General features: G+C 72.2%; 94 protein-coding genes, 10 pseudogenes and 1 riboswitch (1 of these 105 cut by a window edge). Of the genes and pseudogenes, 58 read left to right on the top strand and 46 right to left on the bottom strand.

From position 1 onward, the window contains the following. The 4 genes from ACIQAK_RS17235 to ACIQAK_RS17220 all read left to right on the top strand — a co-directional run. Nucleotides 1–65, top strand: the final stretch of a protein-coding gene (locus ACIQAK_RS17235; protein ID WP_366389531.1) for a VOC family protein. 352 nt of this gene lie to the left of the window's left edge; 65 of the gene's 417 nt are visible here — the last part of the coding sequence; its start codon lies beyond the left edge, outside the window; it ends in the stop codon at nt 63–65. A gap of 139 nt (nt 66–204) precedes the next feature. Further along, entirely contained in the window at nt 205–2,598 is a 2,394-nt protein-coding gene (locus tag ACIQAK_RS17230) for an excinuclease ABC subunit UvrA (RefSeq protein ID WP_366389532.1), read from the top strand. A gap of 340 nt (nt 2,599–2,938) precedes the next feature. After that, nucleotides 2,939–5,209, top strand: a complete 2,271-nt coding sequence (locus tag ACIQAK_RS17225) for a serine/threonine-protein kinase (protein ID WP_366389533.1) — start codon at nt 2,939–2,941, stop codon at nt 5,207–5,209. Between the two features lie 235 nt (nt 5,210–5,444). Then, the gene (locus tag ACIQAK_RS17220; protein WP_366389534.1) at nt 5,445–7,040 is read left to right on the top strand and encodes an NAD(P)/FAD-dependent oxidoreductase; all 1,596 of its coding nucleotides are present in this window, start codon (nt 5,445–5,447) and stop codon (nt 7,038–7,040) included. A 98-nt stretch (nt 7,041–7,138) separates the two neighbouring features. On the opposite strand, the gene ACIQAK_RS17215 is transcribed toward ACIQAK_RS17220, so the two are convergent. Continuing rightward, a complete protein-coding gene (locus ACIQAK_RS17215) occupies nt 7,139–9,034 on the bottom strand; it encodes a serine hydrolase (protein WP_366389535.1) in 1,896 nt (631 codons plus the stop codon). A gap of 212 nt (nt 9,035–9,246) precedes the next feature. On the opposite strand from ACIQAK_RS17215, the pseudogene ACIQAK_RS17210 reads away from it, so the two are divergent. After that, a pseudogene (locus ACIQAK_RS17210) lies at nt 9,247–10,107 on the top strand (nitronate monooxygenase); the annotation flags it as partial. After that, a pseudogene (locus ACIQAK_RS17205) lies at nt 10,103–10,399 on the top strand (acyl-CoA synthetase); the annotation flags it as partial. The pseudogenes ACIQAK_RS17210 and ACIQAK_RS17205, both read left to right, overlap by 5 nt. A gap of 80 nt (nt 10,400–10,479) precedes the next feature. On the opposite strand, the gene ACIQAK_RS17200 reads toward ACIQAK_RS17205, so the two are convergent. Continuing rightward, nucleotides 10,480–12,897 carry a penicillin acylase family protein gene (locus tag ACIQAK_RS17200; RefSeq protein ID WP_366389536.1) on the bottom strand — a complete coding sequence of 806 codons (2,418 nt, stop codon included), beginning with the start codon at nt 12,895–12,897 and terminating at the stop codon, nt 10,480–10,482. A 307-nt stretch (nt 12,898–13,204) separates the two neighbouring features. On the opposite strand from ACIQAK_RS17200, the pseudogene ACIQAK_RS17195 reads away from it, so the two are divergent. After that, a pseudogene (locus ACIQAK_RS17195) lies at nt 13,205–13,480 on the top strand (acyl-CoA synthetase); the annotation flags it as partial. Nucleotides 13,481–13,491: 11 nt separating this feature from the next. Here the strand turns inward: ACIQAK_RS17195 and ACIQAK_RS17190 are convergent. The 4 genes from ACIQAK_RS17190 to paaK all read right to left on the bottom strand — a co-directional run bounded on the left by ACIQAK_RS17190 (nt 13,492) and on the right by paaK (nt 17,441). Further along, the gene (locus ACIQAK_RS17190) at nt 13,492–14,268 is read right to left on the bottom strand and encodes an amino acid ABC transporter ATP-binding protein (RefSeq protein ID WP_366389537.1); all 777 of its coding nucleotides are present in this window, start codon (nt 14,266–14,268) and stop codon (nt 13,492–13,494) included. Continuing rightward, complete coding sequence (locus tag ACIQAK_RS17185; RefSeq protein ID WP_366389538.1) at nt 14,265–15,143, bottom strand: amino acid ABC transporter permease; 879 nt, start codon at nt 15,141–15,143, stop codon at nt 14,265–14,267. The genes ACIQAK_RS17190 and ACIQAK_RS17185 overlap by 4 nt, the downstream gene beginning before the upstream one ends. Further along, a complete protein-coding gene (locus ACIQAK_RS17180) occupies nt 15,140–16,036 on the bottom strand; it encodes an ABC transporter substrate-binding protein (protein ID WP_366389539.1) in 897 nt (298 codons plus the stop codon). The genes ACIQAK_RS17185 and ACIQAK_RS17180 overlap by 4 nt, the downstream gene beginning before the upstream one ends. A 109-nt stretch (nt 16,037–16,145) precedes the next feature. After that, a complete protein-coding gene (paaK, locus tag ACIQAK_RS17175) occupies nt 16,146–17,441 on the bottom strand; it encodes a phenylacetate--CoA ligase PaaK (protein WP_366389540.1) in 1,296 nt (431 codons plus the stop codon). Nucleotides 17,442–17,982: 541 nt separating this feature from the next. Between paaK and ACIQAK_RS17170 the strand changes: the two genes are divergently transcribed. The 5 genes from ACIQAK_RS17170 to sbnA are packed head-to-tail and all read left to right on the top strand — an operon-like array spanning nt 17,983 to nt 26,341. Continuing rightward, the gene (locus ACIQAK_RS17170; RefSeq protein WP_366389541.1) at nt 17,983–20,598 is read left to right on the top strand and encodes a Pls/PosA family non-ribosomal peptide synthetase; all 2,616 of its coding nucleotides are present in this window, start codon (nt 17,983–17,985) and stop codon (nt 20,596–20,598) included. Further along, a complete protein-coding gene (locus tag ACIQAK_RS17165) occupies nt 20,585–23,146 on the top strand; it encodes an amino acid adenylation domain-containing protein (protein WP_366389542.1) in 2,562 nt (853 codons plus the stop codon). Before ACIQAK_RS17170 ends, ACIQAK_RS17165 begins: the two co-directional genes overlap by 14 nt. Nucleotides 23,147–23,170: 24 nt before the next feature. Further along, nucleotides 23,171–24,175, top strand: a complete 1,005-nt coding sequence (locus ACIQAK_RS17160) for a TauD/TfdA family dioxygenase (RefSeq protein ID WP_366389543.1) — start codon at nt 23,171–23,173, stop codon at nt 24,173–24,175. Further along, on the top strand, nt 24,172–25,251 hold the full coding sequence (gene sbnB / locus ACIQAK_RS17155; RefSeq protein ID WP_366389544.1) for a 2,3-diaminopropionate biosynthesis protein SbnB: 1,080 nt from the start codon (nt 24,172–24,174) through the stop codon (nt 25,249–25,251). The genes ACIQAK_RS17160 and sbnB overlap by 4 nt, the downstream gene beginning before the upstream one ends. 55 nt (nt 25,252–25,306) lie before the next feature. Continuing rightward, on the top strand, nt 25,307–26,341 hold the full coding sequence (sbnA, locus tag ACIQAK_RS17150; RefSeq protein ID WP_366389545.1) for a 2,3-diaminopropionate biosynthesis protein SbnA: 1,035 nt from the start codon (nt 25,307–25,309) through the stop codon (nt 26,339–26,341). A gap of 120 nt (nt 26,342–26,461) precedes the next feature. Here sbnA and ACIQAK_RS17145 read toward each other — a convergent pair whose 3' ends face one another. Further along, complete coding sequence (locus tag ACIQAK_RS17145) at nt 26,462–28,072, bottom strand: acyl-CoA synthetase (RefSeq protein WP_366389546.1); 1,611 nt, start codon at nt 28,070–28,072, stop codon at nt 26,462–26,464. A gap of 166 nt (nt 28,073–28,238) precedes the next feature. Here ACIQAK_RS17145 and ACIQAK_RS17140 point away from each other — a divergent pair, with 166 nt between their 5' ends. The 4 genes from ACIQAK_RS17140 to ACIQAK_RS17125 all read left to right on the top strand — a co-directional run bounded on the left by ACIQAK_RS17140 (nt 28,239) and on the right by ACIQAK_RS17125 (nt 32,264). Continuing rightward, nucleotides 28,239–29,039: a crotonase/enoyl-CoA hydratase family protein gene (locus ACIQAK_RS17140; protein WP_366389547.1), complete on the top strand. Its 801-nt coding sequence runs from the start codon at nt 28,239–28,241 to the stop codon at nt 29,037–29,039. A 65-nt stretch (nt 29,040–29,104) separates the two neighbouring features. Next, the gene (locus ACIQAK_RS17135; protein ID WP_366389548.1) at nt 29,105–30,052 is read left to right on the top strand and encodes an OB-fold domain-containing protein; all 948 of its coding nucleotides are present in this window, start codon (nt 29,105–29,107) and stop codon (nt 30,050–30,052) included. Further along, nucleotides 30,053–31,105: a thiolase domain-containing protein gene (locus ACIQAK_RS17130; protein ID WP_366389549.1), complete on the top strand. Its 1,053-nt coding sequence runs from the start codon at nt 30,053–30,055 to the stop codon at nt 31,103–31,105. Further along, nucleotides 31,098–32,264 carry a thiolase domain-containing protein gene (locus ACIQAK_RS17125; RefSeq protein WP_366389550.1) on the top strand — a complete coding sequence of 389 codons (1,167 nt, stop codon included), beginning with the start codon at nt 31,098–31,100 and terminating at the stop codon, nt 32,262–32,264. Before ACIQAK_RS17130 ends, ACIQAK_RS17125 begins: the two co-directional genes overlap by 8 nt. A 126-nt stretch (nt 32,265–32,390) precedes the next feature. On the opposite strand, the gene ACIQAK_RS17120 is transcribed toward ACIQAK_RS17125, so the two are convergent. After that, on the bottom strand, nt 32,391–34,010 hold the full coding sequence (locus ACIQAK_RS17120) for a hypothetical protein (RefSeq protein ID WP_366389551.1): 1,620 nt from the start codon (nt 34,008–34,010) through the stop codon (nt 32,391–32,393). A 442-nt stretch (nt 34,011–34,452) separates the two neighbouring features. On the opposite strand from ACIQAK_RS17120, the gene ACIQAK_RS17115 reads away from it, so the two are divergent. Continuing rightward, nucleotides 34,453–34,953, top strand: coding sequence for a hypothetical protein (locus tag ACIQAK_RS17115; RefSeq protein ID WP_026242033.1), 501 nt, complete (start codon nt 34,453–34,455; stop codon nt 34,951–34,953). 139 nt (nt 34,954–35,092) lie between these two features. Here the strand turns inward: ACIQAK_RS17115 and ACIQAK_RS17110 are convergent, their stop codons facing one another. From ACIQAK_RS17110 to ACIQAK_RS17100, 3 genes are all read right to left on the bottom strand, one after another. Beyond that, nucleotides 35,093–37,306 (bottom strand): terpene synthase family protein, encoded by a 2,214-nt coding sequence (locus tag ACIQAK_RS17110; RefSeq protein ID WP_366389552.1) that lies wholly within the window; start codon nt 37,304–37,306, stop codon nt 35,093–35,095. A 166-nt stretch (nt 37,307–37,472) separates the two neighbouring features. Beyond that, nucleotides 37,473–38,156 carry a transglycosylase SLT domain-containing protein gene (locus ACIQAK_RS17105; protein ID WP_366389553.1) on the bottom strand — a complete coding sequence of 228 codons (684 nt, stop codon included), beginning with the start codon at nt 38,154–38,156 and terminating at the stop codon, nt 37,473–37,475. A gap of 582 nt (nt 38,157–38,738) precedes the next feature. Further along, on the bottom strand, nt 38,739–39,875 hold the full coding sequence (locus ACIQAK_RS17100) for an aminoglycoside phosphotransferase family protein (RefSeq protein ID WP_366389554.1): 1,137 nt from the start codon (nt 39,873–39,875) through the stop codon (nt 38,739–38,741). A gap of 231 nt (nt 39,876–40,106) precedes the next feature. Here ACIQAK_RS17100 and ACIQAK_RS17095 point away from each other — a divergent pair, with 231 nt between their 5' ends. Continuing rightward, complete coding sequence (locus tag ACIQAK_RS17095; RefSeq protein ID WP_366389555.1) at nt 40,107–41,603, top strand: hypothetical protein; 1,497 nt, start codon at nt 40,107–40,109, stop codon at nt 41,601–41,603. Between the two features lie 103 nt (nt 41,604–41,706). Here ACIQAK_RS17095 and ACIQAK_RS17090 read toward each other — a convergent pair whose 3' ends face one another. Next, nucleotides 41,707–43,143 (bottom strand): SpoIIE family protein phosphatase, encoded by a 1,437-nt coding sequence (locus tag ACIQAK_RS17090; protein ID WP_366389556.1) that lies wholly within the window; start codon nt 43,141–43,143, stop codon nt 41,707–41,709. A 274-nt stretch (nt 43,144–43,417) separates the two neighbouring features. Here ACIQAK_RS17090 and rpmG point away from each other — a divergent pair, with 274 nt between their 5' ends. Together rpmG and ACIQAK_RS17080 are read left to right on the top strand one after the other, a co-directional pair. Beyond that, the gene (gene rpmG / locus ACIQAK_RS17085; RefSeq protein WP_366389557.1) at nt 43,418–43,582 is read left to right on the top strand and encodes a 50S ribosomal protein L33; all 165 of its coding nucleotides are present in this window, start codon (nt 43,418–43,420) and stop codon (nt 43,580–43,582) included. A gap of 74 nt (nt 43,583–43,656) precedes the next feature. Next, a complete protein-coding gene (locus ACIQAK_RS17080) occupies nt 43,657–43,917 on the top strand; it encodes a type B 50S ribosomal protein L31 (RefSeq protein ID WP_366389558.1) in 261 nt (86 codons plus the stop codon). A gap of 229 nt (nt 43,918–44,146) precedes the next feature. Here the strand turns inward: ACIQAK_RS17080 and ACIQAK_RS17075 are convergent, their stop codons facing one another. Next, nucleotides 44,147–44,887, bottom strand: a complete 741-nt coding sequence (locus tag ACIQAK_RS17075) for a YoaK family protein (protein WP_401848257.1) — start codon at nt 44,885–44,887, stop codon at nt 44,147–44,149. A 98-nt stretch (nt 44,888–44,985) separates the two neighbouring features. Further along, entirely contained in the window at nt 44,986–45,486 is a 501-nt protein-coding gene (locus tag ACIQAK_RS17070) for a tetratricopeptide repeat protein (protein WP_366389559.1), read from the bottom strand. A gap of 97 nt (nt 45,487–45,583) precedes the next feature. Between ACIQAK_RS17070 and ACIQAK_RS17065 the strand changes: the two genes are divergently transcribed. From ACIQAK_RS17065 to ACIQAK_RS17050, 4 genes are all read left to right on the top strand, one after another. Continuing rightward, nucleotides 45,584–46,237, top strand: coding sequence for a VanZ family protein (locus ACIQAK_RS17065; protein WP_366389560.1), 654 nt, complete (start codon nt 45,584–45,586; stop codon nt 46,235–46,237). 115 nt (nt 46,238–46,352) lie between these two features. Further along, on the top strand, nt 46,353–47,018 hold the full coding sequence (locus ACIQAK_RS17060) for a LysE family translocator (protein WP_366389561.1): 666 nt from the start codon (nt 46,353–46,355) through the stop codon (nt 47,016–47,018). Nucleotides 47,019–47,118: 100 nt separating this feature from the next. Continuing rightward, complete coding sequence (locus ACIQAK_RS17055) at nt 47,119–47,925, top strand: DUF4389 domain-containing protein (RefSeq protein WP_366389631.1); 807 nt, start codon at nt 47,119–47,121, stop codon at nt 47,923–47,925. An 88-nt stretch (nt 47,926–48,013) separates the two neighbouring features. Beyond that, nucleotides 48,014–48,709, top strand: coding sequence for a DUF4230 domain-containing protein (locus ACIQAK_RS17050; RefSeq protein ID WP_366389562.1), 696 nt, complete (start codon nt 48,014–48,016; stop codon nt 48,707–48,709). A 257-nt stretch (nt 48,710–48,966) separates the two neighbouring features. Here ACIQAK_RS17050 and ACIQAK_RS17045 read toward each other — a convergent pair whose 3' ends face one another. Further along, nucleotides 48,967–49,470: a DinB family protein gene (locus tag ACIQAK_RS17045; protein WP_366389563.1), complete on the bottom strand. Its 504-nt coding sequence runs from the start codon at nt 49,468–49,470 to the stop codon at nt 48,967–48,969. Between the two features lie 236 nt (nt 49,471–49,706). Between ACIQAK_RS17045 and ACIQAK_RS17040 the strand changes: the two genes are divergently transcribed. The 5 genes from ACIQAK_RS17040 to lepB all read left to right on the top strand — a co-directional run bounded on the left by ACIQAK_RS17040 (nt 49,707) and on the right by lepB (nt 52,597). Beyond that, on the top strand, nt 49,707–50,378 hold the full coding sequence (locus ACIQAK_RS17040) for a TNT domain-containing protein (RefSeq protein ID WP_366389564.1): 672 nt from the start codon (nt 49,707–49,709) through the stop codon (nt 50,376–50,378). Nucleotides 50,379–50,384: 6 nt separating this feature from the next. Next, a complete protein-coding gene (locus tag ACIQAK_RS17035) occupies nt 50,385–50,618 on the top strand; it encodes a hypothetical protein (protein WP_366389565.1) in 234 nt (77 codons plus the stop codon). 159 nt (nt 50,619–50,777) lie between these two features. Further along, entirely contained in the window at nt 50,778–51,287 is a 510-nt protein-coding gene (locus tag ACIQAK_RS17030) for a DUF664 domain-containing protein (RefSeq protein WP_366389566.1), read from the top strand. 111 nt (nt 51,288–51,398) lie between these two features. Beyond that, a complete protein-coding gene (locus tag ACIQAK_RS17025; protein WP_366389567.1) occupies nt 51,399–51,710 on the top strand; it encodes a hypothetical protein in 312 nt (103 codons plus the stop codon). 113 nt (nt 51,711–51,823) lie between these two features. After that, entirely contained in the window at nt 51,824–52,597 is a 774-nt protein-coding gene (gene lepB / locus ACIQAK_RS17020; RefSeq protein ID WP_366389568.1) for a signal peptidase I, read from the top strand. Between the two features lie 22 nt (nt 52,598–52,619). Here the strand turns inward: lepB and ACIQAK_RS17015 are convergent, their stop codons facing one another. The 5 genes and pseudogenes from ACIQAK_RS17015 to ACIQAK_RS16995 form a co-directional block, all read right to left on the bottom strand. Next, nucleotides 52,620–53,057: a protein-tyrosine phosphatase family protein gene (locus ACIQAK_RS17015; protein ID WP_366389569.1), complete on the bottom strand. Its 438-nt coding sequence runs from the start codon at nt 53,055–53,057 to the stop codon at nt 52,620–52,622. A gap of 251 nt (nt 53,058–53,308) precedes the next feature. Next, a pseudogene (locus ACIQAK_RS17010) lies at nt 53,309–53,623 on the bottom strand (PTS sugar transporter subunit IIA); the annotation flags it as partial. Between the two features lie 123 nt (nt 53,624–53,746). After that, nucleotides 53,747–54,695 (bottom strand): annotated as a pseudogene (gene pfkB / locus ACIQAK_RS17005) (1-phosphofructokinase). After that, complete coding sequence (locus ACIQAK_RS17000; RefSeq protein ID WP_366389632.1) at nt 54,692–55,453, bottom strand: DeoR/GlpR family DNA-binding transcription regulator; 762 nt, start codon at nt 55,451–55,453, stop codon at nt 54,692–54,694. The pseudogene pfkB and the gene ACIQAK_RS17000 overlap by 4 nt, the downstream one beginning before the upstream one ends. A gap of 186 nt (nt 55,454–55,639) precedes the next feature. Continuing rightward, complete coding sequence (locus tag ACIQAK_RS16995; protein ID WP_366389570.1) at nt 55,640–55,882, bottom strand: DUF6296 family protein; 243 nt, start codon at nt 55,880–55,882, stop codon at nt 55,640–55,642. A 192-nt stretch (nt 55,883–56,074) separates the two neighbouring features. Here ACIQAK_RS16995 and ACIQAK_RS16990 point away from each other — a divergent pair, with 192 nt between their 5' ends. Then, entirely contained in the window at nt 56,075–56,860 is a 786-nt protein-coding gene (locus ACIQAK_RS16990; protein WP_366389571.1) for a PepSY domain-containing protein, read from the top strand. Between the two features lie 95 nt (nt 56,861–56,955). Here ACIQAK_RS16990 and ACIQAK_RS16985 read toward each other — a convergent pair whose 3' ends face one another. From ACIQAK_RS16985 to ACIQAK_RS16975, 3 genes are all read right to left on the bottom strand, one after another. Continuing rightward, nucleotides 56,956–58,176, bottom strand: coding sequence for a serine hydrolase domain-containing protein (locus tag ACIQAK_RS16985; protein ID WP_366389572.1), 1,221 nt, complete (start codon nt 58,174–58,176; stop codon nt 56,956–56,958). A 221-nt stretch (nt 58,177–58,397) separates the two neighbouring features. After that, nucleotides 58,398–58,901 carry a GNAT family N-acetyltransferase gene (locus ACIQAK_RS16980; RefSeq protein WP_366389573.1) on the bottom strand — a complete coding sequence of 168 codons (504 nt, stop codon included), beginning with the start codon at nt 58,899–58,901 and terminating at the stop codon, nt 58,398–58,400. Nucleotides 58,902–58,973: 72 nt separating this feature from the next. Then, the gene (locus ACIQAK_RS16975) at nt 58,974–61,007 is read right to left on the bottom strand and encodes an NB-ARC domain-containing protein (protein WP_366389574.1); all 2,034 of its coding nucleotides are present in this window, start codon (nt 61,005–61,007) and stop codon (nt 58,974–58,976) included. Between the two features lie 187 nt (nt 61,008–61,194). Here ACIQAK_RS16975 and ACIQAK_RS16970 point away from each other — a divergent pair, with 187 nt between their 5' ends. From ACIQAK_RS16970 to ACIQAK_RS16945, 6 genes are all read left to right on the top strand, one after another. Continuing rightward, nucleotides 61,195–61,497 carry a hypothetical protein gene (locus ACIQAK_RS16970; RefSeq protein ID WP_366389575.1) on the top strand — a complete coding sequence of 101 codons (303 nt, stop codon included), beginning with the start codon at nt 61,195–61,197 and terminating at the stop codon, nt 61,495–61,497. 173 nt (nt 61,498–61,670) lie between these two features. Continuing rightward, nucleotides 61,671–61,832: a hypothetical protein gene (locus ACIQAK_RS16965; RefSeq protein ID WP_164711256.1), complete on the top strand. Its 162-nt coding sequence runs from the start codon at nt 61,671–61,673 to the stop codon at nt 61,830–61,832. Nucleotides 61,833–62,411: 579 nt separating this feature from the next. Beyond that, a complete protein-coding gene (locus tag ACIQAK_RS16960) occupies nt 62,412–63,764 on the top strand; it encodes a sugar ABC transporter substrate-binding protein (RefSeq protein WP_366389576.1) in 1,353 nt (450 codons plus the stop codon). 3 nt (nt 63,765–63,767) lie between these two features. Continuing rightward, nucleotides 63,768–64,736: a sugar ABC transporter permease gene (locus ACIQAK_RS16955; RefSeq protein WP_366389577.1), complete on the top strand. Its 969-nt coding sequence runs from the start codon at nt 63,768–63,770 to the stop codon at nt 64,734–64,736. Between the two features lie 18 nt (nt 64,737–64,754). Continuing rightward, a complete protein-coding gene (locus ACIQAK_RS16950) occupies nt 64,755–65,708 on the top strand; it encodes a carbohydrate ABC transporter permease (RefSeq protein ID WP_366389578.1) in 954 nt (317 codons plus the stop codon). A gap of 155 nt (nt 65,709–65,863) precedes the next feature. After that, a complete protein-coding gene (locus ACIQAK_RS16945) occupies nt 65,864–67,465 on the top strand; it encodes a glycoside hydrolase family 13 protein (protein WP_366389579.1) in 1,602 nt (533 codons plus the stop codon). Here ACIQAK_RS16945 and ACIQAK_RS16940 read toward each other — a convergent pair. After that, nucleotides 67,347–67,931 carry a hypothetical protein gene (locus tag ACIQAK_RS16940; RefSeq protein WP_401848365.1) on the bottom strand — a complete coding sequence of 195 codons (585 nt, stop codon included), beginning with the start codon at nt 67,929–67,931 and terminating at the stop codon, nt 67,347–67,349. The two genes, ACIQAK_RS16945 and ACIQAK_RS16940, sit on opposite strands and share 119 nt — an antisense overlap. Nucleotides 67,932–68,352: 421 nt before the next feature. Between ACIQAK_RS16940 and ACIQAK_RS16935 the strand changes: the two genes are divergently transcribed. Both ACIQAK_RS16935 and ACIQAK_RS16930 read left to right on the top strand, forming a co-directional pair. Further along, on the top strand, nt 68,353–69,021 hold the full coding sequence (locus tag ACIQAK_RS16935) for a lysophospholipid acyltransferase family protein (protein ID WP_366389581.1): 669 nt from the start codon (nt 68,353–68,355) through the stop codon (nt 69,019–69,021). Nucleotides 69,022–69,120: 99 nt separating this feature from the next. Continuing rightward, nucleotides 69,121–69,924: a VOC family protein gene (locus tag ACIQAK_RS16930; RefSeq protein ID WP_366389582.1), complete on the top strand. Its 804-nt coding sequence runs from the start codon at nt 69,121–69,123 to the stop codon at nt 69,922–69,924. Between the two features lie 14 nt (nt 69,925–69,938). Here the strand turns inward: ACIQAK_RS16930 and ACIQAK_RS16925 are convergent, their stop codons facing one another. The 4 genes from ACIQAK_RS16925 to ACIQAK_RS16910 form a co-directional block, all read right to left on the bottom strand. Beyond that, complete coding sequence (locus ACIQAK_RS16925; RefSeq protein WP_366389583.1) at nt 69,939–70,787, bottom strand: endo alpha-1,4 polygalactosaminidase; 849 nt, start codon at nt 70,785–70,787, stop codon at nt 69,939–69,941. Between the two features lie 72 nt (nt 70,788–70,859). Then, entirely contained in the window at nt 70,860–72,194 is a 1,335-nt protein-coding gene (locus ACIQAK_RS16920; protein ID WP_366389584.1) for a HAMP domain-containing sensor histidine kinase, read from the bottom strand. Next, nucleotides 72,194–72,868, bottom strand: a complete 675-nt coding sequence (locus ACIQAK_RS16915) for a response regulator transcription factor (protein WP_366389585.1) — start codon at nt 72,866–72,868, stop codon at nt 72,194–72,196. Before ACIQAK_RS16915 ends, ACIQAK_RS16920 begins: the two co-directional genes overlap by 1 nt. A 130-nt stretch (nt 72,869–72,998) precedes the next feature. Next, nucleotides 72,999–73,925 (bottom strand): LysR family transcriptional regulator ArgP, encoded by a 927-nt coding sequence (locus tag ACIQAK_RS16910; RefSeq protein ID WP_366389586.1) that lies wholly within the window; start codon nt 73,923–73,925, stop codon nt 72,999–73,001. Nucleotides 73,926–73,991: 66 nt separating this feature from the next. Between ACIQAK_RS16910 and ACIQAK_RS16905 the strand changes: the two genes are divergently transcribed. Next, nucleotides 73,992–74,603 (top strand): LysE family transporter, encoded by a 612-nt coding sequence (locus ACIQAK_RS16905; protein WP_366389587.1) that lies wholly within the window; start codon nt 73,992–73,994, stop codon nt 74,601–74,603. A gap of 26 nt (nt 74,604–74,629) precedes the next feature. On the opposite strand, the gene ACIQAK_RS16900 is transcribed toward ACIQAK_RS16905, so the two are convergent. Beyond that, nucleotides 74,630–75,268 carry a ScbR family autoregulator-binding transcription factor gene (locus tag ACIQAK_RS16900; protein WP_366389588.1) on the bottom strand — a complete coding sequence of 213 codons (639 nt, stop codon included), beginning with the start codon at nt 75,266–75,268 and terminating at the stop codon, nt 74,630–74,632. Between the two features lie 228 nt (nt 75,269–75,496). On the opposite strand from ACIQAK_RS16900, the gene ACIQAK_RS16895 reads away from it, so the two are divergent. From ACIQAK_RS16895 to ACIQAK_RS16885, 3 genes are all read left to right on the top strand, one after another. Further along, complete coding sequence (locus tag ACIQAK_RS16895; RefSeq protein WP_366389589.1) at nt 75,497–76,366, top strand: ScbA/BarX family gamma-butyrolactone biosynthesis protein; 870 nt, start codon at nt 75,497–75,499, stop codon at nt 76,364–76,366. A 102-nt stretch (nt 76,367–76,468) separates the two neighbouring features. Further along, entirely contained in the window at nt 76,469–77,329 is an 861-nt protein-coding gene (locus ACIQAK_RS16890) for an NAD(P)H-binding protein (RefSeq protein ID WP_366389590.1), read from the top strand. 28 nt (nt 77,330–77,357) lie between these two features. Continuing rightward, entirely contained in the window at nt 77,358–78,257 is a 900-nt protein-coding gene (locus ACIQAK_RS16885) for a ScbR family autoregulator-binding transcription factor (protein WP_401848364.1), read from the top strand. Between the two features lie 38 nt (nt 78,258–78,295). On the opposite strand, the pseudogene ACIQAK_RS16880 reads toward ACIQAK_RS16885, so the two are convergent. Continuing rightward, a pseudogene (locus ACIQAK_RS16880) lies at nt 78,296–79,210 on the bottom strand (helix-turn-helix domain-containing protein); the annotation flags it as partial. A 152-nt stretch (nt 79,211–79,362) separates the two neighbouring features. Here ACIQAK_RS16880 and ACIQAK_RS16875 point away from each other — a divergent pair. After that, nucleotides 79,363–80,403, top strand: coding sequence for an NAD(P)-dependent alcohol dehydrogenase (locus ACIQAK_RS16875; RefSeq protein ID WP_366389591.1), 1,041 nt, complete (start codon nt 79,363–79,365; stop codon nt 80,401–80,403). 94 nt (nt 80,404–80,497) lie between these two features. Here the strand turns inward: ACIQAK_RS16875 and ACIQAK_RS16870 are convergent, their stop codons facing one another. Continuing rightward, complete coding sequence (locus tag ACIQAK_RS16870; protein ID WP_366389592.1) at nt 80,498–80,863, bottom strand: metalloregulator ArsR/SmtB family transcription factor; 366 nt, start codon at nt 80,861–80,863, stop codon at nt 80,498–80,500. 154 nt (nt 80,864–81,017) lie between these two features. Here ACIQAK_RS16870 and ACIQAK_RS16865 point away from each other — a divergent pair, with 154 nt between their 5' ends. After that, nucleotides 81,018–82,151, top strand: a complete 1,134-nt coding sequence (locus ACIQAK_RS16865) for an NADH:flavin oxidoreductase/NADH oxidase (RefSeq protein ID WP_366389593.1) — start codon at nt 81,018–81,020, stop codon at nt 82,149–82,151. A 31-nt stretch (nt 82,152–82,182) separates the two neighbouring features. Beyond that, on the top strand, nt 82,183–84,303 hold the full coding sequence (locus ACIQAK_RS16860) for an FUSC family protein (protein ID WP_366389594.1): 2,121 nt from the start codon (nt 82,183–82,185) through the stop codon (nt 84,301–84,303). Here ACIQAK_RS16860 and ACIQAK_RS16855 read toward each other — a convergent pair. Beyond that, complete coding sequence (locus ACIQAK_RS16855) at nt 84,266–85,882, bottom strand: FAD-binding oxidoreductase (protein WP_366389595.1); 1,617 nt, start codon at nt 85,880–85,882, stop codon at nt 84,266–84,268. The genes ACIQAK_RS16860 and ACIQAK_RS16855 overlap by 38 nt on opposite strands. A 60-nt stretch (nt 85,883–85,942) precedes the next feature. Here ACIQAK_RS16855 and ACIQAK_RS16850 point away from each other — a divergent pair, with 60 nt between their 5' ends. Further along, nucleotides 85,943–86,602, top strand: a complete 660-nt coding sequence (locus tag ACIQAK_RS16850; protein ID WP_366389596.1) for a TetR/AcrR family transcriptional regulator — start codon at nt 85,943–85,945, stop codon at nt 86,600–86,602. A 66-nt stretch (nt 86,603–86,668) separates the two neighbouring features. Here the strand turns inward: ACIQAK_RS16850 and ACIQAK_RS16845 are convergent. After that, nucleotides 86,669–88,510, bottom strand: a pseudogene (locus ACIQAK_RS16845) (RICIN domain-containing protein). Nucleotides 88,511–88,615: 105 nt separating this feature from the next. Here ACIQAK_RS16845 and ACIQAK_RS16840 point away from each other — a divergent pair. Beyond that, nucleotides 88,616–89,209: a TetR/AcrR family transcriptional regulator gene (locus tag ACIQAK_RS16840; protein WP_401848361.1), complete on the top strand. Its 594-nt coding sequence runs from the start codon at nt 88,616–88,618 to the stop codon at nt 89,207–89,209. Between the two features lie 64 nt (nt 89,210–89,273). Further along, a riboswitch (cobalamin riboswitch) is annotated at nt 89,274–89,389 on the top strand. 138 nt (nt 89,390–89,527) lie between these two features. Next, nucleotides 89,528–90,016 (top strand): DUF4430 domain-containing protein, encoded by a 489-nt coding sequence (locus ACIQAK_RS16835; RefSeq protein WP_366389597.1) that lies wholly within the window; start codon nt 89,528–89,530, stop codon nt 90,014–90,016. On the opposite strand, the gene ACIQAK_RS16830 is transcribed toward ACIQAK_RS16835, so the two are convergent. Beyond that, on the bottom strand, nt 89,997–90,989 hold the full coding sequence (locus tag ACIQAK_RS16830; protein ID WP_366389598.1) for a MerR family transcriptional regulator: 993 nt from the start codon (nt 90,987–90,989) through the stop codon (nt 89,997–89,999). The genes ACIQAK_RS16835 and ACIQAK_RS16830 overlap by 20 nt on opposite strands. Before the next feature lie 93 nt (nt 90,990–91,082). On the opposite strand from ACIQAK_RS16830, the gene ACIQAK_RS16825 reads away from it, so the two are divergent. After that, entirely contained in the window at nt 91,083–92,597 is a 1,515-nt protein-coding gene (locus ACIQAK_RS16825) for an alpha/beta fold hydrolase (protein ID WP_366389599.1), read from the top strand. Nucleotides 92,598–92,726: 129 nt separating this feature from the next. On the opposite strand, the gene ACIQAK_RS16820 is transcribed toward ACIQAK_RS16825, so the two are convergent. Further along, nucleotides 92,727–93,137, bottom strand: coding sequence for an organic hydroperoxide resistance protein (locus ACIQAK_RS16820; protein WP_366389600.1), 411 nt, complete (start codon nt 93,135–93,137; stop codon nt 92,727–92,729). A gap of 116 nt (nt 93,138–93,253) precedes the next feature. On the opposite strand from ACIQAK_RS16820, the gene ACIQAK_RS16815 reads away from it, so the two are divergent. Together ACIQAK_RS16815 and ACIQAK_RS16810 are read left to right on the top strand one after the other, a co-directional pair. Next, the gene (locus tag ACIQAK_RS16815) at nt 93,254–93,742 is read left to right on the top strand and encodes a transcriptional regulator, SarA/Rot family (protein ID WP_366389601.1); all 489 of its coding nucleotides are present in this window, start codon (nt 93,254–93,256) and stop codon (nt 93,740–93,742) included. A 61-nt stretch (nt 93,743–93,803) separates the two neighbouring features. Then, a pseudogene (locus ACIQAK_RS16810) lies at nt 93,804–94,202 on the top strand (hypothetical protein); the annotation flags it as partial. 100 nt (nt 94,203–94,302) lie between these two features. On the opposite strand, the gene ACIQAK_RS16805 reads toward ACIQAK_RS16810, so the two are convergent. The 3 genes from ACIQAK_RS16805 to ACIQAK_RS16795 all read right to left on the bottom strand — a co-directional run bounded on the left by ACIQAK_RS16805 (nt 94,303) and on the right by ACIQAK_RS16795 (nt 97,370). Continuing rightward, on the bottom strand, nt 94,303–95,169 hold the full coding sequence (locus ACIQAK_RS16805) for an isocitrate lyase/PEP mutase family protein (protein ID WP_366389602.1): 867 nt from the start codon (nt 95,167–95,169) through the stop codon (nt 94,303–94,305). A 328-nt stretch (nt 95,170–95,497) separates the two neighbouring features. After that, nucleotides 95,498–96,118, bottom strand: coding sequence for an RNA 2',3'-cyclic phosphodiesterase (gene thpR, locus ACIQAK_RS16800; protein WP_366389603.1), 621 nt, complete (start codon nt 96,116–96,118; stop codon nt 95,498–95,500). A gap of 106 nt (nt 96,119–96,224) precedes the next feature. Next, nucleotides 96,225–97,370, bottom strand: a complete 1,146-nt coding sequence (locus ACIQAK_RS16795; protein ID WP_366389604.1) for an aromatic acid exporter family protein — start codon at nt 97,368–97,370, stop codon at nt 96,225–96,227. A gap of 180 nt (nt 97,371–97,550) precedes the next feature. On the opposite strand from ACIQAK_RS16795, the gene ACIQAK_RS16790 reads away from it, so the two are divergent. Then, nucleotides 97,551–98,165 (top strand): DUF998 domain-containing protein, encoded by a 615-nt coding sequence (locus tag ACIQAK_RS16790; protein WP_366389605.1) that lies wholly within the window; start codon nt 97,551–97,553, stop codon nt 98,163–98,165. A gap of 93 nt (nt 98,166–98,258) precedes the next feature. On the opposite strand, the gene ACIQAK_RS16785 is transcribed toward ACIQAK_RS16790, so the two are convergent. Together ACIQAK_RS16785 and ACIQAK_RS16780 are read right to left on the bottom strand one after the other, a co-directional pair. Further along, a complete protein-coding gene (locus ACIQAK_RS16785; protein ID WP_366389635.1) occupies nt 98,259–99,443 on the bottom strand; it encodes an SGNH/GDSL hydrolase family protein in 1,185 nt (394 codons plus the stop codon). Nucleotides 99,444–99,486: 43 nt separating this feature from the next. Next, a complete protein-coding gene (locus ACIQAK_RS16780) occupies nt 99,487–100,059 on the bottom strand; it encodes a WHG domain-containing protein (protein WP_366389606.1) in 573 nt (190 codons plus the stop codon). 82 nt (nt 100,060–100,141) lie between these two features. Between ACIQAK_RS16780 and ACIQAK_RS16775 the strand changes: the two genes are divergently transcribed. Continuing rightward, nucleotides 100,142–100,633 (top strand): FBP domain-containing protein, encoded by a 492-nt coding sequence (locus ACIQAK_RS16775; protein WP_366389607.1) that lies wholly within the window; start codon nt 100,142–100,144, stop codon nt 100,631–100,633. Nucleotides 100,634–100,771: 138 nt separating this feature from the next. On the opposite strand, the gene ACIQAK_RS16770 is transcribed toward ACIQAK_RS16775, so the two are convergent. The 3 genes and pseudogenes from ACIQAK_RS16770 to ACIQAK_RS16760 form a co-directional block, all read right to left on the bottom strand. Beyond that, nucleotides 100,772–101,341 carry a DoxX family protein gene (locus tag ACIQAK_RS16770; protein ID WP_366389608.1) on the bottom strand — a complete coding sequence of 190 codons (570 nt, stop codon included), beginning with the start codon at nt 101,339–101,341 and terminating at the stop codon, nt 100,772–100,774. Nucleotides 101,342–101,570: 229 nt separating this feature from the next. Next, nucleotides 101,571–101,918 (bottom strand): annotated as a pseudogene (locus tag ACIQAK_RS16765) (hypothetical protein); the annotation flags it as partial. 663 nt (nt 101,919–102,581) lie between these two features. Then, a pseudogene (locus ACIQAK_RS16760) lies at nt 102,582–103,828 on the bottom strand (RICIN domain-containing protein). Between the two features lie 579 nt (nt 103,829–104,407). Between ACIQAK_RS16760 and ACIQAK_RS16755 the strand changes: the two are divergent. From ACIQAK_RS16755 to ACIQAK_RS16745, 3 genes are all read left to right on the top strand, one after another. Then, nucleotides 104,408–105,604 carry a glycoside hydrolase family 64 protein gene (locus ACIQAK_RS16755; RefSeq protein WP_366389609.1) on the top strand — a complete coding sequence of 399 codons (1,197 nt, stop codon included), beginning with the start codon at nt 104,408–104,410 and terminating at the stop codon, nt 105,602–105,604. Nucleotides 105,605–106,018: 414 nt separating this feature from the next. Continuing rightward, on the top strand, nt 106,019–106,780 hold the full coding sequence (locus tag ACIQAK_RS16750; RefSeq protein ID WP_366389610.1) for an isocitrate lyase/phosphoenolpyruvate mutase family protein: 762 nt from the start codon (nt 106,019–106,021) through the stop codon (nt 106,778–106,780). 474 nt (nt 106,781–107,254) lie between these two features. Further along, complete coding sequence (locus tag ACIQAK_RS16745) at nt 107,255–107,437, top strand: hypothetical protein (RefSeq protein ID WP_366389611.1); 183 nt, start codon at nt 107,255–107,257, stop codon at nt 107,435–107,437. A gap of 749 nt (nt 107,438–108,186) precedes the next feature. Here the strand turns inward: ACIQAK_RS16745 and ACIQAK_RS16740 are convergent. Further along, nucleotides 108,187–109,392, bottom strand: coding sequence for an IS110 family transposase (locus ACIQAK_RS16740; RefSeq protein ID WP_366389612.1), 1,206 nt, complete (start codon nt 109,390–109,392; stop codon nt 108,187–108,189). 256 nt (nt 109,393–109,648) lie between these two features. Between ACIQAK_RS16740 and ACIQAK_RS16735 the strand changes: the two genes are divergently transcribed. After that, nucleotides 109,649–109,780 carry a hypothetical protein gene (locus tag ACIQAK_RS16735; RefSeq protein WP_366389613.1) on the top strand — a complete coding sequence of 44 codons (132 nt, stop codon included), beginning with the start codon at nt 109,649–109,651 and terminating at the stop codon, nt 109,778–109,780. 298 nt (nt 109,781–110,078) lie between these two features. Continuing rightward, the gene (locus ACIQAK_RS16730; protein WP_366389614.1) at nt 110,079–111,872 is read left to right on the top strand and encodes an acyl-CoA dehydrogenase; all 1,794 of its coding nucleotides are present in this window, start codon (nt 110,079–110,081) and stop codon (nt 111,870–111,872) included. 63 nt (nt 111,873–111,935) lie between these two features. Here the strand turns inward: ACIQAK_RS16730 and ACIQAK_RS16725 are convergent, their stop codons facing one another. Further along, nucleotides 111,936–112,082 carry a hypothetical protein gene (locus ACIQAK_RS16725; RefSeq protein WP_366389615.1) on the bottom strand — a complete coding sequence of 49 codons (147 nt, stop codon included), beginning with the start codon at nt 112,080–112,082 and terminating at the stop codon, nt 111,936–111,938. Nucleotides 112,083–112,142: 60 nt separating this feature from the next. After that, nucleotides 112,143–113,198, bottom strand: coding sequence for an IS630 family transposase (locus ACIQAK_RS16720; RefSeq protein WP_366389616.1), 1,056 nt, complete (start codon nt 113,196–113,198; stop codon nt 112,143–112,145). Nucleotides 113,199–113,332: the final 134 nt, after the last annotated feature.

Below are 113,332 nucleotides of genomic sequence, written 5' to 3'. Positions count from 1 at the left end.
GCGACTGCGCCTTCCGCGACCCGGCCGGCAACATGCTGCGCTTCAACCAGCCGCGCGAGCACTGAGCTCCCCGATGCCCCGGATCCGCTGCCGGGCGGGACCGGGGCGGCCAGAATGAGACCTGCTGTTCGAAACCGGCGAGACCGGGCCGGGGCCGCCGCAGAGGTGCGTGAGCCGCCGCCCCGGACAACAGATGGAGAGACGATGAGCAAGGCCGAGAGAACCGTGACCCGATCGCCCGCGCAGCCGGTAGCCGACAGCCACGAAGTGATCCGCGTGCACGGAGCGCGCGAGAACAACCTCAAGGACGTCGACATCGAGATCCCGAAGCGCCGGCTGACGGTGTTCACCGGAGTCTCCGGCTCCGGCAAGAGCTCTCTGGTGTTCAACACGATCGCCGCGGAGTCGCAGCGGCTGATCAACGAGACCTACAGCGCCTTCGTCCAGGGCTTCATGCCGACGCAGGCGCGTCCCGAGGTCGACGTACTCGAAGGGCTGACGACGGCGATCATCGTCGACCAGCAGCGGCTGGGCGCCGACCCCCGCTCCACGGTCGGCACCGCCACCGACGCCAACGCGATGCTGCGCATCCTCTTCAGCCGGCTCGGCAAGCCCCACATCGGCTCGCCCAACGCGTTCTCCTTCAACGTCGCCTCGATCAAGGCGAGCGGCGCGCTCACGGTCGATCGCGGCGCCGGGACCAGGACCGAGAAGCAGACCTACACGCGCACCGGCGGCATGTGCACCCGTTGCGAAGGCCGGGGCACGGTCTCCGACATCGACCTCACCCAGCTGTACGACGACAGCAAGTCGATCGCCGAGGGCGCGTTCACCATCCCCGGCTGGAAGTCGGACAGCTGGTGGACCGTGCGGACCTACGCCGAGTCGGGCTTCCTCGACCCGGACAAGCCGATCCGCAAGTTCACCAAGAAGGAGATGCAGGACTTCCTCTACCGGGAGCCGACCAAGGTCAAGGTCGAAGGCGCCAACCTCACCTTCGAAGGGCTGATCCCCAAGATCCAGAAGTCGTTCCTCTCCAAGGACAAGGAGGCGATGCAGCCGCACATCCGCGCCTTCGTGGAACGCGCGGTCACCTTCACCACCTGTCCCGAGTGCGAGGGCACCCGGCTCAGCGAGGGCGCCCGCTCCTCGAAGATCAAGAAGATCTCCATCGCCGACGCCTGCGCGATGCAGATCAGCGACCTGGCCGACTGGGTGCGCGAGCTGGACGAGCCCTCGGTGGCGCCGCTGCTCAGCGCGCTCCTCGGCACCCTCGAATCGTTCGTGGAGATCGGCCTCGGCTACCTCTCGCTCGACCGGCCCTCGGGCACCCTGTCGGGTGGTGAGGCGCAGCGCGTCAAGATGATCCGCCACCTCGGCTCGTCGCTCACCGATGTCACCTATGTCTTCGACGAGCCCACCATCGGCCTGCACCCGCACGACATCCAGCGGATGAACGACCTGCTGCTGCGGCTGCGGGACAAGGGCAACACCGTCCTGGTCGTGGAGCACAAGCCGGAGGCGATCGTCATCGCCGACCACGTCGTCGACCTCGGCCCCGGCGCCGGCAGCGCCGGCGGCACCGTCTGCTTCGAGGGCACGGTCGAAGGACTGCGGGCCGGCGGGACGCTCACCGGCCGCCATCTGGACGACCGGGCCGTCCTCAAGGAGAAGGTCCGCGCACCCTCCGGCACGCTGGAGATCCGCGGCGCCTGCGCCCACAACCTGCGCGACGTCGACGTCGACATCCCGCTCGGCGTGCTCTGCGTGGTCACGGGCGTCGCCGGTTCCGGCAAGAGCTCGCTCATCCACGGGTCGATCCCGGCCGGCGAGGACGTGGTCTCGATCGACCAGACCGCGATCCGCGGCTCGCGCCGGAGCAACCCGGCTACGTACACCGGGCTTCTCGAACCCATCCGCAAGGCGTTCGCCAAGGCCAACGGCGTGAAACCCGCCCTGTTCAGCGCCAACTCCGAAGGCGCCTGCCCCACCTGCAAGGGCGCCGGGGTCATCTACACCGACCTGGCGATGATGGCGGGCATCGCCACCGTCTGCGAGGAGTGCGAAGGCAAACGGTTCGAGGCCTCCGTGCTCGACCACCACCTCGGTGGCCGCGACATCAGCGAGGTGCTCGCCATGTCGGTGGACGAGGCCGAGGAGTTCTTCGCCGAGGGCGAGGCGCGCACCCCCGCCGCGCACAAGATCCTCACCCGCCTCTCCGACGTCGGACTCGGCTACCTCAGCCTCGGCCAGCCGCTCACCACGCTCTCCGGCGGCGAGCGTCAACGGCTCAAGCTGGCCACCCACATGGGTGAGAAGGGCGGCGTGTACGTTCTCGACGAGCCGACCACCGGCCTGCACCTGGCCGACGTGGAGCAGCTGCTCGGGCTGCTCGACCGGCTCGTCGAAGCCGGAAAGTCGGTGATCGTCATCGAGCACCACCAGGCGGTCATGGCGCACGCCGACTGGATCATCGACCTCGGCCCCGGCGCCGGACACGACGGCGGCCGGATCGTCTTCGAGGGAACCCCGGCCGACCTGGTTGCCGACCGCTCCACCCTTACGGGGGAGCACCTCGCGGCATACGTCGGAGGTTGACGGGGGCAGCGGTGTACGGGGCCGGGGGAGAGGCCTTCCCCCGGCCCCGGGGGTCCACGGCGGTCCTGAGTGCCACCCCCGGTCCTCGGGGCGGACGGCCGGTCCTGAGGTTCACGCCCGGCCCCGGGTGCCGCGCCCGGTCCCAGCGGCCAACGCCCGGCCCCGGGTGCCGCGCCCGGCCCCGGGTGTCAACGCCCGACCCCGGACCACCGCCGAACAGCCCGCCCGTGCGCCCCGCCACGTACCGACTCCGCCGGGAGGCCGCCATACTGGACGGGCCGGGGAGGGCGAACCGGCAGCAGCGGGGGACGCGGGGGACGACGGGGGCGGGAAGCGGCAGATGGCGGACACCAGGCTGATCCAGAGCCGGTACCGGCTGCTCGAACTGATCGGGCGCGGCGGCATGGGCGAGGTGTGGCGCGCCCGCGACGAGTCGCTGGGCCGTCTGGTCGCCGTCAAGTGCCTCAAGCCCATGGGCCCCCCGCACGACCAGGCGTTCACCCGCGTCCTGCGCGAACGCTTCCGCCGCGAGGCCCGGGTCGCCGCCTCCCTCCAGCACCGGGGCATCACCGTCGTCCACGACTTCGGCGAGCACGAAGGCGTCCTCTACCTCGTCATGGAGCTGCTGGACGGGCACAACCTCAGCCAGCTCCTGGAGGAGAACCAGCAGCGTCCGCTCCCCGTCGAGCAGGTCGTCGACATCGCCGATCAGGTCGCCGACGCGCTCGGCTACACCCACCGCCAGGGCATCGTCCACCGCGACCTGAAGCCCGCCAACATCATGCGGCTCACCGACGGCACGGTGAAGATCTGCGACTTCGGCATAGCGCGCCTGGGCCACGACATCGGCGTCACCTCCCGCCTCACCACCACCGGTGTCGCCATGGGCACCCCGCACTACATGTCGCCGGAGCAGATCGGCGGGCGGGAGGTCGACCACCGCAGCGACCTCTACTCGCTGGGCTGTGTGCTGTACGAGATCGCCACCGGCGTACCGCCGTTCGACCTGGACGACTCCTGGGCCGTACTCGTGGGGCACCGCGACACCCAGCCCGAGCCGCCGCGCACCCACCGCGCCGAACTCCCCGGCTTCCTCGACCGGGTCGTCCTGGACCTGCTGGCCAAGGCCCCCGACGCGCGGCCCGCCGACGCCGGCGACCTGCGCCGCCGCATCGTGCTCGGACGCACCGGCGAGCCGGCTGTACCCGGGCCCGCGTACTCCTCGGTCCCCCTGACCGGCCCGTACCACGCCCCGCCATCCGCCCTCCCCGGCCCGGAAGCCGAACTTCCCTCCTGGGCGCGGAGTATGACCACCGGGCACAAGGCGACCGGCCCCGTCGGCCCGGGGCTCGCCCTCCCCGGCCCGGCCGCCGGACTGACCGGCCGGTGGACCACCGCGACGGGCACCGCCCCCGCCGCGCCGCCCGGCACCGACGGCGTACCGCCCGCCCGCCCCGCTCCCACGCCCGGCCTGCTCGCCGCACTCGCCGGGCGCCACAGCGCGGGCATCGACCTGGGACGGCTGGGCCGCTGGGAGGAGGCGGGCGACGTGCACCGCTCGGTCGCCGCGCAGCGCGAGAGCGCCCTCGGTCCCGACCACCCCGACACCCTCGCCAGCCGGTACGAGATCGGCTTCACCCTCAGCCGCACCGGCCGGGCCGCCGACGCGCTGCGCGAGTTCGGCCAGGTCGCGGCGGGCCGCGAACGCACCCTGGGCCCCGGTCACCCGCTGACCCTCGCCGCCCGGCAGGAGACCGCCTACGTGCTCGGGCAGCTCGGCCGCCACTTCGAGGCCCACCAGGTGTACGCGGCGGTCCTCGCCGCCCGGACCCGCTCCATGGGTCCCGACCATCCGGACACCCTGCGCTGCCGCCACAACCTGGCGTTCAACCTCAGCCGGCTCGGGCGGCCCGAGGAGTCGTGGCAGCTGGCCCGCGAGGTCGCCGACGACCGGGCCAGGCTGCTCGGCGCGACCCACCCCGACACCCTCGCCACCCGGTACGAGGTCGCCTACACGCTGGGCCGGCTGGGGCGCTGGGCGGAAGCCCTGGAGACCTACCAGGACGTCGCCCTGGCCCGCGCCGCCACCCTCGGCGCCGACCACCCCGACACCCTCGCCGCCCGCTACGAGGCGGGCATCAGCCTCGGCCGGCTCGGCCGCAGCGCGGAGGCCCTGGAGCTGTACCGGGCCCTGGCCGCAGACCGTACCCGGGTGGGCGGCCCGTCCGACGCCGAGACGCTGCGCGCCCGCCACGGCCTGGGCGTCAACCTGGGGCGGATGGGCCGGTGGGAGGAGGCGCTCACCGAAGCGCGTGACGTGTGCGCGATCCGGCGACGCACCCTGGGCCCCGACCACCCGGACACCGTGATCAGCTGCCGCGAGGTCGCGGTCGCCCTCGGCTGGCTCGGCCGGTGGGCCGACGCCCTCACCGCGTACCGGCAGGTCGCCGAGGCACGCGGCCGGGTCCTGGGCCCCGACCACCCGGAAACCCTGACCGCCCGCAACGACGAGGCGCACTGCCTGGACCGGCTCGGTCGGAAGGACGAGGCCGCCGAGCTGTACCGCACCCTCGCCGCACTCCGCGCCCGGAGCGCACTGCCGCCGCACTGACCGGAGGCGCCGGGCGTGCGTGAACGGTGGCGCCGGACCCGCGCGAAGCGGGGGGCCTGCGCGAAGAGGGGGGCCTGCGCGAAGGGTGGCCTGAGCGAAGAGGGGGGGCCTGCGCGAAGAGAGGGCCTGCGCGTAGGGAGGGAGGGCCTGCGCGAAGGGGGCGGAGGGCGCCGGACCTGCTGGAACCGGGGCGGCACCCCTGGCCGGGACGCCGTCCCCCATGTTACGAAGGTGCATGCCCGCACCTGAGCCTTCCGCATCCCCCGCGCCCGCCCACCGGCCCGGGCCCCCCGCCCGGGACCGCTACGACGCCGTGATCGTGGGCGGTGGCCACAACGGTCTGGTCGCCGCCGCCTACCTCGCCCGCGCCGGACAGTCCGTCCTCGTGCTGGAACGCCTGGACACCACCGGGGGAGCGGCCGTCTCGACCCGCCCCTTCGCCGGGGTCGACGCCCGCCTCTCGCGCTACTCCTACCTGGTCTCGCTGCTGCCGCGGAAGATCGTCCGCGATCTCGGCCTCGACTTCGCCGTACGCAAGCGGACCGTCTCCTCCTACACCCCGGCGCTGCGCGACGGACGCCCCACCGGCCTCCTCGTCGGCGGCGACCGCACCAGGGAGTCGTTCGCCGCGCTGACCGGGGGAGAGCGGGAGTACGAGGCGTGGCAGCGCTTCTACGCCATGACGCAGCGCGTCGCCGAGCGGGTCTTCCCCACCCTCACCGAACCGCTGCCCGCCCGGGACGCGCTGCGGGCCCGGATCGATGACGCGGACGCCTGGCGGACCCTGTTCGAGGAGCCCATCGGGGTGGCCGTCGAGCGGAACTTCGCCGACGACCTGGTACGCGGTGTGGTGCTGACCGACGCCCTGATCGGCACCTTCGCCGACGCCCACGACACCTCACTGCTCCAGAACCGCTGCTTCCTCTACCACGTGATCGGCGGCGGAACCGGCGACTGGGACGTCCCCGTCGGCGGCATGGGCGCCCTCACCGACGCCCTTGCCGGGGCCGCACGCGTGGCGGGGGCCGAGATCCGCGTACGGCACGAGGCGACCCGGATCGAGACCGACGGCAGCCACGCCGAGGTCACCGTCCGCACACCGGACGGCGAACACGTCGTCGGCGCGAATCGGGTGCTCGTCAACGCCTCCCCGCAGGCACTCGCCACTCTCCTCGGGGACACCCCGCCGGCGCCCGCCGAGGGCGCCCAGCTCAAGGTGAACATGCTGCTCACCCGGCTCCCGAAGCTCCGCGACCGGTCGGTGGACCCGCGCCGGGCGTTCGCCGGTACGTTCCACATCGCCGAGGGGTACGGGCAGTTGGCCGACGCCTACCGGGACGCGGCGGCCGGACGGCTGCCGGCCGCCCCGCCGTCCGAGATCTACTGCCACTCGCTGACCGACCCCTCGATCCTCGGCCCCGATCTCGCCGCCCGCGGCTACCAGACCCTCACCCTCTTCGGCCTGCACACCCCGGCCCGGCTGTTCACCGCCGACAACGACACCGCCCGCGCCGCCCTGCTGACGGCCACCCTCGCCGAACTGGACGCCCACCTGGAGGAGCCGATCACCGACTGCCTGGCCCTCGACGAGAGGGGCGAACCCTGTATCGAGGCCAAGACCCCGCTCGACCTCGAACGCGATCTGCGCCTGCCCGGCGGCCACATCTTCCACCGCGACCTCTCCTTCCCGTACGCGACCGATGCCACCGGGCGGTGGGGCGTGGAGACCGCTCACGCCAACGTCCTGCTCTGCGGGGCGGGCGCGGTCCGCGGCGGCGGGGTCAGCGGTGTCCCCGGCCACAACGCGGCGATGGCGGCCCTGGGCGGCTGACGAGCTCCTGCGGGGCGGCCGGTGCATGCGACGGCACCCGCCGGCTGACCGTGTGACCGGCGGCAGCCACCGCGCGGCCGGGCCGCCTCCCCCCTCGCTCAGTCGGCCGACAGCACCCAGCCCGCCGCACCGATCCGCCCCGCGTCCCGGGGTCTGGCGGAGTCGAAGACCGTGGCGCCGCCGTCCCGCACCCGGAGGGAGTCCACGTAGGCGCCGCGCCCCACGTACAGCCGGTCCGTGGTGTAGTGCCACCGCAGCTGGACGCTCCTGCCGCGCCAGGGCGACAGGTCCGCCTCCACCCGGTGCCACACCCGCCCCGACCAGCCGGACACCCGGCCCTCCGGGTGCGGCCTCGGGTCCGGGCGGTGGTGGCCGGGGCCCGGCCTCACGGTGGTGAAGGGCACCGGCTGCCACTCCCCGCCCGCCGACACCTCCAGCACCAGCCCGTCGGCGCCTGGTTCGGTGTCCCACCACAGCGCGCACTCCAGCCGGGCGCGAGGGGAGTCCAGCCGGAGCGCGGGCAGGGTCAGGGTGGCGCTGGACGCGCTCGCCATGCCGGAGAACCAGGCGGTACGACTCTGTTCCGGCCGGACCGGGACGGCCCGGGCCAGCTGGTTGGCCGTCGCCACCCGGGGCGCGCTGCCCGAGCGCCAGCTCCGTACGGGATGGACCGAGTTGCCCAGCACGACGAGGAACGTGTCGGTCGACGGGTCGAGCACCAGGCTGGTCCCGGTGAAACCGGTGTGGCCGGCCGTGCGCGGGGTGGCCATCGCGCCCATGTACCAGTGCTGGTAGAGCTCGAATCCGAGACCGTGCTCGTCGCCGGGGAACGCGGTGTTGAAGTCGGTGAGGAGGAGGTCGACGGAGGCCGGGGAGAGGATGCGGGAGCGTCCGTAGACCCCGCCGTTCAGCAGCGTCCGGGCGAGGACCGCGAGGTCCCAGGCGCAGGAGAACACCCCGGCGTGACCGGCCACCCCGTCCAGGCTGAAGGCGTTCTCGTCGTGCACCTCGCCCCAGACCAGGCCGCGTTCCAGACCCGACCACGGCGCCCGGGCGTCCTCGGTCGCCGCGATCCTCGGCTTCCAGGAGGCGGGTGGGTTGTAGCGCGTGCTGTGCATCCCGAGCGGAGCGGTGATCTCGTCGCGGAGCTGGGCGTCCAGTGGGTGGCCGGTGATCCGTTCCAGGATCAGTTGCAGCGAGATCAGATTGAGGTCGGAGTAGAGGTAGGCGCTGCCCGGGGCGGATGCCGGGACCTCGTTCCGGAGCATCCGGAGCTTCCCCTCCCGGGTCGGCTCCCGGTAGAGCGGGATCCAGGCCCGGAAACCGGAGGTGTGGGTGAGCAGCTGACGGACCGTGATGTCCTGCTTGCCGCCGCCCGCGAAGTCCGGGAGGTACGCGGCCACGGTGGACTCCAGCCGCAGCGCACCGCGCTCGATCTGCTGCACCGCCAGGATCGAGGTGAACAGCTTGGAGACCGAGGCCAGGTCGAAGACGGTGTCCTCGGCCATCGCGATCTGCTGGTCCGCCGGGAACTCCACCCCGGTGTCCGTCGTCTCGTCGTACGCCGCGTAGCGCACCGCCTGCCCGATCGCCCGGTGCAGCGCCACCGTCCCGCCCCGCCCGGCGAGCAGCACCGCGCCGGCGTACCAGGGGTGCTTGGGGGAGTCCGCGAGGTAGGCCTCGGCCTCCCGTACCAACTGGTCCAGCGGCCCTTGGAGCAGCCCGGCGCGCGCCGCGCTGCCGCGCCGCAGCGTGGGCCGGTGCGCGGGCGGGTGAACCCCTGACCCCATGCTCGCTCCCGTCTCCGCCGTCCTCGGCCCCCTACCCGGCGCGCCCCGTCCGGCCGCCCCGGCCAGCGGGATCGGCGCCAGGGCGAGCGCGCCGCCCAGCGCCAGTATCCCGCCGCCCAGCCTCCGGCGGCCGATGCCGCCGCCGTTTCCCTCCCGCTCCCCGTCGCCCGCCGTATGCCCGTTCCCCGCCGCGTACCCGGTCATCCGCAACCCCTTCCCGTGCCCCGAGCCGGCCGTGGGGCGATCCCCACGCGACCGCCCCGGCGAAAGTAACTTCCGAAATCTCGCCGAGCAGTGAAAGTTCCTGCCGCCGCAGAGATTACTGTCGCCCCCGCCGTCCCGTACGCCTCCGGGCCCGCAAAGAATCTGACACCGCATCAGAAATTCCCTTCCCTCGGTCGCCGGGCTGCGGCATCCTGCCGCCCACGGAGACGGAGCTGAGCAGAGAACTGGGCATCGAGCACGCCATCTTCGGCTTCACGCCGTTCCCCGCCGTCGCGGCGGCCATCAGCAGAGCCGGCGGGTTCGGGGTGCTCGGGGCGGTCCGCTACACCGATCCGCTGGAGCTGGCGCGCGACCTCGACCTGCTGGACGAGCTCGCCGGCGGCAGACCGTACGGCCTCGACGTCGTCATGCCGGCCAAGAAGGTCGAAGGAGTCACCGAGGCCGACGTCGAGGCGATGATCCCCGACGGACACCGGGGGTTCGTCCAGGAGCTCCTCACCCGCCACGGCGTGCCCGAACTCGCCGAGGGTGAGGCGTCCGGCTGGCGCATCACCGGCTGGATGGAGGAGGTCGCCCGGGGCCAGCTCGACGTGGCCTTCGACCGTCGGGTCAAGCTCCTCGCCAACGCCCTCGGCTCCCCGCCCGCCGACGTCATCGAACGCGCCTACGCCCACGGCGTCCTGGTCGCCGCCCTCGCGGGCAGCGCCGAACACGCCCGCCGGCACGCGGCGGCGGGCATCGACGTCGTCGTCGCCCAGGGGTACGAAGCGGGCGGGCACACCGGCGAGATCGGCTCCATGGTGCTCGTCCCCGAGGTCGTCGAAGCCGTCGCCCCGCTGCCCGTACTGGCCGCCGGCGGCATCGGCAGCGGCGAACAGGCCGCCGCCGGGCTCGCACTCGGAGCCCAGGGCGTCTGGCTCGGCTCCCTCTGGCTCACCACCGAGGAGGCCGACCTCCACTCCGAGGCCCTCACCCGCAAGCTCCTGGCCGCCGGCTCCGGTGACACCGTCCGCTCCCGCGCCCTCACCGGGAAGCCCGCACGCCAGCTCCGAGATCGAGTCCGCCCTGCTGACCCACCCCGCCGTCGCGGACGCGGCCGCCTTCGGCATCCCGCACGCCGACCGGGGCGAGGAGGTCAAAGCCGTCGTCGAACCTGCCGAGGGGTACGAGGCGGGGGACGCGCTCGCCGCCGAGATCCTCGCCCACTGCGAGGAGCGGCTCGCCGGCTACAAACGGCCCCGCTCCATCGACTTCGTCGCCGCGATGCCCCGCGACCCCAACGGCAAGCTCTACAAGCGGCGGCTGCGCGAACCGTACTGGCAGGGGCACCAACGGCCCCTGTAGAGCGCCCGGGCCGGGTCCGGGGCCCGGGCCGGGGCCCGGGTCCGCGAGAGAAACCCCTCGCGGACCCGGCTCACCGTCATCTACCGCCGCTCGTACACCCGCACCACCCGCAGGTGCGGCGAGCGGGCGATGTCCTTCTCGCAGAACCGGGACGCCACCCAGCGCTCACCCGAGAACAGCCGCGTCTGATCGCTGTGGTACGGCGAGTTCGGGTTCGACGACTGGGAGTACGTCAGCAGCGTCCGGGCCACCGGGCACCGGCTGCCGTTCCAGCCGACCGCCTGGATGTAGCTGGAACCGGCCGACACCCCGGTGTAGCCGCCCGCCGCCGGGTTCCACACCGGCTCGATCTTGTTCCAGACGCCGAGCGACTCCGTACCGCCGCCGACCGGGACGCGCTTCCCCTTCCGTACGACGAACTGGTGCTTGCCCAGCGGCGCGTCCAGCGCGATGCCCGCCGCCCGCAGTTCCGTGACCGTATCGGCCAGGGCCTGGCCCAACCCGGGCGCGGCGGTGTTGAGGCCACGCGGGGTACGCACCGGATCGGCCGGGTCGAACGGCACCTTCCACCGTTCCGCCGCGGGGAGAGCCACCACCCTGCGCCAGAACCGGTCGAAGAGCAGCGCGCCCCGGCTGTCGCTGTCCACGCTCCGGTCCCACCGCCGCAGCACCGGGCAGGCCGCCGACACGTCGACCACCGTACCGGCACCGCCCACGGCGGTGCCACCGGGCAGCGCCGCGCACCACCGCGCCACGTCGGCCGCGACCAGGTCCCCGGCAGGGGCCCGGTTGGCGAACTGCTGGCGCTCCAGGTCGCCGACGCGCAGCCGCCCGCGCTCCGCCAGCGCCGCGACATCCTCCACCGCGCCCCGGGTCCGCATCGACCGCTGGGTGGCGGTCGTGCCGAAGACCCGCTCGTAGCCGGTCAGCGGCCGGTCGGCGTTGGTCAGCCAGGCGCTGTCGTTGGAGTTCTCGACGTACGGGGCGTTCTTCAGCGTCGGCATCCGGCCCGGCCCGAAGATCCCGGGCTGCACCGCGTCCCGGTCGCTGCCGAGCGCGCACGCCGTCTTCGCCCCGTCGAGCACCGCCAGACCGGCGGACGGGTAGGTGGCCTGCCCCAGCGGGGTCGAACAACGGGCCGCCAGCTCGTCGGTGATCCTCGGCAGCACCTGCGACTGGGAGAAGAAGGAGTTCCCCGACCGGTCGGCGGCGATCGTGTTCACCCAGGGCAGACCCTGGGCGCGGTGCAGGGCCCGCTCGATCCCGGCGGTGGAACGCGCCCTGCTGAAGCCGAGAGAGGTGTCGGCGCTCCGCAGGTTCCTCGCGTTCGGGTCGTTCAGCGCGAACGCCGTGGTCGCCGTCCAGGGCAGCGGCAGCGCCGCACCGAGCGAGGTGACGACCGGTCCGTACCGGGTCCACCACTGGGTCCGGGTCACCGGGGCCGCGCCCTTCACCGGCACGGTGACCGTGCGCCGCGTCATCCGCTCCGGCTCCCCGTCCACCAGGTACACCGTGGGATCGGCCGGATCCAGGGTCAGCTGATGCAGATTCAGCGTGACACCGGTCGCCACCGTGTGGCTCCACGCCACGTCCGCGTTGTGCCCGATCGAGACGGTCGTCGAGCCCAGCAGCGAACCGCCCGCCACGTTCAGCTCGCCGGGGATCGTCTGCTGCGACTGCCAGAAGCGACGGCCACCGTCCCACGGGTAGTGCGGGTTGCCGAGGAGCAGCCCGCGCCCGTCCGCCGTGGTGGAGCCCCGGAAGGCGACCGCGTTGGAGCCCATGTCCGCGTCCTGCGTGGACAGGAGCCGCTGAGCCGCCGCCGCCTCCTTCGGGGTGACCCCGGCGGCGGGCGGTGCGGCGGTGGGCGGCTGCGCGGCCGTGATGCCGTCGATGCCGCGCCCCTGCCCGCCGAGCACGGCCAGGGCGAAGCCCCGTACCGCCACGTCCAGCGGGGTGATTGGCCGCACCCAGGAGGCGCCCCGGCAGGCGGGGTCGGTGATGCGGTCGCGGTTCTGTGCGATCCACGCGTTGTACCCGGCGGCGAACCCGCGCATCGACTCCTCGACGTCCCGGCTCGGACCCGCCGGAGCCGGGACCTTCAGCAGCCTCTCCACGGTCCCGCTGTCCCGGACACCCCGGAAGTACAGATCGCTGGAGAGGTTCTTCGCGGCGGAGGAGAGCGAACCGTCCGGAGCCGCGTCCGGCCCGAAGAACGCCGACCTCTCCCCGCGCACCGTGACGAACCCGTCCGCCAGCGTGCACACCTGGTCGGCGGCCTGCGCCCAGCCGGTGCCGAAGCCCAGGTTCGCGTAGTCCTTCGCCACGATGTGCGGAATGCCGTACTCCGTGTACCGGACGGTGGCGGAGAGCCCGCCGCCCGACGGATGCCGGGCCTCCGGGGCGCCGGAGGCGGCGGCCGGCGGCAGCGACGCCGACACGGTGAACAGGGCGAGACCGGAGACCGCGAACAGTCTGAGGCGGTTACGGAAGGTCAAGGGTGTTCCTCCCAACAAGGCGGGTGGCCACGGTGGTTGCCCGGTCCCCGCCGGACAGCCACGCGCCACTCAGCCAGGGCTGCGCACCCTCTGTCAACCGTCTGGTCGGTATCCGGCCGCCGGACTCCCCTCGACCGCCCCTCGACCCACCGGTCCCGGCCGCACAGGATCACGCCATGACCGGTGTACGCAGCGGCACAGTCGGCGGCGTCCTCACCCGCGGTGCCCGCCGCACCCCGGAACGGACCGCCGTACACCACGGCGACCGGGCCTGGACCTACCGTGCGCTCGACGCGGCGGTCTCCGCGTCCTGGTCGCCTCCCGGCAGGTGGAGGACGCCCTCTACACCCACCCCGCCGTCGCCGAGACAGCCGTCATCGGCCTGCCCGACGAGCGCTGGATCGAAGCCGTCACCGCCGTCGTCGTCCTGCGCGGTGAGGCGGGCGACACCGAACTGATCGACCCCGCCCGCGAGAAGCCCGCCCACTTCAAGGCGCCCGAGCGGGTCGTCTTCGTGGACGAACTCCCGCGCGACGCCAGCGGGAAGATCCTCAAGCGACAGCCGCGGGACCGGCTGGGCTGAGGAAGTGGCTCCTACAACCGCCCCGCCGCCACGATCCGCCGCAGGAACTGCCGCGTACGCTCCTCTTGGGGCGCGCCGAACACCTCGTCCGGCGTGCCGCGTTCCAGCACCACCCCCGCGTCCAGGAAGCAGACCTGGTCGGCGACCTCACGGGCGAAGGCCATCTCATGGGTGGCGATCACCATCGTCATGCCCTCGTCCTTCACCTCGCGGACCAGTCCCAGCACCTCACCCACCAGCTCCGGGTCCAGGGCGGCGGTGATCTCGTCCAGGAGCAGCAGCCGGGGGCGTACCGCCAGGGCTCGCACGATGGCCGTGCGCTGCTGCTGTCCGCCGCTGAGCCGGTCCGGATACTCGTCCGCCTTCCCGCCGAGGCCCAGCCGCTCCAGCAGCTCGCGGGCGCGCGATTCGGCCTCGGGGCGGGAGAGGCCGTGGACGCGCCGCGGGGCGAGCGTGATGTTCTGCAGGACGGTCAGGTGCGGGAAGAGGTTGTACGCCTGGAACACCACCCCGATCCGGCGGCGCACCGCGTCCGCGTCGGTCCGCGGGTCGGTGATCTCCTCGCCCTCCAGCCAGATCGCCCCGTCGTCGACCTCCTCCAGGAGGTTGGCGCAGCGCAGCAGGGTCGACTTCCCGGACCCCGAGGTGCCGATCAGCGCGGTCACGGTGTGCGGGGCGACCTCCAGATCCACCTCCCGCAGCACCAGCGACGTACCGAACGACTTGCGGACCGCCTCCATCCGCAGCACCGGAGATTCCGTAGCCGTCACCGATGCCGTGCTGCTCATACCAGTCCTCCCTGGGCGCGCCGCCGGTCCATCCGGGCCGTCACCCAGTCGGTGAGCCGGGTCATCGGGATGGTCAGCGCGACGAAGACCAGGCCCGCCACGACGTACGGCGTGTAGTTGAAGTCCTTGCCGGCGATGATCTGCGCCGCGTACACGGCGTCGACCGCCCCGGCGATCGAGACGAGCCCGGTGTCCTTCTGGAGGGAGACCAGGTCGTTGAGGAGCGGGGGGACCACCCGGCGGACCGCCTGGGGCAGCACGACGAAGCGCAGCGTCTGGCCGCTGCCGAGCCCCAGCGACCGGGCGGCGGCCCGCTGCGAGGGGTGCACGGACTCGATGCCCGCCCGGAAGACCTCCGCGACGTACGCCGAGTACGTCAGCACCAGGGCGGCGCCGCCGAGCAGCACCGGATCGTTCGTCACCCCCTGCAGGCGCAGCGCGGGCACCCCGAAGACCACCAGCAACAGGCAGATGATGAGCGGCAGTCCGCGGAAGAAGTCCGTGTACGCGGTGGCCAGCGCCCGGATGGGGAAGAAGACCGGTCCGCGCAGGGTGCGCGCCACGGCCAGCAGCAGGCCGGACGCCAGCACGGCGCAGCCGCACACCGCCAGCAGCCGCAGGTTCAGCCACAGGCCCTCCAGGACCTGCGGGAGCGCCACGCGCGCGTAGTGCGGGCTGAAGAACGTCTCCCGCGTACGGTCCCAGCCGGGTGAGCCCGTGATCAGCAGGAACAGCACCGCACCCGTCACCAGCGTGCTGGTCGCGGCGATCGCCGTCGCCCGCCGGGTGCGGGCCCGCCGGTGGCGTTCGCGGGCCAGCCGGCGTTCGGAGGGGACGTAGGTGTCCTGCCCGGGGAGCGTCTTGTGCAGGGTCACTTGAGCACCGGTGCGTCGACGGCGTCGGAGAGCCACTCCTTCTCCAGGGCGGCGAGCGTGCCGTCCTTCCGCAGGGCGTCCACCGCGCCGCTCACGCAGGAGGTGAGGGTGGACTCCTTGTCCAGGACCAGGCCGAACTGCTCGGGGTTCGCCGCGGAGTTCGGGAACTGTCCGACGACCTTCGCCTCCGGCACCTCGACGCCGGTGATGTAGAAGGCGGTGGGCAGATCGACCACGATCGCGTCCACCTGGCCCGTCTTCAGCGCCGACTTGGCGAAGTCGTTGCGCTGGTAGACCGCGGGCTTCTGGGCGGGCTTCACCAGGTCGTTGATGAACTCCAGGCTGGTGGTGCCCACTTGGGCGCCCAGCCTGACGTCCTTGAGGTCGGCCGCGCTCCTCACCCCGGCCGCCTTGGACGACTTGAGCGCGACGACCGCCTGGCGCACGTCGTAGTAGCCGGAGGAGAAGGCGACCGCCTTCCGGCGGGACTCGCTGATGGACACCTGGTTGATGTCGAAGTCGAACTTCTTGGCGCCGGGCGCGAACGCGCTGTTGAACGGGGTGTGCTGCCAGACCACCGCATCGCGGCCGTAGCCGAGCTGCTTCGCCACGGCGTACGCCACCGCCGACTCGAACCCCTTGCCGTTGGACGGCTCGTCGTCGGAGAACCAGGGCGCGTACGCGGGCTTGTCCGTGCCGACGGTCAGCTTGCCCTCGGCCTCGGTGTCCAGATCGCCCGGCGCGCACGCCTCGGTCGCCGCTCCGGCCTGGCCCGAGGCCTTCGTCCTCTTCCCCTCCGGTTGCGGGGCGCAGCCGGCCAGGGCGGCGCAGAGGACGACGGCGGAGCAGACGGCGGAGACCGCGGTGACCAGGGAACGGTTGGCGAGATGCATAGCGGGAGACTGGCAGTGCCCGGACCCCTCTGTCGAGATTTCCGAGCAGGTGTCCGCATCGTGGGAACGGGTGTTGCGGTGGTGTGAACACACCGGTCACCGGGGCTGTTCACCCCGTGCCGGGCTCCCGCAGGTCCACGATCCGCCGGATCTTGCCCACCGAACGCTCCAGTGACTGCGGGTCCACGATCTCGACGTCCACCGACACCCCGACCCCGTCCTTCACGGCCGCCGCGATCGCCAGGGCCGCCTTCTCGCGGTCGGCCGCCGTCGCGTCCGCCCGCGCCTCCGCCCGTACCGTCAGCGCGTCCAGGCGCCCGTGCCGGGTCAGCCGGAGCTGGAAGTGCGGGGCGACGGCAGGTGTACGCAGCACGATCTCCTCGATCTGGGTCGGGAACAGGTTCACCCCGCGCAGGATCACCATGTCGTCGCTGCGCCCGGTGACCTTCTCCATCCGGCGGAAGTTCCGGGCGGTCCCCGGCAGCAGTCGCGTCAGATCCCGGGTGCGGTAGCGGATCACCGGCATCGCCTCCTTGGTGAGTGAGGTGAAGACCAGCTCACCCTCCTCCCCGTCCGGCAGCACCTCCCCGGTGAACGGGTCCACGACCTCCGGATAGAAGTGGTCCTCCCAGATGTGCAGGCCGTCCTTCGTCTCCACGCACTCCTGCGCCACCCCCGGGCCCATCACCTCGGAGAGCCCGTATATGTCGACCGCGTCGATGGCGAACCGGTCCTCGATCTCGCGGCGCATCGCCTCCGTCCACGGCTCCGCACCGAAGATGCCCACCTCGAGGGAGGTCGTGCGCGGGTCGACCCCCTGCCGTTCGAACTCGTCCAGCAGCGTCAGCATGTAGGAGGGCGTGATCATGATGATCTCGGGCCGGAAGTCCTGGATCAGCCGCACCTGGCGTGCCGTCATGCCGCCGGACGCGGGGATCACCGTGCAGCCGAGCCGTTCGGCCCCGTAGTGGGCGCCGAGTCCGCCGGTGAACAGCCCGTAGCCGTAGGCCACATGGACCTTGTGGCCGGGCCTGCCGCCCGCCGCCCGGATCGACCGGGCGACCACGTCGGCCCAGGTGTCCAGGTCCCGCTCGGTGTAGCCGACGACGGTCGGCCGCCCGGTCGTGCCACTGGAGGCGTGGATGCGCCGGACGGCCGCCTCCGGCACGGCGAACATGCCGAAGGGGTAGTTGTCGCGCAGATCGGACTTGGCGGTGAAGGGGAACCGGGCCAGGTCGGCGAGCGTACGGCAGTCCTCGGGCCGCAGCCCGGCCCCGTCGAACGCCGCCCGGTAGAAGGGCACGTTCTCGTACGCGTGGCGCAGGGTCGTGCGGAGCCGTTCGAGCTGAAGGGCCTCCAGCTCGGTGCGGCTCAGCTGTTCCGCCGCGTCCAGCATGGCTGTCATAAAGGCCCTTCCTCTCCCGAACCGGGCGACCGATCATTCGGTCGATCTTCCTAGGAGCAGTAATTCAGGAGGCCGGGGGCGCTGGCAAGAGGGGCGCACGGATCACTCGCGGAACGGCCGGTGCCTGCCTCCCTCGCGGATCGGCTTGTGGCAAGGCCCGGTGCGCCCGTGCGCGGGTTCCTGTTCGGATGGACGCCGTGCTGGCCTTTTTCGATCCGGACGCCGTCGGCGGGCGGGCGGCGTCCGCTGGGAGGCGCACACGCCTCGCGTGCGGGCGGGCGGCGTCCGCTGGGAGGCGCACACGCCTCGCGTGCGGCCGATCGGACGCCCTTCACCCTGCCGGGTGAATTGTCCGGTAATAGAGATAAGTGAAAAAAGTACCAATCCCTTTCCCGGCCGGTGCCGAATCACCAGCATGATGTCCGACCGCCGCTCGCGCTCGTTCCACGGCCCGCTCCCGCGGGCCGGTGACGAGCGGAAGCACGAGTCCGGTGCCCGGTGCACCGGACCGGCGCGGTCGGAGCCCACCTGGGGAGCCCGCATGGTGGCAGAGCCCGCCGAAACCCTGACCCAGCGACGCACCCGGCCCACCCCCGGCGAGGCCCCCCGGCCTGCGCCCGCCGGCAGTCCCGAGGCCGCCGGACCGATCCTCGCCGCCGTACTGGCCGACGTCCTCCAGGTGGCCGAGGTGCGGCACGACCGCGACTTCTTCGCCGACCTCGGCGCCGACTCCCTCGTCATGGCGCGGTTCTGCGCGCGGCTTCGCAAACGCGGGGACATGCCTCCGGTCTCGATGAAGGACATCTACCGGCACCCGACGATCGGTGCGCTGGCCGCCTCTTTCACCGCGCCCGCCCCTGCCGCCCGCGCGGTCTCCGCTACCCCTGCTACCCCTGCCGCCCCCGCGGTCTCCGCCGCCCCCGCGACCACGGCGCCGCTCGACGCACCGGCGCCGCCGGTCGCCGCCCCGACCGGCGGCCGGGCCCACTACGTCCTGTGCGGGGTGCTGCAGCTCCTGGCGTTCCTCGGCTACTCGCTCGTCGTCGCCTCCGTCGCCACCTGGGGCTACGACTGGATCTCCGAGGGAACGGGGCTGCTCGACGCCTACCTGCGCGCGGTGCTCTTCGGCGTCGCCGCCTTCCTGGTCCTGTGCGCCCTGCCCATCGTGGCGAAGTGGACACTGATCGGCCGGTGGAAGCCCGCACAGATCCGGGTCTGGAGCCTGGGCTACGTCCGTTTCTGGCTCGTCAAGTCCCTCGTACGGTCCGACCCGCTCGTCCTGTTCGCCGGCTCCCCGCTCTACACCGGCTATCTCCGGCTGCTCGGAGCGAAGATCGGCAGCGGTGTCACGGTGTTCTCCCGCGCCGTGCCCGTCTGCACCGACCTGCTCACCATCGGTGCCGGGTCCGTCGTCCGCAAGGACGCCTTCCTCTCCTGCTACCGAGCCCACGACGGCTTCATCCAGACCGGGCGCGTCACGCTGGGGAGGAACGCGACGGTCAGCGCCGCCACCGTGCTCGACATCGACACCTCACTGGGCGACGGCGCGCAGCTCGGCCATGCCTCCTCGCTGCACCGGGGCCAGTCCGTGCCCGAGGGGGAGCACTGGTACGGATCCCCGGCGCAGCGAGCCGACACCGCCTTCCCGAGTGTGGACGCCGTCCCCTTCGGCCCGCTCAGGAGGCCACTGCACAGCGTCCTGCAACTGCTCACCGTGCTGCTGCTCTACCTGCCGCTGGCCATGGGCGGCATCGGCATGCTCATCGCCCAGGCTCCGCAGCTCGCCGCCTTCGCCCGGCCCGGGCCCACCGCGCTCACCACCTGGTTGTTCTACGCCGAGGCGCTCGCCGCCTCCGTCCTGCTGTTCTTCGGTGCCATCCCGCTGGGACTGCTCATGGTGTCCACGGTCCCCCGGCTCCTCGGCCGGACCCTCACCCCGGGGCGGACCTACCCCTTGTTCGGCCTGCACCACGGGGTGCACCGGGCGATCGAGCTGCTCAGCAACCGCAAGTTCCTGAACCGGCTGTTCGGCGACAGCTCCTGCATCGTCCACTACCTGCGCCACATCGGATACGACCTCTCCAGGATCCAGCAGACCGGGTCGAACTTCGGCACCGAGGTCAAGCACGAGGTGCCGTCGCTGAGCGCCGTCGGCAGCGGAACGATGGTGGCCGACGGGCTGTCCCTGATCAACACCGACTACTCCAGCACCTCCTTCCGCGTCTCCCGGACGTCGATCGGACCCCGCAACTTCCTCGGGAACCGCATCGCCTACCCGCCGCAGGGCCGCACCGGCGACAACTGCCTGCTCGCCACCAAGGTGATGGTTCCCCTCGACGGGCCGCTGCGCGAAGGGGTGGGGCTCCTCGGCTCCCCGAGCTTCGAGATCCCGCGAACGGTCCTGCGGGACAGCTCGTTCGACCGCCTGAAGGAAGCCGAGGAACTGCGCCGGCTGCTCCCGGCGAAGAACCGGCACAACGTCGTGACCATGGGCTGGTACCTGCTGGTGCGGTGGCTGCACTTCTTCCTGATCACCCTGCTCGTCGCGGTCGCCGCCGAACTCCACGGCCCCTACGGCGTGGCGGCACTCGCGCTGGCCAACGCGCTGGTCGTGGTGTTCACCGCCGGATACTTCGTGCTGGTCGAACGCGCCTTCACCGCGCGCACCCCGCTGGTCCCGCTGTTCTGCTCGATCTACGACGTGCGTTTCTGGCGCCACGAGCGCTACTGGAAGGCGCCCTCGGAGACGTACCTGCGCATCTTCAACGGCACCCCCTTCAAGAACGTGATCTGGAGGCTGCTCGGCGTCCGGATCGGCCGCCAGGTCTTCGACGACGGCTGCTCCCTCACCGAGCGGGCCATGGCCGCCATCGGAGACCGCTGCACGCTCAACAGCGGCACGGTCGTGCAGTGCCACTCGCAGGAGGACGGCACCTTCAAGTCCGATCGCACCACCATCGGTTCCCGCTGCACGCTGGGCGTCGGCGCCTTCGTGCACTACGGCGTGACCGTGGGCGACGGTGCTCAGATCGCCCCCGACTCCTTCCTGATGAAGGGCGAAGTGGTCCCGGACCACGCGCGCTGGGGCGGGAACCCGGCCCGGCCGATGGAGCCGGGCGACACCGCAGGAGGAGGCGGGCGCGATGGGAACGTCTGACGGACACGGACACGGACACGGACACGGACACGGACACGGACACGGACACGGAGCCGAAGCCCGGCGCGAGGTCCCCGAGGCCCGCCCCACCGTGCCCCGGTGGACCCGCCACCCGGTACCCGGCACCGCGGAGCACCGCTCGACGGTCCCCGAAGAGGTGATGGCCGGGCTCGGCACGCTGGCGGAGCGGACGGACACGCCTGCCGGGATCGTGCTGCTGGCCGCGCACGCCAAGGTTCTCGCCGCCCTGACGGGCCAGGACGAGGTCACAGCGGGCTACGTCGCCACCCCCGGCGCCCGGCCGGCCGCCCTCCGGCTGACGACCGGACCCGGGAGCTGGCGGACGCTGCTGCGGGACACCCGCCGCGCGGCCCCCGGCCCTGCGGCGGCCTCCGCTCCGCCGCTCCCCGGGGCCGGGGCCGGGGTCGGCGCGGCGGCCACGGAGCCGGAGACCGTGGTCGACCCGACGGGTGGCGAACCCCGGGACGAGGACACCGTGCTGAGCGTCTCGCTCGCCCCGTCGTCCGGCCTCCTCCGCCTGCGTTACCGGACCGACGCGCTGGACGCACCGTCCGCCGCGCGCATCGCCGGCTACCACCGCACCGCGCTCACGCTGATCGCCACCGACCCCGACGCACCCCACCGCCGGGCGAGCCTGCTGTCGGCCCCGGAGCGCCGTTTCCAGCTCGACGGGCTGTCCGGGCCAGGCCGGGCGCTGCCCGGCCGGCGGGTCCACGAACTGTTCGCGGACCGGGTACGACAGCACCCGGACGCCGTCGCCGCCGAGCACGACGGGCACCGGTGGAGCTACCGCGACCTCGATGTCCGGGCGAACCGCATCGCCCACGCCCTGCTGGCGCGCGGCCTGCGCCGGGAGGACGTCGTCGCCGTGGTCAGCGAACGCGGCCTGACCTGGATGGCCGCCGTGCTGGGGGTGCTGAAGGCCGGGGGCACCTACCTGCCGGTCGAACCGCACTTCCCGGCCGACCGGATCGCCACCATGCTCACCCGCGCCTCCTGCACCCTCGCCCTCACCGGAACGGGCTCCACCGCCACGCTCGACCGGGCCCTGCCCGCGGCTCCCGGCACCCGGTCCCTGGCCGTCGAGGCGGCCTGGGCCGAGCGGCCCGGCGACCACGACCCGGGCATCGAGGTCGCACCGGACGCGTCGGCGTACGTCTTCTTCACCTCCGGATCCACCGGCGAACCCAAGGGCGCCCTGTGCGAGCACGCGGGCATGCTCAACCACCTGCTCGCCAAGACCGAGGACCTGGGGATCGGCCCCGGCGACGTGGTCGCCCAGGTCGCGCCGCTGTCCTTCGACATCTCCCTGTGGCAGCTTCTCGCCGGGCCGCTGGCCGGCGGGCGCACCCTGATCGTCGGCCAGCAGGCGGTGATGGACGCCCGGCGCTTCCTCGACACCATCGCCGACGGCCGGGTCACCGTGCTCCAGGTGGTGCCGTCCTACCTCGACGCCGTCCTGTCCCTGCTGGAGCGCCACCCCCGCGAGCTGCCGGACCTCAGGTGTGTCTCGGTCACCGGCGAGGCACTCAAACACGACCTGGTCCGCCGCTGGTTCGCGGCCCGCCCCGCCACCACCCTGGTCAACGCCTACGGGCTGACCGAGACCTCCGACGACACCCATCACGCCGTCATGGAACAGGTGCCGGAAGGCGAGTGCGTACCCCTCGGGCGGCCGGTCCGCAACGTCCGCGCCTACATCGTCGACGAGCGGCTCTCCTTGGTGCCGCTCGGCGCCCCCGGCGAGATCGCCCTCTCCGGGGTCTGCGTCGGCCGCGGGTACGTGGGCGATCCGGCCCGCACCCGGCCGGTGTTCCGGCCCGACCCGCACCACCCGGGCGAACGGCTCTACCGCAGCGGCGACTTCGGCCGCTGGCTGCCGGACGGCACCATGGAGTACCTCGGCCGCCGGGACAGCCAGGTCAAGATCCGCGGGTTCCGCATCGAGACCGGCGAGATCGAGCAGACGCTGCTGCGGATCCCCGGCGTCCACGACGCCGCGGTGGTGGTCACCCGCCCGCCCGGCCGGCCACCGGCCCTGGCCGCGTTCTGCACCGGCCCGGACCCCCTCCCCGCTTCCCAGCTCCTCGACCGGCTGGGCGCGGCGCTGCCCGCCTACATGGTCCCCGGCTCCTTCCACTGGCCCCAGCGCCTGCCCCTGACGGCGAACGGCAAGATCGACCGCACCGCCCTGCGCGCGCTCGCCACGGCCGACGCCGACGCCGGCCGGGACCACCGGCCGCCCGGTACGCCGACGGAGCAGCGGCTCGCGGCGGCCTGGTCCACCGCCCTCGGCATTCCCCCGGGCGCGATCGGCGGGCACGACCATTTCTTCGATCTCGGCGGAACCTCGCTCTCCGCCGTCAAGGTGGCGATCGCCCTGGACCGGGCGCTCTCCCCCAAGGACCTCACCCGCTGCCCGGTCCTCGCCGACCTGGCCGCCCTCATCGACAGCCGCCGGCCCGACGCGGAGCCCCGGACCTCCCGGGGTGTGCCGGACGCCGGCCAACGCCCGGCCCGCGCCTGAGCCGTCACCCGGAAGGAGAACACCATGCCCTCCACCTGCACCGCCCCTCTGCCCGACCTGGAGCGGCACCCCGGCCGGCCGCCCCTGCTGCCGGCCGAACCCGGGGGTGACGCGCCCGGCTGGGTCGCCGAACGGCGCCACGCCCTGCGCGCCGCGGTCACCGAGCACGGCTCCGTCCTGGTGCGGGGCCTTCAGCTGCATGACACGTCCGGCACCGCCGCGGTCCGCGACGCCCTGGGCGTACCGGCGATGCCCGAACGCGAGACCTTCGCCGCCCGGCAGACGTACGACGACGGTGTCCTCTCCGCCACCCCCTGGCCGCCGAACCAGCCCATGTGCATGCACCACGAGCTGAGCTACGCCCTGGAATTCCCGGGCCTGATGCTGTTCGCGTGCCTGGCCGCACCGGACCGGGGCGGGGCCACCGCGGTGGCCGATGCCGGGGCCGTCCTGGACGCCCTGCCCGCCGCCCTGACCGAGCGCTTCGAGCGGGAGGGATGGCTCCTCACCCGCAGTTTCAACGGGGAGATCGGAGCCGGTCCGGCCGAGGCCTTCGGCACCGAGGACCGTCCCGCGATCGAGGCGTACTGCCGCGCCAACGCCATCGGCTTCCACTGGTCGCCCGACGGTGAACTGCGCACCGCACAGCTCCGCGACGCCGTACTGCGCCACCCCGCCGACGGGCGCCGCTCCTGGTTCAACCAGATCGCCTTCCTCAACGAGTGGACGCTCGCCCCCGAGATCCGGGAGTACCTGGTCGAGGAGTACGGGGCCGACGGACTCCCCTTCAACACCCGCTACGGCGACGGCGAACCGCTCACCGAGGACGTGGTCCGGCTGATCAACGACGTGTACGAGGCCCACACCGTCCGCAGCCCCTGGGAGAGCGGAGACCTGCTGATCGTCGACAACATCCGCTCCGCCCACAGCCGTGAACCCTACGAAGGGCCCCGGGAAGTGGTCGTCGCCCCCGCGGACCCGGTGCGCACGGCCGGCCGGCCCGCCCCCACCGAAGGGACCCCGTCATGACCGCCGTCCATGCGACCGCGTCCGCCCCGGCCGAGGCCGGGCCGCTCGGAGAGGTTGTCGTGCCCCCATTCGCGGTGATCACCGGAGAACAGGTCCAGAACGCGCTGCGCGGCCGCGAGAAGGACGTCGTGGCCGTGGTCGAGGACGCCTACCGGCTCCACGCCGCCGGAGCGACGGTGAATCCACCGTCCTCCTTCCTCCGGTTCCCCGACCGGCCCGCCAGCCGGATCATCGCGCTGCCCGCCTCACTCGGCGGCAACGTCCAGGTGGACGGGGTCAAGTGGATCTCCAGCTTCCCGCAGAACGTGGCGGCGAGCATTCCCCGCGCCTCCGCCGTGCTGATCCTCAACGACCACGCCACCGGCTATCCCTTCGCCTGCCTGGAGAGCTCGATCATCAGCGCCACGAGAACGGCCGCCTCCGCCGCGGCCGCGGCCGACCGGCTCAGCCGGAACCGTCCGCGGCCGGTCCGGATCGGGTTCTTCGGGGCAGGGCTCATCGCGCGCTACATCCACACGTTCCTGGAGGGGACCGGCTGGTCCTTCGAGGACATCGGCGTGCACGACCTCTCGGCGAGCAGCTCCGCCGGGTTCCGCCTCTACCTCGAACAGACGGGCGCCACCGGGCGCGTGACCGTCCACGCCACCCCCGAGGAGCTGATCCGGCGCAGCGATCTCGTGGTCTTCGCCACCGTCGCCGGGGCGCCGCACGTCCTCGACCCGTCGTGGTTCGCCCACCACCCGCTGGTGCTCCACGTGTCCCTGCGCGACCTGGCCCCGCAGATCCTGCTGACCTCGACCAACATCGTCGACGACATCGACCACTGCCTGCGGGCCGCCACCTCGCCACACCTCACCGAACAGCTCACCGGCAACCGGGACTTCGTGCACGGCACGCTGGACGACGTGATGTCCGGCCGAGTCACCGTCCCCGCCGACCGGACGGCGGTCTTCTCGCCCTTCGGCCTCGGTGTGCTCGACCTCGCCGTCGGCAAGTACGTGTACGACGAAGTGGCCCGCTCCGGAGAGCTGCGCACCGTCGACGGCTTCTTCCACGAACTGCGCCGCTACGGATGAGCCCCGCGCCCCAGGGCCCACCGCAGCCGAACCGCTTCCGTCCAAGGAGGGCATCGTGCCTGTCATATCCGTTCCCCAGGCCTTCAACGAGGAGGACCTGTACGTCGATCTCCGGCCGATGGTCGGACGGGCGCTCTTCCTCAAGTGCGAAGGGTTCAACTTCGCCGGTTCGATCAAGCTGAAGGCGGCGGCCGAGATGGTCGAGACCGCCGAGCGGGCGGGAGCGCTCACCGAACGCTCCGTGCTGGTCGAGTCGTCGTCGGGCAACCTCGGAGTGGCCCTCAGCATGATCGCGGCGAGCAAGGGCTACCGGTTCATCTGCGTGACGGACGCCCGGTGCAACCTGGCGACCCGGCTGATGATGGAGGCCCTGGGCAGCCAGGTGCACATGGTGGCGGGCCAGGAGTCCAACGGCGGCTTCCTCGGCGCCCGGCTCGACTACGTCCGCGACCTCTGTGCCACCGACGACCGCTGCGTATGGCTGAGCCAGTACACCAACCCGGCCAACTGGCGGGCGCACTACCGCACCACGGCGCCCGCCATCGCCGGATTCTTCCCCGACCTGGACGTCCTGTTCGTCGGTGCGGGCACCACGGGCACCCTCATGGGCTGCGCACGCTACTTCCGCGGGTGGCACCGCCCGGTGCGGATCGTCGCCGTGGACAGTGTCGGCTCGGTCAGCTTCGGCGGCGCGCCGGCCCGCCGGATGATCCCGGGCCTCGGCATGAGCGTGCGGCCGCCCCTGCTGGACGACAGCTATGTCGACGAGGCCGTGCTCGTCGAGGAGGCGGACACCATCGGCACCTGCCACCGGCTGGCCGCCCGGGGCTTCCTCTTCGGCGGCTCGACCGGCACGGTGGTCAGCGGCGCGACGGCCTGGCTGGAGCGGCACGGCCGCCCCGGGCTGACCTCGGTCGCCATCGCCCCGGACCTGGGCGAGCGCTACCTCGACACGGTGTACCGGTCCGCCTGGGTACGCGACGTGTTCGGCGACGACTGCGCGGACCGGGACACGTCCCGCAGGCCACGGCCCGACGGCGCCCCGTACACCCCGGCGGGTTCCCGCAGCGGTGCCCCGTCCCCGCCCTAGGGGCTGCCCGGCAGGCCTCCCTCCCGGTCCGGGAGGGGGTGGAGCGGTGCATGACGGCGGCCTGCCTCCCTCCATCCGGCCCGGGAGACGGTGGGCAGGTGCCTGACGGCGGCCCGTGGCTCAGCCCTTCGCGGCCGCCGCCACCGCCTTCGCCCAGCGGTACTTGCCGCTCGGAGAGCGCTGGATCCGGTCGGTGAGGACCAGCGCGCGGGGGATCTTGTACCCGGCCAGCCGGGTCCGGCAGTGGGCCTGCACCGCTGCCAGGTCCAACGCCGCCGCTCCCTCGCGCAGTTCGAGGACGGCCGCGACCCGGCTGCCCCAGCGCTCGTCGGGGACGCCCGCGACCAGCGCGTCGTACACGTCCGGATGGGACTTGAGCGCCTGCTCGACCTCCTCCGGATAGACCTTCTCCCCACCGGTGTTGATGCACTGCGAGCCCCGTCCCAGCACGGTGACGATGCCGTCCGCGTCCACGGTCGCCATGTCGCCCAGCAGCACCCACCGCTCCTCACCCTTGCGGAAGAAGGTGTCGGCGGTCTTGGCCGGGTCGTTGTAGTAGCCGAGCGGCACATGGCCGCGTTGCGCGATGCGGCCCGGCTCGCCCGGTGCCACCGGCTCGTACGTCATCGGATCGACCACGGCCGTACGGGCGTTGACCTGCACCCGAAAGCCCCGCTCGGGGCCCGAGTCGGCGGTCGCCGTGCCGTTGAAGCCGGACTCGGACGAGCCGAAGTTGTTGAGCAGCAGCACGGTCGGGACGAGCGCCTGGAACTCCGCCCGCACCGAATCCGACATGATCGCCCCCGAGCTGGAGACGGGGAACAGCGACGAACAGTCCGTGCCGGCGAGCGGCCCGTCGAGAGCGTCGATCAGCGGACGCAGCATCGCGTCGCCGACCAGCGAGACACTGGTGACCTTCTCCTTCTCGATCGTCCGCAGCACCTCCTCGGGCACGAACTTGCGGTGCACGACCACGCGTTGCCCGAAGTTGAACCCGATGAACGCGGTCAGCGTGGAGGTGCCGTGCATCAGCGGGGGAGTGGGGAAGAAGGTGATGCCGTCGCCGCCCGCCGCTACCCGCTCCGCCAGTTCCTGCGGACTCCGCACCGGCTCCCCGGTCGGCGCGCCACCGCCCAGACCGGAGAAGAACAGGTCCTCCTGACGCCACATCACGCCCTTGGGCATGCCCGTCGTGCCGCCGGTGCAGATGATGAACTGGTCATCGCCCGACCGTGACGGGAAGCCGCGCAGCGGCGATCCGGAGGCCTCGGCCTCGCCGAAGGGAACGGCCCCCGACCCCGGGGGCGCGGCGGCGGCCCCCACCCGGACCAGGTGGCGCAGGGCCGGAGCCTGTACGGACGCCGCCGCGACCCGCTCGTCGAACTCGCCGTCGAAGACCAGTGCCGCCAGGTCCGCGTCCCGGTAGGGGTAGACCAGCTCCTCCTCCACGTAACGGTAGTTGACGTTCACCGGGACCAGCCGGGCCTTCAGCGCCGCCAGGACCGTCTGGAGGTACTCGACGCCGTTGTAGAGGTGCAGCCCCAGGTGCTCGCCCGGGCGCAGACCCGCGTCGATGAGGTGGTGGGCGATCCGGTTGGCGGCAGCGTCCAGTCGCGCGTAGGTGAGGCGCCGCTCGGCACCCGTGCCGGGGTGGTCGACGTACAGGAGCGCCTCACGGTCGGGAACCACGTCGACGACCGGCTCGAACAGGTCGGCAAGGTTGTACTCCACCGTTCCTCCTGACCCCGGATGACTGGCGACCCGGCCGTCATTAGAGCGCCGGGCGGCACAAGTGGGAAGGGGTGGCGCCCAAAGAATCTGACTGGCTGTCAGAAAACTATTGAACTGCGTCCCCGCCTGCTGCAACCTGTTCCAGGTCCGCAGACGGGAGTTCGTCATGGGCGGTACGGAACACCTCACCGTGGAGCGCCGGGGCGCCACGCTGGTGCTCACCTTGAACAGACCACAGGCCAGGAACGCGCTGTCGCTGCCGATGCTCGTCGGCCTGTACGACGGGTGGCTCGCGGCCGACGCGGACGACGAGGTGCGCTCCGTCGTCCTGACCGGGGCGGGCGGCGCGTTCTGCTCCGGCATGGACCTCAAGGCGCTGGCGGGCGACGGCATGGAGGGCGAGGGGTACCGGGAGAGGATGACCGCCGATCCGGATCTGCACTGGAAGGCGATGCTGCGCCACCACCGGCCGCGCAAACCGGTGATCGCCGCCGTGGAAGGCCCCTGCGTCGCCGGCGGCACCGAGATCCTCCAGGGAACAGATATCCGTATCGCCGCAGCGGGTGCCACCTTCGGCCTCTTCGAGGTCCGGCGCGGCCTCTTCCCGATCGGCGGCTCCACCGTCCGGCTGCCCCGCCAGATCCCCCGCACCCACGCCCTCGAAATGCTCCTCACCGGGCGCCCGTACACCGCCGGCGAGGCCGCCGCCCTCGGGCTCGTCGGCCGCGTCGTCCCCGACGGCACCGCCCTGGCGGAGGCCCTCGCCGTCGCCGAGCGGATCAACGCCTGCGGGCCGCTCGCCGTCGAGGCCGTCAAGGCCTCCGTCTACGAGGGCGCCGAGCTGACCGAAAGCGAAGCCCTGGCCGCCGAACTCGAGCGCGGCCGGCCCGTGTTCGCCACCGAGGACGCCAAGGAGGGCACCCGCGCCTTCGCCGAGAAGCGCCCGCCCGTCTACCGGCGCGCCTGAGCCCTGGGCCTCCGAGTCCTGAGCCCTGAGTTCTGAGTTCTGATTCCTGAGCGTAGGAGAGAGCCATGACCGACGTCCTCAGCGCCCCGCTGGTGGTCGCCTTCCCCTTCACCCGTTCCCTCGGCCCCATCCAGAGCGCCTTCCTCACCGGACTGCGTGAACGCACCGTCCTCGGGGTCCGCACGGACGACGGCACGGTCCTCGTGCCGCCCGTCGAGTACGACCCCGCCACCGCCAACGAGCTCCGCGAACTCGTCGAGGTCGCCGCCACCGGCACGGTCACCACCTGGGCCTGGAACCCGTCCCCCCGCCGCGACCAGCCGCTGGACACCCCGTTCGCCTGGGTGCTCGTCCGCCTCGACGGCGCCGACACCGCGCTTCTGCACGTGCTGGACGCCCCCGGGCCCGACGCCGTGCACACCGGGATGCGGGTCACGATCCGCTGGGCCACCACGCGCACCGGCGCCATCACCGACATCGCCTGTTTCGAGCCGTACGCGGGTGAGCCCGGCCCGACCGAACCAGCGCCGCACGAAGGGGAGTTCCCGAACCCCGTCACCGGCATCGTCGCCGAGGCCCGCCTCGACTACGTCCACGCCCCCGGCCGCGCCCAGAGCGCCTATCTCGGGGCGCTCGAAGGCCACCGCACCGTCGGCGAACGCTGCCCCGCCTGCCGCAAGGTCTACGTACCGCCGCGCGGAGCCTGCCCCACCTGCGGAGTCGCCACCGCCGAACAGGTCGAGGTCGGCCCGCGCGGCACCGTCACCACCTTCTGCATCGTCAACATCAAGGCGAGGAATCTGGACATCGAAGTCCCCTACGTCTACGCGCACATCGCTCTCGACGGCGCCGACCTCGCCCTGCACGGCCGCATCGCCGCGATCCCCTACGACCAGGTGCGCATGGGTCTGCGCGTCGAACCCGTCTGGGTGGAGGGCGCCCGCCACCCCGATCACTACCGGCCCACCGGGGAGCCCGACGCCGACTACGACACGTACAAGGAGCTGGTGTAGATGCGAGACGTGGCGATCGTCGCCTTCGCCCAGACCGCGCACCGCCGGCGCACCGACGAACTCTCCGAGGTCGAGCTGCTGATGCCCGTCCTGCACGAGGTCCTCGGCGCGACGGGCCTCAAGGCGAAGGAGATCGGCTTCACCTGCTCCGGCTCCGCCGACTACCTCGCGGGACGCCCCTTCTCCTTCACCATGGCGCTCGACGGCGTCGGCGCCCACCCGCCCATCTCCGAGTCCCACGTCGAGATGGATGGGGCCTGGGCGTTGTACGAGGCCTGGGTGAAGATCATGACCGGCGAGGCGGACACCGCGCTGGTCTACTCGTACGGCAAGTCCTCGCCCGGCGAGGTCCGCGACGTCCTCACCCGCCAGCTCGACCCCTACTACCTCGCCCCGCTCCGGCCCGACTCCGTCGCACTCGCCGCCCTCCAGGCCCAGGCCCTCATCGACGCGGGCGGCACCGACGAGGCGGCCCTCGCCGCGATCGCCGCCCGCAGCCGCACCGAGGCGACCGCCAACCCGTACGCCCAGCTCACCGGCGACGTACCCGCGGGCGACCACCTCGTGCACCCGCTGCGCACCGGCGACTGCCCGCCCATCGGGGACGGCGCCGCCGCCGTCATCCTCGCCGCCGGGGACACCGCCCGTGCCCTCTGCGTACGGCCCGCCTGGATCCGGGGCATCGACCACCGCATCGAGGCCCACAGCCTCGGCGTCCGCGACCTGACCGACTCACCCTCCGCCCGGCTCGCCGCCCGGCACGCCGGAGCCTTCGAACGGCCCGTCGACACCGCTGAGTTGCATGCCCCCTTCACCTCGCAGGAGGTGATCCTGCGCAAGGCACTCGGGCTCGGCGACGACGTCCGTGTCAACCCGTCCGGAGGGGCGCTCGCCGCCGACCCGATCATGGCGGCGGGCCTCATCCGGCTCGGCGAGGCCGCCGCCCGCATCCACCGCGGCGAGTCCGACCGGGCCCTCGCCCACGCCACCTCCGGGCCCTGCCTCCAGCAGAACCTGGTCGCCGTCCTGGAAGGGGAGAGCGCTCATGCCTAAGGAGCCCGTCGCCGTCGTCGGCATCGGTCAGACCAAGCACGTCGCCGCCCGGCACGACGTCTCCAGCGCGGGACTGGTCCGCGAGGCGGCGGTCCGCGCCCTGGAGGACGCCGCTCTGACCTGGAGCGACATCGACGCCGTCGTCATCGGCAAGGCACCCGACTTCTTCGAGGGCGTCATGATGCCGGAGCTGTACCTCGCCGACGCCCTCGGAGCCGTCGGCAAACCGATGCTCCGGGTCCACACGGCGGGCTCGGTCGGCGGCTCGACCGCGCTCGTCGCCGCCCATCTGGTCGCCGCCCGCGTCCACCGGACCGTACTGACCCTCGCCTTCGAGAAGCAGTCCGAGTCCAACGCCATGTGGGGGCTCTCCCTACCCGTCCCCTTCCAGCAACCCCTGCTGGCCGGAGCAGGCGGCTTCTTCGCCCCGCACGTGCGCGCCTACATGCGCCGTACGGGAGCCCCTGACACGGTCGGCTCCCTCGTCGCGTACAAGGACCGCCGTAACGCGCTCAAGAACCCCTACGCGCACCTGCACGAAGCGGACATCACCCTGGAGAAGGTCCAGGCGTCCCCCATGCTCTGGGACCCGATCCGCTACTCGGAGACCTGCCCCTCCTCCGACGGGGCCTGTGCGATGATCCTCACCGACCGGGAGGGCGCGACCCGGGCACCGCACCCGCCTGCCTGGGTGCACGGCGGTGCGATGCGCAGCGAACCGACGCTCTTCGCGGGCAAGGACTTCGTCTCCCCGCAGGCGGGCAAGGACTGCGCCGCCGACGTCTACCGCCAGGCCGGGATCACCGACCCGCGCCGGGAGATCGACGCCGTCGAGATGTACGTCCCGTTCTCGTGGTACGAGCCGATGTGGCTGGAGAACCCCGGCTTCGCCGGGGAGGGCGAGGGCTGGAAGCTCACCGAGGCGGGCGTCACCGAACTCGACGGGGAGCTCCCGGTCAACCCGTCGGGCGGCGTGCTGTCCACCAACCCCATCGGCGCCTCCGGCATGATCCGCTTCGCCGAGGCGGCCCTCCAGGTACGGGGGAGGGCGGGCGAGCACCAGATAGCCGGGGCCGCCAGGGCGGTCGGCCACGCCTACGTCGGAGGTGCGCAGTTCTTCGCCATGTGGCTCGTGGGATCGCAACCCCCGCCGGGGTGAGGCGCCCGGCCTGCGGGACGCCCCCGTCAGGGGCAGCTCACTTCAGGGGCAGCTCACGTCAGGTGGCGGCCTCCGTCGGGTGGCCGCCTTCGTCGGGTGGCGGCCTCCGTCGGGTGGCCGCCTTCGTCAGGTGGTGGCCTCCGTCAGAGGGCAGGTGAGGGGAAGTACGCGCTCGCTCACCCGGCCGGTCAGCTGGGTGTCGGTGAACGCGGCCTCGGCGAGCCAGTCCTTCTCGGTCAGCTGTTCCACCAAGGGCTCCAGCTCGCCGACGTCGACGGCACACCAGGAGGCGAGGGTCTCCAGGGCGATGCCCCGGCCGTCGGCTCCGAGCCCTCCGTCGGTGCTGGTCCGGATGGCCAGGGCCAGGACGAGGAGCCGGGTGGCGGCACCCGTCCTGGCCTTGCGGAGCTTCTTGTCACCGACGGCGCGCTGAGCCCATCCGCTGAGCTTGGGGCGCATCTTCTTGCCGAAGGTGAACGGGCCGGGCGCGCCCGGGAGCGGCACCAGGGACGGGACGGTGATGGGGGTCGGGCTCTCCGGCCGGGAGGCGAGCAGATCGTCCACGGTGCCGGGGATGCGCAACCAGCCGCAGTCCACGAGCCGCCCCACCAGCTCCTGCGGATGTGACAGGGGCAGAGTTGCGACGTCCTGCCCCACCAGGTTGCCGGTGCCGGTGAGCGCGGTGCGCAGCGTCAGCATCACCGTCAGCAGGCGGGCCTCCGGACCGGGCAGCGGGGTGTGGTCGGCGACATGGTTGAGGACGGTACGTGCGTGCTCCCACTGCGCGGGCGCGGTGAGCAGCCGCTTCAGGACCTGCCCGGCGCCGGCCGGGCTCTGGCCCGTGCGCTGCTGGTGCTGGAGGAGAGCGGCGTCGGCCGCCTGCTCGGCGCGCCGCGCCTCCAGCCGCAGCTCGGTCTCGCCGGTGACCTCCGCCCATGTGGTGAAGGCCTTCGCCTTGCGCGAGTGGAGCTCGGCGAGTTCCGCCAGGTCGGGTTCGGGGCGTTGCTGGTAGGCACGGAAGAGGTCACCCAGCTCGATCAGCTCGTCGCGCAGGGCGACGGGGTGCAGATCGTGCGGCACGATCCGCTGGGCGATCTTCCCGTACCGGCGGTGGCGCCGGGGCTTCGCGGAGCGGGGCGCGGGCACCGCCCGAGCGACCGGGACCGGGACCGGCGCCTCGGCCGAGGGGGCGTGCGAGAAGTGCGGGCCGACCGCGGTGGGTGGAGCGCCGGCGGTGGTACGGGCTCCCGCCGCGGGGGCCGGTCCGGTGGCGGCCGACGCGGTGGCGACGATCTTCGCCGAGGGGTGGGCGGCCGCGCAGCGCGCGCAGCACTCCAGAGCCCGCCACCAGCGGCCCTGCCGGTCGTTGATGACGGCCACGACGACCGGGCCCCCGCACCGCGACGCCGTGGCGCGCTCACGTGGCCCGGTGTCCCGGACGTGGGTGTGGCACTCCTCGGCCCGGCAGGCGCAGTACGCCTCGGGCCGGGGCCCCGAGGCGGCTCGCAGATGCGTGGCGAGGTGCGCGACGGCAGCCGTGCGGCCGACGGCGGCGGAGGGCAGGACCTGGGGGGCGCAGGCCGGACGGCTGCACGAGACGCGCACCGCCGCACCGCCCCGGTCGGCCGCGTCCAGACGCACCGTCCAGGCGCGTCCCACCACCCGCTCTTCCAGCCCGCTCACTGTGCCCTCCACCGTCGTCCTGTCCTCTCGTCCGGCGCGTCGCCGTCGCGTCCTGCGGCGCATGGCCGTTCCCGCATCCGCCGTGCCGCGACGGACGCGGCACGGCGGTGATCCAACGGTATGCGGCACAAGGGCCCGGCGCGGGCGAACTTGCTCCGATTACACGCGGAAGAGTCTGTCGCCCCAGCGCGCGGCGGAGTCCGTGTTCGGCAGGCGGGAGGGGTCCGTGCCCAGCGGGCGGCGCAGTCCGTGTTCGGCAGGCGGGAGGGGTCCGTGCCCAGCGCGCGGCGGAGTCCGTGCTCGGCAGGCGGGAGGGGGCCGTGCCCCGCGCGCGGCGCAGTCCGTGCTCGGCAGGCGGGAGGGGTCCGTGTCCCGCGCGCGGCGCAGTCCGTGTCGCACCCCTGCCCCGTCGTCCCCGCCGGTGGCCGGAGGCCCTGCGCCGCGGGTCGGTGTTCCGCCCCGGGCCGGGCTCCGCGACGTGAGCCGGGCCACGTAACATGGCAGCATGTCCTTCCTCCGCCGCCGTAGCGCCGCAACACCCGCGGGCCCGGACTTCGACGTCCTGGCCATGGACCCGGGGGACTGGCCCGGCAACCTCGGCGCCGGTCTGCTCCCCGCCCCCGACGGCAGTTGTCAGGGCGTCTTCCTCCGGTACGACCTGTACGGCGGCCGGGGCCCGGCCATGATCATCGGCAATCTCCCGGCCGGTTCGCCGGCCCGCGAGACCGAGGACGGGCAGGTCCCGTTCGAGGTGGCGCAGCTGCTGCTGGCCCTGGAGAACGACGAGCCGATCGAGGTCGTCAGCAGCGAGGACGTCCCCGTCATGCAGGGGGACAACCTGCTGATCGTCCGTCGGGTGAAGCTCTCGGAGAGCCGGATCGCCTGCGTCCAGTTCGATCGCAGCGACGGGGTGCTCGTGACCATCGCCAGCTGGGACCGGCCCATCACCGACGATCTGTACACCCTCCTCAAGCCCTTGCCCGCAGAGCTGTTCCAGCAGGGCTGAAACGTATCTGCATAGGCCGCCCGCATATGCCGGGCGGCCTTCTTCCGTATACGCCGCGGCCCGCCGTGAGGTCGCACGACGGGCCGCTCCTACGGAAGCCGTCTCCGCCTTCCCGGGCCCTTCGGTGCAGGCCCGCGGGCTACCCCCTGCCGCCCGCCGATGCGGCCATCAGCCGTGTCACCTGCGCCGCCGAGGTGCCGAGCCCCCGGGGGCCGCCGAGGTGCCAGGGGGCGCCGTGCCCGCGCCGCAGGTCCTCCTCGCGGTACCGGCGGCAGCCCCGGTGCCAGACCAGGATGCCCGCGATCCAGTGCTTGAGCTCCAGCACATAGCCCGCCAGCACCTCCCGCGCCTCGGCGTCCAGCCCGAAGTCGTCGTACAGCACCGGCAGTTCGACTTCGGCCACATGCAGGAACTGCCGCAGCCGGGAGTTCATCAGGTCGTGCACGATCGCCACGCCCGTCGGATAGTCGACCCCGAAGAAGTTCTGCACGACCAGGACGCCGTTGTGCACCTCGCCCTCGTACTCGATCTCCTTCTGGTACGAGAACAGGTCGTTCAGCAGGCACGCGTAGTCGGCCGCGGCGTTCTCCAGCGACCGCATGGGACCGCTGCGATAGACCGCTTTCGGCACCTTCCTGCCGTGCCCGAGCCGGCACAGGCTCATCGTCAGGTCGGAGCCGAAGGTCGCCCGCCGCATCTCCACGTAGTCGACCGGATCGGGAATACGGTTCTGCGCCTGGTTGGCCAGCTCCCACAGCCAGCTCGCGGTCATCGACTCGATCGCGTCCCGGAAGGTCCGCCGCGCGCCCAGGTCCATCGGCGCCGCGGTCCTGCGCCACAGATCACCCAGCGACCGCTCCAGCGCGTTGACCGGCTCCGGGGCGCCTGCGCCGTCCAGCGGCATGAAGAGCGAGAGCCGCTCGTTGGCCAGCCGCGCCCCCGACAGGTCCCTGGCCCGCCCGTGCACCACGGGGAACCAGTCGTCGCCGTACGTCCCCCAGGCCAGCCACCCCGAGGAGAGGTCCAGCTCGTCCGGCGTCGCGTCCGGATGCAGTCCCGCCGCACACAGGGGCAGGTCGATCGCCAGGATCCGCTCCTCGTCCCAGATGTGCGAGCCGGGAACCCCCGGCTGCGCCTCCAGGATGCCCATCCGGCGCGCCCAGTCGACCAGCCGGACCCGGGCACCCGCCAGGTGCGGGCTCAGCGTCGTCCCGAACGGCAGGTCGAAGTCGGGCAGGAGGGAGGGGCCCACGTGCTGGTACGGCAGATGGCTGTGGCTGCGGGCCCGCGCCGTCTCCGAGCGCGGTGTGAACCTGATCGAGGCGGCGGACATGCCGAAGCCCGCCACCGCCTCGCCGGCCCCGCCCCCGTTCATGTACCGGCTGGAGCGCATGTGCCATTCGTGGCCGCCGGACTGCCAGTCCTGGAGCCCCTTGACGTACGCGAGTACGGACGCGGTCCGCGCCGGATCGAGGCCCTTCTCCGCACAGAGCGGGCCCAGTTCGGTGAGGGCGGTGTTCTCGAACTGCTGGAGCCGTGAGGTCAGCAGGTCGTTGACGGCCTCGGCCGCCTCCTGGGTGGAGCAGCCGAGGAACTTCTCCAGGACCAGGACCCCGTTGCTGTTCTCACCCTCCTCCTCGACCTCGCGCTGGTACGAGAAGAGGTCGTTGCGCAGGTGCACGCCGTCGGAGAAGGCATCACGCAGGACCCGCAGCGGGCGGGCGTCGGCCACTGCGGCCGGCACCTCGGCATCGGCCGCGTACTCCACGAGCCCGGCCGACCAGGGCGCGCCGCCGACCTTGCGGCGCATCTCGATGTACTCCACGGGGTTGGCGATGCGGCCCTCGTTGATGTTGGAGAGCTCCCACAGCGACTCGTTGAGCAGGTTCTCCGTCGCCTCCGCGAACCGGGCCCGCCAGGCGTCCGACATCGCGGGCACAGTCCGCGCCCACAGATCGGCCAGGCCCGCCTCGACGGGGTTCTCCGGCTCCGGGGTCGCGGCCCCCCGCTCCATCGGCATGAAGGCGGGCAGCCGGTCCAGGTACCGTTTGCCGCCCTCACGGTCGGGCGTGCGCTTGAACAGCTCCAGGAAGTGGTCGTCGAAGAAGAAGACCCACACGTACCAGTCGGTGACCAGGGACAGTGCCTCGGCCGAGCAGTCGGGGTGGGTGTAGGCGCAGAGCAGGGCGTAGTCGTGCGCCTCCAGGTCCTTCTCCTCCCAGATGCCGGATCCTTCCAGCATCCCCATGCCGCGCGCCCACTGACGGGTGTGGGTCCGTGCCGCTTCGACATGAGGGTTGAGCCGCGCCGGATACGGAACATAGAAGTCCGGCAGTGAGAAGGGCTGTGCCATGTGCGTCAGGCCTTTCCAGAAGCCTCCGCGCGGAGTGCGCGCGGACCGGTGGTGTCCGCGCCAGCACTACCCTTCGGCCATCCGGGGCACGCATGACGGCGATTAGTCACATCATCGCGGTCCGGTCTGCGCCCGGTCTGCGCCTGTCTGTTCCGTGGCGGTCCGCTCAGTACGCGGAGTCGACGTTGTCGATCGAGCCGTACCGGTCCGCGGCGTAGTTGGCGGCGGCGGTGATGTTGGCGACCGGGTCGGTGAGCTTCTTCGGGGTGCCCTTGACGTGGTAGGTGTCGAAGGTCGGCTGGATCACCTGGAGCAGGCCCTTGGAGGGAATGCCGTTCTGCGCGTTGATGTCCCAGTCGTTGACGGCGTTCGGGTTGCCGCTGGACTCGCGCATGATGTTGCGGTGCAGCCCCTCGTAGGAGCCGGGGATGTTCTTCTTCTTCATGATGTCGAGCGACTCGCGTATCCAGCCGTCGAGGTTGTTCTTGTACTGCTTGGGCGCCGCGACGGCCTTGCGCTCGGTGGAGCGGTTGGCGGCCTGCTTCTCGGAGCGCTCCTTCTCGGCAGCCTTCTTCGCCGCGGCCTTGCGGTCGGCCACGGCCTTCTTCGCCGCGGCCTCCTTGGCGGCCGCCTTCTTCGCGGCGCTCTCCTGGGCGGCCTTCTTCGCCGCGATCTCCTTCGCCGTGGGGGCGCCGGTGGCGATCCTCTCGGCGGCGACGGAGGACGTGGCCGCGGCGGGCTGTGCCTCGCTCTGCCCGCCGGTCGCGGCGATGGCCGTGACGGAGCCGGCCGCGACGAGCACGGCGGTGGCGAACTTGTGGGAGCGGGTGATGCGGATGGTGCGGGGCATGCGTGAGCTCTTCCTGTTGGGGACGGGATCTGCGGCCCGTGGCCGCTGAGCGGAGACCGAGGGGATCGGCTGCCGACCGCCGGTGGGCGCTCGTCGCAGACTCGGTCTCGGTGCTTGCCGGGATCCATGGTTAACGGCCATCAGGACAGGAAGCAATGACCCTATTTACTACCCCTGATAGGAGATTAGGCGAAATGTCCGCTTCGGGTGTTCGGTCGCGCCGCAGGGGAGTGCTGTGACCCACTATCGAAGTGACCCACTATCGAAGGTCGTAGGTGACGTGGGTCTCGTGGCGCGCCTCACCCGGGGCGGGCCTCGGCATGACGAGCGGTCACTGTCCCGTCACGGAGGGCCGGTGCTCTCGCGGCCCTCCGCCACGCCGTGCGGTCACGCCATGAGGCAGGCCCGCCGAAGAAGCAGTTACACCCCAGGGGCAGCCACACCGCAGGGGCAGCTACGCCCGAAAACAACGCAGCGCGCTGCGGTACCGGTGTGTCGGCACCGGTCCCGCAGCGCGCTTCCCTTGTGCAGTGGTCTCTCAGCCCGCCTTGCCCACCCACCCTCGGCGCGAGGCGGGCGGACTCAGCGCGTACCCACCGCCGCCCGCACCGCCCGCCGCGCCATCGCGCAGTCGTCGTGCAGCCGGCGCAGCAGCAGCCGCTGCTCCTCGCCCGAGGAGAGCGCGCCCGGCCGGTCCTGGCCCGCGCCCGCCGCGGGCGCCTCGCGCATGGTGCGCTGCACGGCCGTCTCGTAGTTACGGATCTCCCGGGTCAGTACGAGCATCAGGTTCACCAGGAACGCGTCCCGCGCCGCCGGTCCCCTGGCCTGCGCCAGCTGGCTGATCTGACGCCGCGCCACCGGGGCGTCACCCAGCACCGTCCACAGGGTCGCCAGGTCGTAGCCCGGCAGGTACCAGCCCGCGTGCTCCCAGTCGACCAGCACCGGGCCGGTCGGGGACAGCAGGATGTTGGAGAGCAGCGCGTCACCGTGGCAGAACTGGCCCATGCCCTGGCGCCCGCCCGCGTGGGCCAGACCGTGCAGCAGCTTCTGCAGGTCGCCCAGGTCGCGGTCGGTGAACAGCCCGAGCTCGTGGTAGCGCGAGATACGCGAGGCGTAGTCGAGCGGCGCCTCGAACAGCCCGGGCGGCGGCCGCCAGGCGTTCACCCGCGCGATCGCGCCGAGGGCGGCACGGATGTCGGCCCGCGGCGGGGCCTCCGCCGGGTGCCGGGTCAGCGCGGCCACCCGGCCCGGCATCCGCTCGATCACCAGCGTGCAGTTCTCCGGGTCCGCCGCGATCAGCCGGGGCACCCGAACCGGGGGGCGGTGCCGGACGAACGCGCGGTACGACGCTATTTCGTGCTGGAACCGTTCCGTCCAGGCGGGCGAGTGGTCCAGTAAACACTTCGCCACGGCGGTGGCCCGCCCGGTGGCGCCCACGATCAGGACGGAACGGCCGCTGCGCCGCAGGACCTGGACCGGGTTGAACTCGGGGCAGATGCGCTGCACGGAGGCGATGGCCATGCGCACCTGCGCACCCTGCGGCCCGGAGAGGTCGATCCTTCCACTGAGAGGTCCGGCGCCCGGTCCCGCCGCCCGCCTGGTCCGGCCCAGACCCTGCGCCGGTGCGCCGCCGTGAGGGGCGAGATACGGCCCGCCGCCCGTCCCCATGGGGCGGAGCGGCCGGGGCGGGGCGGACACGGAGGACGATGCTGTGTACATGGGCGGGACAGATCCCTTCGTGCGCCGACAAGTTACGGGCGCCAACCCGGCCGACGGCCGTTCGGCACCCTGGGGAGTACCTAGGGCTGCCGGGCGGGGTGGCGCTTTCCTACCTGACACCGGAGCGCGGGTGGCAGACCATCTGGCGGACCCTGGCGAACCCTGGCGAATAGTCACAGCGCATCTGACAGGGGGTTAGTGTCAAGTCAGCCGAGAACCTGGGGGCTTGACGTGACCGGAGAACCCAACACCCGCCTTTCTGACCTGTTCGGCCTGGCCGGCTGGTCCAAGGGCGAACTCGCGAGAATGGTGAACCGGCAGGCGGCGGCCATGGGCCACCCGCAGCTGGCCACCGACACCTCGCGGGTCAGGCGCTGGATCGACATGGGGGAATCCCCCCGTGATCCCGTGCCCGAAGTGCTGGCAGCCCTGTTCACCGAGCGGCTCGGCCGTGTCGTGACCATCGAGGACCTCGGGTTCGGCCGACGCGGGCGTGTGGGAAAACGGCGTGACTCAGGGACGGAACACGATCCCGATCAACTGCCGTGGGCGCCCGAGCGGACGGCGGCGGTCCTCACCGAATTCACGGGAATGGACCTCATGCTCAACCGACGCGGCTTGGTGGGTGCGGGCGCCGCGCTCGCCGCCGGCTCCACCATCGCCGGCCCCATGTACGACTGGCTGCACAGCAACCCCGCTCCGGCCCTCGACGCTCCACGTGCCAACGATCCCCAGCACGCCGACCCCGCCGGCCTCGACCGGTACGAGGCCGCGCCCGTGGGATCCGAGGAGATCGAGGCCCTGGAGCACTCGGTCGAGGTGTTCCGCGCCTGGGACGCCTCCCGTGGCGGCGGACTCCAGCGCAAGGCCGTCGTGGGCCAGCTCAACGAGGTGGGCGGCATGCTCGCCTACCGTCACCCCGACCATCTCCAGCGCCGCCTGTGGGGCGTCGCCGCCAACCTCGCCGTACTCGCGGGCTGGATGTCCCACGACGTCGGCCTCGAACCCACCGCCCAGAAGTACTTCGTCATCGCCGCCCACGCGGCCAGGGAGGGCGGTGACCGGCCGCGCGCCGGTGAGGCGCTCTCCCGCGCCGCGCGCCAGATGGTCCACCTGGGCCGCCCCGACGACGCCCTCGACCTGATGAAGCTGGCGAAGTCGGGCTCGGGCGACGAGACCCTGCCCCGTACGCAGGCGATGCTGCGCACCATCGAAGCCTGGGCACAGGCGGCGATGGGCCGGGGCCAGGCCATGCGGCGCACCCTCGGCGAGGCGGAGGAGCTCTTCGTCTCGGACAAGGGTGATGTGCCGCCGCCGAGCTGGATGCAGATGTTCGACGAGGCCGACATGCACGGCATGCAGGCACTGGCGTTCCGCACCCTGGCCGAGCACGACACGGCGGCCGCGTCCACCGCCCAGCGCCATGCCAAGCAGGCGCTGGAGCTGCGGATCAACGGACGCCAGCGGTCCAAGATCTTCGACTACATCTCGCTCGCCTCGGCCTGCTTCATCGCCAACGACCCCGAACAGGCCGACCGGTACGCCCGGCTCGCCCTGGTGTCGATGGGGGAGACCTCCTCGCACCGCACCTGGGACCGGCTGCGCGAAATGTACCGGCTCACCGGCCAGTTCGCGGGCTACGGCAAGATCCAGGACCTCCGCGAGCAGATCGAGCTCTCGCTGCCGCAGAGCCCGGCCGCCAAGAAGACCAGGGGTGCGCAGGCCTGATCTCTGTACGCGTCCGCGGGCGGAGACCGTAACCGCCGCGCGAGCCTGCCGTCATGACGCCCCGGCAGCCCTCACGAACGATCCTGTGCGCGCACGCGCTCCCTCACGCCCCGACCCGGGCGACCAGTACACACGCGGCGTCCAGCTGTTCGGCCCCGCCGAACTCCTCGACCACGCCCCGCACACACTCCTGTGCCGTACGGGCCTGTGCGAACCGCGAGGCGAGGGCGAGCAGCGTCTCCGGGCCCGCACCCCGGTCGCTGCGCCGCGTCAGGCCGTCCGTGTGGAGCACCAGCACGTCGCCGGGGAGCAGAGGGACCTCGTCCTGTTCGTAGGCGACGTCGTAGGCGACCTGGGACGCCGCACCGAGCAGCACCCCGTCCAGGGACGGCAGTTGCCGTCCCGTTCCGTCACGGAAGAGGAGGGGCGCGGGGTGTCCCGCCTGTGCCCAGGAGAGGACGCCGGTCGCCGGGTCGAAGCGGCAGCACAGGGCGCTGCCCAGGGCGGGCTGTATCGATGTCTCTAGGAGGTGGTCGAGGTGACCCATCAGGGCGCCCGGCTCGATACCGGCGATGGCCATGCCACGCAGCGCGCCGGACATCATGGCCGTGGCCGAGCCGGCGGGCATCCCGTGCCCGGTCAGATCACCGACGGTCAGCAGGGTCCGGCCGTCCGGTAACTCCATCGCGTCGTACCACTCGCCGCCGATGAGGCCGCCGGAGGCGGACGGGAGACGGCGGGCGGCGATGTCCAGGGCGCCGGCGCCCCGTCGCGCAAGGCCTGGCGAACCGCGCCACGACGCATGGACGCTCTCCTGGAACTCCACGGCCATCCACTGCTCCACGCGCCCGATCCGCTCGTCGCGCCGGGCCGAGTCCCGGCTCCGGCTGACCGTCTCCTCGCCGCGGCGCAGCTCGCTGACGTCCCGCAGGAGGGCCCACATGGCGGCGGTGCAGCCCTCGGAGTCGAGGACCGGCTCGCCCGTCATGTGGAGCGTGCGCACCTGGTTGTCGGGGAGGACGATACGGAACTCCCCGTCCATCGGCCGCCCGTCCACGAGGCAGCCCGTCACCATGGAGGTCAGCTTCGGCTGGTCGTCGGGGAGCAGTACGGAGGGCAGGTCGTCCAGCGAGAGCGGAGGTGAACCGGTTGGCCGGCCGAAGATCTCGTACAACTCCTCGGACCAGCTGACCTCGTCGGTGAGGAGGTTCCATTCCGCGCTGCCCACCCGGCTCGGCGCGGCACCGGCCGGCGGGCCGTCGGGGAGGGCATGGCCCTCCCGGTCGGTGGCGCGCTGGGCCGGCGGACCGGCCCTGAGCTGACCGAGGTGCTCGTCCAGGTTGTCGAGGTGCTGGACGGCCAGGTCGCACAGGGCGCGCTGCCAGCGCGCCTGGGGCCCGTCCTCGTCGGTCGCCGTCGTGTTCCGTCCCACCGCGTCCACGTCCCCGCGCAGCTGACGCGTGCGATGGATCAGGGCGTCCACGGCGTCGCGCGCGGGAGGCTGTGGTGCGGGGCGGTCCGCGAACAGATGGGACGGCATCTCGTACTCCGATACAGGCGCGGCGCGGCCGGGTCTTGGGGTGGACCGCTATCGACTGTCGCACAGGCCGCGGCGGCCCGTAAGGGATACGGCAACACTCGACGAGGTGTTGCTTCTGGCATATGCCACGGGCTCCGCGAGAGGGCTGAGTCTCCGAACGGGCGTACGGAGCCTCGGGAATGCCGGGGGTGTGGGCCGCGTTATGGCACCAGAACGAAAACGAATCCCATTCCCGTTACGGGGGTGGGGTCGTCCAGCACCACGGGAGGTGCCCATGGCACGCAACGACCTCAGGCCCGTCGTGACCCTCCGGTCCACCGCCGGAACGGGCAGCAGCTATGTGACCCGCAAGAACCGCCGCAACACCCCCGACCGGCTGGAACTGCGCAAGTTCGACGCCGCCGCCGGGCAGCACGTCCTCTTCCGCGAAAGCCGCTGACCGCCGCGCGCGGAGGAATCCGCCCCGTCACCGCCACCGCCACCGCCATCCGCGGTGAGGAATGGAACGCATCGATGAAGTCCCGTATCCACCCCGTCTCCCGCCCTGTGGTCTTCCGCGACCGCGCCGCGGACGTCGCTTTCCTGACGCGCTCGACCGCCGACTCCGGCGAGCGCGTGAGCTGGGAGGACGGCAACACCTATCCCGTCATCGACGTGGAGACCTCGTCGGCGAGCCACCCGTTCTGCACCGGGGGCCGTCAGGTGCTCGACACGGCGGGCCGCGTCGAGCGGTTCCGTCGCCGTTACGGCGCCGGCGAGACGTCCCGTGGCTGACCGGTAGCTGACCGGACCGGCTGCGCCGACGGGGGAGCCGAGACCCGTGCCCTGGATCACATCCCAGGGGGCGGGTTCCCGGGAACAGTCCCAGATGGTTTATCGTTCATCTATACGTGGGTGTGAGGGGGACGGTGTCCCCGGGCCTCACCGACAGCCCATGGGAAAGCTCGCTCAGCCGAAGCCCCATGGAGCCACTCGCCGGGAGGCGACCGCCCCTCACCCGCACTCAAGCCGCCCCGGCTGGATTCCCCCGATCCGGCCGGGGCTTCCCCGTATCCGGGCCCGGCCGCCGCCCTCCGCGCGACGCGATGTCGAGGACCAGCGCCCCCGCAGCCAGAACCACCGCACCCAGTGCGGCCCCCGGGCTCCACCACCGCTCCGCCGAGGCCGCGAGTGCCGCCCCGGCCACCACCGCCCCCAGCCGCCCCAGCACCCAGACGTCCCCCGGCTCCAGCTCCCGTGCCGCCGCGCGGCCGACGAGCGAGGTGAGGGTTCCGGTGAAGTAGTTCGTCGGCGTCACCCGGATACGCCCCTGGATGCCCATCGCCAGCGACACCAGGGCCAGCAGCCCGAGCCGGTCACCGTACGACTCCACCAGATCCAGCCCCCACAGCACGGCCGCCGCCCCGAGCAGGACGACCTCGGCCGGCAGCATCACCCCGAGCGGCAACCCCGGCCGCCCCGTCGGCAGAGCACCGGACGCGGCCCCGCAGGCGTACGCCGCCAGGGCGGTGACCACCCGCGGCGCCACCCCGTCCTCACCCGCTCCGGCGGCCGAGGCCCCCAGCAGGACCAGGTTCCCGGTCATCACCCCCGCGAAGACCTGTCCCACACAGAGGAAGACGAACGCGTCCGCCGCCCCGGAAGCCGCCGACAGGAGCAGCAGCGCCCACGCGCCGCGCCGCGGAGAGAGGTCGGCCCGCGGCGCGGCGGAAGAAGGGGACGAAGGCGGGGGAGCGGAGCGCACAGGAGCATTCTCGGCACGCACACGCTCCAGCACCGCACTCGACGGGTGGCGCGGCGCGGCGCGGGCCGCCGCCTCCGGTCACCCGGACCGGCGCCCGGTCAGATCGTCTCGTCGAGATCCTTCGCGTAGTGCTCGATGGCCGGCCGGTACCTCTGGACCCGTCCGTCGTCACTGGTCGACGCCACCAGCCGCAGCAGCAGCTGCATCGCCTCGTGGTGCTCCTCCGTGTTGAACAGGGCCATCGCCAGGAACGTCTTTAGCGCCCCGTCGTCCGGGAACTCCTCGACGCCCCGTCGGAGCGTCTCCACGGCCTGCCCGTACCGCCCCAGCACCCGGTAGGTACTGCCGAGCCCCAGCAGCGCCCCCCTCCGGTCCTCCGCTCCGAGCCCCGCGCCCGCCAAGCTCCGTTCGTAGTACGCCACCGCCTCGGTCTCCAGGCCCAGGACATCGTGGATCCAGGCGGTGCGGTAGGCCACGTCCGCGTCGTCGGGGAACCGGGCGGTCAGGGCGAGCAGCCGCTCGCGCGCCTCCCCGGCCCGGCCCTCCTCGCGCAGCCGGTCGGTCTCGGCCAGCAGGTCCTTCTTCTCACGTGCGCTCATACGCCCATCGTCGCAGGCGGAACCGGACCACCGGACGATTTTCGGGCCCGGACGCCCGCCCTGGTGTGTTCCGCCCCCGCGCGGGCACCTGTCCGCCATGACTGCAGAGGTGAAACCCCTGACACGACAGGGGGCATGGGCGCGGGTACTGCTCCGGGTGACCGTACTGACACTGGTGCTGCTGGGACTGGTGGCGTTCTCCGTCTTCCTGGCCAAGGTGACGCTCACCCCCTCACCGGCCTCCGAGGACATCGTCACATCGAATCTGCGGCCGGGCCGGTCCCTGCGCCAGTACGCCGAGGACTACACCTTCCTCGCCGCCTGCAAGCAGGCGGGCGGGAACCTGCTCCTCGGTGTGCCGTTCGGGCTGCTGCTGCCGTTCATCGTGCCCCGCCGCCTCCGGATGGTCAGCATGACGCTGCTGACCGCCGCCGTGATGACCGTCGTGGAACTCATCCAGGGCGCCCTGGTCGCCGGCCGCGCCTTCGACATCGACGACGTCATCCTCAACACCGCGGGCGCCCTGATCGCCTACCTGCTGGTGGGCCGCCGGATCAGCCACCACTACCACGCGCACGCACATGCCCCCCGAACACCGGCGGAGAAGCCCCGGCCGAAGGCGGTCGCGGAGCCGGCGCCGTCGCCGACCCGGACCGAGCCCTGGTCGAAGGCGCCGGACGGGCGCCCTGCCGGGGACACCGCGCGGCCCGGACCCGCTCGCGCCCTGCTCGACCGGGTCCGCAGGCGCTGACGGTTCCTGCCGCCGGATACCCCTGAAGGCGCCCGCCCGCCGGCACCCCTCACCCTCCCTCCCGTATGCACGCCACCCCGGACCGGAACGCCCCGGACGAACGAACGGAGACCGGATGTCGGTCGACCTCATCGGTTTCCTCGGCGTGGTGCTGGTGGCCTACATGGTGCCCGGACCAGACTTCCTCGTGGTCCTCCGATCGGCGGCCGAACACCCGTCGAAGGGACGAGCCGCGGCCCTGGGCGCCCAGGCGGGCCTCTGCGTGCATATGCTCGCCGCCGCCATCGGGTTGTCGGTCATCGCCGCCCGGTCCCCGCTGGTCTACGACGCCATCAAGCTGCTGGGCGCCGCCTACCTGATCCACCTCGGCATCCGGGCGGTGATCGCGGCCCGGCGGGCCGCACGGGACCGGTCCTCAACGACGGACACCGGCCCGGCTGCCGCGCCGCAGCCGCCCCGGCCGGCGGAATCGGCAGGCGCCCGATGGCGGTCCGGATTCACCCAGGGACTGCTCACCAACGTCCTGAACCCCAAGGCAGTCCTGTTCTTCCTCAGCATCCTGCCGCAGTTCGTCCACGGCGACGGATCGGCGACCCGTCAGATCCTCTTCCTCGGCACCCTCGACGTCCTCATCGGCATCGTCTACTGGTTCGCCCTGGTGGTCGTCGCCGCCCGGCTGCGGACCCTGCTCGCCCGTCCCGGGGTCCGCAGCCGCTGGGAACTGACGACCGGATGGCTGTTCATCGCCATGGGTGTCGGCGTCGGCGTCGCGGCAGCCTGAAACCCGCCGCTCCACCCGTTCGGGTCGCGGCCGTTCGCGGGGGGAAGCCCGCGGCGGCAGCGTGGGGGCATGTCCTGCGCGTGGATGTCGTACGGACCCCCTGCCGAGGAGGAGCGACAGGGCCGATGGCCGGTGGAGCCCGGGCCGCAAGGAGGCCGACGCCGACGAGTTCAGACCCGTCCTCGACATCGTCGAGCCCGGCCGTCAGCGCCGGCTCACGGTCCTGCTGCGACTTCTGCTGCTGATCCCCCACTTCATCGTGCTGTTCGTCCTGCACATCGCGGCCTTCTTCGCCGTCGTCGCGGGCTGGTTCGCCGCCCTGGTCCTGGGGCGGCTGCCCGAGCCCGTCTTCCGGTTCCTCGCCGGGTTCCTCGGCTACGACATGCGCGTGTCGGCGAGCCAGATGCTGCTGATCGACCGCTATCCGCCCTTCGCCCTGATCCCGCCGCCCGACTACCCGGTCCGGATCGACGTACGGCCGACGGCTCTCAACCGGCTCGCGGTGCTGTTCCGGATCCTCCTGATGATCCCGGCGGCGATCGTGCAGAGCCTCGCGGTCTACGGGTGGTGGGCCCTGGCCTTCGTATGGTGGGTGATCACGCTGGTCCTCGGCCGGATGCCGCGGCCCCTGTTCGAGGCGACGGCGGCCACCCTGCGCTACCGGACGCGCTTCTCCGCGTACGCCATGATGCTCACCCCGGCCTACCCCAAGGGGCTGTTCGGGGACGACGACCTCGCCGTGGCGCCGGGCCGCTCCCGCTCCGCCACCCGGCCGCTGATCATGAGCGGCGCCGCGAAGTGGCTCGTGGTGCTCTTCCTGGTGCTCGGCGTCGCGGGCGACATCACCACATCGGTGACCACCACCACGACCTCCGACGACACCACGGAGCTCCCCGGCCGCCCGTGAAGACCCCGCGTCTGCGTCTGCCTACCCGAACCGGCCCATTCCGCAGGGAAGATGGGTTGAAAACGCGGCGGTGGGTCACATGCAGTCCATGACGTCCAGCGACGCAATCACGGACACCGCCCCGCAGAGCGGGAAGAAGCCCACGCCCCGTCCCGGGCGGGGCCTGCTGAAGGCCGTCGGCATCATCGCGGCCGTCCTGGCCCTGCTGTTCGCCGGCGGCAAGCTCAGCCTGCTGCCGAGCCTCGACGGCCTCTTCGGGGAGGAGACCCACGACCGGTCCGGCCCCGCTGTGCTCAAGTCGATCCAGGACATGAGCGCCTACGAGGCGGCCTCGGGCAACTTCCAGGTCGTCGTCGACCTGGAGAAGGACGCCAAGTTCCTGCCCGACGCGGTACGCGGCACCCGCACCCTGTTCGTCGGCGCGGGCACCGTAGGCGCCTCCGTCAACCTGGGGAAGGTCACCGAGGACGGCGTGGTCGTCAACGAGGACCGCACCACGGCCGAGATCCGGCTGCCCCGCGCGGTGCTGGGCAGGCCGGCCCTGGACCCGGACCGCTCCTACGCCGTCTCCAAGCAGCGCGGGCTCCTCGACCGGCTCGGCGACCTCATCTCCGACAACCCGAGCAGTGAGCAGGCGGTCAACCAACTGGCCGTCCGGCACATCGGCGAGGCGGCGAAGGAGAGCGGGCTGACCGCCCGCGCCGAGAAGAACACCGCCGACATGCTGAAGGGGCTGCTCGGCTCCCTCGGCTTCGAGCGTGTCACGGTCCGCTACGACGACTAGGGCCTGTCCGGCACACCGTCCCCGAACCGAGGAACCAGCGGGCCGACCGCCGACGGAGGGGCAGCAAGGGCGGCCGATCCGCAGGTTTCGCCAAGACGATCCGCAAGCGCGGGAACGAAGTCGAGCGGACGATCGACGCGTGGAAGAACTTGTGGGCCTAGGCCACGAGGTTCGACAGGCGCGGCTGCATCCTCCACGGCACCGTCACGGTCGCCCCGATCCGACCCCGGCTCCGCCCGTGGTCCCTGCCGTATCCACTAGCCGGTCGTGCCGTCGAGCATCTCGCGCAGGATGTCCAGGTGGCCGTTGTGGCGGGCCGTCTCCTCCGTGAGGTGGAGGAGGATCCAGCGCAGGTCGACGTGGAGGCCGTTGCGGATGGTTCCCTCGGCCCGCTCGTCCAGGTCGTTTCCGGCGACCAGTTCGCGGTAGCGGGCGCTCTGTTCCGCGTACTCGTCGAGCAACCGCGTGAGCGGGAAGTCGACGGCGATACGCATCTCGCGGTCGGGGTCCTCCTCCGTCATGGGGGCCCGGTCCTCCTCGCCGAGGAAGACCACCTGGAACCAGTAGTACTCGACCCAGCGCAGGTGGTTGATCACTGCGCTCATGGTCATCAGCGGTGTGCCCGGCAGGAGCGCCTTGCGTGCGTTCTCCGCGGAGAGGCCGGCGCACTTGGCGCGGGCGGTTTCCCGTGCGTAGTCGAGAAACGTGGTGAGCTGGGTGCGCTCATCCCACGCGGGCGGTGTGTCATCGATTCTGGTCATCATGCGAAGCGTCCCCGATCACCGCGCCCGCTGTCGAGGTGTTTGTCGCCGGACGGTCACCGCGCCGAGCCGGGGGCACCATCGACCCCAGGCGTGTTTCAGGAGGCGGGTGACTCGTGGGCGGCGGGCTCTCCGGCCAGTTCCAGGCAGCGGCATGGCGCGGATGCTCAACGTAGTCGAGCGGATACCCTTCGTCAGCCAGCTGATGGATCATCAGTGCTCGAGGGGATTCCCGAATGAACCGCATGCGTACCGCCCTTGCCGCGCTCGGCATCACCGCCGGACTGATCACCGCCCCCACGGCGACCGCCGCCCCGCAGCCCGACGCCCCCGTGGCCGCCGAGCGGCACGAACCCTGCACCGGCGAACACCGCGGTGATGCCCGGCTCGGCCCCAAGTGGCTGCCGAACAACCGTCTCGCTCCGGTCGGCCCGCTCCTGAAGGGTTACCAGCGCACCGGCGGCCTCTCCCCGCAGGCCTTCCTCAAGAAGTACTGGGAGGGGCCCGCGGACACCGGAAGCTGGAAGTACCCGCCCAACGACGGCTTCGGCGAGATCAACGGCGAGATCGACAAAGAACCTTCCAAGCTCCGCCCCGGCCAGCGCCTGGACCGCTTCGGCTCGGAGTACGGCGGCTACCTCGCCCCGGCCGGCGACGCCTACGCCGAGCGTGCCCTGCCCCCGCAGAACCTCAACACCCGGGAAGCGGCGACCCCCTGCGACTACCGGGTCTACAAGGTGGCGAAGCCCTTCTGGGTCTGGCAGGGCAGCATCGCCCCGTGGTTCGAGCAGCCCGGCGGCGGCCGGCAGATCAAGCTCGACCCGGTCTTCCTCGACCCGGGCGAGGGCCGGCGGCTGAACGTGAAGTGGCTGCTGGACCACGGCTACCTCACGCCGGCCGGCGCGTAGCACCCCGTGGACCGTCAAGCAGTGCACGCCGCACTCATGGAGGCCGGGATCCCCGGCGGCTACTACCGGATCGAAGGCGTCCACGAACCGGTCCCCACCCCGCCCGACTTCCTCTTCCTGCGACGGGCGGCGGGCGGCGGATGGGAGACCGGCGCGCACGAACGCGGCCGGGACGAAGTCCTCGCCCGCCACCCGGACGAGGCCGCCGCCTGCGTCCACCTGCTGCGGCTGCTGGTCTGACCCCTCCCTTCCTTCGCCCCGGCCTCCCCGGCGCGATCCAGCAGCAGCGCTCCCGCGAGGTCAGGCCGCTGTCCGTCAAGTGGATGCGTCGCGCGGCGCAGGGGCCCAGGCGGTGTGTCGCAGCCGGGTCGCCACGGTCCGGGAGGCCAAGCTGATCGGATGAACAGTGCAGGCATGCTGGCCGAGGCGTTCGACCGGGTCCGGGAAGCGGTCCACGCTGCGGTCGACGGACTCCCGGCCGACGACCTCAACGCCCGGCTCGACGACGACGCGAACTCGATCTCCTGGCTCGTCTGGCACCTCACCCGGGTCCAGGACGACCACATCGCCGACGTTGCGGGCACCGGCCAGGTCTGGCTCACCAAGGGCTGGGCCGACCGCTTCAAGCTCCCCTTCGACGACGCGGCGACAGGGTACGGGCAGAGCAGCGAAGAGGTCGCCGCCGTCCGCGTGGACTCGGCCGATCTGCTCCTCGGCTACTACGACGCCGTCCACGAACAGACCCTCGGCTTCGTCCGCGGACTGGACGGCCGCGCCCTCGACCGCATCGTCGACGAGGCCTGGTCACCCCCGGTGACCCTGGGTGCCCGGCTGATCAGCGTCATCGCCGAAGACCTCCAGCACGCGGGCCAGGCCGCATTCGTCCGGGGCGTACGAGAACGCGCGTGAGAGGGGCGGCGGACGGGACGCCGCCGCACCCCGTGCACCCTCCCAACAGCGGTGCCATACTCGGAAGCAGTCCGCCGCAGAGGCTTGTCATCGTCCGAAAGGCGACACGTCATGAGCTGGGCATCGTGGACGACCAGCGGTGTCTTCGCGGGAACAGGCGGAGTCCGCACCGAAGAAGCCGGCATCCTGAGCGGAGACCTCACGGTGCACACGACGTGGTCCGAGGGCCAGGCCTCGGTGGCCGTGCAGTACAGCGGCTCGTCGGACTGGTTCACCCTGGCGGGGAGCCCCGTGCCGTGCGCCTCCGAGGAGGAGAGCCGCGCCTTCCACCAGAGCGTGGTCGAAGCCGTGCGCGCGGGAGCCGGAGCCACGGTCCCACCGGACGGCACCGCCCCCGCCGCACCGCCCGCCCCCGCCTCCTGATGCCGACCTCGAAAGCCGCCTCCCGCCGCGTCCGCCGCGCCCCATAGAGTGACCCGACAGGATCCGTTCCCCACCGGGGCGGGTGCGGGGGACACGGGGCGAGGAGCGGCGGCATGGTACGTGCGGGTGCACGGCGGGCGGGGACGAGAAAGCACCGGCCGTTCTGGATGGAGCTCCCGCTCCTCATCGGGGTCGCCCTGGTCCTGGCCCTGCTCATCAAGACCTTCCTCGTCCAGGCCTTCTCCATTCCGTCGGAGTCCATGCGGAACACCCTGCGGAAGGGCGACCGGGTCCTCGTCGACAAGCTGACCCCGTGGTTCGGTTCCGAACCGGAGCGCGGCGAGGTGATCGTCTTCCACGACCCGGCGGGCTGGCTCGACAACGTGGCCGTCGACCCTCCCAACACCGTGCAGAAGGTGCTCACCTTCGTCGGCGTGATGCCGTCGGCCGAGGAGAAGGACCTCATCAAGCGGGTGATCGGCGTCGGCGGTGACACCGTGGAGTGCGCGGGCGACGGACCGGTGAAGGTCAACGGCAAGGCCCTGGACGAGCCCTATGTGTTCCCCGGCAACACCCCGTGCAGCAGGGACGACAGGGGCACGTTCGAGGTCACCGTCCCCCCGGGCATGCTCTGGGTGATGGGCGACCACCGTCAGGAGTCCGCGGACTCCCGCTACCACCGGGACGACCGCAACGACGGCATGGTCCCGGTGGACGAGGTCGTCGGCCGCGCCGTCGTCGTCGCCTGGCCGGTCGGCCGCTGGAGCGGCCTGCCCGTCCCCGCCACCTTCTCCACCGCGGCCGAGGCGGCCCTCCTGCCGGGACCGGCGGCGGTGGGCGCCGCCGTCCCGCTCGTCCTGCTGCGCCGCCGCCGGGCGTCGCACTGACGGCGGCCGCTCGGCGGAGGAGCTACCCGGGCCGGCCGAACTTGCGTACGTAGCGCCGCTGCCACGGGGTCTCCACCGCCCGGGGGTGGTAGCCGCGGCGGACGAACGTGACCGCGTCCTCGGCGGGGACCCCGTCCAGAACGGCCAGGGCGGCCAGCGCCGTCCCGGTCCGCCCGACCCCGCCCCCGCAGGCGACCTCGACCCGCTCCTGCGGAGCCCGCCGCCACACCTCCTCCAGGAGCTCCCGGGCCCGGCGCGGATCGGCCGGGAGCCGGAAGTCGGGCCACCGCAGCCACTGCGACTCCCACCGGACCGGGGGAGGCGTACGCCCCAGCAGATGGACGGCGAAGTCCGGCTCGCGCCCTTCGGGCAGCGGGTTGCGCAGGCCCCGGCCGCGTACCAGGCGCCCGGAGGGCAGTGTCAGTACGGCTCGGTCGGCCGCGTCCCAGCTGTCGTTCATACCGTCAATCTAGCCACCGGAAGCGTGCCGGGAGCACGGAAGCGGGGCACCGGATCAGCGATCCCGTGCCCCGCTTCCCTGAGCGCGCCGGTCAGGCAGCCGCACCCACCGGGGAATCGGCGGGCGCGGCCCCCGTCTCCCCGGCCGGCACCGCCGCCGTCCGGCGGGCGCCCTTCAGCAGGACGACCAGGCCGGTGGCCGCGAGGGTGCCGGCGGCGATCGCCAGCAGGTACAGGAACGGTTCACCGATCAGCGGCAGGCGCCGCGATCAGGAAGATCAGGTCCGCGGGACCGTCAGCCGCGCCGAAGTCGATGCCCCGGGCGCTGCGCCCGAAGGCCAGCGTCGGGGCGCTCACCTGCTCGCTCCGGCAGTGCGGGATGCCGATCCCGCCGTCGAGGCCCGTCGGCATCTGCGCCTCGCGGGCGGCGACGTCGGCCAGGAAGCCGTCGAGGTCGGTGACGCGGTGCGCGGCCACCATCCGCTCGGCGAGCGACCTCGCGGCGGCGTCCTTCGTCGCGGCGGACAGATCGAGGCCGACCAGTTCCGCGGTGATCAGCTCACTCATCGCGGTGCTCCTTGCTCGGGGACCGCCCGGCGGCGGCTCGGGGGACGAAAGGCGGCGGGCTCGTTCGGACGGGACTCGGGGCGCGGACCGCGGGGGCACCGGGGTTCGGGGTGTTCGGGGCTGTCATGGGGCGGGCTCCGTCAGCGGGTGGTCCACGGGGACATCGGCGCTCGACGCGACCGCCGCCGGATCGAGATCGGCCGGTGTGGGCATGAGGCTCCCCGCCAGCTGCACCGCCGCCGCGCCATGGGGCGACGGCTGCGGCGAGCGCCTCGGGGCCCTGTCCGCCCGCCGTGAGGAAACCGGCGAGGGAGGCGTCCCCGGCGCCCACATCGCTGCGTACGGTCCCGGCCCGGGCGCTCGCGAAGTACGAGCCCGACGCCTCCACCAGCAACTGCCCGTCGGCCCCGAGGCTCGGCAGCACCGAGCGGGCGCCCCGCCCGCGCAGCTCCTCGGCCGCCTCCAGCGCGTCACCGACCGTGGCGAGCGGACGGCCGACGGCCTCGCCGAGCTCCTGGACGTTGGGCTTGATCACGTCGGGCCCCTCCCGCAGCGCGGCGGTCAGCGCCGCGCCGAAGGTGTCCAGGGCCATGCGCGTACCGGCCCGGTGGCTGCGGGCGACCAGCTCCGCGTACCACTGGGATGGCAGCCCGCGGGGCAGGCTGCCGCAGCACGCGATCCAGTCGGCGGAGGCGGAGCGGGCCCGTACGGCCTCCAGGAGGGCCTCCGCCTCGGCGGGGCTGAGCTCGGGCCCGGTGGCGTTGATCTTGGTGAGCGTGGAGTCGGACTCGATGAGCGAGACGTTGATCCGGGTGCTGCCGGCGACCGGGACCCCCGCGGCCTCGATGCCGTGCTCGCCGAGCAGCCGGGCGAGCAGCGCGCCCTCCGGACCGCCCATCGGGGCGACGGCGACGGTGCGGTGGCCGGCCGCCGCGACCGCGCGGGAGACGTTGACGCCCTTGCCGCCCGGGTCGACGCGGTCGGCCGTGGCCCGCAGGACGGTGCCGCGGACCAGGTCGGGCAGCTCGTAGGTCCGGTCCAGGCTGGGGTTGGGGGTGACGGTGAGGATCATGCGCGTACTACTTCCGTGCCCCGGCTCTCGATCGAGCGGGCGTCGTCGGGGCTGAGGCCCGTGTCGGTGATGAGGAGGTCCACGTCGGTCAGGTCACCGAAGCGGGCGAAGTGCCGCTGCCCGAACTTGCCCGAGTCGGCGAGCAGGACGACCCGGCGGGCGGCCTTGACCACCGCGCGCTTCACGGCGGCCTCGGCGAGGTCGGGCGTGGTGAGGCCGCTGCCGGGCGCGTAGCCGTTGGTGGCGAGGAAGACGACGTCGGCGCTGATCTCGGCGTACGCGCCGAGCGCCCAGGCGTCGACCGCCGCCCGCGTCCGGTGCCGGACCCGCCCGCCGACCAGGTGCAGCGCGATGCCCGGGTGGTCGGCGAGGCGGGCGGCGACCGGCAGCGCGTGCGTCACCACGGTCAGCGCCGCGTCGAGGGGGACGGCCGCGGCGAGCCGGGCCGTCGTGGTCCCGGCGTCGATGATCACGTTGCCGTCCGCGGGGAGCTCGGCCAGTGCCGCCCGCGCGATGCGGTCCTTCTCGTCGGCGGCCACGGCGTCGCGCTCGGCGAGGTCGGGCTCGAGGTCGAGCCGCCCGAGAGGGATGGCACCGCCGTGCACCCGGCGCAGCAGTCCCGCCCGGTCGAGCACCTTGAGATCACGCCGGACGGTCTCGGCGGTCACCTGGAACTCCTCGGCCAGGGAGAGCACGTCGACCCGGCCGCCCTCCCGGGCGAGGCGGAGGATCCCCTGCTGACGCTCCGGTGCGTACATGTGGTTTCGTATCCGTTTCATGCCCGAGTCTGTGGTTTCGGGCTCAGGTTACGTGCGGTGTAGGAGAAAGTAGACACATTCGGGCGGGGCGTGGGCATGCACGGGCACGAGACGTACTCGCGTGGGCGCATGCGTCGGCGGGGCGCACCGGCCACCGGTGCGCCCCGCCGATCCGTGTGCTCGGCGCTACCCGGGAGCGCCCTCGCTCAGCGGCCGGGCGAGCAGCGGGGTGCCGGGAGCCTGGTGTCCTCCGCTGGCGAGCATCCGCACCTCGCCCCGGTCGCTGATCTCGGCCCGGACGATGCCGCTCTCGTCCTCGTACACCGGAGATCCGCCCGCCCCGGTCCGGTCGGTCAGCCGGACGGCGACCACGTCGTCCTCGGCTCCGGACATCCGGAAGATGAGTTCGTAACGTTCCGTGTGCTCCATGACGGCCTCCCGGCGGGGCCACGACGACAGCCGGCCCTGACTCCATTGTTTCCCACCCGGGCGGGCGCCGCCCGGGGAGCGGAGGGAGGAGGGTGTTGTGCGACGGCCAACGGGCGGAGGTGTCCGGTCGATCGGGTGACTCCGGGCGGTAGGACAACATGACCGGTCGCCGGGAGGGCTAGGCATGCGTACATGAGACTTGAGCCCCGACGAAACAACCGTCTTTCCCCACGCTCCCGCAACCTCAAGGCGACCGGTGCCGCCGCCTGCCTGGCAGCCGCCGCTCTCCTGCTGACGGCATGCGGTCAGAGCTCGGACAGCGCGACGTCCGCGGCCACCGAAGCCGCGAAGGTCCTTCCGCAGCAGACGACGGCGTCCCCGTCGGCCACCGCGGCGCTGACCGAGGACCAGCAGGAGCGCAAGAGGGTGCTGGACGCCACCAAGGTCACCTTCGACGACGCCGCGACGACCGCGGTCGGCGAAGTGGCCAACAGCAAGCTCGTCGACCTGGATCTGGAGGGTGTGGACGACGACGACAGCGGCGCGAGCCCCAGCCCGACCGGCAGCCCCAGCCCGACCGGCAGCCCCACCGCGACCGGTTCGCCGAGCGCGAGCCCGGGTGCCGACGGTCCCGTCTGGGTCGCGGAAGTCGCCGAGAAGGACGGCACGGTCCACACCGTGCGGATCAACGCGGTCGACGGCAAGGTGATCGAGGCCCGTGTCGACGCGGACCAGGACGCCGAGGACAAGCAGCAGACGGCCGATCGGCTCGCCGCGGCCACGCAGACGCCCGAGCAGGCGGCCAAGGTCGCCACGCAGAAGAAGAAGGGGACCGTCACCTCCGTCGGCCTGGACGAGAACGACGGCAACGTGGTGATCTGGTCGGTCGACGTGGTCGGCTCCGACTGGAAGAAGACCACTTTCGACGTGGACGCCAAGAACGACACCATCGTCCGCGAGGAGACCGACAACGACTGACCGTCCCCGGACGGTGTGACCTCGGTGGTGTGCCGGTGCGGGCGCACCACCGAGCGCGCGAAGGGGTACGCCGGACGCCCGGCGCACCCCTTCCCCTATGCCCGCGACGGCTTGCGCCGGTCGAGCAGCCGGCAGACGAAGTCCTCCTGGAGACCGCGGAGGGTGGCCAGCAGCCGGGGGTTCGTGACGCTGTTGACCTGCGAGGTGAGTGAGACGGTCAGCGACCGCTCGCCGTCCTTGGTGGCCGCCGCCAGCTGGGTGTAGCCGGGGAAGTTGCCGGTGTGGCCGTACACGGTCCCGCACCGCGTCCGGTACGCGAAGAGGGCGAGCCCGGCCTCGTTGCGCCCGGGCCCCGCCGGTTCGGAACTGCCCGCCACGAACGTCAGCTGCCGGCGGCGGGTCCGCGGACCCAGGTCCCGGCCACCGGCCCAGGCGCGGATGAAGGCGCCCAGCTCCCCAGGTGTGGAGACGATGCCGCCGGACGCCCACACCCCGGAGGCGCCGAGCGCGGTGGAGATGTCCTGCGGCCGGTTGGGCGGATCCACGTCGTAGCCGTGCAGGTACGGCTCGGGCAGCCGGTACCCCTGGGGCAGCGAGGTGGACCCCAGCCCCAGCGGCCGGTACACGATCTCGGCCAGCAGCCGCTCGTAGCGGGTGCCCGTCGCGGCCTCGGCGACGAGGGCCACGGCGATGTTGTCGGAGTTGGAGTACCGGTACGCCGAACCCGGCCGGAAGCGCAGCGGGTCCCCGGACACGTACCGCAGCAGCTCGCGCGAGTCGAAGCGCCGGCGCGGATCGGCGGCGAACTCGGCGATGAACGCGGGGTCCTCGGTGTAGTCCGGCAGCCCGCTGGTGTGGTTGAGGAGCTGGCCGACGGTGACCCGGTGCCAGGCGGCGGGCAGCCGGGGCAGCCACCGGCCGAGGGTGTCGTCGAGCGAGACGCGTCCGCTGTCGACCAGGTGCAGCGCGACCGCGCCGCTGAAGGCCTTCGCCACGCTGGCGATCCGCATGTGGTCGGTGGTCCGCGGCGGCCGCTCGGTGCCGAGCTCGGCGGTACCGGCCCGGTACACCTCGCTGCGGCCGTCGACCGTCAGTACGGCGATGGCCCCGGGCGGCCCGCCGGGGGCGTCCACCAGCGCCCGGAGCCCGTGCTGCAACTCCCGGTCGACCGGCCTCTGCCTGCCGTCGCCCCCGTCACCGCCCGCCCGGGCGGGTCCGGTCATCAGCCCGGCGAGCGAGGCGGCGGCCAGCGCGGCTACGACGGCTCTTCGCCGCAGCGGCCGGTAAGGGGCGCGCGGAAGGGGACGTGTGGGCACGGGCGTACCTCCAGAAGGTGTGGTGGGGGCGGGTGCGTGCGGCCCCGGAGGTGCCGGTGGACCGGATGCCCTCAGGGCGTCCTTGGCTCTGCTCCGCCGGCGCCGGCCTCCGGCTGCCGCGAGCCCAGCATCGGGCGGCCGCGCGGGAAGCGCCGCTGAGGTGGACCATCCGGCCGATCACCGCCACCCGCCCGGCGTCCCGCCCCCTCCGCACGTACCGCTCACCGGGGCGGGGCGGCGTCCCCGCGCAGCTCCAGGACGTACCGTCGCCCCGGGCGGTCACCGAACATGACGTCCTCGACCGGCTCGAACCCGGCTCGTGCCAGCACCGCGCGGGAACCCGCGTTGTCGAGCGTCGTCTCCGCCCGCAGCAGGGTCAGCCCGTACTCCCGGACCGCGGACCCGCACAGCTGCCGGACCGCCCAGGTCGCCAGCCCGCGCCCCGCGGCCCTCTCCGCGATCCGGTAGCCGAGCTCGGCCGAACCGTCCTCGACCCCGATGAGGTTGATCCGGCCCAGGATCGTCCCGTCGGGCTCCTCCATGACATGGAAGTGGTGCAGTCCGGCGTCCTGCTCGGCGAGCAGTTCCCGGTGGCGTGCGGCGAAGCCGGTGAAGTAGTCGTCGCCCCGGTCGGGCACCGAGGCGGAGAAGTACGCGCGGTTCTCCCGCTCGAACGCGAGCAGGGCCTCGGCGTGGCCGGGCCGGAGGCGGCTGATGATCGTCATACCGTGATGCTAATGACCCGCTCCCGCGTACGAGCCCCGCGGTGGGAACGGCGGACGCGCGAGGTCACGAGGTCACGAGGGGAGTTGACGTTCCAGCGCGTGGGCCAGGCCGCGCTCGGCGTCGTCGGCCGAAGCCCGGCGGTAGGCCCGTTCGTACGCCGAGTCGCCCGCCGCCCGCCGGGCCTGGAGCTCCCACTGTTCCCGGATCGCCCCGAGCTCGGGGGTGCCGCGGTGCGGGTGGCCGATGATCCGCCAGTACGTGTGGCCCGTGCCGGAGGTACGGGCCGCCGCGACCCCGTCCCCCTGGGCGGCGATGGCACCGGCGAGCAGATCGAGGCCGAGGGCGATGCCGAGGCTGTCGTGCAGCTCGTGCTTGCTCGCGAGCATCGCGCGGGCGTGGCTCTCGGCGTGCCGGGGACGGCCCCGCAGCAGATGGATGAGGGCGAGCTGGTGGTCGGCGTAGGCCCGCGCCCAGTGCTCGCCGAAGCGCAGGCTTATCCGCTGGAGCCGGGTGGCCTCCTGGTACGCCTCGTCCAGGCGGCCGAGCGCCGACAGGGCGAAGAGGCGTATCACCCGGCAGCGCATCTGGGAGGGGGACTCGGCGGGGTCCCCCGGGTGCAGTCGCAGGGCCCGGTCGCTGACCAGGTGCGCGGTCTGCGGCCGGCCCATCATCAGGTAGGTGAAGCTCATGGAGTGGGCCGCCGAGAGGGCGGCCTCGGCGTCCTGGCCGAGCCGGGCGGCCTCCTCGCACCGAGCACCGACACGGCGGGCCGCCTCATGGTCCCCCTGGAGGGTCAGCGTGATGCCGAGGGCCCAGAGGGCGCGGGTGCGGTGCGGGCCGGCCGAGAGGGGCAGGGCCAGCACCCGCTCCAGATAGGTCCGGGCCTGGTGCAGGTGACCGCAGCAGCTCCAGAACAGACCGGCGCAGCCGGCCATCTCCATCGCCTTCTCGGGGTCCTCGGCCAGCAGATGCTCCAGGGCCGCGCAGAGGTCCGCGTGGGTGGCGGCGACCCTGCGGTACCACTCGACCTGGCGGGGCCCCAGCCAGCCGGTGTGCGCCTGCACGGCCGTCTGCGCGAAGTGCCGGGCGTGCCGGTCCGTGAAGAGCGCGTCCTCCGCCAGCTCGGCGAGCCACATCGCGCCGTACTCACGCAGCGTGTCCAGCATCCGGTAGCCCTCGCCGGTCCGCCGGAGGACGGACTGCTCGGCGAGGCCCTCCAGCGCGGGGGCGACTTCCTCGGCGCCGAGGGGTCCGCCCGCACACACCGCCTCGGCGTCGGCCGTCATGATGACGCCCCGGAAGACGGAGAGCCGCGCCCACAGCAGCCGCTCCAGCGGGGCGCAGAGCTCGTGGCTCCAGCCGATGGTGGTGCGCAGGGCGCGGTGGCGGCGGGGCCACAGCGTGTCGTCGCTGAGGGCGTCCAGCCGGGAGGCCAGCCGCCCGGTGATCTCCTGCGCGCTGCTCTCCCGGAGCTGCGCGCAGGCCAGCTCGACGGCCAGCGGTATCCCTTCGAGGCGGCGGCAGATCTCGGCCACGGCCGCCGTGTCGCCGGGAGCGTCGAGCACCAGTCCGGGTACGACGGTGGCGGCGCGGTCGAGGAAGAGCCGTACGGCCTCGTCGCCGTCCTCGCCGGCGGAGAGCGGGGGCACCTCCACGGCGTGCTCGCCCTCCGCGCCCAGAGGCTGCCTGCTGGTGGCCAGGACGGTCAGTCCGGGAGCGGCGGAGAGCAGTTCGGTGACGAGCTGCCGGCAGGAGTCGACGACGCGCTCGCAGCAGTCCAGGACGAGCAGCAGGTGGCGGTCGGCGAGCCATTCGCAGAGCGCGGCCACCGGACGCCGAGGGCTGTGGTCCAGCAGTCCGACGCCGTCGCAGACCGTCGTGGTGAGCAACTGGTCGTCATCCAGATGGGAGAGGTCCGCCCACCACACGCCGTCCGCGTACCGGTCCCGGACGTGCCCGGCGGTCCGGAGGGCCAGCCGGCTCTTGCCGACCCCGCCGCTCCCACTGAGGGTGACCAGCCGGTGATCCTGAAGTGCCCGGTCGATGTCGTCCAGTTCGCTGTCGCGGCCGACGAAGGTGGTCGTCACGACGGGAAGGTTGCCCATCACGCGAGCCATCCTGCCTCGGTGAGGCCCGCGGCCTCCGTTCATAGCGAAAAGCAGTCAGAAACGGCTGACAATATCTCCTGCCCGATCGGAAGTTGACGCATCCGGAAGGTGGGGCGCCGGCGTCGGAGAGCGCGGCGAGCGAGCGGACCGAGGCACTGTCCCACCCCTGCGTTACGTTGCTGTCATGACGAACTTCGCGCAGGCCCGCGCCGAGGAGCAGCACACCAGCGCCGAGCCGGAGCCGACCCGAGCCGTGCCCGAGCCGGTCCCCGCCGTGCCGGAGCCGACCCGCGCGGAGCCGGTGACGGAACACCCGGAGATCACCTACATCGGATGCGCCCGGTGCGGTACCCAGATCGCGGGGCTCGACGGCCGCTACGCCTGCTCGGGCTGTGGCTGGGTGAACGAGTGGACCGAGGGGCACCGGCCCCTGCCCGCGGCCGGGCGGCGGCGTGCCCCGGCGGCCCCGCGCCCTCGGCAGCTCTGAGCGGGGGGCCTGAGCGGGGGGCGGGGCCGGACACGGCCCGGACGCCGTTCCGGCAGCTCCGGGGCGTCTCGGTCCCCGGACCGGGAATCGCGGCGTCCGGCGCCCACCACGTACACTCGCCCCCGCTCCGCCGACCGGCGGGGCTTTACGCACCAGACCTGACGGGGATACGCATGAGTTCCGCAGACAGCACCGAAGCACCGATCTACGCCGGCCTCGTGGAGGAGCAGGGAGACGTGCTCGCCGAGGTACGGCGCGTGGCCGAGGAGGTCCTCCGCGACGCGGACCGCGCCATCGACTTCGGCGGCGTACGGTCGTCCGCCGCCTACCGCTAGGCCGCGACGGACGTGCACATGTCCATCACGAGACGATAGACGTCGTGCAACTATTGCCATGTTCTTGCGCGTGTAGGGCGACGGCTTACTGAACACCCGTCATCGGCGCGCGTGGGTGGGGCCGCGGTCCGACCGAGTGCTTCCGGGCACCGGTACCACCGCGGCCACCCGGCGGTCGGCCTCCGGAGGTTCCCTCCCGCCCCGGTGAGCGGCCCGCGCGTCCGCGCGGAGAGCGCTCCCGAAGCTTCGCTCTAGAAGCTTCGCTCCAGAAGGGTTCATCTCCCTCGCGTTTCCCGCAGTGGCCCATGGTTCGTCATGGCTGTCACCGCTTGCGGATGTTGCAGACGTTGCAGATGTGGCGGAGGCGCCGTGCCCGCAATCGTCGGATCCACCCCTCCGTATGCAGCCTTTCGCCCCTGCTTCCATGGGCTCTTGTCCCGCACAACGGTCAAGAGCTGTCAATGATTTACGAAATCAACGCGACATCTTGCGGCCATTCGTCGGCGGTGGTTGAGTGTGGTCCGCCACACAGCTCGGGGCTGTGGGCTTCCCGCACTCCTGCCCTAGAGGGGTCCACCGATGAGAAGTTCTGTTCTTCGTCGTACCTGCGTCACCGCCGTCGCCACCGCACTGGCCGCCACCGGCCTGGCCGCCTGCGACTCCGAGGGCGGGAGCACCGCGGACGGCAGGACGCGCATCACCGTCAACTGCTGGCCCCAGCCGAGTGCGAAGATCGACCACCAGCGGTTCGACGAGGACGTCAAGACGTTCGAGAAGCAGAACCCGGACATCGACATCACCGCGCACGACGCCTTCCCGTGCCAGGACCCCAAGACGTTCGACGCGAAGCTGGCCGGCGGCCAGATGGAAGACGTGTTCTACACGTACTTCACCGACACCGACCGCGTCGTCTCCATCAACCAGGCCGCGGACATCACCGATTACGTCAAGGACCTCACGTCGTACAAGGACATAGCCCAGCCGCTACGTGACGCCTACACGGTCGACGGGAAGGTCTACGGCGTCCCGCGCACCAACTACTCCATGGGCCTGCTCTACAGCAAGGCGCTGTTCGCCAAGGCGGGCCTCGACCCCGCCGAGCCGCCGGCCACCTGGCCCGAGGTCCAGGCCGCCGCCAAGAAGATCGCGGGCCTGGGCAACGGCACCGTCGGCTTCGCCGAGTACAGCGCCCAGAACCAGGGTGGCTGGCACTTCACCGCCCACATCTACTCCCAGGGCGGCTCGGTCGTCAGCGAGGACGGCAAGCAGGCCACGGTCGACACCCCCGAGGGCAAGGCCGTCCTGCAGAACCTGAAGGACATGCGCTGGCGCGACAACTCCATGGGCGCCAAACAGCTCCTCATCATCAACGACACCCTCCAGATGATGGGCGCCGGCAAGCTCGGCATGTACCTCGCCGCCCCCGACAACGTGCCGCGCATCGTCAAGGAGGCCGGCGGGAAGTACGAGGACCTGGCGTTCGCCCCGATGCCCGGCGGCAAGGGCACCCTCATGGGCGGCGACGGCTACATGTTCAACAAGAAGGCCACCCCGGCCCAGATCAAGGCCGGACTCAAGTGGCTGGAGTGGACCTTCCTCACCCCGGGCCAGGGCTACATGAACAACTACGCCCGCGCCGCCGAGGACAAGTCACCGGTCGGCCTGCCCGAACCGCGGCTGTTCACCGGCGCCACCGACACCAAGGACCAGCAGCTGAAGAAGGCCTCCGCCAACGTGCCGGTGGAGAACTACCAGGCGTTCATCGACGGCGGCCAACAGCTCGACATGAAGCTGGAGCCCAAGCACGGCCAGCAGATCTACGCCGTTCTCGACGGCGCCGTCTCCGCGGTCCTCACCAAGAAGGACGCCGACATCGACCGACTCCTCAAGGACGCCCAGGCCAAGATCGACGGAATCCTGACCCGGGGCTGAGCCATGAAGACCACCTCCCAGCCCGCTCCACCCGCGCTGACGCGGCCCGCCCGCGCGACGCCCCCCTCGCGGAGCGGCCGTCCCGCGGGCCGGGGGCCGCTGGGCCCACTGCGCCGGAAGATCGCCGACCAGGCCACCGCCTACGCCTTCCTGACCGGCGGTCTGCTCTGCTTCATCCTCTTCTCGTGGTACCCGGCCGTCCGGTCGGTGATCATCGCGTTCCAGAAGTACACGCCCGGCTCCGACCCGCAGTGGGTGGGCACCGCCAACTTCACCCGGGTCCTCCAGGACCCCGAGTTCACGGCGGCCTGGCGCAACACGCTCACCTTCACCGTGCTCGCCCTGGTCATCGGCTTCGCCGTCCCGTTCGTCATGGCCCTGGTCCTCAACGAGCTCCGCCACGCCAAGGCGTTCTTCCGGGTCGTCGTCTACCTCCCGGTGATGATCCCCCCGGTGGTCAGCGCTCTGCTGTGGAAGTGGTTCTACGATCCGGGCGCGGGCCTCGCCAACGAGGTGCTCGGCTTCCTCCACCTGCCGGCGTCGAACTGGACCAACGGCGCCGACACCGCCCTCGTCTCCCTCGTCGTCGTGGCCACCTGGGCCAACATGGGCGGCACCGTCCTCATCTACCTCGCCGCGCTCCAGGGCATCCCCGGCGAGCTGTACGAGGCGGCCGAGCTGGACGGCGCGTCCGTGTGGCAGCGCATCCGGCACGTCACCATCCCGCAGACCCGCTTCATCATCCTGATGCTGATGCTGCTCCAGGTCATCGCCACGATGCAGGTGTTCACCGAACCCTTCGTCATCACCGGAGGCGGACCGGAGAACTCCACCGTCACCGTGCTCTACCTGATCTACAAGTACGCCTTCCTCTACAACGACTTCGGTGGCGCGTCCGCCCTCAGCGTGATGCTCCTGCTGGTGCTCAGCGCCTTCTCCGCCCTGTATCTGCGAATCACCCGCACCGACTGAGAGGAGCGGCCGCCCACCATGACCCAGACAGCTCCACCCCCGGTACCGCAGCCGCCCGCCTCCCTCACCGAGCGGCCGGCGGACGCCCCCGCCGAGCGCTCCGTACGCACCATCGTCTCCCCGCTCGCGCTCGCCGGGCGGCGCGGCAAGGCCACGTACTGGTCGGTGTTCGCCCTCGTCGTCCTCCTCTTCGCCTTCGCGTTCCTCTTCCCCGTCTACTGGATGGTCACAGGGGCGATGAAACCGCCCAAAGAAGTGGTGCGCACCCCGCCCACCCTGGTCCCCGAGCAGTGGCAGGTGACCGGCTACACCGACGCCTGGGACCTGATGCGGCTGCCGACCCACCTGTGGAACACGGTGGTCCAGGCGACCGGTGCCTGGGTGTTGCAGATCATCTTCTGCACGGCCGCCGCCTACGCCCTGTCCAAACTCAGGCCCGCGTTCGGCAAGGTGATCCTCGGCGGCATCCTCGCCACCCTGATGGTCCCGGTCCAGGCCCTCGTCGTGCCGAAGTACCTGACCATCGCGGACCTGCCGCTGATCCACGTCAACCTGCTGAACGACCCGCTGGCCATCTGGCTGCCGGCCGTGGCGAACGCCTTCAACCTCTACCTGCTCAAGCGGTTCTTCGACCAGATCCCGCGCGATGTGCTGGAGGCGGCGGAGATCGACGGCGCGGGCAAGCTCCGTACGCTCCGGTCCATCGTGCTGCCCCTGTCCCGGCCGGTGCTCGGCGTCGTCTCGATCTTCGCGCTCGTCGCCGTGTGGCAGGACTTCCTCTGGCCGCTCATGGTCTTCTCCGACACCGAGAAGCAGCCGATCAGCGTCGCCCTGGTCCAGCTCTCCCAGAACGTGCCGCTGACCGTGCTGATCGGCGCCATGGTCATCGCGAGCATCCCGATGGTCCTGATGTTCCTCGTCTTCCAGCGGCACATCATCGCCGGGATCAGCGCGGGGAGCACGAAGGGCTGACCGATCGGCGGCACCGAAGGCCCCAGGACCCGCCGCCCCCCCCCGGCATCCCGCCCCGCTCCGGGGCGGCGGCGCCAGAACCTCCAGCACCTCCCCGTTGCGCGGACCCGGCAGACCCCGCCGGCCACCGCGCCCGTCCGAAAGGAACCCGCCTTATGGAAGGCAGCCAGCTCGCCGCCGACGACTGGTGGCGCTCGGCCGTCATTTACCAGGTCTACGTCCGCAGCTTCGCCGACGGCGACGGCGACGGCACCGGCGATCTGACGGGTGTGCGGTCCCGGCTGCCCTACCTGGCCGAACTCGGCGTGGACGCCCTCTGGTTCACGCCCTGGTACCTCTCCCCGATGGCGGACGGCGGCTACGACGTCGCGGACTACCGGGTCATCGACCCGGCCTTCGGCACACTCGCGGAGGCCGAGAAGCTCATCGCCGAGGCCCGCGAGGCGGGCATCCGCACCATCATCGACATCGTCCCCAACCACGTCTCCGACCAGCACGTCTGGTTCCGGGCGGCGCTCGCCGCCGGCCCCGGCAGCCCGGAGCGCGAACTCTTCCACTTCCGCCCCGGCCGCGGCGCCCACGGCGAACTGCCGCCCAACGACTGGGAGAGCGAGTTCGGGGGAGGGCCCTGGACCCGCGTCGAGGACGGCGAGTGGTACCTGCACCTCTTCGCCACCGAACAGCCCGACCTCAACTGGGCCCACCCGGCCGTCCGCCAGGAGCACGAGGACGTCCTGCGCTTCTGGTTCGAGCGGGGCGTCGCCGGGGTCCGCGTCGACTCCGCCGCCCTCGTCGCCAAGGACCCGGCGCTCCCCGACCTCGCCGGGCACCCGGGGCCACACCCGTACGTCGACCGGGACGAGCTGCACGACATCTACCGGAGCTGGCGGGCCATCGCCGACGAGTTCGACGCCATCTTCGTCGGCGAGGTCTGGCTCCCGGACTCCGAGCGCTTCGCCCGCTACCTGCGCCCCGACGAGCTGCACACCGCCTTCAACTTCAGCTTCCTCAGCTGCCCCTGGGACGGCGAGCGGCTGCGCCGGTCCATCGAGGAGACCCTCGCCGAACACGCCCCGGTCGGCGCCCCCGCCACCTGGGTCCTGTGCAACCACGACATCACCCGGACCGTCACCCGCTACGGCCGCGAGGACACCGGCTTCGCCTTCACAGCCAAGGCGTTCGGCGTCCCCAGCGACCCGGAGCTCGGCACCCGCCGCGCCCGCGCCGCCGCCCTGCTCTCCCTCGCCCTGCCCGGCGCCGTCTACCTCTACCAGGGCGAGGAGCTGGGCCTGCCGGAGGCCGACGTACCGCTGGACCGCATCCAGGACCCGATGTACTTCCGCTCCCAGGGCCGGGCCCCCGGCCGCGACGGCTGTCGCACCCCGCTGCCCTGGGCGGCGGACGAACCGTACGCGGGCTTCGGCTCGACGGTGGAACCCTGGCTGCCGCTCCCGGCCAACTGGGCGGCCCACGCCGCCGACCTCCAGGCCACCGATCCCGCCTCCATGCTGGCCCTCTACCGTGAGGCCCTGCGGCAGCGGCGCTCCCTGCCCGAACTGCACACCGGGCAGCTGCGCTGGCTGAGCGAGGAGCGGGACCTCCTGGTGTTCGCGCGGGGCGCCACCCTGGTCTGCGCGGTCAACCTGGCCGATGCCCCCGCCGAACTCCCGGCCCACACCGGCGTCCTGCTGGCCAGCGGTCCCCTGGACGACGACGGCCGGCTGCCCAGGGACACGGCGGTGTGGCTGGCGGTCTGACCCCGTACGAGAACCGGCCCCGGACACCGCGACGGCGTCCGGGGCCGAGCTTCTGAGACCGCCGCGATCCGGCCGCCCCGGCACCGCCGACGGTCTGCCCGACCGCGTACCGGATCGCGCAGCAGCACCAGCGCGTCGGGCGCCCGCTCGACCGTCGCGGCGGCGATGTCGGCGAGCCTGCGCATCCCCGGCGGCGCGGGCACCGCCGACAGCCGCGCCATGAGCCCGGCCAGCACCTCCAGCACCGCGGTGTCGTCCGGCTCGCCCGACAGCGGGCGTCCCGCGTCCAGCCGCTCCCGCAGCTGCGCGCCCGCCACCGGATCGATGTCGAGCAGCGCACCACCCCGTCGCCGTCCCAGGCGCGGAGCCCCGCGGCCACCCCGGAGATCTCCTCGGCCGGCGGCTGGAGCTTGAGCACCGCGGGCGTACCGTCCGCGCGGACCACCGGCAGCACCAGCCCGGCCATACCGTGGCCGGCCGGCCCGTCCCTACGGAGCCCCCAGCCGTCCAGGAACTCGGCGGCCAGCCGGGGCAATGCGGCCGGCCACGCACGGCCCGGGCCGTCGCCGGGTGTGCCGTACGACGCGACCAGGGCGGCGGGGATGTCGCAGGGGGCGGGGTTCATGTGGGACCACTCCTCGGGGAGGCCTCCGACTCGGGGGGTGGTCCCGCATGAACCCCGCAGTCTGCCGCCGTGCCCGTACGCGTCGCGCACGATTTCCGCCGTGCCCGTAGGCGCGCACCGTCTTGCGCCGGCCGGAACACGACAGGCCGAGCACCCCGGCGCACCCGGCTGAGTATCCGGACTCAGGTCCGAGGCCCACGCCGCCGCGACGATGAACACGACCGCGCAGGTCACCTCACCGACCAGAAACCCCAGGAGAGCCGTGCTCAGCAGCATCGCAGCCGCCGTCGTCCCTTGCCTCGGCCGCCTCACGGTCACCGTCGACCGCGGCGGCGCCCCGGCGCCCGGCTCCATCATCGTCGCCAACCACACCTCCCTCGCCGACCCCGGCGTCGTCCTCGCCGCGCTGCTGCGCCTCGACATCGAACCGGTGGTCCTGGCCACCGCCGGCCTCTGGCGCGTCCCGGTCCTCGGCCGGCTCCTGGAGCGCGGCGGCCACGTCCCCGTACACCGCAACACCCACCGGGCGGCCGACGCCCTCGGCACAGCGGCCGCCGCGCTGGGGGCGGGCCGCCACGTCCTCATCTACGGGGAGGGCCGGCTGCCGCTGCGCGGGGACGCGGCCGAGGCGCCGCCGGAGAGCTTCCGCAGCGGCCTCGCCCGCCTGGCCCACGCCTCCGGCGCGCCCGTCGTCCCCCTCGGGCAGGCCGGCGCGCGCCGGGTGACCTCCGGCTCCGGCGCCAAGCAGATCGCCGGTTTCCTCACCGCTCCGGCCCGCCGCCCCCGGCTCCATGTCCATCTCGGTTCGCCGGTGCACCTGCCCCTGGGCGTCGAAGCCGCGACCGCGACCGCCCGTGACGCCGTCACCACCGCCTGGCGCACAGCCGCCCGGCACCTGGGCGAACCCGCGGCGGCGCTCGCCGTACGGTGAGGGCCACGGCGGTCGCGGGCCCACCGCCCGGGTGGCGCCGCAGACCCGGGCGGCGTACGTATGGAGGGCAGGTTGTCGCGGCGAGGAGACGGATCGGCGATGACGGAGGCAGAGCGGACCACCCCCGCGCCCGGAGTTCCCTGCTGGGTCAGCCTCATGACCCGGGACCTGCGCGCCGCACAGGACTTCTACACGGCCGTCCTCGGGTGGACCTTCCGCTCCGGCACCCTCGGCGAGGGGTTCACCGTCGCGCACGCCGACGGCCTGCCCGTCGCGGGGGTCGGCCGCATCGGCCCCGGCCTGCCCACCGCCACCACCTGGACCCCGTATTTCGCCGTCGCCGACGTGGACGCCACCGCCGCCCGCGTACGGGAACGCGGCGGCACGATCGCCGTCGGACCGATCCGGCTCGGCCCCGGCAGGGGAGCCGTGGCCGCGGACCGCGAAGGGGCCGGGTTCGGCTTCTGGGAGGGCCGTACCCCGCCCTGGTCCATCGGCCGGGGCAGTGCACCCGCCTCCCTCGAACTGCGCACGAGCCACGCGTTCGACGCCGCGATCTTCTACGCCGAGGTCTTCGGCTGGGACCCCCACGAACCCGGCGGCTGCGAGGTCGGCTACGCCTACAAGCAGGACACCGTGGTCGTGCGGCACGGCGGCCACACCGTGGCCACCCTGCGCGGCGGCGGCGACGGGTCGTCCCCCGACCCCCGGCTGCGCCCCCGGTGGCACGTCCGCTTCCGGGTCGACGACCTGACGGCGGCGACCGAGGCCGCGCGGGCGGCGGGCGCGGAGGTCTCCCCGTCGGCCCTCTCCCCGGACGACGGCCCGGAGTCGATGATCGGCGACCCCGAGGGCGCCCTCTTCACGGTCAGCGCCCGCCGGGCACTCGCGTCCCCCGAGTGACGGGGCCGGGCGGATCAGCAGGTGCGGAAGACGTACCCCGACCGTCCCGCGGGCCGTACGTCGAGGTCCCGCCGCACCACGGAGAGCTGCCCGCCCACGGAGGAGCAGGCCTCGGTGAAGTCGCGGGCGGTGTATTCGATGACGAAGACCTTGTTGCCGTACGCGGTGGCGTAGTCGGCGCACTCGTCGTAGCGACCGCACTCCTCCGCGACCGCGAAGTCGAAGCCGATGCTCTTGCGCTGCTCCAGCAGGTCGGTGGTGTTCTTCTGGCCGATCGCCAGCCCCGCCGCGTGCGCCCGGGTGGCCAGCAGCTTGGCGAACGCGGCGTTGTGCGCGCGGGTGAGCCGCCCGCCGGAACGCTCGTACGAATCGAGGTTGTCCGGCTCCACCGCCTGGAAACCGGACTTCGCGCAGCCGTCGATCCAGCCGCCGACGATCGCGGCGAGCCGGGTGCGCTTGGCCGCCGTCGAGGTGTCCAGCAGCGCCTCGCCCCAGGCCTCGTCGTTGACCGGCCCGCCGCTGCCGTCGCGCAGCAGCAGGTCCGGGTTCTCCTTCCGCCACCAGTCCATGGCGTCCGGCTGGGTCTGGAAGGCGTTGACGTAGCAGACGTTGTACAGACCGCGCACCGGCTTGGCGCCCCGGTCGCGGGAGAGCGCCTCGACCCCGGCGGGCGGGGTGTAGGCCCCGCCGATCTGGTAGTCGAAGGTGGCGTTCGCCTGGGGGAGGACGACCTTCGGGGCCGGCTTGGCCGCGAAGGCGCTGGAGAACAGGACCCCCGCGCCGGCGGTCACGGCGACCCCGCCGGCCAGGGCCGCGAGAGTGGACCTGCGGCGGAGGAAGGGGGTGGCGGCGTGCTGGGGCATGGGGGCTCCTGTGCGTGGACTTCTTACCTGCCCCCGCATCATGAACGGCCGATCATGAGCGAATCGTGAGCGTCAGCCCCCCGGACGCGTGCTCCCGTCCCTCCCCGCGCGCTTTCGCCGCGACCGGGCGGGCGCGAGCCGCAGCACGAACACGGCACCGCCGCCGGTCCGGCTCCGCACGGTCAGACCGCCCCGGTGGGCGAGGGCCACCCGGTGCACCAGCGAGAGGCCGATGCCCGTACCGCCGCCCGGCGACCGGAAGCGCTCCATCAGCTCCGGCAGCCGCCCGGGCTCCACCCCCGGACCGCGGTCGGCGACCGAGACCTCCGGCCCGTGCACGGAGACGAGCAGCTCGGCCCGCTCCGGCGACCCGGGCGTACGACCGTGGCGTACGGCGTTGTCGAGCAGGTTGCGTACGGCCACCCGCACCAGCGCCGCGTCGGCGTCGACCACCGACTCCCGCAGGTGCAGCTCCAGCCGGTACCCGCCTTCCGGCAGGTCCGCGCAGGCCTCCTCCACGAGCTGGTCCAGCCGCAGCGGCCCGGTCCGGACGGACTCCACGGCGGCCTCCAACCGCCCCCGGGTCAGCAGGTTCTCCACCACATGGCCCATCCGGTCCGCCGCCCGGCGGATCCTCGGCAGATGGTCCGCCGGCCCGCCCGAACCGCGCTCGGCCATCTCCACCGAGCCGCGCATCACCGCCACCGGCGTCCGCAGCTCGTGCGCCGCGTCCGCGAGCAGCCGCTCCTGCTGCTCCAGCGCCCGCCAGGCGGGCCGCATGCTCCGCCCGGAGAGCACATGGCCGGTGAGCGCGGCCAGCGCGCTCAGGGCGGCGCACCCGACGACGAGGGAGAGGACCAGACTGCGGTGCTCGGCCGCCCCGTACTCCGGGTCCCCGACCGCGACGGCCGCGCCCGCCACCTTGTCGGTGGCGTCGTGGTAGAAGGGCACGGCCAGCAGCCGCACGGGCCCGCCCGCGCGGTCCCGCTCCCGCGCCCGCACGGTCCCCTCGGTGCGCATCGCGGAACGCGTCGCCCGGGCGAGCGTCGCGGCCGGCACGTCGAACTGCTGGGTGCGGCCCCGGAAGACCACGGCCGGGCCGCTGCCGGGCCGGTCCTCCAGCACCAGGATCTGGGGCGTGCCCGCGGTCGCCTCGTCGTCCTGGAGGCCGTCGAGCCGGATGCGGTCGTCCTCGTAGTAGACGAGCGAGGCGGCGACGGAGGCCCGGCGGCGCATCTCGTCGTACTCGGCCGTCTGCCGGGACCGGTCGTCGGTGCGGATCACCAGCCAGGACAGGCAGCTCAGCCCGACGACGGTGATCAGGGTGTACGCCGCGGTCAGGCGCAGTTGCAGCCGGCGCAGCCGGGTCCGGGCCGGGGAGCGGCGCCGCCGTGCGGTCCCGGCCATCAGGCGGGCCCCGGCCCCGCACCCAGCAAGAACCCCTGGCCGCGCACGGTGTGCACGAGAGCCGGGGTGCCGAGCTTGCGCCGCACACCGGCGATGACGGCGTCCACCACGTTGGAGACCGGGTCGGCCATCTCGTCCCAGCAGTGCTCCAGCAGCGCCGTACGCGTGACGACGCTGTCCCGGTGCACCAGGAGCTGCTGGAGCACGGCGTACTCCTTCGGGCTCAGCGAGAGCAGCACCCCGCCCCGCCGCACCTCGCGCCGCGCCAGGTCCATCACCACGTCCGCGCAGCTCAGGAAGGCGGGCAGCCGCTCGGCCGCCCGCCGGGTCAGGCTGCGCACCCGCAGGACGAGCTCACGCAGGGCGAACGGCTTGGCCAGGTAGTCGTCCGCCCCGCTCTCCAGCCCGTGCAGCCGGTCGGGCAAGGTGTCCAGCGCGGTGAGGCAGAGCACAGGCACCGCCCAGCCCGCCCGGCGCCTGCTCTCCAGCCGGCCGAGGGAGTCCCCGGTGGGCAGCATCCGGTCCAGGACCACGCAGTCGTACGCGGTGACGTGCAGCATCACGTCCGCCTCGGGCCAGTCGCCCGCCTCGTCGACGGCGAACCCCGCCTCGCGCAGCCCCGCCGCGGTCACCGCCCGCAGGTCGTCGTCGTCCTCCACCAGCAGCACGCGCAAGGAGACGCCTCCAGGTCTCTCGGGATGGCCCCCGCGGGTGACCCGGCGGGCCCTGGGGAGGGAACCGGGGGCCGGGCCCGGGGGGAGACCCGCCATCCTAAGGCGCGAGCCCGCCGCCCGGGGCAACCGGTCAGCCGCTCCCCGGCCGGCCCCCGTCGAGTGCCTCCGCCGCCTGGGCCAGCACCGCCCCGGCCACGGTGGCGAGGGCCGGTGAGTCGAGCTTCCACTGCTGCCAGTACAGGGGCACGTCGACGTGACGGTCCGGGGCGAGGGCGACCAGAAGGCCGGCCTCCAGCAGCGGGCGCGCCTGGACGTCGGGCAGCATGCCCCAGCCCATCCCCGCCACCACGGCGTCCACGAACCCCTCCGATGTGGGCACGTAGTGGCGCCGCGCGCCCGCCCGCCGACCGCACCCCAGCGCGCGGACGAAGGAGTCCTGGAGGTCGTCACGCCGGTCGAAGTCCACCACCGGCGCGTCCGCGATCAGCTCGCGCAGCGGTGTCCCCGTCCCCCTCCCCAGCCACCGTCCGGCGAAGGACGCGGTCGCCACCGGCAGATACCGCATCCGGCCCAGACTCCGCACCGAACAACCGGACACGGCCTCCGGGGACGAGGTCACCGCCGCCATCACCAGCCCCTCGCGGAGCAGTGCCGCGGTGTGGTCCTGGTCCTCCCGGCGCAGCTCGTAACAGATGCCAAGCTCCTGCGGTACGCGGCCGAGAGCGGGCAGGAACCAGGTCGCCAGGGAGTCGGAGTTCACCGCGATCGTCAGCCGCGTCGGCTCACCGGGGCCGGGCATCCCGAGGGCCGACTGCGCGTCCTGCTCCAGCCGGGCCAGCTGACGGGCGAAGCGCACCACGACCTCGCCGGACTCGGTGGGCCGCACCGGCTTCGTCCGCATCAGCAGCACCCGGCCCGTGCGCCGCTCCAGTGCCTTCACGCGCTGGCTGACCGCCGACGGCGTCACACGCAGGGCGTTCGCCGCCGCGTCGAAGGTGCCTTCGTCGACGACGGCCAGCAGGGTCCGCACCTGATCGAGGGGAAGCTCAGCCATCACAGCGGCTAATGATACGTAAGAATCATTAGCTGTACACGCATGCGGGACCTGTCTAGCGTCTACCGCATGACCGACGCTCTGACCACCGCGGCCGCCGGGTTCGGTACCGGCCTCTCCCTCATCGTCGCCATCGGCGCCCAGAACGCCCTGGTCCTGCGCCAGGGCGTCCGCCGGGAGGCCGTCCTCGCGGTGGTCGTCATCTGCGCCCTGTCCGACGCGGTCCTCATCGCGCTCGGTGTCGCCGGGGTCGGTGCCGTCGTCGTGACCTGGCCGTCCGCCCTGACCGCGGTCTCCCTGCTGGGGGGTGTGTTCCTGATCGGCTACGGCGTCCTGGCCGCGCGCCGGGTCTTCCGCCCGGCGGCCCTCCATCCGTGGGACGCGCCCTCCGGGGCCAGGCGTGGCGCCGTACTCGCCTGTCTGGCGATGACCTGGCTCAACCCGCACGTCTACCTCGACACCGTGTTCCTGCTCGGCTCGGTCGCCGCCGACCGCGGCCCGCTGCGCTGGACCTTCGGGCTGGGCGCGATGCTCGCCAGCGTGTGCTGGTTCACCGCACTCGGCTTCGGCGCCCGGCTGCTCAGCGGGGTCCTGGCCCGCCCGTCGTCGTGGCGCGTCCTGGACGGGCTCGTCGCCGCGATGATGATCGGCCTCGGCACCCGACTGGCCCTGTCCGCCTGACCGTTGCGGCCGGCCGGCGCCGGCGCTCAGTACGCGGGGACGGGACGGGCGAGCTGGCTGGTGCGCTGAGGGCTGAGGTCCAGGGCGGTGAGGATGGACGGGGTGGCGATACTGGGGAGGATGTGCCGCTGCAGCGTGGTGTAACGCTGTTCCAGATCACGGTAGTTGCTGAGGGTCTGGGAGACCGCCTGGATGCCGGCGAAGGCCGCGACGTAGAGGTCGGCGGTCTCGGCGGGGTTGACGTGCGGGAGGAGTTCACCGTTCTCTTTGGCTCGGGTCAGCAGGTCGTGGGTGGTCTGCTGCCAGCGGAGGAAGGGGCCGGTGCGGTCCAGGCCCTGGGCGTGCTGGTCCATGGAGAGGCGGACACCGGCGCGCGCGAGGAGACTGGTGTGGAGGCGATGGCTGAACAGCATCCCCACGTCCACGAGTTCCTGGAGCTTGAGGAGCTGGTCAGGAGCGGGCGGCGGGGGTTCCTGTGCCTCGATCACACCGAGCGCGAGTTCCTCCTTGGAGGGGAAATGGAAGTAGAGCGCGCCTTTCGTGACCCCGGCGATCTTGAGTATTTCGGTGATGGTGGCCGCTTGATAGCCGTGCTTCTCGAAAATTTCGGCCGCTGCCATCAGGATTGCCTGGCGGGTGCGGATCGCCCGGTCCTGCTTGGCCATCCCTGTCTCCTTCGTCGGGCGGTGCCGCTCGTGCGGTCTGGCAGGCGGGGCAGCTGGGCATAGAAAAAAAACCGCTTAGTCTGTATCTTATCAGCGCGTGCGCACCGCAGGAACGGCTCGCCCATCACATGACCCCTGGGGGGAGTTATGCCCGAAGCAGCAGTGTTGACCGATCCTGTAACGGCGTCGTCCGTGGGTTCGGAGGCCCGAGTGGTGCATCCGGTGGGAATGGAACTGGTTCACCGGAGCAGGACGCAGGACGCCTTCCCGCGCAGCTGGGAGCGGCTGGGTCCCGACCGGTTCCACGTGGAGGCGGTGCTCCCGCACGACCATCCGTTCTTCGCCCCGGTGGGAGCGGACCGTCATGACCCGCTGCTGGTGACGGAGGCGATGCGGCAGGCGGCGATGCTGGCCTTCCACGCCGGGTACGGAGTCCCCCTCGGCCACCACTTCCTGATGGCGGATCTGGACTACGCCACCCGCCCCGCTCACCTCACCGTGGGCGGCCTGCCCACGGTGATCGACGTCGAGGTGACCTGCTCCGAGCTCAAGTGGCGCGGCGGACTGCCGGTGCAGGGGCGGGTGGACTGGGTGGTGCACCGCGCCGGGCAGTTGGTGGCCACCGGCATGGGCGCGACGCGGTTCACCAGCCCGCGGGTCTACGAGCGGATGCGCGGCGGATCGGCGGAGCCGGGCGTGGCGATACCGCGGACGGCGCCGGTCGCCGCCGCCCGGGCGGGCCGTGGCAGGATCGAGGACGTGGTGCTGTCGCAGGGGCCCCGCGAAGGGGTCTGGGAGCTGCGGGTCGACACCCGCCACCCGGTGCTCTTCCAGCGGCCCAACGACCATGTGCCGGGGATGCTGCTGCTGGAAGCGGCGCGACAGGCCGCGTGCCTGGCCGCCGGGGACGGCGGGTTCGTCCCCGCCGAAGGGCGTACGCACTTCCACCGGTACGCCGAGTTCGGCAGCCCGTGCGCGATCGCGGCGGAGGCCCTGCCGGGCGCGGCGCCGGGCGAGGCGCGGCTCAGGGTGACGGGTCACCAGGACGGCGAGCCGGTCTTCGACTCGGTGCTGTCGGGCCCCCTGGGCGCGGGCTGAAGCGGTGACCGCGGGCGCGGGCTGAAGCGGTGACCGCGGGCCCGGGCGCGCGAGCGGGGTGCTGCGGGTGGACGACAGGCTGATGTGTGAGGAGCGCGTGGCGTGATTCTGGTGACGGGAGCGACCGGCGCGGTGGGCCGCGAGGTGGCCGGTCTGCTGGCGGCCGCCGGCCCGGTGCGGATCCTGGCGCGGCGCCCGGAGCGCGTGACGGTGCGGGGGCCCGGAGTCGACGTCGTGGCGGGGGAGTACGCGGACCGGCAGGCCCTGGACCGGGCGCTGCGCGGGATAGACGCGGTGTTCCTCGTGACCAACAGCCCCGTGGAGCCCGACGACGAGAGGGTCGCCACGGCCGCCGCGGCGGCGGGGGTGCGCCACCTGGTGAAACTGTCGATGATGGCGGTGGAGGAGCCGGACGCCGACGACTTCATCACCCGCCTCCAGCGGGGCAACGAGCAGGCCGTGCGGGAGTCCGGAATTCCCTGGACGTTCGTCCGCCCCAGGACGTTCATGTCCAACACGCTCTCCTGGGCCACGGGCATCGCGTCGGACGGTGTGGTGCGGGCCCTCCACGGGGACTCGCCGGTGGCATGTGTCGATCCGCGGGACGTCGCCGCGGTGGCCGTCGCCGCCCTGACCGGGACGGGCCACGAGGGACGGGCGTACGCGGTGTCGGGCCCGGAGGCGATCACGGCGCGGGAGCAGACGGCTCAGCTCTCCCAGATGCTCGGCCGACCGCTGCGCTTCGAGGAACTGCCTCTGGACCGGGCGCGCGAGGCGCTGCTCGCGAAGTATCCACGGCCGGTGGCGGAGGCGTTCCTCGAAAGCGCGGAGCGCCGGCGCGCGGGGGCCAAGGCGGCCGTGCTGCCCACCGTCGAGGAGCTGACGGGCCGCCCCGCCAGGACGTTCCGTACCTGGGCCGCGGAGAACGCGCAGTCCTTCGGCGCGACCGGCCCCGGCGCGTAGGGCCGGCACGTGGACGTCGTGCCGACAGGTGCACGTGGTGCGGGCCGCAGGCGTGGCGCCCCACCGCGCGTACGTTCCCCTGGAAATCAAACCGGTAAGTTGGTTTGATATTCCCCATGATGCTGCTTCACCGCTCCGGCGGAGAGCCCCCGGCCCCCACGGCTCACCGCCCGGGCCCCCTTCCCGCTCCCTTCTCCCCCCGACGGAGGCCCCGGTGACCAAGCAGGTGCGCGCCGCGCTCACCCGCCGGGCCCTGATCCGCTCCGCAGCGATCGTGTTCGAGCAGCACGGTTACGGGCAGGCGCGGCTGGCGCTGATCAGTTCCGGTGCGGGCGTCAGCACAGGCGCGCTGCACTTCCACTTCGAGAACAAGGCCGCGGTCGCCCAGGCCGTGGTCACCGAGGCGTCGCAGGGCCTGCTGGACGTGTCCACCTCCATCCGCCACGGGACGGACACGGCTCTGCAGGCCCTGGTCGACACCTCGCACGCGCTGGTGGACCTGCTCGGCCGCGACCCGGTGACCCGGGCCGGATTCCGGCTCAGTTGCGACGGGGAGAGGGCCGGCGAACCGGGCCTGCCCGTGCAATGGCGGTGCTGCGTGGAGGAGTTGCTGAACGAGGCGGCCATCGCCGGAACTCTCGCCGATGGTGTCTCCCGCCAGGACGCCACGGCCGCGACGGTGGCCGCGACCACCGGGTTCGAGGTGCTGGGACGGTACGACTCCCAGTGGCTGTCCGCGCAGACGCTCACCGGCTTCTGGCAGCTGCTGCTGCCCCGCCTCGCCACCCCCGAGATCCTGCCCCTCCTGGACCCGTCGGGCACCCGAGCGGCAGTGGACGCCGTCGCCGCGGGGGCGGCAGCGCAGGGCGTCGCCGCGGGCCGGGCCGGACACGGTACGCACGGGGTGGAGGCGGCCACCCCGATCTGACCACCCGGGCGGCGCAGTTCGCCCTCAGCGCCCCCCGGCCGGCCCCCGGCCCGCACCGCGCTCTCGTCCGCCCGGCGCGCGTCCGCTCCCCAGCTCGCCAGCAGGCGCAGGGCCTGGGCCGAATCGGAGCCCGGTTCCGCGTGGTAGGTGACCAGGCACTGCTCCTCGTCGTCCGGCAGTTGCAGCGTCTCGTACGACAGGGTCATCTCCCCGACGAGCGGATGCCGCACCAGCTTGGCGCCGTGCCCCTTCTCCTTCACGTTGTGCGTGGCCCACAGCCGCCTGAACTCGTCGTTCTTCACGGAGAGTTCACCCACCAACGCGGAGAGCTGGGGGTCGTCCGGGTGGCAGCCCGCGTACAGGCGCAGATAGCTGACCATGTCCGAGGCCTTGGAGTCCCAGTCCACGAACAGGTCCCGGTAGGCGGGGGACAGGAACACCAGCCGCGCCCAGTTGCGCTCCTCGGGCGCCAGCGCGCCCCAGTCGCCGAACACCGCCGCCGCCATCGGGTTCCAGGCGAGGATGTCGGAGCGGGCCCCGGAGACGTACGCGGGAATGCCCTCCAGGCTGTCCAGCAGGTGCAGCAGTCCGGTCCGCACGCGCTGCACCCGGGCGGGGCGGCGCTTCTTCTTGTGCTGGGCCGGTTTGGCCATGTGCGTCAGGTGCGCGTGCTCGGCGTCGCTGAGCCGCAGCGCGCGGGCGATCGCGTCGAGCACCTCGGCCGACACGTTGCGCCCGTTGCCCTGTTCCAGGCGGGTGTAGTACGCCACGGAGACCCCGGCCAGCTGCGCCAGCTCCTCCCGCCGCAGCCCCGGCACCCGGCGGGCCCGCCCGAACTCCGGCAGCCCCACGTCCTGCGGCTGGAGCCGGGCCCGCCGGGTGCGCAGGAACTCGCTGAGCTCGGCGCGCCGGTCGAGCGGCTCGGGGGCGGAGGTGCCGGGCTGATCGTCCATGGCTCCCATTATCCCTGGTCGTACGCGCGGAAGGCTGTCCCCGCCAGTGGTAGGACCGCTGGACGTAGGCAAAGCGGTGACCTGGGTAAACGCTGCCGAGACCCTGATGCTGGGAGACGTCCTACCGCATCACCCAGAGGAGACCCTCCGGCATGACCACCGTCGCCGCATACGCCGCTCCCCGTGCCAAGGCCCCGCTGGAGCGCACCACGATCGAGCGCCGCCCGGTGGGCGAGTTCGACGTCCTGATCGACATCAAGTTCGCGGGCATCTGCCACTCCGACATCCACCAGGCCCGGGACGGCTGGGGCGAGGGCATCTTCCCGATGGTCCCCGGCCACGAGATCGCCGGGATCGTCACCGGGACCGGCCCGGGCGTCACCAAGTTCAAGGTCGGCGACCGCGTCGGCGTCGGCTGCATGGTCGACTCCTGCGGAAGGTGCGACGCCTGCCTGATGGGCCGCGAGCAGCACTGCGCCGAGGGGAGCACCCAGACGTACAACGCTCTCGACCGCAGCGGCGAGCCGACGTACGGCGGCTACGCGACGCACATCGTCGTGACCGAGGGGTTCGTCGTCTCCATCCCCGAGGGGATCGCCCTCGACGAGGCCGCGCCGCTGCTGTGCGCCGGCATCACCACGTACTCCCCGCTCCGCCGCTGGGGCGCCGGCCCCGGCAAGAAGGTCGCGGTCGTCGGTCTCGGCGGTCTCGGCCACATGGCCGTCAAGATCGCCCACACGCTCGGCGCCGAGGTCACGGTCCTCTCCCAGTCCCTGCGCAAGAAGGACGACGGGCTCAAGCTGGGCGCCGACCACTACTACGCCACCAGCGACCCCAGGACCTTCGAGGAGCTGGCCGGAACCTTCGACATCATCCTCTCCACGGTCTCGGCCCCGCTGGACTTCGGCGCCTACCTCGCCCTGCTGAGGACGGACGGCGCCCTCGTCAACGTGGGCGCGCCCGAGGAGCCGATCTCCCTGAACCTCTTCTCCCTGATCGGTGGCAGCAAGTCGCTGGCGGGCTCGGCGATCGGCGGGATCGCCGAGACCCAGGAGATGCTGGACTTCTGCGCCGTACACGGTCTCGGCGCCGAGATCGAGGTCATCGAGGCGGGCCAGGTCAACGAGGCGTACGAGCGGGTCCTCGCGAGCGACGTCCGCTACCGCTTCGTGATCGACACCGCGACGATCTGAGCGACGCGGCGCTGAGCGGCCCGCGCACGCCCCCGCGCCCCGGGCCCGGGAAGGGCCCGGGGCCCGGGGCGCGGCCACGTGCGCGCCGGGTGGTTCAGGCCGACGGAGCGGGAGAGGGGGCGGAGCGCCGCGCCCCCTCCAGGACGGCGGTCAGCAGCCCGGGGAAGCGCGCCTTGAGGTCGGCCTCGCGCAGCCTGCTCATGCGCGAGGTCCCCTCGTAGTGCTGGCGGATGACGCCTGCCTCGCGCAGCACCTTGAAGTGGTGGGTGGTGGTGGACTTGCTCACCGGGAGGTCGAACGCGACGCAGGCCATGTCGGCGTGCCCGTCCGCCAGGTCACGCACGATGCTCAGCCGGACGGGGTCGGACAGCGCGTGCAGCACGGCCTCCAGGCGGATCTCCTCCACCGGTGGATGGGCGAGCTGCCGCCCGGTCGTGGCTCCGGGCTCGGTCGTGGACATGGGCGGTCTCCTCGGGGTCTCCCCCTAAAGTACGAGCATCTTCGTAGTTTGACAACCGACGTACTACGAGGTCTATCGTACTGGCCATGGCGCTCTTGCCCGTCCTGTCCGGCAGGGCGCCCGGACCGTACCCCGACCCCGAGGAGACCTACCGGTGAGTGCTCTGTTCACACCCCTGACCCTGCGGTCCCTGGAGATCCCCAACCGCGTCTGGCTGTCCCCGATGTGCATGTACTCCGCGGCCCCCCAGGGGCCCGGGGCGGGGGTGCCGACGGACTTCCACCTCACCCACCTCGCGGGCCGCGCCGCCGGAGGCGCCGGGCTGGTGATGGCCGAGGCCACCGCCGTGCGTCCGGACGGCCGGATCAGCCCGTGGGACCTGGGCCTGTGGAACGACCGCCAGCGGGAGGCCTTCGCGCGGATCGCCGCGGCGATCTCCTCCCACGGATCCATCCCCGCGATCCAGCTCGCCCACGCCGGCCGCAAGGCCTCCACCGAGAGGCCCTGGCTGGGCGGCGGCCCCGTGCCCGGCAGCGAGGGTGGCTGGACGCCCGTCGCCCCCAGCCCCGCCGCGTTCGAGGGCCTGCCCGTCCCGCACGAGCTGACCGAGGACGAGATCCAGCAGCTGGTACGCGACTTCGCCGCTGCCGCCGAGCGCGCCCTCGCCGCCGGATTCCGGGTCGTCGAGATCCACGGCGCCCACGGCTACCTGATCAACTCCTTCCTCTCCCCGGCCGCCAACCACCGCACCGACGCCTACGGCGGCAGCTGGGAGAACCGCCTGCGCTTCCCGCTCCAGGTGGTCGACGCCGTCCGCGCGGTCTGGCCCGACGACCTGCCCGTCCTCTTCCGCACCTCGGCCACCGACTGGCTGACCGAGGACACCGAGGACCCGCGCGAGGGGTGGAACGGCGACGACACCGTACGCCTGGCCAAGGAGCTGACCGCGCACGGCGTCGACCTGCTCGACGTCTCCACCGGCGGCCTGGTCCGTGACGCCCGGATCGCCGTCGGCCCCGGCTACCAGGTGCCCTTCGCCGAACAGGACCGGCAGGCGACCGGCATACCCACCTCGGCGGTCGGCCTGATCCTGGAGCCCGCCCAGGCCGAGGAGATCGTCGCCTCCGGGCAGGCCGACGCCGTCATGCTCGGCCGCGAGATGCTGCGCGACCCGCACTGGGCCCACCACGCCGCCGAGGCCCTCGGGGCGGAACCCCGCTGGCCCGACCCGTACGGCTACGCGGTGGCGCGCCGCCGCACCGCCCGGAAGGGGACGGCCACGTCCTGACGCCGAGCGGGCGGCCCGGCGCGGGCCGATAATGGCGAGTGTGATCCCCACCGGGCAGGAAAGGGCGACGATTCTCCGCCGGGCCGTCCGGGTCACCGCCGCCGTGAGCGCCGGGTTCTACCCGCTGCTGTACGGCGCCGGGCTCCCGGTCATGGCGCTGTACGCCCTTTTCGCTCCCATCGCCGTCGGCCTGCTCTCGCCCGTCCCCGGCTCCGGCCGCCAGCGCGCCGCCGTCATGCTGCGCGCGCTGCCCCCGGCCCTGGTCCTGGCGACCCTGGGCACGCTGCTCGCGGTGGGGACCTGGGCGGCGGTCGGCGGCATGCTCGTCGTCGGCTTCGTCCTGGCGTTCGCCACCGTGGCAGGCCCCCGCCCCGCGGGTGTCGGCCCGGGCCTCCAGCTCTTCTACATCCTCGCCTGCTTTCCGCCGTACGCCCCCCAGACGCTCGGCCAGCGGCTGTCGGGGCTGGCCATCGGCGTCCTGCTCCTGACGGCCTGCGAACTCCTGCTGCCCGATCCGCCGGCCGCGTCCTACCGCGAACGCCTCGCCCGAGCGCTCGGCGAAGCCGCGCGGGGGGCCGCCCCCGGTGACGTACCGCCGCACAGGCTGCGCGAGGCCGGGGCCCGGCTGCGGCTGGCGTCCGTACCGCCGGCGGAACGCCCGGCCGGGGCGGGGCGGACGGACCGCGCGCTGGAACAGGGGGGCCGCGCGGTCCGCAGGCTGCTGGACCAGCTGGCCACCCTCGCCGAGGCACCACCGGAGGCCGCCGACCCCGCGTCCGCCGTCCTGCTGGACCGGGTCGCCGAGCTGTGCGCCGCCGGGGCGCGGTTCCTGCGCACCGGCGGCGACCCGCCGGTGCCCGGGTCCCTGGAACGGGCGATGCGGGACTTCCAGGCGGAACGCGTACGCCGGGCATCCGGGCCGCCCGGCGAACGGCCGCCCCTGGAGGTGGAACGACGGCAGTCACAGGTGCTGGCCCTGGCCGAATCGGCGCGGATGGTGGAGATCACCGCCGACATCGCCACCCACGGCAGACCCACCGAGCCGGCCCTCCCACGCGAACTGTTCTGGTACGCCGACCTGTCCACGCCGAGACTGTGGGCCCGGCGCGTCGTCGGCAACGTGACGTTCCGGTCGGTGCTGTTCCAGAACGCCCTGCGCACCGCGCTCGGCCTCACGGCGGCCCGCGCGGTGGCAGGCTCCCTCGACCTGGCCCACGGCTTCTGGGTGCTGCTGGCCGTCCTGACCCTCGGACGGACGACGGCGGGCGCGACCTGGCAGGCGGTCCGCCGGGCGGTGGCCGGCAACGCGGCCGGGGCGCTCGTGGCGGGAGCCCTCCTGGTAGGTCTGGGCACGCACACCGATGTGTACGCCGCGCTGCTCGCCCCGGTGATGCTGGCGGCCTTCGCCCTGGGACCGCTGCTGGGCGTCGCCTGGACCCAGGGGCTGTTCACGCTGGTCGTGGCCACCGCGTTCGCCCAGATCGAACCGGTCACCTGGCGGCTGTCCGAGGCGCGGATGATCGACGTGGTCACCGGCAGCGTGATCGGTCTGCTGTGCGGGCTCCTGGCCTGGCCGGCCGGTGCGCGCCGGGAGGTGCACCGGGCCATGGCACAGCTGCTGCGCTCGTGCGCCGATCTGGTGCCGGCGACGGCACAGGCGCTGGCGGCACCCCCGGGCGGTTCGCGCGCATCGCCGCGGACCCTGCCGGGCGTCCACCGGCTGCGCCTCGCCGAGGCGGCGTACGCGCAGTACCGCACCGAGGCTCCCGGACAGGACACCCGCGCCGACTGGCACGCGATGCTCATCGCGGCGAACCACATGCTCCTCGGCGCCCACTGGCTGCCCCGCTTCGGTCTCCGCCCGTCGTCCGGCGCGACGGCTGAATCCGCCGCCCGGGCCCGGACCACGGCCGAGGGCCTGGCCGCGGAGGCGGACCGGATCGCCTGCCTGCTGGCGGGGGACCGCCCGGTGCCCGTACGGCGACGGACCACCCCCGGCGGCCACCCGCCGGCGCCCCTCTCGGTCGACCTGGAGGTGTGGCTGACGAGCCTGGCCCACCAGCTCACCCGGATCGAATCCTCGCTGACCCCGCCGGTCCCGGACGGGGAGCCGGTCACTTCGTCGCGGCGTCGAACAGCACCCCGGGGTTGAGGATCCCGGCGGGATCGAGGGCCTGTTTGGCCGCCCGCAACGCCAGCGCGAAGGGCTCCGGACGCTGCCGGTCGTACCCGGGCCGGTGGTCGCGGCCGACCGCGTGGTGATGGGTGACGGTCGCTCCGTGCTCGCCGAGCGTCTCCATGGCCGCGGCCTTGATCTCGTCCCACATGGCCACCTCCGCGCCGCGCCGGCCCGGGGCGATCACCGTGAAATAGGGGGCGGGGCCGTCCGGATAGAGGTGTGTGAAACGGCAGTTGATCAGGCCGGACGCACCGGTCACCTTCCGTACGGCTGCCCCCACGTCCCGGTGCACCGCCGCGTACAGCTCCGGGAACCGGTCCCAGGTGCAGGCCGTCTCGAACGTCTCGCTGATCACGCTCATCCGGGCCAGCCCGTCACGGATGTAGGGCATGCGCAGGAACGCCGAGCGCCAGGTGTCCGCCGCCGAGTCGCCGGCCGTCGGTGACGGCTCGGCCGGGGAGCCGCCGTGGTCCCGGGCCAGGGTGACGAGCTCGGCGAGCCGTTCGTCCACCGGGCCGTGCGCCGACTCCACCCCCAGCACCAGCACGCTCCCGCCCGCCGCGGCCACGCCCGACAGGGCCGCCTCGCCCGGGTCGAGCAGCCGGCAGTTGGCCGGGTGCAGACCTGACTGCGCGATGGCCCGGGCGGCCTCCACCGCGGCGGGAAAACGGTCGAACACCACCGAGGCCGACGCCTTGTGCCCGGGGCGGTCCTGGAGCCGCATCCACGCTTCCGTGATGATCCCGAGGGTGCCCTCCGAGCCCAGGAAGAGCCGGTCGGGGGAGGGCCCGGCCCCCGACCCCGGTACCCGCAGCGACTGGCTCACCCCCGAGGGGGTGACGACGCGCAGCGATTCGACGAGGTCGTCGATGTGGGTGTGCAGGGTGGCGTAATGGCCGCCCGCGCGGGTGGCGAGCCAGCCGCCGAGGGTCGAGAACGCGAAGCTCTGCGGGAAGTGGCGCAGCGTCAGCCCGTGCGGCCGCAGCTGCGACTCCAGGCCGGGACCCAGCGCCCCCGCCTGGATCCGCGCGGCGCGGCTGACCCGGTCGGTCTCCAGGACCCGGTCCAGCCCCGACAGGTCCAGCGAGAGGACGCCGCGATGGGCCCCGGCGCGGTACTCGACCCCGCCGACCACCGAACTGCCCGCCCCGTACGGGATCACGGCGACGTCCGCCCCGGCGGCCCAGTCGAGGAGGTCCACCACGTCCTGCTCGTCCCGGGGATGGCCGACCAGGTCCGGAGCGGCCGCCATATCGCCGTACAGCGCGCGGACCACGTCCCGGAAGGCCTTGCCGTAGGTGTGGCAGGCGCGGTCGGCGGGTGCGGAGGAGACCAGGTGGGCGAGCGCGGCGGGTGCGCTCACCCGGACCGCCGGCAGCTCCAGCGAGGCGACGGACGGCACCGGCAGCGCCGCCGCGGCCGCTCCCGGGACCAGGGCGGCGAGCGAGGCGCACTCCGCGTCGGGCAGGGCCTGATCGAGGGCGCCCCAGCCCCACCAGGACCGGGGAGGGGCGCTGTCGGGCCGGGGAGGGGAGGAGGTGCGGTCCGCCATGAGCATATGACCTTCCGGTAATTTACCTCAGGGTAATTTACTGCAACGTATAGTCCAGGCATGAACACGGCAAGAGGTGCGTCGTCCGCCGTCCCGCCGGCGAGCGGCCCTCGCTCCGACGGGGTCCGGGGCGCCGGGACGAAGGGGATTCCCCGCGCACGACGTGAGGAGCAGATCCTGGCGGCCGCCATGGAGGAGTTCGGCCGCCACGGCCACGCCTCGGCCTCGATGGCCGAGATCGCGCGGCGCGTGGGGGTGACCAAGCCGATGCTGTACTCGTACTTCGGCTCCAAGGACGGGCTCTACCTCGCCTGCCTGGAACGCGTCGCGCCCCGGCTCGTCGCCGCGATCGAGGAGGCCATGGCACCCGGGCAGCCCGCGGCAAAGACCCCCCACCGGGTGCTGGGCGCCGTCTTCGGTGTCCTGGAGGAGCAGCGGAGCGCCTGGTTCGTCCTGTACGACAGAACCCTCAAGCCCGGCGGCGACCTGCACGCCGCCGCGCGCCGGCACCGCAGGACCATCGACGACCTCGCCGCGTCCGGGACGGCGGACCTCCTGCGCCGGCACGGCAACGAGGACCCGCTGGACGCCGACGCGCTGAAACACGTGTGGACCGGAACGGTGGGCGCCCTCGTCGGCTGGTGGACCTCCCACCCGGACCAGTCGGCGCAGGACATGGCCGCGCGCTGCACCCGGCTGCTGACGGCGATCCGGGGCTGAGCCCGTCCGCGGGGACACGGGCGGGCCCAGCCGAGTGCGGCGGGGCCCGACGTGAGCGATGTGCGGTCAGACGGTCAGGGCGAACGACTGCGCGGCGGAGCGGGTGCACGGCTGCTGGGAGAGCTTCGCCCCGTCGGCCGTGGCGGAGCCGTCGACGGTGAGGCACTTACCGCTGTGGCGGGCGACGAAGCGGTACCGGCCACCGGCGGCGAGGGGCTCGGGGCGCCACTGCTGGTTGGTGGAGCCGACGTAGGACCACAGGTGGACCCTGGCGCCGTCGGCCGTGGCCCCGGCACCGCCGTCCACGTCCCACACCTTGGCGTTGTGCCGGTTCACCACCTGGTAGTGGCCGCCGCCGGCCGGCCGGAACTGCCAGCCCTGGTTGGCCCCGGTCCCGCAGGCCCACTGCTGCAGCGCGGTGCCGTCACCGGTGCCCCAGTCGGCGGCGTCCAGGCAGGCCCCGCTGTCGGTGTTCTGCACCCGGTACCAGGCGGCGGGATCGATGGAACCCGCCGGCGGCTCGGCCGGCCCGCCGCTTTCGTCCCAGGTGAACGTGGCGACGGCGCCGGCGGGCAGGGTGTACGTGAGGGACTTCCCGGTGTCGGTCAGCGAGAACCGCTGGGCGCTGGACGCGGTGTTGACCACCACGGCGGCACGGGAGCCGTCGCTGTTCTGGAAGGCGACGTTCTGCACACCCCCGGCCCCCTGGCTGGTGGAACCGATCCGGGTCGCGCCGGGCTGGATGAACCTGGTGACGTGGCCCAGGACGTAGAACTCGGCGTTCCGGGTGACCTGGCCGCCGGCGATCTCGACGATGCCGTTGCAGCGGTTGGTACAGTGCCCCTGGTGGGGGCCGCCGTCGCGGTCCAGGGCCAGGTTCCAGTTGACGACCGTCTCGCCGCCGTTGCGCATGTTCTGTACGACGAGGTTCTCGGTGTGCCACCTGAGGGTGTCGCCGAACGTGGTGGCGGGGTTCGCGCTGTCGGTACCGGAGCACTCGGTGAAGAAGACCCGCTTCCCAGCGGCCGCGATCTGCTGCTGCGCCGCCGGGGCTCCGCCGTAGCAGTGGAAGGCCGCACCGATGATCCGCGGGATGGAACCCGTCCTGGCGAAGACGTCGAGCGGGTAGTCGGGGTGGTCCCAGTTGTGGTCGTAGGCCAGGAGGTTGGTCGGCAGGTTCACGGCGGTGAGCGTGCGGTCCAGGACCCGGAGGAAGTCCGCCTGCTGGGTTGGCGTCATGCTCATGGACGGGTAGCTGGTGGCGAACTCGGGCTCGTTCTGCGCGGTGAGGTCGGTGAGGGCGATGCCCTCCTGCCCGTACGCCCTGATCGCCTTGACCAGGTAGTCGGCGTACGCCTGGTGGTGCTCGGTCTTGAGGCTGCCCCCGTTGAGGGAGTTGTTGGTCTTCATCCAGGCCGGGGGTGACCAGGGGGAGCCCATGAACCGGATCGCGGGGTTGATCGCGGTGGCCTGCCTCAGGACCGGGATGATCTGGCCCCGGTCCCGGTCGATGGAGAAGGCGCCTCGGGTGTCCTCGTAGGTGTAGGCGTTGGAGCTGGCGTCGAAGTCGGTGCTGCCCAGCGGCTGGCGCAGGTAGTTGAGCCCGATGCCGTCCCCTTCCGTGGAGAACAGCTACCTCAGCAACGCGGTGCGCTGTGCCTGGGGGAGGCCCTGGACGAGGTGGGCGGAGGCGCCGGTCACCGAGGCGCCCGCGCCGGTGAACTTCTGGCCCTTGTCGCCTGCGTCGATACGGATGTCGACGCCCTGCGGGGCGCCGCTGAACGGGACGCTTCCCTCGGCGGTCAGCTTCTTGCCGCCGTCGGCGGTGGTGACCCAGACCTGCGCGACCGGGTCGGCGGCCTGAGCGGTGGTGACGCCGGCGTCGACGCCGAGTCCGGCGGCGGCCAGGACGAGCACGGCGCCCGCCGCGCATGCTCTCCGGCGCGCCGCCCTGCCCGGCCCGAGCCCCGTACGCCGCGCAGTCCGCAGGCCCAGCGGCGCCAGCAGGACATCCTGTCCATCGCCATGGACACCTTCGCCGCCCGCGGCTACAACAACGCCTCACTGGCGGAGATCGCCGACCGGGACGGCGTCACACAGGCGGGCGTCCTGCACTACTTCCGCTCCAAGGCGCTGCTCCTCACCAGCGTCCTCGAACTGCGCGACCAGACCGACATCGAACAGCTGGGCCCGGACCGGCCGCAGGGGCTCGACTTCCTCCGCCACCTGGTGAACACCGCGCTCCGCAACGCCGAGCGCGAAGGGATCGTCAGGCTGTACGCGGTCCTGTCGGCGGAGTCCGTCACCGACGACCACCCGGCCCAGGACTACTTCCGCGACCGCTACGACGGACTGCGGGTCTTCGTCGCCGACGCCCTGCGCGAGGCGTGCGAACTGCCCGCCGACCGCGCGGAGACGACCCGCAACGCGGCCAACGTCATCATCGCGGTGATGGACGGCCTGCGGGTCCAGTGGCTGCTGTCGCCGGACTCCGTGGACATGGCCGCCTCGACGGATCTCGTGGTCACCTCCCTCCTCGCCACCCTGGCGCCCGACCGGTTCGGCCCGCCCCCCACCGGTGACCGCCGTGGACGGGGGCGCATTTGAGCCGTTCCCCTGCCGAGCACCGCCAACTGGCCCTACGATGCGAGGGCTCCGGCGATCCGGAGCGACAACTCCATGCGTGCGCGACTGGGGGAAGCCGGTGGGAGTCCGGCGCTGACCTGCAACCGTGTGCGGCCCCTCGGGCCGCGAGTCGGACAGCCCGGCGCGTCATGTGAACCGCTTCCCCTGTCATGGTCTGCGGTGCGAAGCCCGCAGCCGCGATCCGCGGCGCGTACACCGCCGCACGCGCGGACGGACGCGCCGCGGGCGGTCGGCTCCGGTGCGGCACGGCAGGCCGTCCCGCACCGGAAAGGCACGCTCGTGCACCTGACATCCACCCGCCGCACCCTCGTCGTCACGGCCGCCCTCGGCCTCGCCCTCGCCTCCGCCCCCGCCGTAGCGCAGCCGCAGGCCACCGCCCCCACGAACGCGCCGGTAAAGGTATCGCTGACCGTGCAGGGGCCGGACGGACGCCTCTTCAAGGGAAGGATCAAGACCAAAGGACATGACGTGACCACCGCCACCGGCGGTACGCACCGCTGCGACGGCACCAACGCGGGGGCGAACCCGAGCGCCGTTCCCACGCCGACCGCGGCCCTCGACGACGCCGCCCGCAAGAGACACTTCACCTGGGACGGGACCTGGTACGCGTCGTTCGACGACTTCTCGGTCGACACGATAAAGAACGTCAGCGGCGGCGGCGTCGCCTACTGGAACATCGCGGTCAACGGCACCTCGATCCCGGTCGGCGGCTGCCAGTTCAAGCTGCGTGCCGGGGACAAGGTCGCCTTCACCTGGACCGCGTTGTAGCAGCAGCCGCCTCGGCCCCCCGGACGTGATCGCCCAGGTACGCGTCGAGCGCTTCCAGGAGCCAGTCGTGCGCCGCCCCGGGCGTCGGCTCCGGGCGGCCGCCCCGGGAGCCGAGCACCTCGGCCGTCAGTTCCCAGTACCGGTCGATGCGGGGATCGGCCGCGAGCTGCCCGGCGAGCCGACGGCGGAATCCCGGCGTGTCGCGGCTGCCGTACGTGCCCGCGTACGCGTCCACGAAGCCGTCCAGGGCCTCGCCCGGGCGGGGCGCGTCGCCCCGGCGCAGCGCTCCGCCCGCCAGGTCGTACGCCGTCGCCAGACCCGCGTACAGCACGGCTGATTCACGGGCCCCCGCCGCCCCGTGCGCACTGGGCTGGCACGGGCCCTCGCTCCCGTCGCAGGACCGGGTCACGAAGGCGAACAGCCGGGCGAAGGCGAGCACCTGGGCCGGCCGGGGGTCGTCGGGCGGCTGTACCACCGCTCTGTCCAGGAACGTGCGGACGGACCGGGCGGGCATCCGGACCGGCAGCCAGGCGCGCCAGAACCGCACCAACGCGGCGGTGTCCGGGGGAGCGGCCACCGCGCCGACCAGGCGCAGCCGGGCGGAGCGCTCGTCCGGCGGGCAGTCCCGCACCAGTTGGAGCGCGGCCTCCCGCCAGCGCAGGGCCCTGAGCTCTAACCCCAGCACGCGCAACCGCCCAGCGACGGCGTCCTCCAGCGCATCCCCCGCACCCCCCTCGTCCTGCTCGTCGAGGACGCGGCGTACTTCGGCGACCGACAGGCCGAGACCGCGCAGCGACCGGATCAGGCCCAGCCGCCGCACGGCGTCCGGGCCGTACCTGCGGTGCCCGCCCGCGCTGCGGGACGACTCCGGCAGCAGGCCGCGGTCCGAGTAGAAGCGGACGGTCTTGACGCTGACGCCCGCGTGCTCGGCCAGGTCACCGATGGTGCACAGACCGTCGTGCGACGAGAACACTTGAACCTCCCCCAAGAGGAGTTCCTACGGTACCGGCGAGCGCTGCCGGGCAATCGGGCCGGTGCGCGGGAGAGAGTGTGACGAAGGGGAGCCATGACCGTATTCATCCTTGTGGCGGGGGCGTTCACCGGTCCGTACGTGTGGCGGGACACGGCCGCGCGGCTGGCCGCCGAGGGCGCGGAGGTACATACGGTGGCGCTCACCGGACTCGGCGAAGGACCCGCCGACCCCGGTGCGGCCGTCGACCTGGAGACCCATGTCGCGGACGTACTCGCGGTGATCGACTCGGTCGACGTGGGGAGGGGCCGGGACATCGTGCTGGTCGGCCACGACTACGGCGTCCACCCGGCGCTGGGCGCGGCCGACCGGCGGGCGCGGTCGGTCGCCCGGATCGTCCACCTCGATTCGGGTATGCCGCAGGACGGCGTCCCCGCGCTGGCCGCCGTACCCGACCAGCGCCTGCGCGAGGAACTGTCCGGCGGCGGACGGCGGCAGACGGGCGCGCTGCCGCCCCCGGCCCGGGACGGGTGGCCCCGCTGGGGCAGCACCGCCGGGCTGTCCGAAGCGGCCCTGGACGGTCTCACCGCCCTCGCGGCGCCGCAGCCGCTGGGCACCCTGCTCCAGCCGCTGCGGCTCACCGGAGCCGGGGCGGCGATCCCCGTGACCGGGGTGCTGTGCACCGGCAACGGACCGGGCATCGAGATGGTCCAGCTGAGGGTGGACGTCGGCGATCAAGCCTTCCAGGCCCTGGCCGACCCCCGGGTGACCTTCTTCGAACTGCCCACCGGCCACTGGCCGATGCTGTCCTGCCCCGTCGAGCTGGCCGAGGTCCTGATCGACGCGGCGGCCGGCCGGGGCCACCGGTTGACCCCCGCCGACGGCGCCCACCCGCCGGCCCATCTGCGGCCGTTCCTCCTCGACGTACCCGAGCGGCCCCGCGAACGGACCGGGAACACCGACCTGTACCTGCCCGAAGGGCCGGGACCGCACCCGGCCGTGGTGTTCGTGCACGGCGGGCCCGTGCCCGCCGGGACGCGGCCGACGCCCCGGGATTGGCCGGCACTGCGGGGGTACGCCGGTCACGTCGCCGGACACGGAGCCGTCGGGGTGACGCTCGATCACCGCCTGCACGCCGTGACCGACTACGAACGGGCCGCCGAGGACGTGGCCGCCGCGGTGGCACGGGTGCGGGCCGACCCGCGGGTGGACGCGGACCGGATCGCCTTGTGGTTCTTCTCGGGCGGCGGCCCCCTGACCGCGGACTGGCTGGCGGCGCCGCCGGCATGGCTGTGCTGCCTGGCCGTCAACTACCCGATACTCGCCCCGCTGCCGAACTGGGGGGTGGTCGGTGGCCGGTTCCACCCGGTGCGGGCCGTCGCCCACGCGGGAGAGCTCCCGATCGTGCTGGTGCGGGCAGGGCGCGAGATGGCCGAGATCGCCGCGACCGTCGAGGAGTTCCTGACCGAGGCCGCCCGCCGCGGAGCCGCCGTCGAGGTGGTCGACGTACCGGAGGGCCGCCACGGCTTCGAGACGCACGATTCGACGGACGAGGCACGTGCGGCCGTACGCCGGGCGGTCGGCGCGGTGCTGGCCCACCTGAGGGCCTAGGGCCTGTCGTCAAACTGCCGTCGCACCCGGCAGGCGGCAGTTTCACGACAGGGCCCGGCGCTCCTCACCGGGATCATGCCGAGGCCGCGAGCCCCGGCATGATCCCGGCGGAACGCCTCAGCGCGTCGACTACTCGATGACCAGCTCGACCTCGATGTTCCCCCGGGTCGCCTTGGAGTAGGGGCAGTAGGCGTGGGTGGCGTCGACCAGCTGCTGCCCGACCTCGCCGGTGAGGGAGTCCGGGAGCTCCACGCGCATGACGACCGCGAGTCCGAAGCCGCTGCCGTCCTTGCCGATGGAGACCTCGGCGGTCACGGAGACGTCCTTGGTGTCGACCTTCATCTCGCGGGCGACCGAGGCCATCGCGCTGGCGAAGCAGGCCGCGTACCCGGCCGCGAAGAGCTGCTCGGGGTTGGTGCCCCTGCCGTTGCCGCCGAGGAACGGGGGCAGGGCGAGCGGCAGGTCGATCTGGCCGTCCGAGCTCACGGCACGGCCCTCGCGGCCATTGGCGGTTGCGGCGGCGGTGTACAGCGCGTCCATGGGGTGACCCTCCTTTGTCTGCACCGCGATCGGATCGGTCGCGGTCACGGACATAAAGATTGCACATCATTAAGTTGTGCACAACTTAATGATGTGGTCGGCGGTACGCTGGTTCCATGACGTCTGCTCCTGACACCTCGCCCGACCTGTCCGCCGTGCCCGACGCGGAACTGCTGCGACTGGACCACCAGGTCTGCTTCTCGCTGCAAGCCGCGTCGCGCGCGTTCGGCGGCTTCTACCGGCAGGCGCTCAAGGACCTCGGCCTCACCTACCCCCAGTACCTGGTGATGCTGGTCCTGTGGGAGGACGGGCCCCGGCCGGTCAAGGCCGTCGGGGAGCGCCTGCGGCTGGATTCCGGCACCCTCTCACCGCTGTTGAAGCGGCTGGAGGCGGCCGGGCTGGTCCGGCGGGAACGCAGCCGCGAGGACGAGCGCTCCGTCCTGATCGAGCTGACCGGCGACGGTGCCCGGCTGCGCGAGCGCGCACTGTCCGTGCCCCGGGGGGTGCTCGCCGCGACCGGCCTCTCGGTGGAGGAGGTCCTGGGGTTGCAGGAGATCCTCGGCCGCCTCACCGCGGCCCTGGGGGAGTCCACCGACGTACGGTGACGGCGAAGCGGTCGGTCACCCGGACACCTGAACCCGTGACAGCTTCCCTTGTCACCCCCTCCCCGACGTGCAACTGGCAACGTTGAGGGCCCTGTACGAAGCCAAGCGGTCCGTCGACCGGCCGGCCGAGAGCGCGGCCACCGCGGCAGGGCGCAGCGGAGCCAGCTACTCCCACCTGGGCGCCGCCTGGGGCGGCATCAAGCGCCAGTCCGCGCGGCTCAAGTGGCCTCACGCGGTGGTCAAGAGGTCGGCGGGCGAGTCCGTGCCCCTCCACTACGCAGGCGGCTCCGCCGTCATCCACCATGATCCGGGCGTCGACGCCTGGTGGTACACGGCCACGGGGGCGGACCGGCGGGAAGATGGGTCCGAGGCCGTCTACGGCACGTCGGCCGAGGCGATCGCACGGGCGACCGAGTTCCTCCTGACGCACGCCCGTCCCGCCGGGCAGGGGTCCGCATGACCCGAGGGACACCCGCCCGACGCGACGACCGCCCCGGGGGACGGGGCGTGCGTCAGGAGCGCGCTGCTGGGGTGCACAGGCGCTGACGCGCCTTGTCGCCTCAGGTGGTGGCGATCAGGGGACCGGGCCGGTGGTGCCGGCTGATGTTCTTCTCCAGCAGGGCGGTCGAGGCCCGCACACCGACCGACGTGCCGGGCGAGAACTCCGGGAGCCGCCCGTCGGCCTCCTTCAGCTCGCTGAGCGCGGTGTCCATGGCGGCGTGCGCGGCGAACAGGCAGGGCGTGCTGTAGATAGCCACCTGGCATTCCAGGTCGGTGAGTTCGCGGAGCGAGAGCCTCGGCGACCTGCCGCCCGCGATCTGGTTGAAGAGCAGGGGCTTGTCGTCGATGACCTTGCGGATGCGGCGGATCCACTCGACGTCCCGCACCCCGTCGACCAGCACCACATCGGCGTCGGTCTCCGCGAGCGCCTTGGCGCGGCGCAGGATGTCCTCCTCCTCGGTGGCGTCGGTGCGGGCCACGACCACCAGGTCCCGCCGGCTCTCCAGGACGAGGTTCAGCTTCTCGAGGTACTCCTCCAGGGGCAGCACCCTCTTGCCGTCCGCGTGGCCGCACCGGCGCGGGCGCTGCTGGTCCTCCAGGATGATGCCGGAGGCCCCGATCCGCTCCAGCCGCTGGACCACGTGGCAGGCCACCTCCGGGTCCACGTATCCGTCGTCGATGTCGACGAGCAGATGGTGGGAGGGGAAGGCGAGCCGTAGCCGCTCGACGAAGGCGACCATGTCCGGCCAGGCGATGAAGCCGACATCCGGCAGCCCGTAGTGGGAGGCGGCGAAGCCGAACCCGGAGACGAAGAAGCCGTCGTAGTGCTGGGCGGCGACCGATGCCGAGTACATGTCGTAGATGCCGATGAGCGGGGTGGTTCCGGGCGTGTGGATCTGCTCGCGCAGCGCGCTTCCGTAGCGCATGTCTCTCTCCTTGTGTGCGGCCGTGAACCGCAGGTGGTGCAGGGGCGGTTCGCGCACAGTACGGAGGCGGGAGCCGCACCCGGCGACGGCGGGCGCGCTCGACGCAGAGCATGATCTCTTTGCGGGCGCTCGCATACTTATACCGGCACGGGTGAGCTAGCCGCGCGGCGACACGCGGCCCCTGACCGGAGCCGTGAAGTATCGGGCGGTGAGTCCCGGCCGCCGGAACGCCGACGCGGGGACACGGGCCAACTGGCCTGCGCCCAGGGATCCCTGGAGCGCGGGACCGGAGGCGGCGCCGCGCCCGGCCGCCGCGACGGGCACGCGGTCAGGTTCCGTCGCCGAAACGCCAGGATTCGATGTCGCGGTAGTGGATCGGCCCCGGACCCCGGCCGATGTTGCTGCCGACCAGATGGAGCCGTTCGGCCTCCCAGCCGCGGCCGGAGAACGCGGCGAGCCCCGCGGCGACCTCCACCACGGCGGAGTGGTCGCCCCGGCGGGAGCGGGCCAGCGTCAGATGGGGCCGCAGCGGCCGGTCCGGGAAGGGGACACCGCACGCCTTGACGACGGCGCGCACATCGGTGGCGAGCCGGTGCAACCCTTCGAGATCCCCCTCGATCCCGCTCCACAGGACCCGCTCGTCGAAGTGCCCCCCACCGCGCAGCGCCAGCCGCGGCGGCCGGCACCACGCCGAGAGCTCCGTCAGCGGCGGCATCAGGACCGGGACGGTGGCGGCCGGGAGCTCGCCGAGGAACGCCAGGGTGATGTGCCAGTCCTCCACCCGGTTCCACCGCAGCCGCGGATACGCCCGGTAGGCCGGACGCAGCGCCCGGGTCAGTTCGTCCTTGGCGTCATCGGGCGGGGCGAGTGCCAGGAACACGCGGATCGTCGTGGCCTGCTCTCGCTCGTCCCCGGTGGGGCCGGTAACGGCCTCGGGCGGTTCGTTCACCTGCCGTACCGTACGTGCAGACCCCGCCCCCACCGCGACGCGGGGCTGACGACCGCCCGGCCGTGAGCTCGTACGTCTCTCCCCTGACCGGCCCCGACGGACCCGCTCACGCCGCCGGGGCCAGCTCGTTCAGCAGCTGCCTCGTCTCCAGCAGCAGCTCCCCCGCGATGGCGGACGCCGTCCCCTCCTCCTCATGGAACGTGTCGGTGAGCGCGTCGAGGCTCGCCCACGCCTCCTTGAACGCCGCTTCGCGGCTCTCGCCCGAGGTGTCGGCCTCGGAGGGGGTCAGCAGTTCTGTCTCCACCGCACAGATGTGCGCGGCCTGCTCCAGTACGTCGGAGAGCCCGTCGAAGAAGCCCGGTGAGGGTCTCACGAGCTTCGGGTCGTCGCCGATGCCACTGAGCGTACGTGTGACGGTCAGGACACGGGTGCTGACGCGGCCCCACCGTATGTCCTCCGCGAACGGCGGAGGCTTTGGACCGGTGCGGCGCAGGCGGCCCCCCGGGTTCCAGCGCGATCCCTCCACCGCCCACCGGCGGGCGTCACCCACGTCCCGGAGCGACACCATGAGGCGGGCGGCCGTGAGGTGCCAGTCCTCGGCCCCCTTCAGGCCGTCCTCCTCGCGCAGTCCGCCCGCCATGGCGTCGAGCAGCCCCGCGGTCTCCCGCGCGAGATGGCCCAGGCGCTCACGAACGCTGCGGAGGTGGACCGGTGGCAGGACAACGGCGTTGATCGCGATGCCTACCGTCGCGCCGACCAGGGTCTCCAGCAGCCGGTGCCCCACCGTGGAGGTGCTGGACGACCCGGCGGTGATCACGAAGAGGGCCGTGGTGGCACCGTAGACACCCTGGCTCCCGAAGCGGCGGTAGTTGCCGAGCAGCACCACGAACGGCAGCGTGATCAGCATGGCCACCATGGTCCGGTCATGGGTGAGGGCCATCGCCGCGGATGCCCAGACCGTACCGAGGGCGATGATGGCGAACTGCTGTGTTCCCGTGCGCAGCGACTGGTACACGGTGCTGCTCACCATGGCGACGGCCGTCAGGGGTGCCAGCAGGGCCATCGGGGCCTGAAGCCACCACCCGCTCAGCGCCCACGCGGCGATCGACGCGGCCGCGGCCTTGAGGGACTGGACGAGCGTGTCCCGCTCCGGCCCGGCCTCCGTGCACGCGTTGCGGACCGCCCGGAACACCTCCGCCCACTCCCTCCCGACCCACTGCCGGACGGCCGACCATCCCACTCTCCGTGCCACCCCACCCTCTCCTCACCGCGTTGCCGCTCGTGCGTACGTTCGGTTTCCCTAGGACCAGTTGCCCCCGAAGAAGGAAGGTGAACTCCATGATCGAGGTGGCGGCGCGGCAGCGACCAACCGACGACGCCCGAAGTGGCGGAGGTCGGCGGCGATCAACTGTGAGGCGTTTATCATTCTTTGATGCGATCTGCTCCGTGGTGGGCTCTGCTCTCCTCCGGCTGCGCTCCTGTGCTGCTGGTCGGTTCCTGGATGGTTGCGCAGCTGCGCCAGGGCCCGGCGTACGACCCCGCGAAGCAGACCCTGAGCGTGCTGGCGTCCTACGGGGCCACCAGCTACTGGCTGATGACGGGGATACTGTTGGTGCTGGGCACGTGCTACGTGGTGACGGCGCACGCGCTCCGGGCGGCTGCGCTCGCCGGACGTGTCACCCTGGCCGGCGGCGGACTGTGCGCCCTGGCCCTGACGTTGGTGCCGGTACCGAACAGCGGTGGCGCCCTGGAGCACGGGGCCGTGGCCGCTCTGGGCCTCGCGCTGCTGGCGGTGTGGCCTCCCCTGGCCGTCGTGCGCGGAACGGGATCGGTTCCGTGGGGGCTGCGGCTGGATGTGGCGCTCACCGCGAGCGCGTTGATGGGGGCGGCCGCGTTGTGGTTCCTGATCGAGCTGCGGAGCGCGGGGTCCCCCGGCATCGCCGAGCGGGTGGTGACGTTCGTCCAGGCGCTGTGGCCCTTCCTGGTGGTCATCTCCTGCCGGCAGAGCAGTCGCCGACGGAGCACTCGCCGGCAGAGCACCCGCTGACGGATCACTCCCCGACGAAGCAGCCGCTGTGGGGCAGCCGCTGACGGAGCACTCGCCGACGGAGCGGCGACTGGCGGGGGTGGCGCGGCCGGTTCAGCGGTTGTCCGTGGCGAAAGGCCCGTCGTGACCGAAGGCGAGGCCGGCGAAGCGTTCGGCGATACGCCGGTGGGTGGCGGGGTCCGGGTGCAGATCGTCGGGCAGTGGCAGTTCGGTGTGGTCGGTGCTGTCGTAGAGGTCGAGGCCGTCGAGGTGGTGCAGGTCGGGGTCGGTGGTGGCGCGTTGTCCGACGAGCCGGGCCAGTTCGTCCCGTATGACGGTGAGGGTCAGCTTTCCGGCGGCGGTCTCCGCGGGGTCGCCGGCGGCCATGAACCGCAGCCGGCCCTCGCTCATCGCGCTGTAGTCCGGGACGCTGGGGCCGGGCGTGTTCTCGTGGATGGGGCAGTGGATCGGCGAGATGACCAGCAGGGGAGTGGTGGGGTGTCCTTCGCGGATGGTGTCGAGGAAGCCATGGACGGCCGGGCCGAACGCGCGTAGCCGCATCAGGTCGGCGTTGACGAGGTTGATGCCGATCTTGACGCTGATGAGATCGGCGGGCGTGTCACGCATGGCACGGGCGGTGAACGGGTCGAGCAGGGCGCTGCCGGCGAAACCCAGGTTGATGAGCTCGGCGCCGCCGAGAGCCGCGGCCAGGGCGGGCCAGGTGCCGGTCGGGGAGGAGGCGTTGGAACCGTGGCTGATGGAGCTGCCGTGATGCAGCCAGACCGGCCGGCCGCTGGGCTGCGGGGTGTGGATCGGCGCGTCGCTGCGCAGGGCGACCAGTCGGGTGGTCTCGTCGTGGGGCAGCCAGATCTCGACGTCCTTCTCGTCGTCCGACAGGCCGGTGAACCGGAGGGTCTCCACGGGTCCGGGGCGGGTCTGCGTGGTCCCTGACGCCAGGTCGACGGTGAGCGTGTCGCCCGCGGGCACACTGGCCCGGCCGGCGAGCCGGCCGTCGACGAGGAGCTCGTACACCCCGTCGGGGCGCGGTGAGGCACCGGGGTAGACCCGCTTGGTGGCGACCACGTCCAGCTCGACGGCGGTGGCCCGGGTGCGCAGGACGAGCCGGACCCCGGAGGGCTGCGACTCGGCCATGGCCAGCTGCCCGTCAGGGATCTGCCGGCGGGCTCGGGCCGGCAACCGGTGGGGCAGTACGCCGCGTTCGGTACGTTCCAGGTCGAGGGCGCCGCGCAGGATGTCGGGGCGGATGGGGGTGGTGATCCAGTCGTGCCGGGTGTTCATCTTCTCGTTCGCCTCGCCGGGAAAAGGGGGTCGGGACATTCCGTCAGGAGGGGGTGGGCCAGTTGCGCAGCAGGGCGTCGAGAGCATCCAGGATCTCGGTCCAGCTCTCCTGGGAGGCGGGGGAGCTGTGGCTGAAGCCGCCGGCCGTCTCCAGGCCGACGTAACCGCTGAAGACGCTGCCCAGCAGTCGAACGGCATGTGTCTGCTGGGGTTCCTTCAGGTCGTAGCCGCGCAGGATCGCCCGCATCATCCGGGCATGCCGTACGCCGGCGCTAGCGGCGACCGTGTCGGTGTCGAGCCGGAACCGGGCTGCGGCGAAGCGACCCGGGTGCTCGAAGGCGTAATCGCGGTACGCGTCGGCGAAGGCGCTGAGCGCGTCCTTGCCGGCCCGCCCCGCGAGCGCGGCGGACGCCTGGTCGGCGAGCTCCTCCAGGGCGAGCAGCGCGATCTTCGTCTTGAGGTCATGGGCGTTCTTGACGTGCGAGTACAGGCTCGCGGTCCTGATGCCGAGGTGTCGGGCGAGTTCGGAAGGCGTCACCTGCTCGAACCCGATCTGGTCCGCCAGCTCGGCGCCCGCCCTCACCACGCGCTCCGCGGCCGGTCCTGCCTTCGTCATGCCATCCTCCGAACGCATCCACGCGATTGCCTAAACAAAAATACATTTGCCTAACAACATTAGGCAAATTAGCGTGGCTGGCATGGAACCGCTGACCGAGCAAGAGATCCGCACCGCGTTCGTGAACTGCACCAAAGGCGAGGCCAAGCGCCTGCACCTCCCCCGCGACCTGGCCGAACGGCCCTGGGACGACCTGGACTTCCTGGGCTGGCGCGACCCGCAGGCCCCCGACCGGGCGTACCTGGTGGCCACATGGGACGGCCGTCCGGTCGGCGTCCAGCTGCGCTCCTCGGACGTCGGTTCCTGGCAGACCCGCCGCAGCATGTGCTCGATGTGCGTGACCGTCCACACCGGGGGCGTCTCGCTGCTGGTGGCGCCGAGGTCCGGGAAGGCCGGCCAGCAGGGCAACTCGGTCGGTGCCTACATGTGCAGCGACCTCGCCTGCTCACTCTATGTGCGGGGGAAGAAGGACGCGGGCGTCGGTGCGCGGCTCCACGAGTCACTGACGCTGGAGGAGAAGATCCAGCGGACGATGGCGAACCTCGCCGCGTTCATCGCCAAGGTGACCGGGTGACAGGCCTCCCCGAGTCGAGCCGTCGTTACCCCGGCGGAGCTGTCGGGGCGGCGCGTCGGCCCGCGCCCGCTTCCCGGGAGACGGCCTGCCCGGTCGGCTCCCGTCGGCGTGGTGCGCCGGGAGCCGACCGGGCCGGGTTTACGGCAGGTGCTTGCGGGCCGCTTCGACGGCGTCCGTGACACTGTCCACGGCACTGCCGGTCACGTTGCCGACCCGCCCGGCGGCCGCATGCGCCTGATGGCTGACCGCGTCGGAGGCATGGCCGACGGCGCTGCGGGTGCGGTAGGCGAGCGAGGGCTTGCCGTGGGTGTCGGCTGCGGCGATGAGCAGTCCGCCGAGCAGGGAGACGTTCTTGAGGAAGTGGACCCGCTGGGCCGCGCGCTCCTCGGGGTCCTCGATCGTCCAGAACCGGTGGGCCGCCAGGGTCGTCGGCACCAAAGTCACCGCGAGGGCCGCCGAGGCCAGCCGCGGAGCACGCCCCAGGGCGAGCAGCACGCCGGCGCCGAGCTGTACGGCGCCGTTGAGGCGCACGAGACTCTCGGGATCCTCCGGCAACAGGGACGTTCGGGGTGCGATGGTCGTGGCGACGGGGTCGGTCACGGGCTCCGCGACGGGGACCAGGCGAGCGGGATCGCGTACGGCGGTGTATCCGCCGCTGACGAACATCGAGGCCAGCAGGGGTCGGGCGATTTTGCGCAGAACAGTCATGACGGTCGGCTGCCCCCGACATGCGCTGAGCACACGCGTCCCGGCCCGCTGTCCGGCCGAGGTGCGGAAGGCGCTGTCCCTCACCGAGGTCGCCTGACGCGCCATGGCACCAGAAGGCCCACGCCGAGGGGGCCCATCGGACCACCCGGCACCGCACGTCGCCAGGGGGCACCCTCTGGGATGCGAGCGGGCCAGGCGCCACCAACCTCCCACCTCACCCTGACGACCGGAAGTCGGGGGTGAGGTAGCCGGTAGGGGTGTCGCAACCGCCGTCGGTGGTGTCCACCTTGTAGGAGCCGAGCGAGACCGTCCCCGGCTCGACCAGGACCTTCGCCGGGTCGTTCCAGCTCACCACCACTTCGCGGCGCACGATGGTGCGTGCGACCTGGTCGCTGCACGCCGCGGCGCGCACGGCCGGATGGACGTACGTGACGTCGGTGGAAACGTGCACCGCGCCGCGCTCGCCCTCCCGGAACGTGATCCGCCCGCGTGTTTCGACCACGTCACCGACCAGCCGCACTTCGGAGGACCGGAAACGGCTGAACAGGAGGAGGGGGTCGTTCTCGCGGTCGGGCGCCCAGGACCAGCCGCCCGCGCAGGAGACCGGGAACCTGGCTCCCACGCCCGACAAGCGGTTCAGCGGTTCACGGGCGGCGCGTTGGAGTGATGGGATGGGGGTATCGACCTGCCCGCACCACGGGCGACCGGCTGGATGAGCCAGGCGGAGGTGGAGCAGGCGCTCGGCCGGACCCGGGACTTCCTCATCACGTCCAGCCTCGACGCCGCCGTCCTGCGCGGGGAGCGGCCGACCAGGGCCGTAGCGCTCATCAACCCGCACCAGGTAGATGTCCAGGACTTCCTCGAGAAGGCGATGCGGGCGGAACCGGTCCCACTCCTCGTCCGGTACGGACGTCCCACCCTGGCTCAACGCACTGCTCCCGTCCCTGTCGTGCACGCTGTCCCTCCCCAGGGCCGGGCGAGATCCGGGCATCACCACATGTCCGGTCCGTGGCCCGAGCCCCTGTGGTGGCCGAGGCCCGGGCTGGGCCGCCGAGCCGACCACCCTCGTCACGACGGACGCGCGTGTACGCCCGGGGCCGTGGTTGCGGCCCCGGGCGTACACGGGGTGCGTCCCGCGGATCGGTGCGGGGCAGAAGCGCCCGATTGAAGGCCCGCTCGGGGGTGCGGGTTCAGCGCGCGGTGAGTGCGCGTCCGGAACCGTCCGCAGCGCTGCTGGTGTTCATCCGACGGTCCACTTCTGGTTGGCGGTGCCGGAGCAGGTCCACAGCTGGGCGCGGGTGCCGTTGGCGGAGGAGTTGCCGGTGGCGTCCACGCACTTGTCCGCCTGGGGGTTGACGATGTCACGGGCTCCGGTCACGGTCCACCGCTGGTTCGGGCCGCCACCGCAGTCCCAGAGTTGGAGCGGTGCCCCGTTCGCGGTGCTGTTGCCGGTCACATCGAGGCACTTGCCGAGCGCCCGGAGGGTGCCGTCGGAGCGCACGTCCCACTGCTGGGCTGCTGTGCCGTTGCAGTCGTAGAGCTGCACGGCGGTGCCGTTGGCGGAGCCGGCGCCCGCCACGTCGAGGCACTTTCCGCCGAGACCTCGGATGGTCTTGGTGCCGCCGTCGGTGGTCACCCGCACGTGATCCACGATGAGCTGCTGCGGGAACCGGGTGGAACTGTCGGGGTCACCGGGCCAGTACCCGCCGACCGCGAGATTCAGGATCAGGAAGAAGGGCTTGTTGAAGACCCACTGCCGGCCGCCGAGGTCGGCGGGGGTACGGGTCTGGTAGGCGTTCCCGTCCACCGACCACCTGATGGAGTCGGGACTCCAGTCGATGGCGAAGGTGTGGAAGTTGTCCGCGACGGCCGCACCGCCGGGGAGGGTGTAGCCCGCGCCGATGCCGCCGGAGCCGGAGTAGCCCGGTCCGTGCAGCGTGCCGTGTACGGTGCCCGGCTCGAAGCCGACGTTCTCCATGATGTCGATCTCGCCCGCGGCCGGCCAGCCGACGCTGCCCATGTTGTTGCCGAGCATCCAGAAGGCGGGCCAGATGCCCTGGCCGCGCGGGAGCTTCATCCGGGCTTCGACGCGCCCGTACTGGGCGGTGAACTTCCCGGCCGTGTTGAGACGGGCCGAGGTGTATTCGCACCGCCCGTACCAGCAGGTGAAGTTGGCCGGGTTCTCCTTCTTCGCGGTGATGACGAGGTGGCCCTGGCCGTCCAGCGCGGCGTTGTCGGTGCCCGAGGTGTAGTACTGCCGCTCATGGTTGTTGACGTTGTCGCCGGTCTCCAGCTGCCACCTGGAGGTATTGACGCCGGAACCGGCCGGGCCGTCGAAGTTCTCGTTGAAGGTCACCGCGGCGGGGGCGGCGGTACCGGAGACCGGAGCCGGGGCGGCCTGAACGGCGGTGGGGTGAGGGACGCGAGACCGAGACAGGCGGCCGCCGCCAGCCAAGTGAGGGACCTGTGGCGCCAAGGCGTGCGCATGGGGCTTCACATCGTTTTCGTGGGGGTGTGGAGAGACAAGCAAGGGAAGGAAGCAAAGGTCGTGTCCATGACAATTCGCCGGGCATGCTGACGGACGTAGATGGACATGAGGTGAAGTGATGTGGGGGACTGCCGGCACGGCAATGTTCAACAGTTGGCGATAACGATTTAAGGAGCGCGCCGGAGACCCGTCAAGACGTTCGTCTGGACCAATTCCCCGCGCCGCAGGTCAGCTCGATGCCTCACCGGCCGTACCAAGGCGTCACTGTATTCGCGGACCGGCGGACCGGAAGGCCGGTCGCGCCGCCGACGCGGGTGCGCGTCGCAGGGGTGGGCGAGGCGTGTATCCGCACGGCACGGCAACGCCCGGGCGAGGGCTGGCAACGCGATCCGGCAACCGCCGACCGGACCTGGAACGGCATGCCCATCTCACAGCAACGTGGCTTCCATCTCCCTTGTGCGTCACGCGAGTTGAGACGCGCTCGTTGACAGCCTTCCGCCCCGGCAGGATCCTGAGAGCGCTCTCAGTTGATGTGTGCACCGTTCCACCCACGGATTCGACCGATGAGGAGGACGAACATGCCCGCTCCATGGAAAGGCATCGCTGCACTCACTGCCGCGCTGGCCCTCGCCGCAGGTCTGACGACCGTGATCGGTCAGTCCGCTGCCGAGGCAGCGGTGCCCACGACCATCCCATTGACCATCAAGAACGACTCGGGCCGCGGCGATCAGATCTACATCTACAACCTGGGAACGGAGCTCTCGACGGGCCGACAGGGCTGGGCGGACGCGAACGGTACGTTCCACCCCTGGCCGACCGGAGGCAATCCGCCCACCCCGGCGCCGGACGCGTCGATCACCGGGCCGCGCAGCGGACAGTCGATGACGATCCGGATGCCGAAGTTCTCCGGCCGAGTCTACTTCTCGTACGGCCAGAAACTCGTCTTCAAAGTCACCACCGGTGGTCTCGTCCAGCCCGCAGTCCAGAACCCGAGCGACCCGAACAGGAACATCCTGTTCAACTGGACCGAGTACACACTCAACGACGCGGGCCTGTGGATCAACAGCACCCAGGTCGACATGTTCTCCGCTCCCTACTCCGTCGGTGTCAAGGCACCCGGCGGAACGGTCAAGACCACCGGTCGCCTCAAGGCAGGCGGCTACAACGCCGTCCTCAACGCACTCCGGAACCAGCCCGGGGGTTGGGCCGGTCTCATCCAGACCCGATCCGACGGAACCGTCCTGCGTGCTCTGTCCCCGGGCCACGGCGTCGGTGCCGGTGTGCTGCCGGCGGGTACCTTGACCGACTACGTCAACCGGGTCTGGAGCCGCTACAGCAGCTCCCCCCTGACGATGACCCCGTTCGCGCACGAGCCGAACACCAAGTACTTCGGGCGGGTTTCGGGGAACGTCATGAACTTCACCAACAGCGCGGGCGCGGTCGTGACCTCGTTCCAGAAGCCGGACTCGGACAGCGTCTTCGGCTGCTACAAACACCTCGACGCCCCCAACGACCTGGTACGTGGCCCCATCTCCCGCACGCTGTGCGCGGGCTTCAACCGATCCACCCTGCTGACCAGCCCTAACCAGCCTGACAACAATGCGGCGAACTTCTACCGGGACGACGTGACCAACCACTACTCGCGCGTCATCCACGCACAGATGGTGGACGGGAAGGCGTACGGCTTCGCCTTCGACGACGTGGGGGCTCATGAGTCGCTCGTCCACGACGGCAACCCGCAGGAGGCACTGATCACACTCGACCGGTTCAGCTGACCACCTCCTCGTTCGCCGGCATGGTGCGCCACGGACGGCCGACTCGCACAAGGGCGGGCCGCCCTCAGTCCCCTTCACCGAAAGGTAACCGGTGGCACCGGCCGAGGGCGTGGACGGGGTGGCGGGGCGAGCGCCAGGGCGGATTGGCGTCTCGTCTCACCGGACTGCCGCATCGAGTGGTCGACGATCGCACGGGCTGAGCACGCCTCGTCCGCCTGCCTACTGGCAGCTGGGGGACCGCAGGGGCACAACACCCGTGGTGGCGGGCGAACGCGCGGTGCGCACCTACCTGGTGCGGAAGGCCGGAGACACGACCGGAGCTGCCTGTCCGACGCAGGGTCCCCGGCCACGGCCGCCACCGAAAGACGCCCCGATGGCACGTTGCTTGCGGAGATCCGGGGGTAGCGTCATCGCATGGACCTTCGCACCACCGTTGAGCGCGCTCAACACCTCAAGCACCTGCACGCCCAGAACAAGCCGCTCGTGCTGCCGACCGTCTGGGACGTCTGGTCCGCGCGGACGGCAGCCGACGCCGGGTTTCCCGCGCTGACGGTCGGCAGCCATCCGCTCGCCGACTCCCGGGGGGCCGACGACCACGAGGGGCAGACCTTCGAGGAGGTACTCGCCGCCGTCAGGCCGATCATCGCGGCCGTCGATATCCCCGTATCCGTTGACCTGGAGGCCGGGTACGGACAGAAGCCCGCAGATCTCGTCGCTGGACTCACCGAGGTCGGCGGAGTCGGGCTCAACATCGAGGACACCGTCCACTCGGAGGGCGGTCGGGTGCGTAGCACGCAGGAGCATGCGAGCTACATCGCCGGCCTGCGCGCGGCGGCTGACGACGCGGGGATCCCGGTCTGGATCAACGGACGCACCGACCTCTTCATGCACGCGGAGGACCCCTCCGGCGTCCTCGACGAGGCGATCGAGCGACTGCGGGCCCTGGAGCAGGCGGGCGCCGACAGCGTTTACCCGGTGGGTATTCAGGACAATGACGACCTGCTCGCAGCGGTGACGGGCGCCGTCGCCGTTCCCGTGAACTCCACAGCCCATCCCGTCAAGCACGATCTTGAGCGTTTCCGCCGCTTGGGCGTCGGCCGGATCACCTACGGCCCCCTGCTGCAACTCGCTATGACGGATGCGATGAAGGGCATGCTCGGCCCATGGACTCCCTAGAGCCTGCCTGACAAAGGATTCCCGGAACCAGAGGACGAGTAAGGGCCAGGTGGACTCCGGCCCGGCCCGGCTGCGGTCTGCCGACTTGTCGAAGCGAGCGACGACGGCTGCGGAACAACTGAAGACGACCCGAAGCAACGTTCGACGACGTTCGCGGACTTCCTAGAACTCGCAGCCCGAAGCCGACGGATGCCACCGGCTCTGCCACACGACAGGCGGTTGGCCCTCTGGCCGACCGGCGCAAGCTCCGCGGCGGTTCTGCTGACCCCAGCGGGACCGCCGCCGAGGCAGCCTGCACAGTCCCTCGTAGCGATGGCGGCCAGCCGCCACCCCGGAGAAGACCGGCATACGGCGAAGAGCCGTACTGTGCTGACTCTCGCGTCCTTGCCCGAGTGCCTTCTCGTTCCGGTGTCCATGAAAACGGGTCCTGAACACGAGCTCCTCGGTAGGGGCAGAGACGACCATGGACGTCTCGTGAGCACACCAGGCACGGTGAAGCGGGAGTCAGCAGGTGCCTACACCGAGGTGCAGCGCTCCGCCCCGGCCGGTGCGGGGCGGAAGGCCCAGAAGACCCGCCAGCTCCAGGGCGCCCGCCCCGAAGTAGGAGCAGCTCTGGCAGAACCCCTGCGGCAGCTCGGCCTCCGGCTCCTTCGGTGACGCTGGGAGGGGGGTGTTGGTGTACGGCGAGGCGGTTGGCCTGGTGTGTTGCTGGTTCGCTGAGCGGTGGAACTGGCGGTCCTATCAGGTGGGGCAGGGTATCTGAGCTGTGGCTGTGTGTTCTGTGCTGAGAGTGGCGGGGTGTGTTGTAGGTAGTTGTAGCGTGTCAAGGCCCGAACGGCGTTTGTGCTGGTCAGGGCCTTTTTTTTCTGTCTGGCGGGCAAGGTTTAGTGGCCCTGGGTGTGGGGGCGGTGTTGGGTTTCGGATCTGCACAGCCTGCCCCTGGGGCCATCCGTCGTTCAGTGGAGGGTAGGCCCCGGTACGGACAGGTGTGGCGTGGTTGTGGTTCTTGGTTGTTGATCTTGGTTGTGTTTTGCTGTTGCTCGGTTGTACTGAGTGGTGTGTCTGTTCGGTGGGGGGCTTATGCGGGGTTGGGGTGTCGGGGGTGGGTGGTGATGTGGGATGGGTTGGACGTTCATGGCTGCGCAGTGATCTGAGTGTGGTGGCGGGTTTTGCGCAGTGTGGTTGGTGCGCCTGTAGGTAGGGGAGTTGCTGGTTATTTTCGGCAGGTCGGGGCGTGGGTTTTTCAGTGGGTGATCAGGTGTTTCCAGAGCAGGTCGTGGTCGGCGGGTGCGAGGCGGGGCAGGGGGGGGTGCCCCTATCTCTTTGGTCAAGGGAAACGGGGCTGCGTTGAGTCGGTGAGACGGGCAGCATGGCCGACCGGGTCGTCCTCCTGGTTGAACCGCTGGTCATGTGACCGAGGCCGTCGGCCGCGGTTCGTAGAAGGTTCCGTCGCGGAGCATCGCGAAGAGGACGTCGGCCCGGCGTCTGGCGAGGCAGAGCAGGGCCTGGGTGTGGTGCTTGCCCTGGCTGATTTTCTTGTCGTAGTAGGCCCGGGAGGCCAGGTCGCCCAGGGAAGCGAACGCGGCGAGGAAGAAGGCCCGTTTGAGCTGCTTGTTTCCTCTCCGGGAGGGCTGTTCGCCGCGGATCGAGGACCCGGAACTGCGGGTCGCGGGGGCGAGCCCGGCGTAGGCGGCGAGGTGGCCGGCGGTGGGGAAGGTGCTGCCGTCGCCGACCTCGATCAGGATGCGGGCTCCGGTCCTGACGCCGATTCCTGGCATCGAGATCAGGACCTTCGAAAGAGGGTGGGCCTCCAGGAGTTCCTCGATTCGCCCGGCCAGCAGCTTGCGCTGGTCAAGGACGGCGGTCAAGGATCCGGCCAGGCTCGGGACGATCAGCGCGGCCGCCTCGGTCCCCGGAACGGTCACGGTCTGCTCGTCCAGGGCGGTGAAGATCTCCTCGACCAGCCGCTCGGCCATCCTCGGGGCCTTCGGCCGTAACAGGGTGACAAGGCGGCGCCGTCCGGCCTTGCGGATCTGGGCCGGTGATCCGAACCGTTCCAGCAGTGTGAGGACGGCCGGGTGCTGCAACCGCGGCCCCAGGACCCGTTCCAGCGACGGATGGATCTGGGTCAGCAGGCCGTGCAGGCGGTTCGCAACCCGGGTTGCTTCGCCGGCCAGGTCGTCGTCGAAGCCGACGATCATCTCCAGCTCGGCGATCGTCTCGTCCTGGCCGTCGATCGCCCGCAGCGTGTGCGGCATTGCCCGGGACGCGTCCGCGATGATGAACGCGTCCCTCGCGTCGGTCTTCGCCTCGCCCGGGTAGAGGTCGGCGATCCGCCTCATCGTCAGTCCGGGCAGGTAGGCGACCGGGCAGCCCATGTCCCTGGCGACCGCCAGCGGCAGGGCTCCGATCGAGGCCGGCTGGTCGACCACGACCAGCACCGTTCCGTGCTTGGCCTGCAGCTTCGCGAACAGCTCGCGGAGTTTCGGCTCGGTGTTGGGCAGGCGCTTGTCGAACGCCTTCTTCCCGGCTGGGGTGACGGCGGTGGCGTGGTGTTCGCCCTTACCGACGTCCAGGCCGAGGAAGACGTCGATGGTGCTGGTGTCGATCACGTGCAGGCCCCTCCATCACGCTTTCGTCCGGCCTTGCCTCGGCACCGAGCTGCCACACCCACGTTACGGAGAGCTCTTCGGCTCGGGTTGAAGCCGGTGCTCAAGCCCCTCATCAGCGGTCCGTCGATGCCTCCGGGCCCGGTGACACCACCCCCCGGATCATCAACCGCAACAAGGGGGGGAAGTCATGCCGGACCCGAAGGCCGGTAGCCCCATTGCGGAGCCACGAAGACGGTAACGGGGGGGGGAACTCGTGATGCTCGGCTACATGATCTGGCCCGACAGCATCGCTCCCGACTCGCTCCTCGGGTGGCAGCCTGTGCTGGAGGGGCGGGGGTGGTCGGCGCGGGTCGGTACGTTCGACCAGCTGCAAGACGCCGGAATCTGATCGCGGCAGCCAGGTCTCCGGGGTGGGCGAAAGGCCGCCCGAACGCCGGTGATCCGGATACGCTGTTGCCCAGGGCGCGGTGCTTCCCCCGTGGCACCGCACCCTGACGACGAAGAGCCGTTCCGTAGCCGTTTCCGGGGTACGGAGCAGCTTTTTCGCGTTCCGGTCCGGTGGCTCAATAGGCCTCTGAGCAGGTGAACGTGCGTGACGGTGCGGGTACCTACCGTGTTTTCGCCCTGCTCAATCGTGGTGATCCTCACGCCGTCAGAAGTGATCGATCAGGCTAGTTTTCTCCGGTGTGACTGTCTCTCAGATTCCGGTTTCCGGTTCCGTCTCCTCTGTCCCCGTTTCCGCCGCTCTCGCCGATGTTCTGTTCTCCGGTCAGCTGGGCACAACGCACGACCGGTGGAGGAGCCTGTTCAGCTCCGCCCCGTTCCGTTTCAAGGAGGGTCTCACCCACCGGGAGCGAATACGCCTGAGCTACGACCGGCTCCGGATCGTCAACGAGGCCGTCGAGGCTCCCCAGGCCCTCGCGGCCGATCCGGTCGAGCTGACCGCGATCCACGAGTGGGCCGGTGCGGTCGACCCGGGCATGGCCACCGTCCTCTCGATCCACTACAACCTGTTCTTCGGGAGCCTGGCCGACCACGAGGCGGCCGGGCGGGACCTGGGCGAGTACGTCCGCGGGGACCGCATCGGGACGTTCCTGTGCACCGAGGTTGCCCACGGCAACGACGCCGTGCAGATGGAGACCACCGTGATGTATGACCGGGCGGCGCGGGAGTTCGTGCTGAACACCCCGCACCCCGCCGCGGCGAAGTTCATGCCCAACACCGGCCCGGCCGGCGGGGCGAAGGGCGCCGTCGTCGCGGCCCGCCTGATCGTCGAGGGCACCGACCACGGCGTCTTCCTGTTCCTGGTGCCGCTCAGCGACAGCGACGGCAGCCCGCTGCCGGGCATCGGGGTGCGGCCGCTGCCCCAGACGACCAGCAGCCCCGTCGACCACTGCGCCACCACGTTCGACAACGTCCGCCTGCCGTACGGCGCGTTCCTCCAGGGCGACCACGGACGCCTCACCCCGGACGGGGAGTTCACCAGCGCGCTCGGCAGCTCCCGCCGCCGGTTCCTGGAGTCCATCGGTCGGGTCACCATGGGCAAGCTCTGCATGACCGCCCACGGGCTCGGCGTCATGCGGCACGCGCTCGACGTCGCCATGCGCTACGCCCACACCCGTCACACCTCGGGCATGACGAAGGGTCAGCGGGTGCCTTTGATCGCCCACCGCGGGCACCACACGCCCCTGCTCGACGCCGTGGCGACGACCTACGCCGCCACCCTGCTCCAGCGCTCGGTGGTACGGCAGTGGGACCGGGCCGCCGGAGAGGAGCGTGAGGCTTACGAGCGGCTGACGGCGATCACCAAGGCCTGGATCACCTGGCAGTCCCGGGCGGTCATGTCCGAGTGCCGCGAGCGGTGCGGCGCCCAGGGCCTGATCCAGGCGAACGGGATCGCGCTCCAGCTCGCCTCGATCGAGGGCACGATCACGGCCGAGGGCGACAACACGGTGATCATGCAGAAGGCCGGGGGCGAAATGCTGCTCGGCGGCGTCGACCTCAAGCCCGAGAGCGAGATCGCGGCCGAGGACCGGGAGCTGACCGACCCCCAGTTCCTCCGAGACCTCCTGGCCGACATTGAGCGCATCTCCCACACCCGCGCGAAGGCCCGGCTCAGGAAGCGCGCCTCCTCACCGCTGGCCCGCTGGAACTCCACGGTGACGCCCGCCGTCGCCCTGGCCGACGCCCACGTCCACCGGCTCGCCGCCGAATCCCTGCTGACCGCCGCCGCCCAGGTGCCCTCCGGGCTCCCGGCGGACCTCCTGCGCGCCCTGCACGCCCTGTTCGCCCTACGCCGCATCGCCGCCCACAGCGGAGACCTGCTGGCCCGGGGGAGGATGACTGCCGATCAGGTCGAGAGCCTGCCCGACGCCGTTGATGAGATCCTCGGCTTCCTGGAGCCGCACGCGCTCACCCTGACCGGGGCGTTCGGCATATCCGAGGAGATTCTGCAGACGCACCCGATGCTCAGCGCCTGACCAGCGCCGTGAAGGGGGGCGGGTTCCCCGGCCGCCGAGCGGGGCGGCGGCCGGAGTGACAGGTCACAGGTAAAGGGCCTGGTGCATCGCCAGCATGAACTTGTCGCCTTCGCTCACGGCGAGGCAGAATCGGTCACGGAAGGCCTCGTACTCGGCGTACAGCGGGCCGTTGAGGGAGACCTCCGGTGCTGCACCCAGCAGTTCTGCCACCAGTACGGGGGGCGCTGTCAGGTTCAGTGCCTTCAGGACCCGGCGATATTGATCAGAAACTCATTGGGTGCACTCGTCGAGGATGTAGCGGACGTGTGTGCCGCCGAAGTATCCGCGCACGATGCGGGGCTGGCGTTGTCGGCGGTGGAAGAATCTGCGGGTTTCGGTGGCGAGTTCGGTCTGGTTCCTGGCCCGGTGGGTGTGGGGCAGGCTGCGTTTGAGGTCGGCGTTGACTAGCTCGTCGGGGTTCAGTTCGGGTGAGTACGAGGGCAGGAAGTGCAGCTCGATCTGGTCCTGGTGGTCGGCGAGCCAGGTCCGGACGGTTTTCGAGCGGTGGGCCGAGTGCCGGTCCACGATCAGGTGGACCTTGCGGTCGAAGTGCCCGACGAGGCGGTCCAGGAAGCGGCACATGACCTTCGCGTCGAAGGTCTCGGTGAAGACCATGAAGTGCATCCGGCCCTTCGTGCTGATCGCGGACATCGCGTTCACGGAGAACCGGTTCCCGGTGCGGCGGACGACCGGAGTCCGTCCTTGCTCGCCCCAGGTGCGGCCGGTGACCTGGTCCGAGCGGACCCCGACCTGATCGGCGAAGAGGACTTCACCTCTCTCCGCTTTCGCCCGGGTCCGGATCGCCGGCCATGTCTCCTCGTGCCAGACGCGGACCGCTTCCGCGTCCTGCTCGACGGCCCGCTTGTCCGGACGCTGAAACGTCAGTCCCCAGCGTTTGAGGTACTTGCCCACACCGGGTTCGGTGAAACGAATCCGGTACAGCTTGAAGATCAGCTCGCCTATCAGGGCCCGTGTCCACAGCTGACCCGAAAGCCCCAGGCCGGATGGGGTGTGGTCGAGGACCGCCTGCCGCACGGCGGCCTGCTCGGTCTCGGACAGAACCTGATGCTCACCCACCCGGCGACCGCGTGGACGAGACAGCAGCGCGTCCCGGCCACCCGCCTGCCACCTCGACCACCAGTTGTCCACGGCCCTGACCGACACCCTGAACAGAGCCGCGACCTCCGCCCTGTCCCGCCCCTCCACCAACGCGGACACCGCCAGCAGCCGCACAGCCTCCTGCGCGTCCGGCGACCACGTCCGCGCATCCCCCACCAGATCACTCACACACTCTCAACGAGCGCGAACCCAAAGCGTTTCGGATCAATATGACTCCCGCCCTGTCCGCCAGACATCGGCCTCGCACAGTCTTCACCCGTGCGCTGTACCTGCACAGTTACATAGCGCGGAGGAACAGAACG

Source organism: Streptomyces sp. NPDC088706, from assembly GCF_044752765.1.
In the GTDB taxonomy this organism is placed as follows: Bacteria; Actinomycetota; Actinomycetes; order Streptomycetales; family Streptomycetaceae; genus Streptomyces.
This window is presented reverse-complemented; position numbering and strand designations above follow the sequence as displayed.

Excerpts from the sequence above, each read along its gene's own strand:
- ACIQAK_RS17230 (WP_366389532.1), top strand. The coding sequence starts at position 205 with ATGAGCAAGGCCGAGAGAACCGTGACCCGATCGCCCGCGCAGCCGGTA.
- ACIQAK_RS17225 (WP_366389533.1), top strand. The coding sequence starts at position 2,939 with ATGGCGGACACCAGGCTGATCCAGAGCCGGTACCGGCTGCTCGAACTG.
- ACIQAK_RS17220 (WP_366389534.1), top strand. The coding sequence starts at position 5,445 with ATGCCCGCACCTGAGCCTTCCGCATCCCCCGCGCCCGCCCACCGGCCC.
- ACIQAK_RS17215 (WP_366389535.1), bottom strand. The coding sequence starts at position 9,034 with ATGACCGGGTACGCGGCGGGGAACGGGCATACGGCGGGCGACGGGGAG.
- ACIQAK_RS17190 (WP_366389537.1), bottom strand. The coding sequence starts at position 14,268 with ATGAGCAGCACGGCATCGGTGACGGCTACGGAATCTCCGGTGCTGCGG.
- ACIQAK_RS17180 (WP_366389539.1), bottom strand. The coding sequence starts at position 16,036 with ATGCATCTCGCCAACCGTTCCCTGGTCACCGCGGTCTCCGCCGTCTGC.
- paaK (WP_366389540.1), bottom strand. The coding sequence starts at position 17,441 with ATGACAGCCATGCTGGACGCGGCGGAACAGCTGAGCCGCACCGAGCTG.
- ACIQAK_RS17170 (WP_366389541.1), top strand. The coding sequence starts at position 17,983 with ATGGTGGCAGAGCCCGCCGAAACCCTGACCCAGCGACGCACCCGGCCC.
- ACIQAK_RS17165 (WP_366389542.1), top strand. The coding sequence starts at position 20,585 with ATGGGAACGTCTGACGGACACGGACACGGACACGGACACGGACACGGA.
- ACIQAK_RS17160 (WP_366389543.1), top strand. The coding sequence starts at position 23,171 with ATGCCCTCCACCTGCACCGCCCCTCTGCCCGACCTGGAGCGGCACCCC.
- sbnB (WP_366389544.1), top strand. The coding sequence starts at position 24,172 with ATGACCGCCGTCCATGCGACCGCGTCCGCCCCGGCCGAGGCCGGGCCG.
- ACIQAK_RS17140 (WP_366389547.1), top strand. The coding sequence starts at position 28,239 with ATGGGCGGTACGGAACACCTCACCGTGGAGCGCCGGGGCGCCACGCTG.
- ACIQAK_RS17135 (WP_366389548.1), top strand. The coding sequence starts at position 29,105 with ATGACCGACGTCCTCAGCGCCCCGCTGGTGGTCGCCTTCCCCTTCACC.
- ACIQAK_RS17130 (WP_366389549.1), top strand. The coding sequence starts at position 30,053 with ATGCGAGACGTGGCGATCGTCGCCTTCGCCCAGACCGCGCACCGCCGG.
- ACIQAK_RS17125 (WP_366389550.1), top strand. The coding sequence starts at position 31,098 with ATGCCTAAGGAGCCCGTCGCCGTCGTCGGCATCGGTCAGACCAAGCAC.
- ACIQAK_RS17120 (WP_366389551.1), bottom strand. The coding sequence starts at position 34,010 with ATGCGCCGCAGGACGCGACGGCGACGCGCCGGACGAGAGGACAGGACG.
- ACIQAK_RS17115 (WP_026242033.1), top strand. The coding sequence starts at position 34,453 with ATGTCCTTCCTCCGCCGCCGTAGCGCCGCAACACCCGCGGGCCCGGAC.
- ACIQAK_RS17110 (WP_366389552.1), bottom strand. The coding sequence starts at position 37,306 with ATGGCACAGCCCTTCTCACTGCCGGACTTCTATGTTCCGTATCCGGCG.
- ACIQAK_RS17105 (WP_366389553.1), bottom strand. The coding sequence starts at position 38,156 with ATGCCCCGCACCATCCGCATCACCCGCTCCCACAAGTTCGCCACCGCC.
- ACIQAK_RS17100 (WP_366389554.1), bottom strand. The coding sequence starts at position 39,875 with ATGTACACAGCATCGTCCTCCGTGTCCGCCCCGCCCCGGCCGCTCCGC.
- ACIQAK_RS17090 (WP_366389556.1), bottom strand. The coding sequence starts at position 43,143 with ATGCCGTCCCATCTGTTCGCGGACCGCCCCGCACCACAGCCTCCCGCG.
- rpmG (WP_366389557.1), top strand. The coding sequence starts at position 43,418 with ATGGCACGCAACGACCTCAGGCCCGTCGTGACCCTCCGGTCCACCGCC.
- ACIQAK_RS17080 (WP_366389558.1), top strand. The coding sequence starts at position 43,657 with ATGAAGTCCCGTATCCACCCCGTCTCCCGCCCTGTGGTCTTCCGCGAC.
- ACIQAK_RS17070 (WP_366389559.1), bottom strand. The coding sequence starts at position 45,486 with ATGAGCGCACGTGAGAAGAAGGACCTGCTGGCCGAGACCGACCGGCTG.
- ACIQAK_RS17065 (WP_366389560.1), top strand. The coding sequence starts at position 45,584 with ATGACTGCAGAGGTGAAACCCCTGACACGACAGGGGGCATGGGCGCGG.
- ACIQAK_RS17060 (WP_366389561.1), top strand. The coding sequence starts at position 46,353 with ATGTCGGTCGACCTCATCGGTTTCCTCGGCGTGGTGCTGGTGGCCTAC.
- ACIQAK_RS17050 (WP_366389562.1), top strand. The coding sequence starts at position 48,014 with ATGACGTCCAGCGACGCAATCACGGACACCGCCCCGCAGAGCGGGAAG.
- ACIQAK_RS17045 (WP_366389563.1), bottom strand. The coding sequence starts at position 49,470 with ATGACCAGAATCGATGACACACCGCCCGCGTGGGATGAGCGCACCCAG.
- ACIQAK_RS17040 (WP_366389564.1), top strand. The coding sequence starts at position 49,707 with ATGAACCGCATGCGTACCGCCCTTGCCGCGCTCGGCATCACCGCCGGA.
- ACIQAK_RS17030 (WP_366389566.1), top strand. The coding sequence starts at position 50,778 with ATGAACAGTGCAGGCATGCTGGCCGAGGCGTTCGACCGGGTCCGGGAA.
- ACIQAK_RS17025 (WP_366389567.1), top strand. The coding sequence starts at position 51,399 with ATGAGCTGGGCATCGTGGACGACCAGCGGTGTCTTCGCGGGAACAGGC.
- lepB (WP_366389568.1), top strand. The coding sequence starts at position 51,824 with ATGGTACGTGCGGGTGCACGGCGGGCGGGGACGAGAAAGCACCGGCCG.
- ACIQAK_RS17015 (WP_366389569.1), bottom strand. The coding sequence starts at position 53,057 with ATGAACGACAGCTGGGACGCGGCCGACCGAGCCGTACTGACACTGCCC.
- ACIQAK_RS17000 (WP_366389632.1), bottom strand. The coding sequence starts at position 55,453 with ATGTACGCACCGGAGCGTCAGCAGGGGATCCTCCGCCTCGCCCGGGAG.
- ACIQAK_RS16995 (WP_366389570.1), bottom strand. The coding sequence starts at position 55,882 with ATGGAGCACACGGAACGTTACGAACTCATCTTCCGGATGTCCGGAGCC.
- ACIQAK_RS16990 (WP_366389571.1), top strand. The coding sequence starts at position 56,075 with ATGAGACTTGAGCCCCGACGAAACAACCGTCTTTCCCCACGCTCCCGC.
- ACIQAK_RS16980 (WP_366389573.1), bottom strand. The coding sequence starts at position 58,901 with ATGACGATCATCAGCCGCCTCCGGCCCGGCCACGCCGAGGCCCTGCTC.
- ACIQAK_RS16975 (WP_366389574.1), bottom strand. The coding sequence starts at position 61,007 with ATGGGCAACCTTCCCGTCGTGACGACCACCTTCGTCGGCCGCGACAGC.
- ACIQAK_RS16970 (WP_366389575.1), top strand. The coding sequence starts at position 61,195 with ATGACGAACTTCGCGCAGGCCCGCGCCGAGGAGCAGCACACCAGCGCC.
- ACIQAK_RS16965 (WP_164711256.1), top strand. The coding sequence starts at position 61,671 with ATGAGTTCCGCAGACAGCACCGAAGCACCGATCTACGCCGGCCTCGTG.
- ACIQAK_RS16960 (WP_366389576.1), top strand. The coding sequence starts at position 62,412 with ATGAGAAGTTCTGTTCTTCGTCGTACCTGCGTCACCGCCGTCGCCACC.
- ACIQAK_RS16955 (WP_366389577.1), top strand. The coding sequence starts at position 63,768 with ATGAAGACCACCTCCCAGCCCGCTCCACCCGCGCTGACGCGGCCCGCC.
- ACIQAK_RS16950 (WP_366389578.1), top strand. The coding sequence starts at position 64,755 with ATGACCCAGACAGCTCCACCCCCGGTACCGCAGCCGCCCGCCTCCCTC.
- ACIQAK_RS16945 (WP_366389579.1), top strand. The coding sequence starts at position 65,864 with ATGGAAGGCAGCCAGCTCGCCGCCGACGACTGGTGGCGCTCGGCCGTC.
- ACIQAK_RS16940 (WP_401848365.1), bottom strand. The coding sequence starts at position 67,931 with ATGGCCGGGCTGGTGCTGCCGGTGGTCCGCGCGGACGGTACGCCCGCG.
- ACIQAK_RS16930 (WP_366389582.1), top strand. The coding sequence starts at position 69,121 with ATGACGGAGGCAGAGCGGACCACCCCCGCGCCCGGAGTTCCCTGCTGG.
- ACIQAK_RS16925 (WP_366389583.1), bottom strand. The coding sequence starts at position 70,787 with ATGCCCCAGCACGCCGCCACCCCCTTCCTCCGCCGCAGGTCCACTCTC.
- ACIQAK_RS16920 (WP_366389584.1), bottom strand. The coding sequence starts at position 72,194 with ATGGCCGGGACCGCACGGCGGCGCCGCTCCCCGGCCCGGACCCGGCTG.
- ACIQAK_RS16905 (WP_366389587.1), top strand. The coding sequence starts at position 73,992 with ATGACCGACGCTCTGACCACCGCGGCCGCCGGGTTCGGTACCGGCCTC.
- ACIQAK_RS16900 (WP_366389588.1), bottom strand. The coding sequence starts at position 75,268 with ATGGCCAAGCAGGACCGGGCGATCCGCACCCGCCAGGCAATCCTGATG.
- ACIQAK_RS16895 (WP_366389589.1), top strand. The coding sequence starts at position 75,497 with ATGGAACTGGTTCACCGGAGCAGGACGCAGGACGCCTTCCCGCGCAGC.
- ACIQAK_RS16875 (WP_366389591.1), top strand. The coding sequence starts at position 79,363 with ATGACCACCGTCGCCGCATACGCCGCTCCCCGTGCCAAGGCCCCGCTG.
- ACIQAK_RS16870 (WP_366389592.1), bottom strand. The coding sequence starts at position 80,863 with ATGTCCACGACCGAGCCCGGAGCCACGACCGGGCGGCAGCTCGCCCAT.
- ACIQAK_RS16860 (WP_366389594.1), top strand. The coding sequence starts at position 82,183 with ATGGCGAGTGTGATCCCCACCGGGCAGGAAAGGGCGACGATTCTCCGC.
- ACIQAK_RS16855 (WP_366389595.1), bottom strand. The coding sequence starts at position 85,882 with ATGGCGGACCGCACCTCCTCCCCTCCCCGGCCCGACAGCGCCCCTCCC.
- ACIQAK_RS16850 (WP_366389596.1), top strand. The coding sequence starts at position 85,943 with ATGAACACGGCAAGAGGTGCGTCGTCCGCCGTCCCGCCGGCGAGCGGC.
- ACIQAK_RS16825 (WP_366389599.1), top strand. The coding sequence starts at position 91,083 with ATGACCGTATTCATCCTTGTGGCGGGGGCGTTCACCGGTCCGTACGTG.
- ACIQAK_RS16820 (WP_366389600.1), bottom strand. The coding sequence starts at position 93,137 with ATGGACGCGCTGTACACCGCCGCCGCAACCGCCAATGGCCGCGAGGGC.
- ACIQAK_RS16815 (WP_366389601.1), top strand. The coding sequence starts at position 93,254 with ATGACGTCTGCTCCTGACACCTCGCCCGACCTGTCCGCCGTGCCCGAC.
- ACIQAK_RS16805 (WP_366389602.1), bottom strand. The coding sequence starts at position 95,169 with ATGCGCTACGGAAGCGCGCTGCGCGAGCAGATCCACACGCCCGGAACC.
- ACIQAK_RS16790 (WP_366389605.1), top strand. The coding sequence starts at position 97,551 with ATGCGATCTGCTCCGTGGTGGGCTCTGCTCTCCTCCGGCTGCGCTCCT.
- ACIQAK_RS16785 (WP_366389635.1), bottom strand. The coding sequence starts at position 99,443 with ATGAACACCCGGCACGACTGGATCACCACCCCCATCCGCCCCGACATC.
- ACIQAK_RS16780 (WP_366389606.1), bottom strand. The coding sequence starts at position 100,059 with ATGACGAAGGCAGGACCGGCCGCGGAGCGCGTGGTGAGGGCGGGCGCC.
- ACIQAK_RS16775 (WP_366389607.1), top strand. The coding sequence starts at position 100,142 with ATGGAACCGCTGACCGAGCAAGAGATCCGCACCGCGTTCGTGAACTGC.
- ACIQAK_RS16770 (WP_366389608.1), bottom strand. The coding sequence starts at position 101,341 with ATGACTGTTCTGCGCAAAATCGCCCGACCCCTGCTGGCCTCGATGTTC.
- ACIQAK_RS16755 (WP_366389609.1), top strand. The coding sequence starts at position 104,408 with ATGCCCGCTCCATGGAAAGGCATCGCTGCACTCACTGCCGCGCTGGCC.
- ACIQAK_RS16750 (WP_366389610.1), top strand. The coding sequence starts at position 106,019 with ATGGACCTTCGCACCACCGTTGAGCGCGCTCAACACCTCAAGCACCTG.
- ACIQAK_RS16735 (WP_366389613.1), top strand. The coding sequence starts at position 109,649 with ATGCTCGGCTACATGATCTGGCCCGACAGCATCGCTCCCGACTCGCTC.